This is a genomic window from Pseudomonas fluorescens (genome assembly GCF_018614775.1).
Lineage (GTDB): Bacteria > Pseudomonadota > Gammaproteobacteria > Pseudomonadales > Pseudomonadaceae > Aquipseudomonas > Aquipseudomonas fluorescens_BY.
On sequence record NZ_JAGGOF010000025.1, the window covers coordinates 1 to 112,100 of the forward strand.

Consider the following 112,100-nt stretch of genomic DNA (forward strand, 5'->3'; position numbering starts at 1 on the left):
GGCTTGCTCGCGAAGGGGCCGTATCAGTCGACATCATTTTTGACTGGCACCGCTTTCGCGAGCAAGCCCGCTCCCACAGGCGTTTCAGGTCAGACCTTCAGGACGAGCTTCCCGAAATTCTCCCCGCTGAACAATTTGGTCAGCGTCTCGGGAAACGTCTCCAGCCCTTCGACGATGTCTTCTTTGCTCTTGAGCTGCCCCTTGGCCATCCAGCCGGCCATCTCCTGGCCGGCGGCGGCGAATTGCGCGGCGTAGTCCATGACCACGAAGCCTTCCATGCGCGCGCGGTTGACCAGCAGCGACAGGTAGTTGGCCGGCCCCTTCACGGCTTCCTTGTTGTTGTATTGGCTGATGGCGCCGCAAATCACCACCCGGGCCTTGAGGTTCAAGCGGCTGAGCACGGCATCCAGGATATCGCCGCCGACGTTATCGAAATACACGTCCACGCCTTTGGGGCACTCGCGCTTGAGGCCGGTGTGGACGTCTTCGCTCTTGTAGTCGATGGCGCCGTCAAAGCCCAGTTCATCGATCAGGAACTTGCACTTGTCGGCGCCGCCGGCGATACCCACCACGCGGCAGCCTTTGAGCTTGGCAATCTGCCCGGCAATGCTCCCCACCGCACCGGCGGCGCCCGACAGCACCACGGTTTCGCCGGGCTTCGGCGCGCCTACGTCCAGCAGGGCGAAATAGGCAGTCATGCCGGTCATACCCAGCGCGGACAGGTAACGGGGCAGCGGGGCCAGTTTCGGATCGACCTTGTAGAAACCTCTTGGCTCGCCGAGGAAGTAATCCTGCACACCCAACGCACCGTTGACGTAGTCGCCGACGGCAAAGCCCGGGTTGTTCGAGGCAATCACTTGGCCGACACCCAGTGCCCGCATCACTTCACCGATGCCCACCGGTGGTATATAGGACTTGCCCTCGTTCATCCAGCCGCGCATGGCCGGGTCCAGGGACAGGTACTCGTTTTTCACCAGGATCTGGCCGGCAGCCGGTTCGCCGACCGGGACTTGCTGATACGTGAAGGTCTCGCGGGTAGCTGCGCCCACCGGGCGTTTGGCGAGCAGAAACTGGCGATTGGTCTGGGCAGTCATGGCTGGCACTCAAGATTAGGAAAGCCTTGTTGATAGACCTTCGAGGTGATTGCCGCAAGGTTTGCTGGCGCAGCGAATGCCGTTCAATCCAACGCAGTGATGGTGGTGCTGGCCCCGTTATCACTGTCGCCCATGGACAGCCAACCGGCATCTGGATAGTGCTGCCGAGCCGCGCACAGCTATGGCTATATGACGGCTATCGCCATTCTTCGAGGAACTGACAATGAGCATGACGTTTTCCGGACAGGTCGCCCTGGTCACGGGCGCCGCCGCCGGCATTGGCCGCGCCACCGCCCAGGCATTCGCGGCCGAAGGCCTGAAGGTGGTAGTGGCCGACCTGGATGTGGCGGGCGGCGAGGGCACGGTGCAGTTGATTCGCGAGGCGGGCGGTGAGGCGGTGTTCGTGCGTTGCAACGTGACGCTGGAAAACGATGTGCAGAATCTGATGACCGAGGTAGTCCAGGCCTACGGTCGCCTCGATTACGCCTTTAACAACGCCGGGATCGAGATCGAGAAAGGCAAGCTGGCCGACGGCACCCTTGATGAATTCGACGCGATCATGGGCGTCAATGTGAAGGGCGTCTGGCTGTGCATGAAATACGAGTTGACGCTGCTGCTGGCCCAGGGCGGCGGCGCCATCGTCAACACGGCCTCGGTGGCCGGCCTGGGCGCGGCGCCGAAGATGAGCATCTATGCGGCGTCCAAGCACGCGGTGATCGGCCTGACCAAATCGGCCGCCATCGAATACGCCAAGAAAAAAATCAGGGTAAATGCGGTGTGTCCGGCGGTGATCGACACCGACATGTTTCGGCGTGCCTATGAATCGGACCCGAAGAAAGGTGAATTCGCCAACGCCATGCACCCGGTAGGCCGTATCGGCAAGGTTGAGGAGATCGCCAGCGCCGTGCTGTATTTGTGCAGCGATGGCGCCGCATTCACCACGGGCCATTCCCTGGCGGTGGACGGTGGTGTCACGGCTTTCTGAGGATCCGCAACTCGGTTTGTAGGACGAAGCCCGCACTGGTTGCGGGCTTTTTCTTGGTTGGTCAAAAAAGCGCCGAAGTGGCCCATCAATGTATTTCAAAGGGTGTGAATCGCCTGCTTTGGCGGGTTTGTCGTACATCGTCCGCCGGCGGCCTGTGCTTAACTGTTTCCGGAAAGAAAACAAACGCTTAGGAGTCTGGTTACTCATGGAATTGAGAATCGACCGACAGGCCCTGGTGCCTGTCGTGCAGCAAATTGTCGACGCGCTGACCGGCTGGATCCGCCAGGATGCGGTGCAACCGGGGACTCGCCTGCCCTCCATCCGGCAACTGGCGCGGGAGAATCTGCTCAGCCAGTCGAGTGTCAATGAAGCCTGTGAACGCCTGGTCACTCAAGGGTTGCTGGCGTCCCGGCACGGTTCAAGCTTTGTTGTCGCGCCGCCACCTCTACTCGCCGCTACGTCCGGCGACAGGAGCTGCCAGCAAGGCCCGCTGCTCAGCCGAGGCAGCCTGGCCGACGGTGCGCCCTGGGCGTTGCAACTGGGTGCTGGCGGGCTGCCCGAGCGCTGGCGCGAGAGTGACGACCTGGGCTATGCGATTCGGCAGGTCGCCCGCGCCGACATGGCGGGACTGTTCAGCTATAGCACGCCGCTGGGGTTACCTGTGCTGCGTGAGCAACTGTCCCGGCGCTTGAAGCAACTCAATATTGAAGCCGACGAAAACCTCATCATGACCACCCATGGGGCTACCCAGGGGCTGGACCTGATCGTACGGACACTGCTTGCGCCAGGCTGCTGCGTGGTGGTGGAGAGTCCCGGTTACCCCAAGCTGTTCGACCTGCTGCGGCTGCATGGCATCGCCATGCTCGAGCTACCCAGAACCACGCGGGGGCCGGACGTAGATGCGCTGCAACGCCTGTTGGCGATTCACCGGCCCAGTGCGCTGTTCATCAACAGCGCCTGCCATAACCCTACAGGCAGCAGCCTGGCCCCGGTTGTGGCGCAACGGTTGCTGGAAATGGCAAAAGAACACGCAGTGCTTGTGGTCGAAGACGATGTCTATGCCGATTTCCAGCGTTCGACGCGGACCCGGCTGGCTGCGCTGGATGCCGATGTAGTCTACGTGGGCAGTTTTTCGAAAACCCTGAGCAGTTCGCTGCGCGTCGGTTTCGTGGTGGCGGGGCCGTCCATCATCGCGCGGCTGAGTGAAGTGAAGGAAGTGACCAGCATGGGCGGTTCGCGGTTCAACGAGTCGGTCCTTGCCAATCTCCTGGTCAGCGGTGCCTATCGCAAGCTGGTGCAGCGCCAGCGCCAGCGTTTGGCTGGCGACATGGCGGCGGTCTTGCAGGTGCTGGACGATGCCGATTGGGAAGTCTTTGGCAAACCGAACGGAGGGCTGTTCATCTGGGCACGTCCACCATTTAGTGACTACGCTGATTTGCAGCGTCTGGCGAAACGGTTCGGGGTGCAGCTGTCTCCGCCTACGGCATTCAGCCCTTCGGGCGCCGACAGTGACTGGCTCCGGATCAATGTGGCGTATGCCTGCGACCCGAGGGCCTCGGCGTTTTTCCGGGCCGCGGCCCTGGATCGACCTCGAGTGTTCTGAAAACGACGCGGCTGTAGCTTTTTGCCATTATTCCGACGCCAGCACCTTGTGTTGCAGGGCGTCTCGTTGCGAATCTGCAATCAACACACACTGGCAGAGGACTGAGCGCAATGATTTCGGCCGTGCAAGGACGTTTTGCCAACCTGGGTATGGCAAAGAAACTGGGTATCGGGTTTGTCCTGGTACTGTTGCTCACTGCAGTGGTCGCGGCCATTGGTGTGTGGTCACTTCGAACCATCAGCCTGCGCTTCGATGGGCTCAAGCAGATGTCGTCCCTCAACAGCGAACTGCTGAAGGTCCGGTTGCTTGAGCAGGAATACGCCCTGCGCTCCGACCCCAAGACGGCCGACGCCCTGCGTCAGGGCGTCGACGGGCTGGTTGCCCAGGCCGACGCGCTCAAGGCCCAGTCGCCCGCCAACGTGCCGGTCATGAACGACGTGGAGCAGGCCCTGGCCGCGTACCGCAAGGCCTTCGATGAATTCGTCGGGTTGAGCCAGAGCAAGGACCTGGCGCTGGAAATGGCCAGTTGGTCGGTGTCCAGTGTCGCCAATAACCTGGATGTATTGCAGGCCGGGCTGTCGGACGATGGTGCCTATACCTTGAAGGATTCCGAGGGCAAGGAGGGCACCGAGTTCATCGAGCAGGCCAATCAGGTCAGCGAAGTGTCACGGTTGATGCTGCAGGCCATGAACGAAGCGCGCGTGCGCCTGGACCAGAGCCGCAAAGGCACTGCAGAGGCCGGGGAAGGTCAGATCGAACAGGCCGAGCGAGCCATGAAGCAGGCCGAAGCGCTCAAGACCACGGTCAAGGATCCGGGTTACCAGACTGTGCTCAACGAAGTGGGCGGGCACATCGCCGGGTTCAACGAGCAACTGGCGGAATACACCGGCCTGCTGGCCAAGGAAAAAGCCGTTTATCAGCAACTTCACGAGCGTGCGGCCCAAGTGGTGGAGCGGGTCAATCAAGCCTACGCTGCCGAAGACAATGCCATGCAGACCGAGTTGAAAAAGAACTCGCTGCTGATCATCGGTTCGTCGGCACTCGCGTTGCTGGTGGGCTTGATTGCCGCTTGGGTCATCACCCGGTTGATCGTTGCCCCGCTGCGCAGCGTGATTCGTGTTGCGCAGCAGATCGCGGCGGGCGACTTGAGTGCCACGGTCGAGGTGACGCGTCGGGACGAGATTGGTCAGTTGATGCTGGCGATGCAACAGATGGGCGCGGGGCTGAGCAGTATCGTCAGTGGGTTGCAGGCAGGTATCGAACAACTCGCCAACTCCGCTCAATCGCTGTCGGCCGTGACTGAACAGACCAACCTGGAAGTCAGCAGCCAGAAGGAGGAGACCGAGCAGGTCGCCACGGCCATGAACCAGATGACCGCCACCGTGCATGACGTGGCCCGCAATGCCGAAGAGGCGGCCCAAGCCGCCCAGACCGCCGATGACAAGGTTGAAAGCGGTCAGCAGGTGGTGCGTCAAAGCATGGTGCGTATCGAGCAATTGGCCGATTCGGCCACGTCGGCCAGCTCCAGCATCGAAAGCCTCAGTGCCGAGATCCAGAACATCGGCACGGTGCTGAGTGTGATCAAGAGCGTGGCCGAGCAAACCAACCTGCTGGCCCTCAATGCCGCCATCGAGGCGGCGCGGGCCGGGGAACAGGGCAGGGGCTTTGCGGTAGTGGCCGACGAGGTGCGCGCACTGGCGAAGCGTACGCAGCAGTCCACCGAGGAAATCGAGCGGCTGGTGAGTGCCTTGCGTTCAGCGGCCCAGGCCTCTGTGCAACAGATCCAGAGCAGTGGCGAGCTGGTGAAGATGGCGGTCAGCGATGCGCTACAGACCGAAAGCGCCCTGGGCAGTATCGCGGCGGCGGTGTCGTTGATCCAGCAGATGAACCAACAGATCGCGGCGGCGGCCGAGCAACAGAGTTCAGTGGCCGAAGAGATCAATCGCAGTGTCACCAGCATCCGCGCCAGTGCCGATCAATCGTCCCTGGCGATGCGCGGCAACGCCGCTTCCAGCATTGAACTCGCGCAATTGGGGGTCGAGCTGAAAGGGATGGTGGGGCACTTCAGGTTGTGATGCGGGCAGCGTGAAACCAGAGCCTGTGGCGAGGGGATTTATCTCCGATCGAGTGCGCAGCGCTCGCAAATTCCCGGGGCTGCGCCGCAGCCCAGCGGGATAAGGCCCCTCGCCACAATAAGAAGGTTCGACGAGGTCTTAGTCGTAAACCTTCTTCTTCTTCCATTCGTCGTTGATTTCGGCGTCCTTCAAGCCTTCGGTCAACTGGTTGACTTCGTCTTCGGCCGGCTGGGTGAGGGCCAGGACCATCGCATTGGCGCGGGCCAGGAGTTTCTCCAGATAGTCCAGCTGTTCGGCGTACACCTGCGGCTCTTGCTGTTTGCGCAGGTACTGCACGCCGCGTTCGAACGCCAGGCGGGCCTGGCCCGGTTGTTCCTGTTGCAAGGCTTGCTGGCCGAGGTTGTTGAAGAACTCGATGTGCAGCAACACCAGGATGTGTCGCACCTCGCGGATCCAGCGCTTGGCTTCGTTGGAGGGCAGGAAACCGTCCTGGGCTGCGCGGGTAATCTGACCGTGCAAGGCCTCGAGCAGGAACCGTACATCCTTGGCCTTGGCTTCGGTCAGGATCGGCGCCGGTGGGTTGCCCACTGGAATCGACTCACCCTGGGCCGCCAGCGCGGACAGTTCGTCCAGGCGTGCCTTGACCGCGGCATTGGACTTCTCCAGGTTCAGCAAGCGCTGACAGACATTCATCTCAAGACGCGTCATCAGCAGTTTCAGGGCCGGGGTCATCAACTGCCCGGGGAAGGTTTCGGTGAGTTCGCCACAGCGACGCATGCGGTCGTTGAGTTCAACCCTGGTGCGGACCTTTTCCAGCTTGTTGTTTTCCACCACATGGTTCATGTAGCCAATGGCGATCAACAGGGCGATCCCGGCTACAACGAGCAGGGTGATCATGAGTGGTGTCACCGGTAAGACCTCTTTATTGGGGTACGCATGTCGTGAGTGTAGTGGCTTGGCTATTAAGCGCATAGGTCCAAGGGACGCGATTAGACGGGCGTCGTGCTGTTCATGGGACGCAGGGCTGAATAGATGCACATTGCCACTATTTGCCGGGCGCGACTATAGCGCCTTGGTGGGCGCCAGAATATAGGCGCCAGGGATCGGGCAAGAAAAATCCGCGAATGGTCTTTAAACCGTGGGAAGTCATTGATTTAAATAAATTTATATCTGGGGGTTGACGCCCCCCTAATCCATCCATAGAATGCGCGCCACTTACAGCGTAAAGCACTCAGCCAAACGCGATAAGCAGTGAATGTTGTACGTGTGTCCCCTTCGTCTAGTGGCCTAGGACACCGCCCTTTCACGGCGGTAACAGGGGTTCGAGTCCCCTAGGGGACGCCATTGCGGGAATAGCTCAGTTGGTAGAGCACGACCTTGCCAAGGTCGGGGTCGCGAGTTCGAGTCTCGTTTCCCGCTCCAATTTTAAACAGCGTTGCCTTCGGGCAGGGCTGAGTGAAACCAGAACCGACATCTTCGGATACGGCTCTGGGCACTGGGACACACACCATGTGTTCCGGGCAGCGTGTCCCCTTCGTCTAGTGGCCTAGGACACCGCCCTTTCACGGCGGTAACAGGGGTTCGAGTCCCCTAGGGGACGCCATTTGCGGGAATAGCTCAGTTGGTAGAGCACGACCTTGCCAAGGTCGGGGTCGCGAGTTCGAGTCTCGTTTCCCGCTCCAAATATATAAAAAAACGCCGCTCATTGAGCGGCGTTTTTTTATGCCTGTGATAAAGCCATTCAGGTCAGTGACTCCCGCGAGCGACGTTCGCCCAGGGCCCGATCCAGGGCAATCACGACTAACGCCACCAGGATGAACCCCAGCAGGATCATCGCGGCATTGATCATCACGTGCGGGTAACCCAGCGTGTCCACTTCAAGGAACGGATAGGGGTAAGACTCCACCAGGGCACCGCGCACCAGGGCAAAGACAAAATAAGCCGCCGGATAGATCAGCCATGGCCACAGGTCTCGCCATTGCAAGGTGCCTTTTATCACGCAGAACAACCAATACACCATGAACACCACTGGCATGACGTCATGCAGCAGCTCATCGGCCAGCCACTGGAGTCCCTGGGGGTTCCAGGTGTGGCGCAACAGCAGGTTATACGCCAGCCCGACCACCACGATGCTGGTGGCGACGCCGCCCTGGACAGTGGGCTTGAGAAAGAATCGCCGCAGTGCCGAATCTCCGGACATGGCCGCGCAGGTCAGGACCACCGCGACCAGGAGATTGGTCAGCACGGTGAAGTAGCTGAAGAAGATATCCAATCCGCCCAACAGGCTTTTTCCGGCCTGCCAGCGCGAAGCCAGGATCAGATAGAGCTGGAGCAGCAGGGCAGCCCACCCCAGAACCGCCGCGCATTTCACCAAAGGACCTTGTCTGCTCTGCGTTAAAACCCTGTCATCGCTCATGATCCAGCCTCCTGATAAACGGTGACATCGACCCTAGAAGAGCGCTGGGCGGGTTTCTACTGTCAGGAATGACAGTGCTGACCAACGGTTATTGCGTGATGTCAGCCCTCCAGGCGCTGTACCAGGCTGTCGAGCGCCGCCGTGTTTGCATCGTCGGGCAATGGCGAAGGAACCGTGACGTGTAGCTGTTGCGCCGAACGGTATTCGCTGGGGGTGCAGTTGGCGTACTGCTTGAACGCCCGGGCGAAGTAGGAAGGATCCTTGAAGCCGGCTTCGTAGCCGATGCTGGTAATCGGCATCTGGCTGTTGTCGAGCAACTCCTTGGCAAAGCTCATGCGTTTGTTCAGCACGTAATCGGTGAAGCCCAGCCCGTTGGCTTCCTTGAACAGGCGGCTGAAGCGGAAGGTGGTCATGCCGCACCGCTTGGCCAGGTCACGCTGATCGATGCTGTCGCGAAAATGCTGGTCGATGTACAGCATGGTGTGACTGAGAGCCTGGTGCTTCTGGTGGCCGGAAGTCAGGCGGATGCTCTCGGGCAGTGTGGGGGAATGGTCGATCTGTGAGGTCTTGCCTCGGCCGTTGGCATGGCGGCGCAGCTCGCACAGTTGCACCACGGCCGTCAGGTAGCGCTTGCGCTCGTTGATTGGCAGGGGCAGTACCAAGTATTCCAGACGCTGGAGCGCATGGCCCAGACCGCCAGTTCTTCGGAGTGCTGCACCGTGAACATGGTGATGGGAATCGCCGGCGTCGTGCGCTTGATTTCCAGCAACCGCCGCAGCCCTGGCGTGTCAGGCCGGTCGAAATGGATGCAGATCATGTCGACCTGTTCGCCACTGGGCAACATGGCGTTTTTTGCCAGGGTGCAGTCGCAGGCGTCCCTGAACTGGGAGACGAGTTCCGGGGTGGATCGATCATGGGTCAGATCGAACCACAGCAGCTTTGGCTTTCCAGTCAGATGTGGCGTCATAGGACGACTACCCAGCGGTTCTTCCTGCCCTTTAGCTAGCAGTATTGCCAATGTGCCATCACTTCGCCGAATAAATTTTTATAAAAAAAGCCGCCGTTAGCGCGACGCTCCCCGGAAGGGACGTACGCGCACGGGCAACCCATGCCTGGCCGTCACGCAAAATAGTCCTAGGGATGTGCAAAATCCTCCTAACGGCAATGACCGCCTCCTGACTAGGGTTGCATCAGGCAGTTCGCAATGTTCTGTCCCTTGAGAAAACAACCCCGAGATGAGGTGTGCGAAATGACTCTTCAAGCAATCAAGGCTTCGGTACTGAAGTTCGCCAAAGATGAAGACGGCCTGACCATTGTGGAATACGCCGTGGCCGGTGGGTTGATTACGGTGGCGGTCGCCGCGATGTTCATCCTGCTGGGCAGTGCCGTGAACACCAAGATAACCGCACTGTGCGCGGCGGTGAAAGGTGCTGCTTGCTGACAGCAATTCCAGCAGAGAAGTGCGGTGAAACCCATTGATGTATTGGTTTTCGTCTGTTCTTGAACGCTCGAGACTTCTTAATGGGTTTTACGTTGTTACTGCTCACGATATTTGCGATGGCAGTGAGGTAACTGACATGACGCTTCAAATAATCAGAACTTCGATCAGCAAGTTCGCCAGAGAAGATGGCCTGACCATTGTGGAATACGCCGTAGCCGGTGGCCTGATTACCGTAGCGGTTGCCGCAATGTTCGTTCTGTTGGGCGGTGCTGTGAATGACCGGATTACTGCACTTTGTGCCGCCGTCAAAGGCGCTGCGTGCTGACAGTCATTCCTGCTCAGAAGTGCGGTGAAGCCTGCTGAGGCGCCGGTTTCGATAATAAAAATCCGGACAACTTCTTGATGGGTTTCGCTCGGTTGCAACGTCGCCTGCTCACGATAATCACACTAGGGAGACGCATCATGTCCATGGAACTGCTGGTGTCGACGTTACTGCTGCTGGGACTGCTGGGTGTGGCGGTGGTGAGCGATCTGCTCCGCCACCGCATCCCCAACCTGCTGGTCCTGTTGGGCCTGGCCCTGGGATTGGCAAGCCAAGTGTATTCAGGCGGGATCAGTGGATTGGGCGACAGCCTGTTGGGCGTATTGATCTGCTTCGCGCTGTTCCTGCCGATGTATGTGACGGGTGGTATGGCGGCCGGTGACGTCAAGTTGATGACCATGGTCGGCAGTTTCCTGCCGTTTCATTACGCACTGTGGGCGGCCCTGTTCAGCCTGATCGCCGGTGGTGCGTGCGGTTTTCTGGTTGTCCTGGCTCGCGGCCAACTGCTGCGGACCCTCGGGCGTTACTGGTTGATCGTGCGGGCCCAGGCCTACCTGGCGCCTGAGCCGGATGAAGTGGCTGGTAAACCTTTCCCTTATTCGATTGCGATCCTGGTCGGCACGTTGAACAGCGTCTACTGGCAGTTGATTGCCGGCGGCTGGGGAGGCTAGTCATGCATGTCATCAACGATAGTGATGCCTACCCCAGCGAGCGGGAAGCGGTGCAACGCTTGGCGCCCCAGCCCTGCACCATCCGTGAGACCGGCCTGACCGACAGCTTCCTCGGCGAATTGGTGTGCAAGCATTTGCACGACGCCGGTGTGCTGGACATGCCACGGCTGGTGGAACGCCTGGCGCTGACCGGTGCGGTGCTGGAAGAAGTCCTGGCGTTCCTGCGCAAGGACGGTCGCGTCGAAGTGCTCGGCCAGCTCGGCCTGGCCAGCGTGCAGGCGCTGCGTTACGGTCTGACCGAACGCGGCCGCAGTTTCGCCCGTGACGCCCTGGCGCGCAGCGGTTATATAGGTGCCGCACCGTTCCCGGTGAGTGCCTACCGCTCGCTGATCAAGATCCAGACCATTCACCACGGGCGCATCACCGCCAGCGATATGAACCGGGCCCTGGCGGGCGTGGTGCTGACCCAGGGCATGCTCGATCAGTTGGGTGTGGCGCTGAACTCCGGCCGGGCGATCATGATTTATGGGCCGGCGGGCACGGGCAAGACCTACGTCAGCAGTCGGCTGATCCGTTTGTTCGCCGAGGCGATTTGGGTGCCCCACGCGATTGTCATCAACGAGTCGGTGATCGAGATCTACGACCCGCAGGTGCACCAGCGTCTGGATGACAACAGCCAATCGAACAATCTGATGCTCAATGAAGGCATCGACCGTCGGTTGCTGTGCTGCAAACGTCCGATCGTCATCACTGGCGGCGAGTTGAGCATGGAACAACTGGACGTTCGCTACGACCCTTTCACCCGTCAATACCAGGCCGCCTTGCAGCTCAAGGCCAGCAACGGGCTGTTCATCATCGACGACATGGGTCGCCAGCGCATGGCCCCGGCCGAGCTGCTCAATCGCTGGATCGTGCCCATGGAAGAGAAGCGCGACTTCATCAACCTGGGCGGGGGCCGGCACTGCGAATTGCCGTTCGACCTGGTTCTGGTGTTCTCCACCAACCTCAATCCCCTGGAGCTGGCCGACGAGGCCTTCCTGCGGCGCATTGGCTACAAGGTGCAGTTCGGCTACCTCAAGCCCGAGGAATACGAGCGCATCTGGCGCCAGGAGTGCGAACGCCTGGGCATCCCCTTTGACCCCTTGCTGCTGCGCTTTGTGTTGCAGCGGCTGTATGCAGGCGAGGGCATGCCGCTGGTGCCTTGCCATCCCCGCGACCTGTTGAACATGGCGCTCGATCGCCAGCGTTACCTGGGCGGTTCCGGGCCCCTGTTGCCGCAAGAGTTGGAGTGGGCCTGGCACAACTACTTCGTCCAGCTCGACTTTCTTTGATTCGGAGATACCGACATGAGCTCTCGTACGTTTTCGCTGATAGGCGTTTCCCTGGTGATGGGCCTTGGCGCGGCATGGATGGCCGATTCCTGGCTGAGCGCACGACTCAATGCCACCCCCGATGACCATTTGCGCAGCGTGGTGGTTGCCACGGTAGAAATCCCTTTCGGGCAGATGGTCGAGGCCCAGCAGGTGACCACCGTGCGCATGCCCATGGACACGATTCCGGAAGACGCCTTCGATTCCAGCGAACAGGCCGTGGGCAAGATCGCCACGTTCGACATCCTGCGCGGTGACATCGTGCGCAGCGCCCGTTTGAGCGAACATTTGGGCGGCAGCACCCTGGCCTCGCTGATTGCCCCCGACAAGCGCGCCATCTCGGTCCGAGTGGATGACGTGGTCGGTGTGGGCGGGTTCCTGTTGCCGGGTAACCGGGTCGATGTCCTGGCGACGAAAACCACGGCCGCCGGCAGTAACAACGCCGTGTCGCGAACCATCCTGGAGAACCTGCGGGTGTTGGCCGTTGACCAGACGGCCGGCACCGACAAGACCCAACCGGTGGTCGTGCGGGCCGTGACCCTGGAGATGTCAGCCGGCGAGGCGGAGGCGCTGGTCACCGCGCAGACCGAAGGCAAGCTGCAACTGGCCCTGCGCAACCCGCTGAACCTGGAGAAAAAACCGCTGGCCGTTGCGCCGACGCCAACTGCTCCGCTCATGGCCGCCACCCCTCCAGCGCCCAGACCGGTGGTGCAACGCGTTGCCAGGCAGGACAGCTCGATCACGGTTATCCGCGGGATCGAACGGAGCGTCATCAACGTTCGCTAACCGGCACCGGCAACACCAGGCCCCCAGGCAATGGCGATGTCGATCCTCAACCTCAGTCAACGAGGGCGTGACGATGAACCCCAGTATCCGGCAGCTTTTCACTGCGCCTCGGCGCCAGAAAGGGGCGGTGAGTGTATTGATGGTGATCGCGCTGGTGGCGATTTCCATGATGGCGGCCTTGGCCCTCGATGGCGGACACATGCTGCTGAACAAGACGCGCCTGCAAAATGCCGTGGACGCCGCCGCCCTGGGTGGCGCCAAGACCCTGAGCCAGGTCACCGGCGGCCTGAACATGGCCAGCACGACCCGCGCGGCGGCCCTGGATACGTTGAACAAAAATGCCCAGGCCACGGGCAATACTGAATTGGCCACAGCCGTCGCCGGCAACCCTGGCGCATTTGCGGTGGTGGAGTTGGCCAGCAGCGTCTACGGCCCGTTCTCCTATCCCGGTCCGGCGAATGCCAAATACGTACGGGTGTCGGTGTCCAGTTATCAACTGGCCGGTTTTTTCTGGAATTTCGTTCAAACGATGGGCAGCGCCGGCCTGGGCAGCAAAAGTGTCGCAGCCATCGCCACCGCCGGCCCCAGTCCCACTTCACCGTGTGACCTGTCGCCGCTGATGGTTTGTGGCGACCCCACTCAATACAACCCGGGCGCTGGCAACTTCTGGGGTTATCAGTTCGGTGCCCTGGCGGTCTTGAAGACGGCGGCGGGAAATTCCTCGCCGATCGGCCCCGGCAATTTCCAGCTGCTTGATTTCGGCTCCGGCGGCAGCGCGGTGCGGGAGGACCTGGCGGGCGGCGGCTCGGTCTGCCGCAGTGTTGGCGACAACGTTCAGACCGCGCCGGGCAACAAAGCCGGCCCGACGTCACAGGGCATGAATACACGCTTCGGGATCTACAACGGCCCGATCAGCGCCTCGGACTATCCACCGGACCTGGTCACCGCGTCGAGCACCCCGGCAATGACCTACGACAGTGCGCTCTCCCAGGCGCAATACAAAGGCAAGGCGGTTACGTCGAGCAACGGTGACCTGTCGGCGGGCGGCGAGGCAATCCAGGATTACAACGACTGGCGGGCCCATGTCGCTGCCTGCGTGGCCGGCGGCGCCAGTGGTTGCCAAAGCAACGGGGTTTTCGAGCGGCGGATGCTGAAGATCGTGGTCGGCAACTGCACCGGCAAGCAGGGCGGTTCAACCTCGATTCCGGTGCTGGGGTTTGGCTGCTATTTCGTCGTGCAACCGGTGGATGGCGGCGGTTCGGACTCGCTGGTGTTCGGTCAGTTCGTCAAGGAGTGCGAAGGCGACGGCGTACCGGGCCCAACGCCGTCCAGCGATGCCGGACCGCAGATCATCCAGCTCTACAAAACCTACCTCAATGGCAGCGGCACGCCGAGCAGCGACTCATAGGAGGCGTCATGGGACTTGCCCAGTTCAAATCGCCCCGCGCCCAGCAAGGGGTGGCGCTGGTGGAATTCACCCTGGTGTTGCCGGTGCTGCTGTTGCTGCTGCTGGCCTTCGGTGAGTTCGGTCGGATGCTCTATCAGTACAACGTGCTGCTGCAGGCCAGTCGTGATGCCGATCGTTTCGTCGCCAGCCAGGCGTGGAACACCACCCTCGGCGGCATCGCCCTGAGCAACACGCTGCAGACCCAGACGAAAAACGTGGCGGTGTATGGCGTGCCCAACCAGATAGGCAGCGCCGTGGTGTCCGGATTGACGGCGGCTGACGTGCAGGTTGTCGCGGTGGGCACCGACCACGTGCGCGTCACCATTACCTACACCTTCTGCCCGGTGATTGGCGCGGGCAACTGTGCCGGCTCGATTCCAGGACTTTTCGGCGCGGCCCTTCCGCTGGGTATCCCGTTGGTTGCGACCACTGTGATGAGGGCGCTGTGATGAACAGAAAACACATGGGCGGCACCTACATCGTGGAGTTTTCCTTCGTCGGCCTGCTGGTGTTCATCCTGTTGTTCGGCGTGGTGGAAATGGGCCGGCTGTACTTCACGGCCAACGCTCTGGACGAAGCCGCGCGGCGCGGTGCGCGCCTGGCGGCGGTGTGCAATATCAGCGACCCGGTGGTGCTGCGCCGGGCCATCTTCAACGCGGCAACGGATGCGGGCACCAGCCAATTGATCAGCAACCTGACGACCACGAACCTGGCGCTGACCTATCTGGACGTCAACGGCGCGGTGGTGGCGAACCCTGCCGACACGGTCAGCGCCACCGGCTTCCGGGCCATCCGCTACGTCCGGTTGAGCGTGCAGAACTACGTATTCAATCTGTTCATTCCCGGGTTGGGCATGCCCATTACCTTGCCCGCGTTCCGGGCAACCTTGCCACGCGAGAGCCTTGGGCGCCATTCCGATTCCGCGGAGATCACACCATGCTGAGTACCAGGGAAAACCCACTTGCAAGCGTCACCGGCAAAACCGGGCTGCGATTACTGATCAGCAGCCGCGACGCCATGTTCTTGCGCGACCTGCAATGTGTCTGCCAGCGCATGCCGTGCCTGGAGGTCAGCACCCGGCTGGTGAGCAACGGGCATGTCGATCCCCTCTACGGTCTGGAGCGCATGCCCGACCTGTTGCTGTTGCGGGTCAGCCACCTGTGGCGCGAAGAGTTGGCGGCGTTGCTGCAACGCCCGGCCCATGAGCGCCCGCCGATGCTGGTGTGCGGTCCGCTGGGCGAACAGGAAGGCATGCGCCTGGCGATGCAGGCCGGCGCGCGTGATGTGCTGCCTGAACCTGTGGCTGAAACAGAACTGGTAGCGGCCCTGAATCGGCTGGTGGCGGAGGTCCGCCTCGGCAACGGCGCAGAGGGCAAGCTGATCGCCGTGATCAGTGCCAAGGGCGGTTCCGGCGGGACGCTGGTGGCGTGCAATCTGGCCCAGCAACTCAGCGCCCGGGCGGGCAATACCCTGTTGCTGGACATGGACCTGCAATTTGGCAGCGTGACCCATTACCTCGATGTGGCGCAGACCCACAGCCACCTGGAAGTGCTGCAACAGGTCGAGGACCTCGACAGCATCGCGCTGCGGGGCTTTTGCAGCCACTTCAGTCCGACCCTGCATGTGCTCGGTGGCCGGGCCGGCGAATTGTGCCTGCCCCAGGACGCCCAGCCCGAACAGCTCGACGCGCTGTTGCAACTGACCCGGGCCAGCTATGACTGGGTGGTGGTAGACCTGCCGCGACAGATCGACCACCTCACCGGCTCCGTGTTGGAGCAGGTGGACCGGGTCTACGTGGTGCTGCAACAGAGCGTCAGCCACCTGCGCGATGCCAGCGCCCTGGTACGGATCCTTCGCGAAGACCTGGGCGTGCGCGGCGACCAGTTGCAGATCGTCGTCAACCGCTATGACAAGTCGGGCGCGATCAGCCTCAAGGACATCGGCGAAGCCCTTCGTTGCACGAACCTGTCGAAATTGCCCAATGACTTCAACCTGGTCAGCCAGAGTCAGAACACTGGCGTGCCGTTGGGCCTGCATGCGCCGAAAGCAGCGATCACCGCTGCGTTGCGCGACTTGGTCGAAGACCTGGTCGGTCACCAGATGACCACGAACAAAGGCCTGTTCAAACGCGCCTTCAACCGTTTCTTCGGGGGATGACCCATGATCAGCGACTTCCGCAACCGCTTGCGCAAACAGCCCGGTAAAACCGGCGCTTCCACCGTTCACGCCGACAGCCTGGCGGAGCCGACAGAAGCACTGATGGCCTGGGAGCAGGCCATCCCGGACGTGCTCTACGAAACCCGGACCCAGGTCACCCCGGTGGAGGCCGAATGGCGGGAAAAAATCTACCAGCAGTTGCTCAAGGTCATGGACCTGTCCCTGCTCGATGCCCTCGAACAAGTCGAGGCCACGCGGCAGATTCGTGATATCTGCCAGCGCCTGCTCGATGAACATTCGGCGCCGGTGAGTTCCGCCAGCCGGCAGTTGATCATCAAGCAGATCACCGACGAGGTGCTGGGCCTGGGTCCATTGGAACCGCTGCTGGCCGACCACAGCGTGTCCGACATCCTGGTCAACGGCTTCGCCTCGGTGTATGTCGAGCGCTTCGGCAAACTGCAAAGGACCGACGTGCGCTTTCGCGATGACCAGCACCTGCTGAATATCATCGACCGGATCGTCTCCAGCCTGGGCCGGCGCATCGACGAGTCCTCGCCCTTGGTGGACGCCCGGCTCAAGGACGGCTCGCGGGTCAACGCAATCATCCCGCCGCTGGCCATCGATGGGCCGAGCATGTCGATTCGGCGGTTCGCCGTGGACCTGCTCAACACTGACAGCCTGATCCAGGTGGGGACCATGACCCCGGCCATTGCCCTGTTGCTCAAGGCTATCGTTCGTGGACGCTTGAACGTGCTGATCTCCGGCGGCACCGGCAGCGGCAAGACCACCATGCTCAACGTGCTGTCCAGCTTCATTCCCCACAACGAACGCATCGTCACCATCGAAGACTCGGCCGAATTGCAATTGCAGCAACCCCACGTGGTGCGCCTGGAAACCCGGCCTTCGAATATCGAAGGCCGGGGCGAGGTCAGCCAGCGGGAACTGGTGCGCAACAGCCTGCGGATGCGCCCCGACCGCATCGTCATCGGTGAGGTACGTGGCGCCGAAGCGCTGGACATGCTCACGGCGATGAACACCGGTCACGACGGTTCCCTGACCACCATCCACGCCAATACCGCGCGCGATGCCCTGGGGCGGATCGAGAACATGGTGTCGATGACCGGCGCGACGTTTCCGATCAAGGCGATGCGTCAACAAATCGCCTCGGCCATCGATGTAGTGATCCAGCTGGAGCGTCAAGAAGATGGCAAACGACGCGTGGTCAGCATGCAAGAGATCAACGGGATGGAAGGCGAGATCGTCACCATGACCGAAATTTTCTCTTTCGTGCGCCAGGGCATCGGCGAACACGGCGAAGTGCTCGGGGAATACCGGCCCAGCGGCATGATTCCGGCTTTCCGCGAGGTGCTGGCCAAGCGCGGCATCGAACTGCCGCTGAGCCTGTTCCGCCCTGAATGGATGGAGGCGCGGCCGTCATGAATCATATTCCCGGTGAATTCATCCTGATCTTCCTCGGCATGGTGTTCATTGCCGTCTTCCTGTTGTCCCAGGGCGTGGTAGTGCCGGTGTTCGGCGAGGCCGGCAAGATGCGCAAGCGCATCCGTGGGCGCTTGCATGTGCTGGAGAAAGCCAACCAGTTGCCCAACATGCAGACCGTGTTGCGGCAGAAGTACCTGACGCACCTGTCGCCTCTGGAAGCCCGGCTTGAACAACTGCCGTTCATGGCCAGCCTGACCCAACTGATCGAGCAGGCCGGTCACCAATACCGAGCCTATCGGGCGATGCTGCTCGGCCTGGTCCTGGGCTTGGCGGCGGGTGCCGTGGTGCTGATGGTGACACCGCTCTGGTGGATGGCGTTGCTGGCGGCGTTTGCCGTGACCTGGTTACCGGTGCTGAAAATCATGCGTGACCGCAACAAGCGTTTCGCCGCGTTCGAGGAGGGCCTGCCGGATGCGCTGGACGCCATGTGCCGGGCCCTGCGCGCCGGGCATCCGTTCAACGAAACCCTGCGGCTGGTCGCCGATGAGCACAAGGGCCCGGTCGCCCAGGAGTTCGGCCTGACCTTCGCCGACATCAACTATGGCAACGACGTGCGCCGGGCGATGCTCGGCCTGCTGGAGCGCATGCCAAGCATGACGGTGATGATGCTGGTGACGTCGATCCTCATCCACCGTGAGACCGGCGGCAACCTGACCGAAGTGCTGGAGCGCCTGAGCCGGTTGATTCGCGGGCGTTTTCGCTTCCAGCGCAAGGTCCGGACGCTGTCGGCGGAAGGGCGCATGTCGGCCTGGGTGCTGGTGGCGATTCCCTTCGTGCTGGCGATTGCCATCGTGCTCACGAGCCCCAGCTACATGCCGGTCCTGCTCAATGATCCGATCGGCCACAAGCTGATCATCGGTGCGTTCTGCGCCATGTTGGTCGGGATTTTCTGGATCCGCAGAATCATCCGGATCCAAGTCTGACCGCTGTCTGTCGCGAGGTATCAGTCATGGATTTTTTGCTCGGGTTGTTCAGTCGGTTTACCGGCAACGAGGAGCTGGCCCGCCTGTTGTTCATTACTGCAATTGGTCTCAGCACCGTGTTGGCGGCGGTCGCTGTGCTCCTGCTTCTGCTGGGTTTGCAAGACCCGGTGCAACGGCGCCTGGCGCTGATCAAACGGGGCTACTCAGGCAGTTCGGTGGGGCAGGAGGCACCGGGTAACCTGCAGCTCTTGCTGGAGCGGGTGGGGCAACGTTTTGCCTCGACCGATCCGGCGCGCACATCGGCGACCCAGACCCTGCTGATCCACGCCGGCTACCGCTCCGCGTCGGCGGTGCAGATCTACTGGGCTGCGCGCCTGATGTTGCCGCTGTCGCTGCTCGGTCTGGCGCTCCTGCTGATGCCGTTGATCAAGGTGTCCGGGGCAATCATCCTGTTGGCGGTGGCTCTGGTGGCCGGTATCGGCTGGCTGCTGCCGGCGCTCTATATCGGCAAGCGCAAGCAGGCGCGGCAGGGCCGGCTGCGTGCCGCGTTCCCGGATGCGCTGGACCTGATGGTGGTGTGCGTCGAATCGGGCCTGGCCCTGCCGACGACCATCGAGCGGGTGGCTGAAGAAATGTCGGTGAGCCAGGTTGAACTGGCCGAAGAACTGGCCCTGGTCAACGCGCAGATCCGCGCGGGTATCACCAGCACCGAGGCACTTCGGCAACTGGCCATGCGCACCGGCCTGGACGACATCCAGGGCTTGGTCAGCCTCTTGGCCCAAAGCATCCGTTTCGGCACCAGCGTGGCCGATACCCTGCGTATCTACGCCGACGAGTTCCGCGACCGGCGTACTCAGGCTGCCGAGGAGATGGGCGCTAAAATCGGTACCAAGCTGATCTTCCCCCTGATCTTCTGCCTGTGGCCGAGCTTCTTCCTGGTGGCCATCGGCCCTGCCATGATCGGCGTGTTCAGGGCGTTCGGCAATATGTAAGCCAACCACCCAACCGTGGCGATGAAGCTTGCTCCCGCTGGGCTGCGCACCCGAGCGGGAGCAAGCTGCATCGCCACGGTCATTCCAGGCTGAAGCTCTATCTCAGCGCCACGCAACTCCCTCGTCACAGAGACTCCTGTTCGCAACCCCATGCAGCCGAACAAAAAAAACGTGGTGAGGGATTTTCCCCACCACGTTCTTTTCATTCAGCAAATCCCCAGCTCAACTCATGCCCGCCCCATCATTTGCTACTGCTGACTTCTCCTCCCGATTTCTGCTCGAAGAATTCCGGGATGGGATAGTTGAAGCTATTGAGCCAGCGTTGCATGGCCAGTTCGCGTTCGGTGGCCGAGGCGGTTTGCAGGTTGGTGGAGGCCACCACGCCGCGGATCTGCAGTTGCATCCAGCTTTCGGTGCCTTGTTGGGCTGCCGACGCAGGGCCTGGCTCGATCGCCCAGGCAGGGGTGGACAGGCACAGCATGCACACGATCATCAGTTGTTTGGTTTTCATCTCGTAGACTCCTCGTCACGTTCTACTTGATTGCGCCGGATGAGGCGTCGACGACTTCGTTCAGGCGGTTCGCTTGCGACGTCGCTGCGTTGTTGGCCGTGCCTCTGATTTTTTCCGCGCGGGCCTGGGCGTCTGCCACCTGCTGGGGACTCAGCTTGGCCATGCTCGCGAGTTCGGCGGCCTGCTTCCAGTTGTCCTGGTAAATCAGCAGGGTCACCATATTGAACGCGGCCAGCGAGTCGGACTGTTGGAGTTCCATGGCGGTCATGAACTCGAAGCGCGCCTGCGCAATGCGCCGCTGATTGAGGTAGACGACCCCCAAGTCATTGCGAATCTTGCCTTCGGTAGGGGCCATTTTCGCCGCGCGTTCAAGGTGTTCCGTGGCACTCGTATTGTCATTCTTGACGGCGGCCAACTGGCCCAGGCCATGTTCGCCATCAGCCGCCAGGCAGGTACCGAGCAGGCTTTTATACAGCGGCTCTGCCTCGCTGCGCCCCATCAGGCGCAAGACACGGGCCTTGCGCAGGCGGACCTGGACCAGGTTCTCGGGCAAGCGTTCGAGGTTCGCCAGGCTGGCGTACAAACGGCCCTCGTTGGCCATATCGTCAGCCAGATTGAGTGCCAGTTCCTGATCAGATTCGGGCTTGGCGCAATTGGCCGGATTCGATGCCACTACACCGTTGCTGGAACAGCCGGCCAGCACCAAGGTTGCCGCGATAACGAACATTGCTTTCATCGAATACCTCCTCGTAATGGAGTGGACACCGGGCGCCACGCACTGCACGCGCCGGCTCATTGGGAAAGCCCGCTACGGTTGTCGAACTCGCCATGTTCGAGGAAGTACATGCGGTAGAAATTCGGGTCGTAGTTGCGCAACTGTTCGCCCGGCAACGTCGGCAACTGCGCATTGACGGCCAGGGGCTGGACCAGGTGCGGCGTGACGATCATCAACAGCTCGCGCTCTTCACGGTCGATGGAGTGGTCGCGAAAAAACGCGCCCAGCACCGGGATGTCGCCCAGCCCCGGAAACTTGTTCACCTGGGAGCTGTTGCGCGTGCTGATCAGCCCGCTGATGACAAAGCTCTCGCCGTCAGCCAAGGCGATACTGGTGTCGGTCCGGCGCACGGTGAGTGCTGGGACCAGTGTCCCGGCGATGTTCACCGCATTGGTGAAATCCAGTTCGCTGACTTCCGGCGCGACCTTCAGGGCGATACGATTCTGCCCGATCACGGTGGGGGTCAGGGTCAAGCGAATACCGAACTCCTTGTACTCGATGGACACGTTATCGCTGCCGGCACTGGGCACCGGTATCGGCACCTCGCCGCCGGCCAGGAAGCTCGCGCTCTGTCCGCTGAGGGCCACCAGGCTCGGCCGCGCCAGGGTATAGGCAAATCCGCTGCCTTCCAGTGCGTTGATCATCAGCAGGGTCTTGCCGGTGGCGAACGACAGGTTGAACATGTCGTTATTGACCGGCAGCGAGGGGCGAACCACACCACCGATGGTGGGCAAGGTCCTCGGTGAGCCGAACTGGAAGTTGCCCCTGCCACCGAACAGCGATGTCGAGGCTTCCTTGAGTTTGGTCCGGCTGACTTCGACGAAACGGATATCGGTCTGTACCTGGGCAAGCAGCATCGGGTCTTCGGAAGGCCCGCTCGCCACGCTGGTCAGCGCAGCAGTGGCGCGGCCCTTGACGAACACCATGCTCTGGCGAGGTATTTTCGAACAATCCGTCCAGACCATCAGGCTGGTGGCGCCAGGCGTCAAACCCGTGAGGATGAAGGCATCGCTGCCACTGGGCTGCACGTCGGCAATTTTCGGGTCGCCCACTGCCAGCTTCGTCACGGGGGCGAGGATACGCAGTTCGTTCTGCAAACCCTGGCCGACCTCGAAGGTCGCGGGCAGGCTGTCCAGTTGGGAGCAACTGGCGGCTGCGGCCTGCGCCGCATCCAGACCAAGGCCCATCCAGAGGAGGCCATGAATGAACTGCTTTTAAACGGGCACGGTACGATGGGTCATGAAGTGATCCTCGATAATGAGGCCATCCCTAGGCTTAACCAGTTGCCTCGGATCACTTGAGAGGCCCGGGCTGCCCCTTCCATCTACCAGACTATTCATGGGTTCCGGCTACTTGCCTCGCTGCCACAGGCAAACGGGCACGTCACACCGGCCTGACTGAACGGCAGGCAACTCACATAAACCTATAGGGGGCCCGGAATACCCGGGTCATCAAGCAAGGTGACCGGTGCGAACAGACCGTTTGAAGAGCGGTTTACCCATCCCGTCATCGCTTCTTTCTGACGGTAGTTCAAGCATGGCAAAGCGCCACGGGTTAAGTAAAAAAAGAACAAAAAAGTGACGGGCGTAAAATCTTGCAGCGCAGTAGTGTCAATAATTTGTCTTTAGAGGGTTCGCTGCCTTGCGCAGATATAAAAAAAAACCCGCCGGATGATCCGTGCGGGTCTTGGTATGACTGATCGCAGTCAGTGCTTGCTGTCTTGGTCCGACATTGCCAGTAATTGCTTTTCCTGGTTCCAGTCGAAGGGTTCGTCGTTTTGCTCCGCTTCGAAGCGGCGCTCCTCCAGGGCCTGATAAAGACTGATCTCTTCATCGGGCATGTAGTGCAGGCAGTCACCGGCGAAGTACCAGAGCAGGTCGCGAGGCACCAGGTGGGCGATTTGTGGGTAACGGACGATCACCTGGCACAGGAGGTCCTGGCCCAGGTACTGGCTTTCGATCGGATCGACGGGCAGTTGCGCACGCAATTCATCGAAGCGCTCCAGGAACAGGGCATGGCTTTCTTCGGGAACCTGTTCGGCCTCACCTACGGCGACCAGGATGCTGCGCAAGTGGTCAAGCAGGACAAGGTGATCGGCAACGACATTGGACACGAGATAAGTCCTCAAGAGCAAAACGGGCGCAGGAGTATAAAGCCCCTGCGCCCGCTTTTACATCGCCGTGGATCGGCAGGGAGCCGATCAGCGGACCTTGGCTTCGGCCAGCGTCAGCGCCTCCTTATCGAAATCATCCACGTCGATGACCTTGCGCCGCGCCGCTTCGGCTGCGCGCAGGGTCTGCGCTTCATCAGCTTGCAGCACACCGGCTTCAAGGGCTGCATCGATGGGATGTTCGCCCGGTGCCGGGTTGAACTGGCCCTGCTTGAGCGCATCGTGCAGTTTTTTCTGCAACGGATGGGCGGCGGCCAGCAGGTCGGCGGCGTGCTGCAGGGCGCCCACCGGATCATCGGCCGATTGCGGGCGATAGCAGCCCTGCAGCAGCTCTTCGAGGGTCGGGTCGCCTTTGGCCCGGCCAATCACCGCAGCCACCTCGGCGTCCAACCGGTCGCTTGGGCCTTTGTGGCGACGACCGAAGGGGAACACCACCAGACGCAACAGGCAACCCAATACCCGGTTCGGGAAGTTGCCCAGCAGCTCATCCAGCGCGCGCTCCGACTGGCCCAGGCTTTCTTCCATGGCCCAGGTGAACAGCGGCGCCATGTGGTCCGGCGAGTCCAGGTCGTGGTAGCGCTTGAGCGCGGCGGACGCCAGGTAAAGATTGCTAAGCACATCCCCCAGGCGTGCCGACAGCCGTTCGCGACGTTTCAGCTCACCACCCAGCAGCATCATGCTCAGGTCCGCCAGCAGGGCGAATGCCGCCGCCTGCCGGTTCAGCGCGCGGAAATAACCCTGGCTCAAGGCGTTGCCGGGAGCCCGTTCGAAATGCCCCAGCCCGAGGTTCAGCACCAGGGTGCTGGCCGCGTTACTGACCGCAAAGCCAATGTGCTTGAGCAACAGACCGTCGAACTCGACCAGCGCCTGGTCCTTGTCTTCACGGGTCGCCAGGGCCATTTCCTTGAGCACGAAGGGGTGGCAGCGGATCGCGCCCTGGCCGAAGATCATCAGGTTGCGCGAGAGGATGTTCGCGCCTTCCACCGTGATGAAGATCGGTGCGCCTTGCCAGCTACGGCCCAGGTAATTGTTCGGGCCCATGATGATGCCCTTGCCGCCGTGCACGTCCATGGCGTGGCTGATGCATTCCCGACCGCGCTCTGTCAGGTGGTACTTGAGGATGGCCGACAGCACCGAGGGCTTTTCCCCCAGGTCCACTGCGTTGGCGGTCAGCATGCGAGCGGCATCCATCATCCAGGCGTTGCCACCGATGCGCGCCATGGCTTCCTGGATGCCTTCGAACGCCGACAACGGCACATTGAATTGTTCGCGCACCTGGGTGTACTGGCCGGTCACCAGGCTGGTGAATTTTGCCGCGCCGGTGCCCACCGCCGGCAGGGAAATCGAGCGGCCGACCGACAGGCAGTTCATCAGCATCATCCAGCCCTTGCCGAGCATCGCCTGGCCGCCAATCAGGAAGTCCAGCGGGATGAACACGTCCTTGCCCCAATTCGGACCGTTCATGAACGCGGCGCCGAGGGGCAGGTGCCGGCGGCCGATATGCACGCCCGGGGTGTCGGTGGGGATCAGCGCAAGACTGATGCCCAGGTCCTCTTCGTCGCCCAGCAGGTGGTCGGGGTCATAGGCCTTGAAGGCCAGGCCGAGGAGGGTGGCTACCGGGCCGAGAGTGATGTAGCGCTTCTCCCAGTTCAGGCGCAGGCCGAGGGTTTCCTGGCCTTGCCATTCACCCTTGCAGATGATGCCGGTGTCGGGCATGGCCCCGGCGTCGGAGCCGGCCAACGGCCCGGTCAAGGCGAAGCAGGGGATATCGTCGCCACGGGCCAGCCGTGGCAGGTAGTGGTCGCGTTGTTCGTCGGTGCCGTAGTGCAGCAGCAGCTCAGCCGGGCCGAGGGAGTTGGGGACCATCACCGTGGAGGCCAGGTCGCCGCTGCGGGTCGCCAGCTTCATCGCCACCTGGGAGTGGGCGTAGGCGGAGAAACCCTTGCCACCGTATTCCTTGGGAATGATCAGGGCGAAGAAGCCGTGCGCCTTGATATGGGCCCAGGCTTCAGGTGGCAGGTCCATGGCCTGGCCGATCTGCCAGTCGCTGACCATCGCACAGAGGTCTTCGGTCGGTCCGTCGAGGAACGCCTGTTCCTCCTCGGTCAGTTGCACTTTGGGGTAGGCCAGCAGTTGGTCCCAGTCCGGGCGGCCGCTGAACAGTTCACCGTCCCACCACACCGTGCCGGCGTCGATGGCGTCGCGCTCGGTCTGGGACATGGGCGGCAGGGTTTTCTGGAACCAGTCGAACATCGGCGCGCTGAAATACTGGCGGCGCAGGTCCGGCAACAGCAGGGGCGCTGCGACGGCGGCGAGCAGCACCCAGAGGATCAGCAGCAGCCAACCGGGCGCGTGGCTGAAAATGCCCATGGCCAGCAGGTAGACCGCGACGATACCCAGGGCGGGCAGCGGGTCGGTGCGCCGATGGGCCAGCCAGGCAATCCCGATGACCAGAACCAGTATCCACAACAACAGCATAGGTAATCCTCCGTGAACAGGGCAAAACCGACCCACAGAGCTTAGACGGCCTCTGCAAAACCGGCGGTCGGCGCGAGGTGATTGATTTCGTGGGAAACCCCGGATGCGATGCGCCAGTCTGGTTGGCAACAGCCGTGGGAAATCGTTCGTTAAGCAGGTGAGAAAACGCCATTGTTTGGCCGAAACGCCGTTGACACGGACGCAGGACGATTTGAGTCGCGGCGGATCCGGCGTATGCTGCTGCGGCATTTATCCACTGAGGGAACCGTGATGCTGAAGATCTGGGGTCGGAAAAATTCATCGAACGTGCGCAAGGCATTGTGGTGTGCCGAGGAGTTGGAGTTGTCCTACGAGGGCATCGACGCCGGCGGTGCATTCGGTGTGGTGGACACCCCCGATTACCGCGCGAAGAACCCCAACGGCCGCGTTCCCATGATCGAGGATGACGGTTTCGTGCTGTGGGAATCCAACACCATCGTGCGCTATCTGCTGGCCCGTCATGCGCCGGATTCGGCCTGGTACCCGGCCGATGCCCGGGCACGGGCCAGCGCCGAGAAATGGATGGACTGGACCACATCGTCCCTTGCCGGACCGTTTCGTACCGTCTTCTGGGGTGTCCTGCGCACGCCGGCCGAGCAGCAGGATTGGGCCGCCATCCACGCGGCAATCAAGGAATGCAACGACTTGCTGGCAATGGCCGACCATGCCCTGGGCGAGCAGCCTTACCTGTCCGGCACGGAAATCGGCATGGGCGACATTCCCTTGGGCTGTTTCATTTATGCCTGGTTCGAGATGCCCATCGAACGGGCCGCCTTGCCTCATCTGGATGCCTGGTACCAGCGCTTGCAGCTGCGTCCGGCATACCGCAAGGCTGTCATGACCGCGTTGACTTAATAGTGACTATCGACACACTTGACTGTACTTGGGCGGCGACGCCACGCACCATGGCCTTCGTGCGCCGTGGTTGTATTGCTCGCCGCCCGCCCTCATGTACTTCTTTCCTCCCTTCTTGGTGCGTAATCCGATATGAGTTCCGCTCTGTCCATCCGGCAGCTAACCAAAACCTACGGCAACGGTTTCCAGGCCCTGAGTGGTATCGATCTGGACGTCGCCGAAGGTGATTTCTTCGCCTTGCTCGGCCCCAACGGTGCCGGCAAATCCACCACCATCGGCATTCTTTCCACACTGGTGAACAAGACCAGCGGCACGGTGAATGTCTTCGGTCATGACCTGGACCGCGAGCCCGCCGCCCTCAAGCGCTGCATCGGCGTGGTGCCCCAGGAGTTCAACTTCAACCAGTTCGAGAAGACCTTCGACATCGTCGTGACCCAGGCGGGTTACTACGGCATCCCGCCGAAGATCGCCAACGAGCGCGCCGAGCAGTACCTGACCCAGCTGGGGTTGTGGGACAAGCGTGACGTGCCGTCCCGTTCGTTGTCCGGCGGCATGAAGCGCCGGTTGATGATTGCCCGTGCGCTGGTCCATGAGCCGCGGCTGCTGATCCTCGACGAACCGACGGCGGGCGTGGACATCGAGCTGCGTCGTTCGATGTGGACCTTCCTGACCGAACTGAACCAGAAAGGCATCACCATCATCCTCACCACGCATTACCTGGAAGAGGCCGAGCAGTTGTGCCGCAACATCGGCATCATCGACCACGGCACCATCGTCGAAAACACCAGCATGCGGCAGTTGCTCAGCCAGTTGCATGTGGAAACCTTCCTGCTGGACCTCAAGCACGACCTGAAGGCAGCGCCCCAGCTCGTCGGCTACCCGGCTCGCCTGGTGGACAGCCATACCCTGGAGGTGCAGGTGGACAAAGCCGTCGGAATCACCGGGCTGTTCGGCCAGCTGGCCTTGCAGAACATCGAAGTGCAGAGCCTGCGCAACAAAACCAATCGCCTTGAGGAGTTGTTCGTGTCCCTGGTGGAGAAAAACCTGGCGAAGGTGGCGGTATGAGTTCCGAACTGCGCCCCAACCTCATCGCCCTCAATACCATTGTCTACCGTGAAGTCCGGCGCTTCATGCGGATCTGGCCGCAGACCTTGCTGCCGCCGGCCATCACCATGGTTCTGTACTTCGTGATCTTCGGCAACCTGATCGGCCGGCAGATCGGCGACATGGGTGGCTTCACGTACATGGATTACATCGTGCCGGGGCTGATCATGATGTCGGTGATCACCAACTCCTATGGCAACGTGGTATCGAGCTTCTTCGGCAGCAAATTCCAGCGTTCGATCGAAGAGTTGATGGTCTCGCCGGTGTCGCCCCACACGATTCTCATCGGCTACACCCTGGGTGGCGTATTGCGTGGCCTGGCTGTTGGCTTGATCGTGACCTTGCTGTCGCTGTTCTTCACCCACCTGCAGGTGCATCACCTGGGGCTGACGGTGTTGGTGGTGGTGCTCACGGCCACGATCTTTTCGCTGTTGGGCTTCATCAACGCCGTATTCGCGCGCAACTTCGATGACATCTCGATCATCCCGACGTTCGTGCTCACGCCGTTGACCTACCTGGGCGGGGTGTTCTACTCGATTTCCCTGCTGCCACCGTTCTGGCAGACCGTGTCCCTGGCCAACCCGGTGCTGCACATGGTCAACGCGTTTCGCTACGGGATCCTCGGGGTTTCCGACATCAGGATCAGCGTCGCGATCACGTTCATGCTGGTGGCGACCGTGGTGCTGTATGTCGGTTGCGCGCGGTTGCTGGTCAGTGGGCGGGGAATGCGTACCTGACCTTGTGGGAGCGAGCTTGCTCGCGATAGCGTCGGGTCATTCAGCCATGCTGGTGGCTGACACTCCGTTATCGCGAGCAGGCTCGCTCCCACATTGGTTTCCGTTGAATCGCGCGACAGCGTCAGCCTGCACCACCAAAAAAGGCCTCCAACAATGGGGGCCTTTTTTTTGCAGGTCACATCCGGCTTTTCTTGCGCCGCTTCCACTGCCGCGTCACCCACCAGCGCCAGTAACTCATGGTGACGAAGTAGGCCAGGGCGCCCAGGACCAGGCCTGTCACCACCGAGCCGAGCAGGAACGGCTGCCATAAGGTCGACAGCTGGCCGCTGATCCATTCCCAGGTCAGCGCTTGCGGCAGCGTCCGGGCAGGCGCGTCCATCAGCCAGGCGCCGGTCTGGTAAGTGCAGAAGAATACCGCCGGCATGGTGATCGGGTTGGTCAGCCACACCAGGCTCACGGCGATCGGCATATTGCCGCGAACCGCGATGGCCAGCGCGGCGGCCAGCAACATCTGCAGCGGGATCGGCAGGAATGCGGCAAACAGGCCGACGGCCATGGCTCGCGCGACCGAACGCCGGTTGAGGTGCCAGAGGTTGGGATCGTGCAGTAAGGTGCCGAGAAAGCGTAAGGATTTATGTTCCCTGATGCTCTGCGGGTCAGGCATGTAACGTTTGAATAAGCGCCGGGGCATAAGGCTTCTCGGTCGGTTCAAAGCGGTAAGGCTGCAAGTATGTCCGGATTCTACGGTCGGCAGATTCAGACTTTGTGACAATTGATAACGCCCAGGGTGCCCCGGACCGGCTAAGCCTGATGAAAGGACTCTCAAGGACGGCTTATGCGCACAGGGTTGGTCGCGCTTGCACTGGGGCTGGTGGCCCCGGTTTTTTTCCCGGCATTGCCACTGCTGTGGCTGACTGCGGCGATGCCGGTGCTGGCACTGATGACGTTGCCGTTTCGCACTTACCCGCTGGGATTTTTCCTGTTCGGGTTGGCCTGGGCCTGCCTGTCGGCGCAGCACGCATTGGACGATCGGCTGCCTGCCGCGCTGGACGGTGAAACCCGTTGGGTCGAAGGACGCGTCGTCGGTTTGCCGCAACACAACGACGACATGGTGCGCTTCGAACTGGCCGATGCGCAGTCGCGGCGCACCCGGCTACCGAGGTCGATGCGTCTGGCCTGGTTCGGGGGGCCACCGGTTCGCAGCGGTGAACGCTGGCGTTTGGCGGTCAAGCTCAAGCGGCCCGCCGGGCTGCGCAACCCACAGGGTTTCGATTATGAAGCCTGGTTGTTGAGCCGTGGCCTCGGTGCCACCGGTACGATCAAGGATGGCCACCTGCTGCGGCCGGTCCAGGGTGCTTGGCGCGACGGCGTACGCCAGGCGCTCGCACAGGTCGATGCCCAAGGTCGCTCCGGGGCGTTGATGGCGTTGGTCCTCGGCGACGGCGGTGGATTGAGCCGGGAAGACTGGCAGGTGTTGCAGGACACCGGCACCGTCCACTTGCTGGTGATCTCCGGGCAACACATCGGCCTGCTCGCCGGCCTGATGTACTTCGCGGTTGCCGGCGCGGCACGTTATGGGGTGTGGCCGGCGGGCTTGCCGTGGTTGCCCTGGGCCTGCGCGCTGGCTTTCAGCGCGGCCCTGGGCTACGGCTTGCTGGCCGGGTTCGAGGTGCCGGTGCGGCGGGCCTGCGCGATGATCGGCCTGGTGTTGCTGTGGCGCCTGCGCTTCAAACAGGCGGATCCCTGGTGGGCGTGGGTGCTTGCGTTCGCCGGGGTGCTGCTGTTCGATCCGCTCGCCAGTTTGCGGCCAGGGTTCTGGTTGTCATTTGCCGCCGTCGCCACCCTGATGTTCACTTTTGGCGGTCGCCTGGGGCCCTGGCGCTGGTGGCAAACCTGGACCCGTGCCCAGTGGCTGGTTGCGGTCGGCCTGTGTCCGCTGTTGCTGATACTGGGTTTGCCGGTCAGTCTCAGCGGGCCGCTGGTGAACCTGCTGGCGGTGCCCTGGATCAGCCTGTTGGTGCTGCCGCCAGCGCTGCTGGGCACGGTGCTGTTGCCGGTGCCGATTGTTGGCGAAGGACTGCTGTGGATGGCCGGCGGTCTGATCGACCTGTGGTTCAAAGGGCTGACATGGGCTGCCGGGCGAATGCCCGCCTGGACCCCCGCTTCGCTGCCTTCATGGGCTTGGTGCCTGGCAGCCCTCGGTGCTTTCCTGCTGCTGTTGCCCAAAGGCGTGCCGCTGCGCCTACTGGGCTGGCCGATGGTGCTGCTGATGATCTTTCCTGCGCGAGAAAGCATCCCGCCAGGGCATGCTGAAATCTGGCAGTTGGATGTAGGCCAAGGGCTGGCGATCCTGGTGCGCACCCGTAGCCACACCCTGCTCTACGACGCAGGGCCGCGCTTTGGCGACGCCGATGCGGGCGAACGTGTCGTGCTGCCCACTTTACGCAAGCTCGGCGTAGGCAAGTTGGACCTGATGCTGCTCAGCCACGCCGATGCCGATCATGCCGGCGGAGCCCAAGCGGTACGCAACGGGCTGCCAACGAAGCGGGTGATCAGCGGCGATCCCGCCGCGCTGCCCGAGATGTTGCAGGCCGGACCCTGTGACAGCGGCCAGCGCTGGGAATGGGACGAGGTCGCCTTCGAACTGTGGCAATGGGCATCTGCGGTCGACAGCAACCAGAAGTCCTGCGTGTTGCGGGTGGAGGCGAGCGGCGAGCGTCTGCTGTTGACCGGTGACATCGACAGCCATGCCGAGCGCGCCTTGCTTGCCGGTCCTCTAGGGGGACCGACCCACTGGCTGGCGGCACCGCATCACGGCAGCCGCAGCTCCTCGTCGATGGCGCTGCTGTCGCGCCTCAAGCCCCACTCGGTGTTGATTTCACGGGGGCAGGGCAATGCGTTCGGCCACCCGCATCCCCAGGTGATGGCTCGGTACCGGCGTTCCGGCATGGCGATCTACGACAGTGCCGAACAGGGTGCCATTCGTCTGCAACTGGGCGCCTTCGAGCCACCGCATACCCAGGCCGGGCACCGGCGCTACTGGCGTGACCCGCCGCCGACAGGACCTGCGGGCCACCCTTGATACTGCTCAACCGGGCGAGGCGCATATTGGCGGTTCGGGTCTCCAAGGCGAGTCTGTGTGATAAAGTGGCGCACTTTTTCGAGGGGGCAGTCACTGTGTGGGAATTGGTCAAATCCGGCGGCTGGATGATGTTGCCGATCATTCTGAGTTCCATCGCGGCACTGGGTATCGTTGCCGAACGCCTGTGGACCCTGCGCGCCAGCCGCGTGACCCCGGAGCATCTGCTCGGGCAGGTCTGGGTCTGGATCAAGGACAAGCAACTGAACAAGGACAAGCTCAAGGAGCTGCGTGCCAGCTCGCCCTTGGGTGAAATCCTTGCCGCCGGCCTGGCAAACTCCAAGCATGGTCGCGAGATCATGAAGGAATGCATCGAGGAAGCCGCCGCCCGGGTCATCCATGAACTGGAGCGTTACATCAACGCCCTGGGCACCATCGCCGCTATGTCCCCGTTGCTGGGCCTGCTGGGGACGGTGCTGGGCATGATCGATATCTTCAGTGCGTTCACCGGCTCCGGGATGACCACCAACGCCGCGGTGCTGGCGGGGGGCATTTCCAAGGCGCTGATCACGACCGCTGCCGGTCTGATGGTGGGTATCCCGTCGGTGTTTTTCCATCGGTTCCTGCAACGCCGCGTCGACGAACTGGTGGTGGGCATGGAGCAGGAAGCCATCAAGCTGGTCGAGGTGGTGCAGGGCGATCGCGACGTGGACCTGGCCGGGGACAAGAAGTGAAATTCCGCCGCAAACCCCGGGAAAACATCGAGATCAACCTGGCGTCACTGATCGACGTGGTGTTCATCCTGCTGCTGTTTTTCGTCGTGACCACCACGTTCACCCGCGAAACCCAGCTCAAGGTTGAATTGCCGCAGGCCGTCAGCGGCTCGCCGGCTGAAGACCAGCAGCTGAAGACCGTGGAAATCACCATCAGCGCCGAAGGGGCGTTCTCGGTGAACAACCAACTGCTGCCCAAGAGTGACCTGGCGAGCCTGATCGAGGCCCTGCAGACGGAATCCGGCGGTGACACCAACCTGCCGTTGTCCATCAGTGCCGACGGCAAGACCCCGCATCAATCGGTGATCACCGCCATGGACGCGGCCGGCAAGCTCGGCTTCAGCCATCTGCGCATGACCACGGTCGAGGCGGCGCCCGCACCCTGATGGCCATGTCCGATCGATTGCTCGCCGCGTGGTACCGGGGCCACCCGGCCTTGACGCTGTTGTGGCCGCTGGAGTGGTTGTACCGGCGGGTGGTGGTGCGCAAGCGCGAACGCTTCCTGGCGGGTGAAGGCCAGATCTACCAGCCGCCTGTGCCGCTGGTGGTGGTAGGCAATATCACGGTCGGCGGCACGGGCAAGACGCCGATGATTCTCTGGATGATCCAGCACTGCCAGCGCAGCGGCCTGCGGGTCGGCGTGGTGAGCCGGGGCTACGGCGCCCAACCGCCCCGATTGCCGTGGCGGGTCGAAGCCGGGCAGGGCGCCGATATCGCTGGCGACGAGCCGTTGCTGATCGTCCAGCGCACCGGCGTGCCGCTGATGATCGATCCCGAGCGAAGCCGCGCAGTCCAGGCGTTGCTGGAGGCCGAACCGCTGGACCTGATCCTGTCCGACGACGGCATGCAGCACTACCGGATGGCCCGCGACCTTGAACTGGTGCTGATCGATAATGCCCGTGGTCTGGGCAATCGCCGTTGCCTGCCTGCCGGGCCATTACGTGAGCCGGTCGAGCGCCTGCAATCGGTTGATGCCGTGTTGTACAACGGCGCCAGCGCTGATCGTGATGATGGCTTTGCCTTCGAGCTGCGGCCCACCGCGCTGGTGAACCTGCTTAGCGGCGAACGGCGTGACGTCGACCATTTCCCGCCCGGCCAGGCCCTGCACGCCGTGGCCGGTATCGGCAATCCGCAGCGTTTCTTCAAGACCCTCGAAACGCTACACTGGCGGCCAATACCGCACGGGTTTGCCGACCACGCCGAATACAGCGCCCAGGCCTTGAACTTCACGCCGTCGCTGCCGGTAGTCATGACGGAAAAGGACGCGGTCAAATGCCGTGCCTTTGCCGCGCCCGACTGGTGGTACCTGGCGGTGGATGCCGCGCCGTCACCGGCCTTTGCGGCCTGGTTCGATACGCAGTTGATGCGCCTGTTGCCGGATCGGCTTTTGCCTTAACACCTTTTATCCAAGGGAATTTCCATGGACACCAAACTGCTCGATATCCTGGCCTGCCCGGTCTGCAAAGGGCCGCTCAAGCTCAGCGCCGACAAGACCGAACTGATCAGCAAGGGCGCCGGCCTGGCCTATCCGATTCGTGACGGCATCCCGGTGATGCTTGAAAGCGAAGCCCGTACCCTGAGCACCGACGAGCGGCTGGATAAATGACCGCAGCCTTTACCGTTGTCATTCCGTCGCGCTTCGCCTCGACGCGCCTGCCCGGCAAACCCTTGCTGTCGATCGCCGGCAAGCCGATGATCCAGCACGTGTGGGAGCAGGCTTGCAAAAGCAGCGCCGAGCGCGTGGTGGTGGCAACCGACGATGCGCGCATCGTCGAGGCCTGCAAGGGGTTTGGCGCCGAAGTCGTGTTGACGCGCGAGGATCACAATTCCGGCACCGATCGCCTGGCGGAAGTCGCCGCGAAGCTGGGCCTGGCACCCGACGCCATCGTGGTCAATGTGCAGGGTGACGAGCCGTTGATCCCACCCAGCGTGATCGATCAGGTTGCCGCCAACCTCGCGGCCCACACCGAGGCGCGCATGGCCACCCTGGCCGAGCCGATCGAGGACGTAGAGACCCTGTTCAACCCCAACGTGGTCAAGGTGGTCAGTGACCTCAATGGCCTGGCGCTGACCTTCAGTCGCGCCACGTTGCCATGGGCTCGAGACGCGTTCGCCCAGAACCGCGACGTGATGCCCGAAGGCGTGCCGTACCGCCGCCACATCGGCATCTACGCCTACCGCGCCGGCTTCCTCCAGGACTTCGTCGCCTGGGGCCCGTGCTGGTTGGAGAACACTGAATCGCTGGAACAACTGCGGGCGCTGTGGCATGGCGTGCGAATCCATGTCGCCGATGCACTGATCGCCCCGCCGACAGGTGTCGATACGCCTGAAGACCTTGAGCGCATCCGTCGTTTGCTGGAGGTCTGATGCGGGTTCTGTTCGTCTGCCTCGGCAACATCTGCCGCTCGCCCACCGCTGAAGGCATCTTGCGGCACAAGCTGCGTGAGGCCGGGTTGGCCGGGCAGGTCGAGGTCGCGTCCGCCGGTACCGGTGACTGGCATGTCGGCAAGGCCCCGGACAAACGCAGTCAGGCCGCGGCCCTGCGCCGGGGGTATGATCTGTCGGCCCAGCGTGCCAGACAGGTGACCCGCGCCGACTTCGCCGCCTACGATCTGATCCTGGCGATGGACAGCAGCAACCTGCGCAACCTCAAGGCCCTGCAACCGGCCAATGGCCGCGCAGAGCTGGATCTGTTCCTGCGCCGCTACGAAGCTGAACTCGATGATGTGCCAGACCCGTACTACGACGGTGAGCAGGGCTTCGAGCAGGTGCTGGACTTGATCGAACAGGCCACGGACCGGCTGGTGATCGAATTGAAGGGGCGGTTATGACCTTGCAGGTACAGGCGGGCGTCAGCCTCAAGCCGTTCAACAGTTTTGGCGTCGACGTGACGGCCCGGTTGTTCGCCGAAGCCCACGGCGACGGGGACGTTCGCGAGGCACTGGCCTATGCCGCCGAGCACCGGGTGCCCTTACTGGTGATCGGCGGCGGCAGCAACCTGCTGCTGACCGGCGACATCGACGCCCTGGTGCTGCGCATGGCCAGCCAGGGGGTCCGCCTGCTCAGCGATGACGGCGAACGGGTGGTGGTCGAAGCCGAAGCCGGGGAGCCCTGGCACCCCTTCGTCCAGTACACGTTGGCGCAAGGCTGGTCGGGGCTGGAAAACCTCAGCCTGATCCCCGGCACCGTGGGCGCCGCCCCGATGCAGAACATCGGCGCCTACGGTGTGGAGATCAAGGACGTTTTCGCCGGCCTCACCGCGCTGGATCGCCAGACCGGTGAGCTTCGCGAGTTCAGCCTGGATGAGTGCCGTTTTGCCTACCGTGACAGCTTGTTCAAACAACAGGCCGGCCGCTGGTTGATCCTGCGGGTACGCTTCGCCCTCAGTCGCGCCGGGCACCTGCACCTGGAGTACGGCCCGGTCCGCCAGCGGTTGACCGAGCTGGGCATCGACCAGGCGACGCCGACGGACGTCAGTCGGGCCATTTGCAGCATTCGCAGCGAAAAACTCCCAGACCCGGCCGTGCTCGGCAACTCTGGCAGTTTTTTCAAGAATCCGCTGGTGCCCGCTACTCACGTCGCGCAACTCAAGCTGCAATACCCGGATCTGGTGGCTTATCCACAGCCTGAAGGGCAGATGAAAGTCGCCGCCGGCTGGCTGATCGAACGGGCCGGTTGGAAAGGTTTTCGCGAGGGTGACGCTGGGGTCCACGCCTTGCAGGCGTTGGTGCTGGTCAACTACGGCGGCGCCACTGGCCCGCAACTGTTGGACCTGGCCCTGCGTATTCAAAAAGATATTGCCGAACGGTTCCAGGTCGAGCTGGAGATGGAGCCCAATCGCTACTGACTCCGGGTTCGCCATGCTCTGAGGACGCCCTGCACAATCGCGCACATCGATCATTTGTGCAGGATTGTGTAGGGCGTTTTGCGTGTTCCTGGGTTAATTTAGCGTCCAATCGATGCGACCATTGCATCTCGAAGGCCCGATGCAGACGCCTGTGCGCGTGTGCATAAGAGAGCCCGATCAGCCTGAGCCAGTCTGCGATAACCGAACCGTTACCCACGCGGCAGATGGCTCGACCCCATTATTCGAACACCGTGCAGGCGTGCCCATGATTACCCTGCAACTCAATGGAAAAGACCATCAACTGGATGTGACCGAGGACATGCCGCTGCTCTGGGCCATCCGTGACGTCGCCGGGTACAACGGCACCAAATTCGGTTGCGGCATGGGCCTGTGCGGCGCGTGCACTGTCCACATCGACGGCGCGCCGGCGCGCAGTTGCATTACACCGGTCGGCTCGGTGGCAGGACAGAACATCAGCACCATTGATGAGCTTCACGCTGATCCAGTCGGGCAGGTCGTACAGAAAGCCTGGCTCGACACTGCGGTGGCCCAGTGCGGTTACTGCCAGGGCGGACAGATCATGTCCGCGACCGCGTTGCTCAAGACAAACCCCAACCCGAGCGATGAGCAGATCGAAGAAGCCATGGTCGGCAACATCTGCCGCTGCGGCACCTATAACCGGATCAAGACCGCCATTCGCCAAGCCTCCACTCACCTTAAGGAGGCCAAGGCATGAGCCGCTTGCCTCATGATTTTGTGCTGAGCAACCTCAGCCGTCGCGGTTTCCTCAAGGGCGCGAGCGCCACCGGTGTGCTGGTGCTGGCCGCCAGTTGGGGCCTGCCGGACGCCTTTGCCGAGGACAAGAAATTCGGCGGCGAGGGCATGCCCCATGGCGTGGTCGATGACCCGAAGGTGTACGTGAGCATCGCTGCCGACGGCAGCGTGACGGTGATCTGCAACCGTTCGGAAATGGGTCAGGGCATCCGCACCAGCCTGAGCATGGTGGTGGCCGATGAGCTGGACGCCGACTGGGCCTTGGTGAAGGTGCAGCAGGCACCGGCCGATGAGGCGCGCTTCGGCAACCAGGACACCGATGGTTCGCGCAGCATGCGCCACTGGTACGAGCCGATGCGCCGTTGCGGTGCTGCTGCGCGAACCATGCTGGAACAAGCTGCTGCAGCTCAGTGGGGTGTTCCGGTGGGTGAATGCCGGGCGCAGTTGCATAAAGTGTTGCACGAGCCGTCCGGTCGCGAGCTGGGCTATGGTGCGTTGGCTGCCGCCGCCAGTGCCTTGCCGGTGCCGGCCCGGGACAGCTTGCGCCTCAAGCCGGCGTCGGAGTTTCGCTACATCGGCAAGGAAGCGAGCCGGGCCATCGATGGTGCGGACATCGTCAATGGTCGCGCGGTGTTCGGCGCCGATGTGCATTTCGACGGCATGCTCTACGCCGTCGTGGCCCGGCCGCCGGTCTATGGCGGCAAAGTCAGGACCGTGGACAGCAGCGCGGCGCTGAAGATACCGGGTGTGGTCAAGGTGATCGCAATCGAAGGGCGCCCGCTGCCCTCCGAGTTCCAGCCGCTGGGCGGCATCGCCGTGGTGGCGAACAACACCTGGGCGGCGATCAAGGGCCGCGAAGCGCTGAAAATCGAGTGGGACGATGGCCCGAATGCCGGCTACGACTCCGTTGCCTATCGCAAGGAGCTGGAGGCGGCTGCGCTCAAGCCTGGCAAGGTCGTGCGCAGCAGCGGCGACCTTGACGACGCCCTGGCCAAGGCCGATTCGACCCTGGAAGCGGCGTATTACCTGCCGCACCTGTCCCAATCGCCGATGGAACCGATGGTTGCCGTCGCCCGTTTCAAGGACGGCCATTGCGAAGCCTGGGCACCGAGCCAGGCCCCGCAGGTAACCCGCGAGCGCGTCGCCGAGCGCTTGGGTATCCCTTTCGACAAGGTCACGGTGAACATCACATTGCTGGGCGGTGGTTTCGGCCGCAAGTCCAAGCCGGACTTCGTCGTTGAAGCAGCACTGCTGGCCAAGGAATTTCCCGGTCAGGCTGTACGGGTGCAGTGGACCCGCGAGGATGACATCCATCACTCGTATTTCCACACCGTGTCGGCCGAATACCTCAAGGCCGGCCTGAACCAGGACGGCATGCCCTCCGGCTGGCTGCACCGTACCGTAGCCCCGAGCATCACCGCGTTGTTTGCGCCGGGCATGACCCATGAAGCACCGTTCGAAGTGGGCATGGGTTTGACCAACATGGCCTACGCCGTGCCGAACATGCGCATGGAGAACCCCGAAGCGACGGCGCACGCACGGGTGGGCTGGTACCGCTCGGTGTCGAACATTCCCCACGGGTTCGCGATCCAGAGTTTTATCGACGAACTGGCCCACAAGGCCGGTCAGGATCCGTTGAAGTATCAGGTCAAGCTGCTCGGCCCGGACCGCAGGATCGATCCGCGTACCTTGAGTGAAGAGTGGAACTACGGCGAATCCCCCGAGCGTTATCCCATCGACACGGCGCGGATCCGTACCGTGCTGGAAACCGCCGCCAAGGCTGCCGGCTGGGGGCGCAAGTTACCCAAGGGCAGAGGCTTGGGGCTGGCGGTGCATTACAGTTTCGTCACCTATGTCGCTGCGGTGATCGAGGTGGAGGTCAAGGACGACGGCACGGTGATCGTGCACAAGGCCGATATCGCGGTGGACTGCGGCCCGCAGATCAACCCCGAGCGTATTCGTTCGCAGTTCGAAGGCGCCTGCGTCATGGGCCTGGGCAATGCAATGGTGGGGGAGATCAGTTTCAAGGACGGCAAGGTCCAGCAGGATAACTTTCACATGTACGAAGTGGCGCGCATGTCCCTGGCGCCCAAGGAAGTGGCGGTGCACCTGGTCACGCCGCCGGGCGAAGTGCCGCTGGGTGGCGTCGGCGAACCGGGTGTACCGCCGATTGCGCCAGCCTTGTGCAACGCGATTTTCGCCGCCACGGGCAAGCGCATTCGCAGCCTGCCCGTGCGCTATCAGTTGCAAGGCTGGCAGCAGGCCAACGCCTGATGGACAGCGTAGATCTGAACGTCTTGCGCAGCGTGCTCCAATGGCGCCGCGCCGGGCAGCGGGTGGTGTTGTTCACCGTGGTCCAGACCTGGGGCACCGCGCCCAGGCCGCCGGGGGCGATGCTGGCATTGCGCGAGGACGGCGTGGTGATTGGCTCGGTGTCCGGCGGTTGTGTCGAGGATGACCTGATCGCCCGGCTGCACGATGGGCGCATTCCGGACGACGGCCCGCCGGTGCAGATGATCACCTATGGCGTCACCCGCGAAGAGGCGGCGCGCTTTGGCCTGCCGTGCGGCGGTACCCTGCGCTTGACCGAAGAACGGGTCGGCGACCCCGAATGGGTCGCGCAACTGCTGGAGCGCTGCGAAGCCCATGAGATTGTCGCCCGTGAGCTGACGCTCGCCAGCGGCGATGTGAGGTTGGCGCCGGCCGATAAAAGTGATGCGCTGGTTTTCGACGGCCATACCTTGCGGGCCATCTACGGCCCGCGCTGGCGACTGCTGTTGATCGGTGCCGGGCAACTGTCGCGCTACGTGGCGGAAATGGCCCGATTGCTGGACTTCGAAGTGCTGATCTGCGATCCGCGCAAGGAGTTCGTTTACGGTTGGGAAGAACAGCACGGTCGCTTCGTCCCGGGTATGCCCGACGAAGCGGTGTTGAACATCCAGACCGACGAGCGCACGGCGATCGTCGCCCTGACCCATGACCCGCGTCTGGACGACATGGCATTGCTCACGGCGCTGGATTCCAGGGCTTTCTATGTCGGCGCCCTGGGTTCGCGGGTCAATAGCCAGAAGCGCCGGGAGAACCTGGCTCAGCTAGGCTTGTCGGTGGAGGCCATCGAGCGCTTGCATGGGCCGATCGGCCTGCACATCGGCAGCCACACTCCGGCGGAAATCGCTCTGTCGCTGCTGGCCGAAATCGTGGCGATCAAGAATGGCGTTGAACTGCGCCAGAAAAAGCCACTGTAAGCCGCAGGCAAGGAGGATGTATGGGTGGGTCGATTGGCGTGATCATTCTCGCAGCCGGATCGGGCAGCCGCTTCCGTCAGGTTGCAGGTCCCGACAAGGACAAGCTGCTGGCAGACTGCACTGGGCGTGACGGCGCCGTACGATCAGTGATTGAGCAGGTACTGGTGAATCTGCCAGCCCACCTGGCAAAGCGCGTGCTGGTGACCGGTCAGGATCGCCCGCAAGCCGTTCGCATGGCCCAGGCCTATGGGTGCGATGTCGTGGAGCTGGACTCCTCCGGCCTTGGCGACAGCATTGCTGCCGGTGTCCGGGCCAGTCCAGATGTCGAGGGGTGGCTGATAGTACTGGGCGACATGCCGTTCATCCTGCCATCGAGCATCGCACAGGTGGCGGCGGCGATCAGCGAGGACGGCATCAGCGTGCCGGTCCTCGCGGGTGAGTACGGGCACCCCGTAGGATTTGGCCGGGCGTTTGGTTCGCGGTTGATGGCCTTGACCGGAGATCGCGGTGCCAAGGCCTTGTTTGCCGGGGCGCACGTGGTCGAAGTGCCGGTGGAGGATGCTGGTGTGGCCTGGGATGTCGATGTGCCTGAAGCACTGACCTTCAAATAACAGCCGATACAGATAAATCCTGTGGGAGCGAGCAGTTGGTGATCGTTCCCACGCTCTGCGTGGGAACGCCTCCTGTGACGCTCTGCGTCACGCTTTCGGAACGCGGAGCGTCCCTGGCTGCATTCCCACGCGGAGCGTGGGAACGATCCTGTCCCATCGCTATCGCGAGCAAGCTCGTTCCCACAGGGTGGTGGGGTGTGGATAAGTTCGAGGCATCGGCATAGGGGGCGGCCTTTCACAGGCCGCTCCCCTGCCACACCACCCGGCATGCGGGTCCGCACCGGGCGGTTCGAGAGATTGAGGTCAGGAGAGGCGCGGTAAACCCATTCTGTCGAACCACGCTATATCGAGTACTCGGTTGAGTTCAAAGCGGCTGTTGCGCCACCAACAGCGGGAGTTTCCCGCCACTTTGCGTGCAACAGCCTCACTTGCTCCCAACTTGTGTAACTCCCGATAGATCGTTGAACTGCACCGCCACTGCTTGAGCTGGATCGCTCGGAGTCGATGTCGCATCCATTCGTCCAGCTCTCGCCAGATTCGAGGGGTTTGCGACAAGCCAAAATAAGCCTTCCAACCCAGCAGGTAGGGCCTCAATCGATCGACAACCTGTTGCAAGCTGCGGCCACCTGAGCGCCGGGTAAGCCAGCGGATACGTTGCTTGAACTGCTTACGCGCCTTGACCGCTACCGATCTCTTGACGCCTTTGGGTGACGCCCAAAAGGCATAGCCTAGAAACTTGCGACCAAACGCGCTCGCCACCGCACTCTTGCTCTCGTTGACACTCAAGTGCAGCTTTTCATACAGACGCTTCAGCAGGACCATCACTCGCTGCCCAGCCTTCTTGCTGCGAACGTACACATTCGCGTCATCGGCATAACGCACGAAACAATGGCCCCGACGTTCAAGCTCTCGATCCACTTCGTCCAGCAGCACATTCGCCAACAACGGCGACAGCGGGCCGCCTTGCGGCGCCCCCTGGCGACTTCTCTCGACCACGCCATTGACCAGCGTTCCCGCATCCAGATACGCGCGAACCAGCCGGATAACTGCCGGGTCCACAATCCGTTTGCGTAAACGACCTATCAGAATGTCGTGGTCGACCCGGTCGAAGAACTTCTCCAGATCAACATCCACTACCACCTTGCGCCCCGAAGACACATGTCGCTGGGCCGACAGGATGGCGTCCTGCGCACTGCGCCCCGGACGAAAGCCATAGCTGTGTTCACTGAAGGTTGGATCGAGCAGTGGTTGCAAGACTTGCAGCAGCGCTTGTTGGATCAGCCGGTCGGTGACCGTTGGGATACCCAACTCGCGTTCGCCGCCGTCAGGCTTGGGAATGACCACGCGTCGTACCGGACTGGGCCGGTAGACGCCTGAAAGAAGCTGTTCGCAGATCGCAGGCCATCGGCTTTGCAAATGTTCGGCGGTCTGTTCAATATCCAGACCGTCAACTCCCGCAGCCCCTTTGTTGGCCTTGACCCGTTTCCAGGCCCGCTTCAGGTTTGCTCTCGCAAAGGCCCGTTCCAGCAGCCCTTGCCCTGCGTTGTCGGTTTCATTTTGCGGGCAATTGACCTCGTCGCTGATGGGGCTTCTCACGGCTTCACCGCTCGCGTCCTCACATCCGCCCCACGTTTAGCAGGCTTCTGACTTCCGGTCTTTCGCATCAACATGGCCTATAACGCTTTCTCTCGTTCGGCCCTTCGTCAAAAAAAAAAAAGACTACTACGGCCTCTGCTGACTTCTCGCTCCGGTTTGCACCGTCGCCCTTTCAGGCACAAGGCGAGATCTCCCCAGGTAAGAACGCAATCCTTCGCCACACAACCGCCGGATTTACGCAGCCTGATCCTTGACCACAAGAGCTTCGCGGTTTTATGCCCGCTCGCCCTGATCGGCTTCGCCTTGTATCCGGTTCTTGTACATCGGCTCATGGCTTCGATTCACGCTTCCTCCCCACACTCGATCGCCCTCATGCAGTTGCGCTTCACTTCGTTCGCTGTGGTCAGCTTACGGCGGGACTTTCACCCACAAGATTGCGCCCATGCTGGGCGCACATAAAAAAGCCCCGCCTGGCATTGCCAGGCGGGGCTTTTTACTGGGCGGTGGAATCAGGCGTGAGGTTTAGGCTCGTGCTCTTTTTCCAAGGCTTCAGTGTGACGCGGTGGGACTTCCTCGGCAGCTTGCTGAGGTTCTTCGATCACCGGAGCCGATTCAGCCGGGGCTGGTTCGGCGGCGGTTTCAGCGATCGGAGCAGGGACTGCCTCGACAGCTTCCACCACCGGAGCAGGCTCGGCGGCAGGCGCTTGAGGGGCGGCAGCGGCAGCTTGTTCGGCTTCCTTCTGCAGACGCTCGGCTTCACGCTTGCGACGACGCACTTCACGTGGATCGTTTGGCGCACGGCCGTTCTCGGTCAAGGCGCTGGCAGGTGCTGGCGACTCCACCGGGGCGGGCGCTTCAGCCACCACGGGTGCTTCAACCACTGGAGCTGCTTCAATCACTGGCGCTTCGAGCGCTTTCACAGGCTCTGGTGCCGGCTCCGGTTCAGCCGCTGGTGCCGCTGCAGCTGGCTCGGCGCTCCAGTTGAAGGCTGTCTGCTCTTCACGCACTGGCTCTGGTGCTTGTTCCTCGGCCGGTGCTTCGACGGCGGGTTCAGCGGCCACCACGGGCAGCTCGACGGTCGGTGCAGGCTCGGCGGCGACGGGTGCTTGCGGCTGGGCTTCAGGAGCCGGGGCAAGTTCCACTTCCGGTGAGGCCGTCACCTCTACAGCCGTCGTGGCTTCGACCACCGGCGCTTCAACAGCCGGGGTGTTTTCCACGGCAGCAGTGGCGCGTTCGGCCTGTTCGTGAGCCTGGGCTTCGGCCGGGGCGCTGATTGCACTGCTGGCGACCGCGGCGGTCACGGCCAGGCCGGCAGCCAGGTCGTCAGCGCTTGGCGCTTCGGCGTTCTCGGCGGATTCAGGCTCTTCCGAACCTTCGATCACGTTGCCGTTGGCATCGCGCTGACGCTCACGACGGTTGCTGCGACGACGCTGGCCCCGGGAACGGCGACGTGGACGATCGCCTTCGGCGTTGTCCTGACCGTCTTCCTGCAGCTGCTCTTCGACGTCCAGCACTTCTTCTTCGCTGGCAGCGGCGGCCTGCTCGGCGCGTGGCTGGCGTTCTTCACGTGGCGGACGCGGTGCGCGCTCTTCACGAGGCTGGCGGGCCGGGCGCTCTTCAGTGGTGGCGGCTGCGACGGCAGCAACGGCTGGGGCGGCATCCAGTGGCTCACGCAGTTCGCGAACACGCTCTTCACGCTCGCCACGGGGCTTGCGATCTTCACGAGGCGCGCGCGGCTGACGCTCTTCACGCGGGGGACGCGGTGCGCGCTCTTCGCGGGCTACGGCTGGTGCGTCTTCACGGGCTTCGCGCGGCTGGCGCTCTTCACGTGGGGCACGTTCCTCACGCGGAGCACGTTCTTCACGCGGAGCGCGCTCTTCACGAGGCGCACGCTCTTCTCGCGGAGCACGTTCTTCGCGAGGCTTGCGCTCTTCATCGCGGCGACCGTTGCGGTTGCGGGTCTGCTGGCGACCGTTACGGCGTTCCTCGTTGCGGGCCGGACGCTCGGCGGCGACAGGCTTGGCGACGACGGCCGGTGCGGCAGGTTCTTCCTTGGTGGCGAACAGGCTGACCAGCGATTTCACCAGGCCTTTGAACAGGCTGGGTTCCGGCGCGGCGACAGGGGCGGCAACCGGGGCAACCACTTCGGTCGGGACCGGAGCGTTGGCGCGGGCCGGGGCGGTCTTGACCGCGGCTTCCTGGCGAACCAGGGTGCGCGTGGCGGCGGCCGGCTGGACGTCTTCCACTTCGGCAGCGGCAGCAGCGATCTCGTAGCTGGACTGGTTGGTGTGGGCTTCCGGGCTGTCGTCACGCAGGCGCTGCACTTCGAAATGCGGCGTTTCGAGGTGGTCGTTCGGCAGGATGACGATACGGGCGCGAGTGCGCAGTTCGATCTTGGTGATCGAGTTGCGTTTCTCGTTGAGCAGGAACGCGGCGACCGGGATCGGCACCTGGGCGCGAACTTCGGCGGTGCGGTCCTTCAGGGCTTCTTCTTCGATCAGGCGCAGGATCGCCAGGGACAGTGACTCGACGTCACGGATGATGCCGGTGCCGTTGCAACGTGGGCATACGATGCCGCTGCTTTCGCCCAGGGAAGGACGCAGGCGCTGACGGGACATTTCCAGCAGGCCGAAGCGCGAGATACGACCGACCTGTACACGGGCGCGGTCGGCTTCCAGGCACTCACGGACTTTTTCTTCCACGGCGCGCTGGTTCTTGGCCGGGGTCATGTCGATGAAGTCGATGACGATCAGGCCGCCAATGTCACGCAGGCGCAACTGACGGGCGATTTCTTCGGCCGCTTCAAGGTTGGTCTGCAGGGCGGTTTCTTCGATGTCGCTGCCTTTGGTGGCGCGCGCCGAGTTGATGTCGATGGACACCAGGGCTTCGGTCGGATCGATGACGATGGAGCCGCCGGACGGCAGTTCGACGACGCGCTGGAAAGCGGTCTCGATCTGGCTTTCGATCTGGAAACGGTTGAACAGCGGAACGCTGTCTTCGTAGAGCTTGATCTTGCTGGCGTACTGCGGCATCACCTGGCGAATGAAGGTCAGGGCTTCGTCCTGGGCTTCAACGCTGTCGATCAGCACTTCGCCAATGTCCTGGCGCAGGTAGTCGCGGATGGCGCGGATGATCACGTTGCTTTCCTGGTAGATCAGGAACGGCGCGGAGCGATCCAGCGAGGCTTCTTTGATGGCGGTCCACAGTTGCAGCAGGTAGTCGAGGTCCCACTGCATTTCTTCGCTGCTGCGGCCAAGGCCGGCGGTGCGAACGATCAGGCCCATGTCGGCTGGAGCGACCAGGCCATTGAGAGCTTCACGCAGTTCGTTGCGCTCTTCGCCTTCGATGCGGCGCGAGATGCCACCGGCACGCGGGTTGTTTGGCATCAGGACCAGGTAACGGCCGGCCAGGCTGATGAAGGTGGTCAGGGCCGCGCCCTTGTTGCCACGTTCTTCTTTTTCGACCTGGACGATGACTTCCTGGCCTTCGCTCAGGACGTCCTTGATGTTGACGCGGCCTTCAGGGGCTTTCTTGAAGTATTCGCGGGAGATTTCTTTAAGGGGCAGGAAGCCGTGGCGCTCGGAGCCGAAATCGACAAAGGCAGCCTCAAGGCTTGGTTCGATGCGAGTAATCCGGCCTTTATAGATGTTGGCCTTCTTCTGCTCGCGTGCACCGGATTCGATATCCAGGTCGTAGAGGCGCTGGCCGTCTACCAGTGCAACACGCAACTCTTCGGGTTGAGTTGCGTTAATCAGCATTCTTTTCATGTAGTACCGTCGGTTTCCGGGCTGCCGGAAACGGCGTTCGGCACACACGACTTCTCACGGTCGGTGTCAGGTGCGTCCTGGAAGTGGCGGGGCCATTCCAGTGTCCAGCGAGTTCGACCCAATGATGGCGAAGTCGCGACGGACGCGTCCTGCTTGCTGGTACTCAAGCACTCAGTCAGGAGGAGGAATCAACCGGCGTCTGTGGACGAGATGAAGCGTCTAGATACAAGCCTGATGCTACACAGTCCGACGGTTGTACATCTCCACCCTACACGTATCCCTGATAATTCGGGTGCTGCCGCGCGCAGAATCCGCAGCGGGTTGGCATTTACCGCGAGCTCCGAAAGGGGAGGTCACGCATCATGGCTAATTTAGGCGTTGTTTCCGAAGCTCTCGCTCGGGGTCGTTCGTAGCTGACTGCACTTTGTGAACTGGCCATGAATGTGGCACGCAAGGCGAGTCAGAACTCTGCTTTGCGGCGTATTTCAGGCCTCATGTCACCTGCGCTCGTTACAACTGCAAACTCTACCGTTACGTAGCGAAAGCCCCGTAGGACGGCCTCTCGTCCTCGTGAATTGCGTTGGTCAGGGCCGGTTGTTGACCGCTGGTCCGCTGTCCAGCCACTTTTGGCGGCGTTCGGGACTATAGCAGCAATGATTAAGTGCTTCAATTCCATAAAAAATTGTTATGATCGCCGCCATGACGACTACTGCCCCTCCGACCCCTGGCGTTCAACTGCTCGAGGTCTCGCCGGAATATGCCGGCCAACGAATCGATAATTTCCTGCTGGCTCGGCTCAAAGGCGTGCCCAAGACCTTGATTTACCGCATTTTGCGCAAAGGCGAAGTGCGGGTGAACAAGGGGCGGATCAAGCCCGAATACAAGCTCCAGGCTGGTGATATCGTGCGCGTGCCGCCGGTTCGCGTGCCTGAGCGCGATGAACCGGTGCCTCTGGCCCAAGGCTTGCTGCAGCGCCTTGAAGCCTCGATTGTCCACGAAGACAAAGCCCTGATCGTGATCAACAAGCCCGCCGGCATTGCTGTTCACGGTGGTAGCGGATTGAATTTCGGCGTGATCGAAGCCTTTCGTCAGCTGCGTCCGGACGCCAAGGAGCTGGAACTGGTCCATCGCCTTGACCGCGACACCTCCGGCCTGCTGATGATCGCCAAGAAGCGCAGCATGTTGCGCCACTTGCATGAGCAACTGCGTGGCGATGGCGTGGACAAGCGCTACATGGCCCTGGTGCGTGGTCGCTGGGAAACGTCCGTCAAACAGGTGCGTGCGCCGCTGCTCAAGAGCAACCTGCGCTCCGGCGAACGCATGGTCGAAGTCAACGAAGAGGGCAAGGAGGCGTTGACCGTCTTCAAGGTGCTGCGCCGCTTCGGCGACTTTGCCACGATGGTCGAGGCCAAGCCGGTGACCGGTCGTACTCACCAGATTCGTGTCCATACGTTGCACGCCGGGCATTGCATTGCCGGTGACAGCAAATACGGCGATGAGGATTTCACCCGGGAAATCCGTGAGCTGGGCGGCAAGCGCCTGTTTCTCCATGCCTACATGCTGACCGTGCCGCTGCCCGATGGCGGCGAGCTGAAATTGCAGGCTCCCGTGGATGACATGTGGGCCAAGACCGTGGAGCGGTTGAGTGCACCCTGATTACAAGCTGCTGATCTTCGATTGGGATGGCACGCTGGCGAATTCCATCGGTCGGATCGTCGAGGCGATGCACGTCGCCTCGGACCGTATGGGGTTTGCCCGGTGCAATGATTTTGCGGTCAAGGGCATTATTGGCCTGGGATTGCCGGAAGCCATTCGAAGCCTTTATCCGCAAATCGATGACGAAGCGCTGGTGATTTTTCGTCAGCACTATGCCGACCACTACATTGCGCTGGAGGCCGAGCCTTCACCGCTGTTCGATGGCGTGGTGAGCACGCTGGAGGCCTTGCGTGCCGAGGGTTATCACCTGGCCGTCGCGACCGGCAAGGCGCGTCGCGGCCTGGATCGGGTGCTCAAGTCCCATGGCTGGGAAGATTATTTCGAGATCACCCGCGCGGCCGATGAAACCGCCAGCAAACCGCACCCTCTGATGCTTGAGCAGATCCTGGCGCATTGCAATGTGCGTGCGGAGCAAGCGCTGATGGTGGGCGACTCGTCGTTCGACCTGCAAATGGCGCGCAATGCCGGCATGGCGTCGGTGGCGGTCAGTTACGGGGCGCAGACGATCGAGGCGTTGAAGGCTTTCGAGCCGCTGCTGGCCATCGATCATTTTGCTGAATTGCACGCCTGGCTGAGCCGTCAGGCCCATTGAGTTTGCTGGGGATACATGCATGACCGACGAATGGAAAGCACCGGCCAAGGCGAGCGCCGAGAATGGTGATGACAAAAGCTGGAAGCTATTGGAAAAGACTCTGCTGGCCAGTGTGCAGGAGCAGCGCCGCTCCCGCCGCTGGGGCATCTTCTTCAAGCTGCTGACGTTCATTTATATCTTCGTCGCATTGGCGCTGTTCACGCCGCTGATGAACATGGAGAAAAGCGCGGTCAGCGGTTCGGCGTACACTGCGCTGATTGACATCGAGGGCATGATCGCCGACAAGGAGCCCGCCAGCGCGGACAACATTGTCGGTAGCCTGCGAGCCGCTTTCGAGGATCCGAAGGTCAAAGGCGTGGTGCTGCGCATCAACAGTCCTGGCGGCAGCCCGGTGCAGTCGGGTTACGTCTACGACGAGATCGTGCGATTGCGCGGGTTGCACCCGGATATCAAGGTGTATGCGGTGATTGCCGACCTCGGCGCCTCCGGTGCCTATTACATCGCCAGCGCGGCGGACCAGATCTATGCCGACAAGGCCAGTCTGGTAGGCTCCATTGGTGTGACGGCGGCGGGCTACGGCTTTGTCGGGACAATGGAAAAGCTGGGTGTGGAGCGTCGGGTGTACACCTCCGGCGAACATAAGTCCTTCCTCGATCCGTTCCAGCCGCAAAAGCCCGAAGAGACTGCTTTTTGGCAGGACGTGCTCGACACCACTCACAAGCAGTTCATTGCCAGCGTCAAGAAGGGCCGGGGCGAGCGCTTGAAGGACAAGGAGCACCCGGAGTTGTTCTCCGGGCTGGTCTGGTCGGGAGAGCAGGCCTTGCCGCTGGGCCTGATCGACGGCCTGGGCAGCGCCAGTTCGGTGGCGCGGGATGTGATTGGGCAAAAAGATCTGGTGGACTTCACCATCGAAGAATCACCGTTTGATCGCTTCTCGAAAAAACTTGGGGCGAGCATCGCCGAGCATCTGGCGATGTGGATGGGTTTTCAAGGGCCGACGCTGCGCTAGGGTCGCAGGCTTTAGATAGCTCCGTGGCGCTCAGGGAATCTGCACGCCTTCTGCCAGCAACATATCCACCAGACGAATCAACGGCAGGCCGATCAGGCTGGTAGCGTCGGGGCCTTCTGTGCTCTGGAACAGGCTTACGCCAAGCCCCTCGGCCTTGAAGCTGCCGGCGCAGTCATAGGGTTGTTCGGCACGCAGGTAGCGTTCGACCCGCGCCGGGTCCAGGGTGCGCATCGTCACGGTAAACGGAACGCAATCGATTTGGCAGGCGCCGGTCTGGCTGTTGAGCAGCGCCAGCCCGGTCAGGAATGTGACCCGGGTGCCGCTGGCGGCCAGCAATTGTTCGCGGGCGTTTTCAAAAGTGTGTGGCTTGCCCAGAATGCGCTCGCCGAGCACAGCGACCTGGTCTGAACCAATGATCAGGTGCGCCGGGTGACTGCTCGCCAGCGCCTGTGCCTTTTCCCGAGCAAGGCGTTTTACCAGCTCGGCGGCGGACTCGCCAGGACGATGGCTTTCGTCGATGTCGGGCGAGCTGCAGACGAACGGCAGGCCCAGGCGGGTCAGCAAATCCCGTCGATAGACTGAGCTGGAGGCAAGTAATAAAGGCAGCATGGGCATCTCCAAGAGGCAGGGGCGAATTCTAGCGAGGCGCGCAAGTGACGGACAGGGCTGAATTTCCTTTGACATGGCAGGGTGTATCCCTATAATGCTGCGCCTATGTTGAATGACCCGATTCCACCTCACGTTGACCCGCGCAAATTGGCTGATCGTGGCACCACCCTTCAAGGTGAACTGCTGCTGGCCGATTTGAAGAGACTCTGCGACCCGCTTTCCGACGACGTCGGTACGGTCCAGGCGAAATTCGTTTTTGAACGAGATGAACGTAAAGCTGTGGTTATCCACAGCGTTATCGACACCGAAGTCAAAATGGTTTGCCAGCGTTGTCTTGAGCTGGTCACCCTGCCGATCCACAGCGAATGCAGTTACGCCGTGGTGAAGGAGGGTGCGAATACCCAGTCGTTGCCGAAAGGTTATGACGTGCTGGAACTGGGCGAAGATCCATTGGATCTGCAGTCACTGATCGAGGAGGAGCTTTTGCTCGCCTTGCCCATTGTGCCTGCTCATCATCCGGAAGAATGCCAGCAGCCGGCGGGAGCAGGTGAGCCCGAACCGAGCGAGGACGAGGTAACGCGGTCCAACCCGTTCAGTGTATTGGCGCAGTTAAAGCGTGACCCAAACGTTTAGGAGTTAATCAATTATGGCTGTTCAGCAGAACAAAAAATCCCGCTCTGCCCGTGACATGCGCCGTTCGCACGACGCTCTCGAGGCTAGCACCCTGTCTGTAGAAAAAACCACGGGTGAAGTTCACCTGCGTCACCACGTATCGCCAGAAGGCGTATACCGTGGTCGTAAAGTGATCGACAAGGGCGCTGACGAGTAATCCTTGTCCGCTCAAGTCATCGCGATTGACGCAATGGGCGGGGACTTCGGTCCCCGCAGCATTGTTCAGGCCAGCCTTGCTTGTCTGAAAGCTACGCCCTCGCTGCACCTGACCCTCGTCGGTCAACCCTCCCTCCTGGAAGACATGCTCAACGGCCAATCGGCTGTCGATCGCGCGCGCCTGACGATTGCCCCGGCCTCCGAAATCATCACCATGGACGAGAAACCGGCCCAGGCCTTGCGGGGCAAGCCGGATGCCTCGATGCGGGTGGCCCTTGGGCTGCTGCGCGACGGCAAGGTCCAGGCGTGTGTCAGTGCGGGGAATACCGGAGCGTTGATGGCGCTGTCGCGCTACGTGCTCAAGACCCTGCCCGGCATCGATCGCCCAGCGATGGTCGCGGCCATTCCGACCCGGCGCGGTTTCTGTCAGTTGCTCGACCTGGGCGCCAACGTCGATTGCAGCGCCGAGCATCTGCTGCAGTTTGCGGTGATGGGCTCGGTCGCCGCGGAAACCCTGGGCATCGTGCGCCCGCGCGTGGCGTTGTTGAACATCGGCACCGAAGACATCAAGGGCAACCAGCAGGTCAAGCTGGCGGCCACTTTGTTGCAGGGTGCCCGGGGCATCAACTACGTCGGTTTCGTCGAGGGTGACGGCGTGTACCGCGGCGAGGCGGACGTGGTGGTGTGTGATGGCTTCGTCGGCAATATCCTGCTCAAGTCCAGCGAAGGCCTGGCCACCATGATCAGCGAGCGCATCGAGACGTTGTTCAGGCAAAGCCTGGCCTCGCGGATAGTGGGCGCCCTGGCGCTGCCATTGATGCGTCGGCTGCAAGCGGACCTGGCGCCGGCGCGGCACAACGGTGCGAGTTTCCTCGGGCTGCAGGGGATTGTGATCAAGAGCCACGGTTCGGCGGGCGTGCAGGGTTTTCAAAGCGCGATCAACCGGGCGGTGATCGAGATCCAGGAGAACCTCCCCGAACGATTGCATGGCCGCCTTGAGGATTTGTTGGCTTAGGCGTTTTCGTCCGACAATGCTTAAATGTGACCGGTTGGTTCAACCCGCCATCCAACTGTCAGTTTCCAGCGCCCCCAGGGGCGTCACTTTTTGACGACAAGATCATTAGGGGCTTTGTTTTCATGTCTGCTTCCCTCGCATTCGTCTTTCCAGGACAGGGCTCGCAGTCCCTCGGCATGCTGGCCGAGTTGGGCGCGCAATACCCGCTGATCCTCGAAACATTCAAAGAAGCGTCCGATGCGCTCGGTTATGACCTGTGGGCACTGACCCAGCAAGGGCCGGAAGAGCAGCTCAATCAAACCGATAAAACCCAGCCGGCCATCCTTACCGCCTCGATCGCGCTCTGGCGCCTGTGGCTGGCTGAAGGCGGCGCGCGCCCGGCGTTCGTCGCCGGTCATAGCCTGGGCGAATACAGCGCCCTCGTGGCTGCTGGCAGCCTGAGCCTGGGGGATGCGGTAAAACTGGTGGAGCGCCGCGGCCAGCTGATGCAAGAGGCTGTACCGGCCGGGCAGGGCGGCATGGCCGCGATCCTCGGCCTGGAAGATGCCGATGTGCTGGCAGCCTGCGCCGAAGCGGCGCAAGGCGATGTGGTCAGCGCGGTGAACTTCAATTCGCCAGGCCAGGTGGTGATCGCCGGCGCCAAGGCTGCCGTCGAGCGTGCCATTGAAGGTTGCAAGGCCCGGGGTGCCAAGCGCGCCATGCCACTGCCAGTCAGCGTTCCGTCGCACTGCGAACTGATGCGCCCGGCCGCCGAGCGCTTTGCCGAGTCCATTGCCGCCATCAATTGGCAGGCTCCGCAGATTCCCGTGGTGCAGAATGTCAGCGCCAACGTGGCAGCGGACCTCGGGACCCTCAAGCGCGACCTGCTGGAACAACTCTACAAGCCGGTTCGCTGGGTCGAGTCGGTACAGACCCTGGCCGCCAAGGGTGCGACCGAACTGGTCGAATGCGGCCCCGGCAAAGTGCTGGCCGGCCTGAACAAACGTTGCGCCGAAGGCGTGTCGACTTCCAATCTCAACACCCCAGACGCTTTCGCTGCCGCCCGTGCAGCGCAGGCCTGAACAGGAGAAGCTTGCATGAGTCTGCAAGGTAAAGTTGCACTGGTGACCGGTGCAAGCCGCGGCATCGGCCAGGCCATTGCCCTGGAACTGGGTCGCCAAGGCGCCATCGTCGTGGGTACTGCGACCTCTGCCTCGGGCGCCGAGCGTATCGCTGCGACCCTGAAGGAAAATGACATCCAGGGCACCGGTCTCGAATTGAACGTGACCAGTGACGAATCCGTCGCGGCCGTATTGGCAAGCATCCAGGCGCAGTTCGGCGCGCCGGCGATCCTGGTGAATAATGCCGGTATCACCCGCGATAACCTTATGATGCGCATGAAAGATGACGAATGGTTCGACGTGATCGACACCAACCTGAACAGCCTGTACCGGCTGTCCAAGGGCGTCCTGCGTGGCATGACCAAGGCCCGTTGGGGTCGTATCATCAGTATCGGTTCGGTTGTGGGTGCCATGGGCAACGCGGGCCAAGTAAACTATGCTGCGGCTAAAGCCGGCCTGGAAGGCTTCAGTCGTGCTCTGGCACGTGAAGTGGGTTCGCGGTCGATTACGGTAAACTCGGTTGCACCGGGTTTCATCGACACCGACATGACCCGTGAACTGCCGGAAGCACAACGTGAAGCCTTGCAGACGCAAATTCCGTTGGGTCGTCTGGGGCAAGCTGAAGAAATCGCGTCCGTGGTCGCTTTTCTTGCGTCGGACGGTGCGGCATACGTGACTGGGGCTACAATCCCGGTGAACGGCGGGATGTACATGAGTTAAATGTGGCGGATTGCTTCAAAAAAATGTCATACGAGCTGTCTAAAATCCGTTATAAAGCTGCAATCAATTTATAGACGGTGGGCCTCTGGGTTCGAGGAGCGAAGCTTTCGGTTGAAAAACCGAAAAGTTCTTCTATACACTTACCTTCCCGGCCAGCCGACTGAATTTATCCATTAGGAGTTAAAAAAGGTATGAGCGACATCGAATCGCGCGTCAAGAAAATCGTTGCCGAGCAACTGGGCGTTAAAGAAGAAGAGGTGACCAACAGCGCTTCCTTCGTTGATGACCTGGGTGCCGACTCCCTTGACACCGTTGAGCTGGTGATGGCTCTGGAAGAGGAATTCGAGACCGAGATTCCTGACGAAGAAGCTGAGAAGATCATTACTGTACAAGCAGCTATCGACTACGTTACCAACCATCAGGCGTAATCGTTTTTAGTCGTCGCTAGCTGTCATGGAAAAACCGCACTGCCATCACGGCGTGCGGTTTTTTCTTTAGGCCTGATGCAAAGTCGTCATTAGAAAAAGGAGAGTGCTGTGTCGCGTAGACGCGTCGTAGTCACCGGTATGGGTATGTTGTCGCCACTGGGCACGGATGTGCCGGGCAGCTGGCAGGGCATTCTGGCTGGCCGCAGTGGCATCGGTCTGATCGAGCACACCGACCTTTCTGCCTATTCCACCCGTTTTGGCGGCTCGGTAAAGGGTTTCAATGTCGAGGAGTACCTGTCGGTCAAGGAGGCCCGCAAGCTCGACCTGTTCATTCAATACGGCCTGGCAGCCGGTTTCCAGGCAGTGCGTAATGCCGGCCTGGAAGTCACCGACGCCAACCGTGAACGCATCGGCGTGGCCATGGGCTCGGGTATCGGTGGTTTGACCAATATCGAAGAAACCAGCCGCACGTTGCACGATTCGGGGCCGCGACGGATTTCTCCGTTCTTCGTGCCGGGCTCGATCATCAATATGATTTCCGGTTTCCTGTCCATCCACCTGGGTGCACAGGGACCCAACTACGCCATTGCCACGGCGTGCACCACCGGTACCCACTGCATCGGCATGGCCGCGCGCAACATCATGTACGACGAAGCCGACGTGATGATTGCCGGTGGCGCCGAAATGGCGGCGTGCGGCTTGGGCATGGGCGGCTTCGGCGCATCCCGTGCGCTGTCGACCCGCAATGACGAGCCGACCCGTGCCAGCCGGCCGTGGGACAAGGGCCGCGACGGCTTCGTGTTGTCCGACGGTGCCGGCGCGCTGGTGCTCGAGGAGCTGGAGCACGCCAAGGCGCGAGGCGCGACCATCTATGCCGAGCTGATCGGTTTTGGTACCAGCGGCGACGCCTACCACATGACCTCGCCACCCGCCGATGGCGCCGGTGCCGCCCGTTGCATCGCCAATGCCTTGCGTGATGCGAAAATCAACGGGGAGCAGGTGCAGTACATCAACGCCCATGGCACGTCGACCCCGGCCGGCGACCTGGCCGAAGCCCAGGCGATCAAGACCGTGTTCGGTGACCATGCTTATAAACTCGCAGTCAGTTCGACCAAGTCCATGACCGGTCACCTGCTGGGTGCGGCGGGTGCGGTGGAAGCGATCTTCAGCGTACTGGCGATCAACAGTCAGGTGGCGCCGCCGACCATCAACCTCGATGAGCCGGACGAAGGCTGCGACCTCGACTTCGTGCCGCACACGGCCCGCGGCATGGACATCGACGTGGTGCTATCCAACTCCTTCGGCTTCGGCGGGACCAACGGCTCGCTGGTGTTCCGCCGGTTCGCCGGTTGATGGAGAGTTGGGTCGACGGTCAACCGGCCGACGTCCTGTCGCTGAAAGATCGCGGCCTGGCTTATGGCGATGGGTTGTTTGAAACCATCGCCGTGCGCGCCGGCCAGCCCCTGCTGCTGGAGCGTCATCTGCAACGTCTGGAAGCGGGCTGCCGGCGGTTGGCGCTCAAGGTCGACATGGGTGGGTTGAGCGCTGAGCTGAGCGCCTACGCCCATGGCCTGGGCGACGGCGTGCTCAAGCTGATCGTGACCCGCGGCAACAGCCTGCGCGGTTATGCCGCGGACCCTTCGGCTCCGGCGCGACGCATCCTGCAAGGCAGCCCTCCACCCGTTTATCCGGCTGCCCATGCCGAACAAGGCGTACGTCTGTTCCCCTGCACCGTGCGCTTGTCCGAACAACCCCTGCTTGCTGGCCTCAAGCACCTCAACCGTCTGGAGCAGGTGCTGGCTCGTGCCGAATGGACCGATGTGCAACACGCCGAGGGCTTGATGCTGGATACCTCCGGGCGGGTGATCGAAGGTGTATTCAGTAATCTGTTCCTGGTGCGCGATGGCGTATTGATCACGGCGGACCTGAGCCGGTGTGGCGTGGCCGGGGTGATGCGCGCAGAATTATTGTTTCAAGCCGAGTCCCAGGGTATTGCCACGCACATCACCGATATTCGCCCTGAACAATTGCACCAGGCCGATGAAGTGTTTGTCTGCAACAGCGTCTATGGCGTGTGGCCAGTGCACGCATGTGGTTCGGCACGCTGGTCGGTTGGGCCGCTCACCCGTAAACTGCAAACCCTTGCCCGCGCATTATTGGATGCTTGATTCGTGAGACGTAAATTCTTGCTGCTGCTGGAAACCGGACTGGTTCTGGCAGGGCTGCTGATGGGCGCTTCGGCCTGGAAGATTCATTCGGCGCTGCAACAGCCGCTGAACATCACCCAGGAAGAAATGCTCGACGTACCCAACGGGACGACCCCGACCGGAACCCTCAAGCGCCTCGAAGCCGACGGCCTGATCAAGGACGCTTTCTGGCTGCGGATCTACTGGCGCTTCAATCTCGCTGACCAGCCGTTGCACTCCGGTGAATACCGGATGGTGCCAGGCATGACGGTGGAAGGCCTGATCGGCGTCTGGAAGCGCGGCGAAGTGGTGCAGTACAGCGTGACCTTCGTGGAAGGCTGGAACTTCCGCCAGGTGCGTGCAGCGCTGGCGAAGAATGAAAAGCTTGAGCAGACGCTTGCCGGGCTCAGCGATAGCCAGGTCATGGACCGTCTCGGGCATTCCGGGGTATTTCCCGAGGGGCGGTTTTTCCCGGACACGTATCGCTTCGTGCGCGGTATGTCGGACGCCGACCTGCTGGAAAAGGCCTACGACCGGCTGGAAGACGTGCTTGCCAAGGAGTGGGCCCAGCGCGCCGCCGATGTACCTTACACCCAGCCCTACCAGGCGCTGATCATGGCGTCCCTGGTGGAGAAGGAAACCGGAGTGCCCCAGGAGCGCGGCCAGATCGCCGGCGTGTTCGTGCGGCGCATGCGCCTGGGCATGCTGTTGCAGACCGATCCCACGGTCATCTACGGCCTGGGCGAGCGCTATACCGGCAAGCTTACCCGTGCCCATCTGAAAGAAGAAAATCCGTATAACACCTACCTGATCCCGGGTTTGCCGCCAACGCCGATTGCGATGGTGGGCCGCGAAGCGATTCATGCGGCGCTGAATCCGACATCGGGCGACAGCCTTTACTTCGTCGCCCGGGGTGACGGCAGCCACGTGTTTTCCGATGACCTGGAGTCGCACAACAACGCGGTGCGCGAGTTCCAGCTCAAGCGCCGTGCCGATTACCGTTCCAGCCCGGCCCTGGCCCCGATGAACCCGGAGGAGCAGGCACCGATTCCTGCCGCATCGCCCGATACGGCGCCGGAAGTCGTGCCCCAGGTACCGGCGCAGCAGCCGGCCCCGGAACCGAATGCAAGCGAGCCGCCGGGCCCGCAATGACTCTGATTAAGGATCGCCCGTGACTGGCTTGTTTATTACGCTGGAAGGCCCCGAAGGCGCCGGCAAGAGCACCAACCGCGAATACCTGGCCGACCGCCTGCGGGCCGCTGGCATCGAGGTCGTGTTGACCCGCGAGCCGGGCGGTACGCCGCTGGCCGAGCGGATCCGCGAGGTGCTGTTGGCGCCCGTTGAAGAAGTCATGAACCCGGACACCGAGCTGTTGCTGGTCTTCGCTGCCCGGGCGCAGCACCTGGCCGCCGTGATTCGCCCGGCGCTGGCCCGTGGCGCGGTGGTGCTCTGCGATCGCTTCACCGATTCAACCTACGCCTATCAGGGCGGCGGCCGGGGCTTGTCCCTGGAGCGTATCGCCGCGCTGGAAACCTTTGTCCAGGGCGACCTGCGACCGGACCTGACCCTGGTGTTCGACCTGCCGGTGGAAATCGGCCTGGCTCGCGCCAGCGCTCGTGGCCGGCTGGACCGTTTCGAGCTGGAAGGCCAGGCCTTCTTCAATGCAGTGCGTAACGCCTTCCTGAGCCGCGCCAAGGCCGATCCGGCGCGTTACCTGTTGATCGACGCCGCTCAACCGCTGACCCAGGTCCAACAGTCGTTGGACAGCTTGTTGCCGCGCCTGCTGGAGCGCGCCCGTGGCTGAAGCCTATCCGTGGCAAGACGCGCTCTGGCAGCAATTGGCTGGTCGTCGCCAGCATGCCCATGCCTATCTGCTGCACGGCCCGGTCGGGATTGGCAAACGGGCGTTGGCCGAGCGCCTGATGGCGAGCCTGCTGTGCCAACGTCCGACGGCTTCGAACGCCTGTGGCGACTGCAAATCCTGCCTGCTGCTCAAGGCCGGCAGCCATCCTGACAATTACGTGCTCGAACCGGAAGAGGCGGACAAGGCGATCAAGGTCGACCAGGTCCGGGACCTGGTCAGCTTCGTGGTCCAGACCGCGCAGATGGGCGGGCGCAAGGTGGTGCTGATCGAGCCGGTCGAGTCGATGAACATCAACGCCGCCAACGCTTTGCTCAAGAGCCTCGAAGAGCCGTCCGGCGATACAGTGCTGTTGCTGGTCAGTCATCAGCCGAGCCGCTTGCTGCCGACCATCAAGAGTCGTTGCGTACAGCAGGCCTGTCCGTTGCCCAGCGAGGCGATGAGCCTTCAGTGGTTGGCCAAGGCGTTGCCCGACAACACCGATGAAGAGCGTGCCGAGCTGCTGACCCTCGCGGCCGGCTCGCCCCTGGCGGCGGCCAGTCTCCAGGTCCAGGGCGTGCGCGAACAGCGGGCGTTGGTGGTGGACGGGGTGAAGAAACTGCTCAAGCAGCAGCAATCGCCCACGCAATTGGCTGAAGGTTGGAACGCCATCCCGTTGCTCCTGCTGTTTGACTGGTTCTGTGACTGGTCGAGCCTGGTCCTGCGTTACCAGCTCACCGAGGACGAGGCCGGCCTGGGATTGGCGGACATGCGCAAGGTGATCCAGTACCTGGCGCAAAAAAGCAGCCAGGACAAAATCTTGAACGTTCAGGACTGGATTCTTGCCCAACGGCAGAAGGTGCTGAGCAAGGCGAACCTCAATCGGGTGCTGTTGCTCGAAGCGCTGTTGGTACAATGGGCGAGTTTGCCTGGTCGAAACTGACAGACACCGCCTAGACTGAGCTCAATCGCAGCGGAGATCAGCATGAACGAACCTGTCAGTCCCGGGCCACGCAATGGCATCCTGTCCTTGACCATCAAGGACAAGTCGGTGCTTTACGCCGCCTACATGCCCTTCATCAGGAATGGCGGCCTGTTCATCCCCACGAACAAGCATTATCGCTTGGGCGATGAGGTGTTCATGCTGTTGAGCCTGATGGATGAAGCGGAAAAAATCCCGGTCGCCGGCAAGGTGATCTGGATAACGCCCAAGGGCGCGCAGGGCAACCGCGCCGCTGGTGTCGGCGTGCAGTTCAACGACGGTGACAATTCCGCGCGCAATCAGATCGAAACCCATTTGGCCGGCTCCCTGAAGTCCGACCGTCCCACCCATACGATGTAGTCCAGCCCTTTATGCTTGTAGATTCCCATTGCCACCTTGATCGCCTCGACCTCGCCGCCCACGACGGCTCCCTGGATGCCGCGCTGGACGCTGCCCGCCAGCGGGGCGTCGGCCACTTCCTGTGCATCGGCGTCAGCGCCGACAACGCCGCCGACGTCAAGGCGCTGGCTGAGCGCTATGCCGATGTCGATTGCTCGGTCGGCATCCACCCGCTGGATGTCCAGCCCGATGCGGCGCCGGCGCTCGATTGGTTGCTGCGTGAGCTTGATCATCCGCGGGTGGTCGCCATTGGCGAGACCGGCCTGGACTATCACTACGAGCCGCAAGCCGCCGAGGTCCAGCAGGCGTCGTTCCGCCTGCATCTGCAGGCGGCGCGGCAGACCGGCAAGCCGGTGATCATCCACACCCGCGGTGCGCGGGCCGACACTCTGGCCTTGCTGCGTGACGCTGCGCTGCCCCAGGCCGGGGTGTTGCACTGCTTCACCGAAGACTGGGACATGGCCAAGGCCGCGCTGGACATGGGCTATTACATCTCCTTGTCCGGGATCGTCACGTTCCGCAATGCCGATGCCCTGCGCGACGTCGCCAGCAAAGTGCCGGCTGATCGCCTGTTGGTGGAAACCGACGCGCCTTACCTGGCGCCCATTCCCCATCGTGGCAAGCCGAACCTGCCGCAGTACGTTCGCGAGGTTGCAGAGTTTCTGGCGATGCTGCGGGGCGAGTCCTACGAGCGTTTCGCCGAACAGACGACGGAGAATTTTAAGCAATTGTTTCCGCTGGCCCATGTGCGTCCGGGGCAGGCCTGAATTTCATGCAAAAAAAACCCGGGTTCTGGGGGGTGAATCCGGGTTAAGACCATTAGGAGTAAAACAAAGGCACGCGGTCCCTTGGTACCTTTATCAGCGCGTCACTTGGGGGAGATGTCGCGCCGACAGTTGAAGTATTGATCAGTATGCCGACGCGTCCAGTCGGGCCCGGGCGGTTTTTAAACAGATTTGGAATACGCTCGCTTCGGTTAGGTTCTCATTGTCGCCAAGCTTTGAAGTTAGAGCGTGTCGAGCTGAATCCAGGGGAGCAGGGTGTGCACGGTTTTCTGAAGAACTGAGGCGCAGAACGGATGATCCGTGCATTTTTGCGTAAGTTAGGCATAATACCCGGCTTCGAATTTTGACCCTTCAGACCTTTTTCTTATGCACAAAGAACCCCGTAAGGTCCGTGAGTTTCGCCGCCGCGAGCAGGAAATTCTCGACACCGCGCTCAAGTTGTTCCTCGACCAGGGTGAAGACAGCGTCACCGTCGAGATGATTGCGGATGCCGTGGGTATCGGCAAAGGCACGATTTATAAACATTTCAAATCCAAGGCGGAGATCTACCTGCGCCTGATGCTCGATTACGAGCGCGATTTGAACGAGCTGCTGCATTCGGCCGATGTGGACAAGGACAAGGAAGCCCTGTCCCGGGCGTACTTCGAGTTCCGCATGCGCGACCCGCAGCGCTACCGCCTGTTCGATCGCCTGGAAGAAAAGGTGGTCAAGGGCAACCAGGTGCCTGAAATGGTCGAGGAGTTGCACAAGATCCGTGCCTCGAACTTCGAACGCCTGACGCTGCTGATCAAGGGGCGGATCACCGAAGGCAAGCTCGAAGACGTGCCGCCTTATTTCCATTACTGCGCTGCCTGGGCGTTGGTGCACGGCGCGGTGGCGCTGTATCACTCGCCGTTCTGGAGCAATGTGCTGGAAGATCAGGAAGGCTTCTTCCAGTTCCTGATGGACATTGGCGTGCGCATGGGCAACAAGCGCAAGCGCGATACGGACGTCCCGAGCAACTGACATTCAGCTGCCTGATTGCGCCATGTCTGCTTACATGGCGCAGTGCCCCAGGAATATACTCAGGCATGGGCCTTGCGCAAACCTGATTTCTAGGTCAAGTTTCGCCAGCCCGATTCTTCTTCCGCCGGAGTGATCATGATCGTTGATCGTCAAGGCAGGCGCTTCCGCAATCTGCGGATCAGCCTGACTTCAGCCTGCAATTACGCCTGTACCTACTGCGTGCCCGACGGCAAGCGGCTGGTGGCTGCGCAGGATGAGCTGTCGGCCGACGCGATGGCGCGTGGCGTCGCCTACCTGATCGAGGCTGCTGGTATCGAGCGTCTGCGCATTACCGGCGGCGAGCCGTTGGTCAGTCCCAAGCTCGAACGGTTCATGACCGCGGTGGGGCAGATGGGCCTGGAAGACATCAGCCTGACCACCAACGGCCAGTTGCTGGCAAAGAAGCTGCCCCTGCTGGTAGACGCCGGTATCCGCCGCATCAACGTTTCCCTCGACACCCTGGACCCCGCGGCGTTTCGCAGTATCGCCCGTGGCGGCGACCTGGCGACGGTGCTCGATGGCATGGAGCAGGCCCGGGCCGCGGGGATTAAGATCAAGGTCAACATGGTGCCGTTGCGCGGGCAGAACCTGGACCAGGTGATGCCATTGCTCGACTATTGCCTGGCGCGGGGCTACGAGCTGCGATTCATCGAGTTGATGCGCATGGGCCACCTGGCCAGCGACTCCAATGCATTCCTGCAGCAGTTCGTCAGCCTCCAGCAATTGCTCAGCCTGATCGGTGGTCAGTACGAGTACCTGCAAGCCGACGCGCCAGTGGATGCCACGGCGGTGCGCTATGAGATTCCGGGGCAGGGGCATTTTGGTGTGATTGCAAACGAAAGCGTGCCGTTTTGCCGTACCTGTTCGCGGCTGCGGTTGTCCTCCACGGGGTGGTTGCATGGTTGCCTGTCGTCGAGCAATCGGCACTTCGTCGGGGACCTGCTGGACAAACCTCGTCACCAGGCGCTGCCAGCCTTGCAGCGGTTGCTGGTCAAGGCCCTGGGCGATAAGCAGGAAGTGGCATTTTCCGGCGGCGCGACCGTGATGAAGATCATCGGCGGCTGATCCGGCGCAATCGCGGGCAAGCCTTGCTCCCACAATGTAAACACCGTACCTGTGGAGCAGGGCTTGTCCGGGATACAGTCTCTTCATTCCCCCTGAATAAATCTGACAGCCCGCATTTCATTGAGCTGGCGCAAAAGCTGCATCCCACGACCATTCGCCGGTTTTCCGACACCGGTTCTTGGAGGGTAGGATGCGTAGCCTGGTTTTGCTGCTGGCCGTTTTGGCGCTTGGCGGTTGCATGAATGTCAGCGACATGGGAGAGGGCGTTCGTTATCACATGAGCGACGCCGGCCTGCTGGACCATAGCGACAGCCGTCGGGTGAACAACCTGCGTATCCAGCCGGACTCGTTCATCTTTATTGCCCAGGGCGCCTTTGCCCCGCCAGGCAGCGCCTATCCGCGGCCCAATGTCGTGGCTGAAGAAGCCTTCAACGGTTTCATCGAATATTTCCCCATGGTCCGCCGCGCCCGGGTTCCGGAAGGCCTTGACCAGGCGATGGGCGAAGCCCGTGCCGCCGGCGCGCATTACCTGCTGTACACCCGCTTTGCCAAGGCCGATAACCGCATCGGTAACGGCGACGAATGGGCGGATGAAGAAGCCGTGGATCGCCTGGGTGTCGATACCAGCGTGATTCAGATCATGTTGATCGAGACCAGCACCCAGTATTTGATTGATACTGCACGCATCAAGAGTCGTGGCGGTTTACTGACGTTGCACGACACACAGCCCCAGGACCTCATCGCCACGCCGTTGCGTGAATATGCCCGCAGCCTGCTGGGGATGAGCGACGAATAAACAAGGAGTCACCATGAGCGGACCGCAAAAAGCCAATGACTTGCTGGGGCAGATCCCCAAGACCAAAGGCCTGCCGCCGGTCCATTTGTGGAACCCGGATTTCTGCGGCGACATCGACATGCGCATCGCCCGGGACGGCACCTGGTATTACCTGGGCACGCCCATTGGGCGAAAGCCGATGGTCAAGCTGTTCTCCACCATCATCCGCCGCGACGGCGATGATTACTTTCTCATTACCCCGGTGGAAAAAGTCGGCATCCAGGTCGACGATGCGCCGTTCGTGGCCGTGATCCTGGAAGTCGAAGGCGAGGGGGAAGGCCAGGTGTTGCGCTTCACCTCCAATGTCGACGAAATCATTGAGGCCGGTGGCGAGCATCCGATGCGGGTAGTGATCGATCCGCAGACCCAGGAACCCGCCCCCTATGTGCATGTGCGCAGCAATCTCGAAGCGCTGATCCATCGCAATGTGTTCTATCAGCTGGTGGAGCTGGCGGTCAGCCGCGAGATCGACGGGCAGCGCTGGCTGGGTGTGTGGAGTGGCGGGGTATTCTTTCCGATCGGCCTTGAACCCTGATTCACCCATGTGGGAGCGAGCCTGCTCGCGATAGCGGCGTGTCAGTAACGGGTTGGTCAACTGACCCGCCGCTATCGCGAGCAGGCTCGCTCCCACAGTTCGTTCCTGCCAAAATTCAATTGACACCCAATCATATGATGATTAGCGTAAGCCATCTATAAGAGTGGCCCGCGGGGTTGTCATGTCCAGCAGTTTTCACGCATCGACCGTCGATTGGCTGGGTGGCTGGATCGCCGCCGGCCAGGTCAAGCCTGGGCAAACCATCAAGGTCGAAGCAGACCTGGGCGAGCAACTGGGTGTCAGCCGCACGGTGATTCGCGAGGCCATCAAGACCCTGGTCGCCAAAGGCATGCTGGAAGTCGGGCCGAAAGTCGGCACGCGAGTGTTGCCGGTGCGTCGCTGGAATCTGTTCGATCCGCAAGTGGTCGGCTGGCTGTCGCGCAGCGGTCTGCCGGAAAACTTTGTCGATGACCTGCAGGACCTGCGCCGTACCATCGAACCGATGGCGGTGCGCTGGGCCTGCGAGCGGGCCACGGCCGATCAGGTGCAGGCGATTCGCCTGGCCTATCATGCCCTGGAGCGGGCCGTGGACAGCGGCGCCGATTACAACCGCGCCGACCAGTTCTTCCACGAGTGCATCCTCGCCGCCAGCCATAATCAATTCATCGAACAGATGGTCCCCGCCCTCGGGGCGCTGCTGGCGGTATCCTTCGAAGTGTCCGCCGCCGATCCGGATGAACTGCGACGCACATTGCCTATCCATAAGGACATCGCCGAAGCCATTGCCGCCCGTGACGCGGCGCGCGGCGTCTGGGCGTGCATGACCCTGATCGACAACGCCGACCTGGCCATCAAACGCTTTTACCCCAATGTCATGGCCGGTCGCCTCGATCCTGCCGGACAAGCCGGGAACAGGAGATTCCAATGAAGTGGAAGGCTGTGACGGAACACCGTGCCCAACTGGGCGAAGGGCCCTTCTGGGACGAGCCGACCCAGGCGCTGTATTGGGTCGATATCGCCGGCAAGCAGGCGCTGCGGCTGATCGGCGCCAATGTGCAGATCTGGCAGATGCCCGAACATGTCTCGGCCTTTATCCCGACCCAGAGTGGCGACGCGCTGGTCACCCTGAGCAGCGGTGTCTATCGGTTGGACCTGGATTCGCCGGGGCTGGAACCGCGCTTGACGTTGCTGTGCATGGCCGACCCGCAGCCGGGCAACCGTCCCAACGAGGCCCGGTGCGACGTCTTGGGCCAACTCTGGCTTGGCACCATGCAGAACAACATCGGTGACGCGGGTGAAGACTTGCCGGTCGAGCGGCGCTCCGGCGGGCTGTTTCGCGTCGGCGGCGATGGCCGGGTCATGCCGTTGTTGCGCGGGTTAGGCATCCCCAACACGTTGCTCTGGAGCCCGGACGGCACCACGGTGTATTTCGGCGAAAGCCTCGACGGCACGTTGTACAAGCACTTTATCTACCCCGAAGGCAACCTGGCGCCGGCCGAGGTCTGGTTTGGTCCGCACCCGCGTGGCGGGCCCGATGGCTCGGCGATGGATGCCCGGGGTTATGTCTGGAATGCGCGCTGGGACGGCAGTTGCCTGTTGCGTTTGCACCCCGATGGCCATGTCGATCGGGTGATCGAATTGCCCGTCAGCCGTCCCACCAGTTGCGTGTTCGGTGGCGAAGACCTCAAGACCCTGTACATCACCAGCGCGGCGAGCCCACTGGGGCATCCGCTGGACGGTGCGGTGCTGTCGATGCGAGTCGATGTGCCAGGCGTCGCGTGCACGAGGTTTGCCGGTTAAATCCCAAAATATGGGATGTAAATATATATATTGAGATTAGCTGGCGGCCGGGTTTATAGTCGGCTCCATCAGTAATACGCACTCACACTAAAAAAACAAAACAGGTGAAGTGATGCAACGATCCCCATCCATGGCTCAAGCGCTTTGCTTGCCGCCCGTGCCGGAGCCGCCGAAAGGCGAACGCCTGAAGCACAAGGTCGTCCTGCTGACTGGCGCCGCCCAGGGGATTGGCGAGGCGATCGTCGCCGCCTTCGCCTCGCAACAGGCACGGCTGGTGATCAGCGATATCCAGGCGGAAAAGGTCGAGCAAGTTGCCGCACTGTGGCGTGAACGCGGCGCGGATGTCCAGGCGATGAAAGCCGACGTGTCGCAGCCACGCGACCTCGATGCCATGGCCCGTCGCGCCGTCGAATTGCACGGGCGCATCGACGTGCTGGTGAACTGCGCCGGCGTGAACGTTTTCCGTGACCCGCTGGAGATGACCGAGGATGACTGGCGCCGCTGTTTCGCCATCGACCTCGATGGCGCCTGGTACGGCTGCAAAGCAGTCTTGCCGCAGATGATCGAGCAAGGCGTGGGCAGCATCATCAACATCGCCTCCACCCATTCGTCCCACATCATTCCCGGCTGTTTCCCCTACCCGGTGGCCAAGCATGGCCTGCTAGGCCTCACGCGCGCCCTGGGCATCGAATACGCGCCCAAAGGGGTCCGCGTGAACGCCATTGCGCCGGGGTATATCGAAACCCAACTGAACGTCGACTACTGGAACGGCTTTGCCGATCCCCAGGCCGAACGCCAGCGTGCGCTGGATCTGCACCCGCCACGGCGTATCGGGCAACCGATCGAAGTGGCAATGACGGCCGTGTTCCTGGCCAGTGATGAAGCACCTTTTATCAATGCCTCATGCATCACCATCGATGGTGGACGTTCGGTCATGTACCACGACTGAATATTCCTGGGTTGCAGTCGGAAAATTCGCCTGTCATCCAATCATCATACGATATGACTATTTAGGCCTATGCTGTGTAGCAACTTGATGTAACCGTCCAGCCTGCGCTTTCCCACCCACGGTGGAGCAGAAACTGGACGTCTGGCTTTCAATAAAAAAAACAAGGAGTCAACTATGAAGCATCGTCGTGGGATCCGTTCCCTGTGCCGCGTCGCCCTGGCCGTTGCCGCGGTCGGTCTCAGCAGTAGCTTGCTGGCGGCTGAAGAAGTGAAGATCGGTTTTCTGGTCAAGCAGGCCGAGGAGCCTTGGTTCCAGACCGAGTGGGCGTTCGCCGAGAAGGCGGGCAAGGACAAAGGCTTCAAGGTGATCAAGATCGCCGTGCCGGACGGCGAGAAAACCCTCTCGGCCATCGACAGCCTCGCCGCCAACGGTGCCAAGGGTTTTGTGATCTGCCCGCCGGACGTGTCCCTCGGCCCGGCCATCATGGCCAAGGCCAAGCTCAATGATCTGAAAGTCATTGCCGTCGATGACCGTTTCGTCGATGCCAACGGCAAGTTCATGGAAGACGTCCCGTACCTGGGCATGGCCGCGTTCGAAGTCGGCCAGAAGCAGGGCGCCGCCATGGCTACCGAAGCGAAAAAACGCGGCTGGGACTGGAAAGAAACCTACGCCGTGATCAACACCTACAATGAACTGGACACGGGCAAGAAGCGCACCGACGGTTCGGTGGATGCCCTCAAGAAAGCCGGTATTCCGGATGACCACATCCTCTTCACCGCGCTCAAGACCCTCGACGTACCGGGCAGCATGGACTCCACCAACTCTGCACTGGTGAAACTGCCGAGCGGCGCGAAGAACCTGATCATCGGCGGCATGAACGACAACACCGTGCTGGGCGGCGTGCGCGCCACCGAAAGCGCCGGCTTCAAGGCGGCCAACGTGATCGGGATCGGCATCAACGGCACCGACGCCATCGGCGAGCTGAAGAAACCCGACAGCGGCTTCTTCGGTTCGATGCTGCCTAGCCCGCACATCGAGGGCTACAAGACCGCCGAGATGATGTACGAGTGGATCACCACCGGCAAGGAACCGCCGAAGTACACCGCGATGGACGAGGTGACGCTGATCACCCGCGAGAACTTCAAGCAGGAGCTGGAAAAAATCGGCCTGTGGAACTGACGGCTGGTTGATTCAAAAGCGGTCCTGGCAACGGGGCCGCTTGATCTCTGTGAGTTCGAGGTGGTTATGCAAGCGCAAACAGCGACACAACAACACAACATCGGCGGCAGCCTGCGGTTCAACGGGATCGGCAAGACCTTTCCCGGCGTGCAGGCGCTGGCCAATATCAGTTTCGTCGCACATCCGGGGCAGGTCCATGCCTTGATGGGCGAGAACGGCGCGGGCAAGTCCACGTTGCTGAAGATCCTCGGCGGCGCCTACATCCCGAGCAGCGGCGAGCTGCAGATCGGCGAGCAGACGATGGCCTTCAAATCCACCGCCGACAGCATCGCCAGCGGCGTGGCGGTGATCCACCAGGAATTGCACCTGGTGCCGGAAATGACCGTCGCCGAGAACCTGTTCCTGGGCCATCTGCCGGCTCGCTTTGGCCTGGTCAATCGCGGGCTGCTGCGCCAGCAGGCGCTGAAGCTGCTCAAGGGCCTGGCCGATGAGATCGACCCGCAGGAAAAGGTCGGTCGCCTGTCCCTCGGTCAGCGCCAACTGGTGGAAATCGCCAAGGCTCTGTCCCGTGGCGCCCACGTCATTGCTTTCGATGAGCCGACCAGCAGCCTTTCGGCGCGGGAAATCGATCGGCTGATGGCGATCATCGCGCGGTTGCGGGACGAGGGCAAAGTGGTGCTGTATGTCAGCCATCGCATGGAAGAGGTGTTCCGCATCTGTAACGCGGTGACGGTGTTCAAGGACGGTCGCTACGTACGCACCTTCGAGGACATGAGCGAGTTGACCCACGATCAGTTGGTCACCTGCATGGTCGGTCGTGATATCCAGGACATCTACGATTACCGTCCCCGCGCGTGCGGCGAAGTGGCGCTGCGGGTTGATCGCCTGCTGGGTCCGGGGCTGCGTGAACCGGTGAGTTTCCAGGTGCACAAGGGTGAAATCCTCGGGCTGTTCGGGCTGGTGGGGGCTGGTCGTACCGAGCTGCTGCGTTTGCTCAGCGGCCTGGAGCGCCAGACCGAAGGCAGCCTGGTCCTGCATGGCGAGGAACTGAAGCTGCGCTCACCTCGGGACGCCATCGGCGCCGGCGTGCTGCTCTGCCCGGAAGACCGCAAGAAGGAAGGCATCATGCCCCTGGGCAGTGTGGCCGAGAACATCAACATCAGCGCCCGCAGCAGCCATTCCACCCTCGGTTGCCTGTTGCGCGGCGAGTGGGAGCGGGGCAATGCCGACAAACAGATCAAGGCGCTGAAAGTGAAGACCCCGACGGCAGGGCAGAAAATCATGTACCTGTCCGGCGGCAATCAGCAGAAGGCGATCCTCGGTCGCTGGCTGTCGATGCCGATGAAGGTCCTGCTGCTGGACGAGCCGACCCGCGGCATCGACATCGGCGCCAAGGCCGAGATCTACCAGATCATCCACAACCTGGCGGCCGACGGCATCGCGGTGATTGTGGTGTCCAGCGACCTGATGGAAGTGATGGGCATTTCCGACCGAATCCTGGTGCTCTGCGAAGGGGTCATGCGTGGCGAGCTGCCGCGTGACCAGGCCAATGAATCCAACCTGCTGCAACTGGCGCTGCCACGCCAACGCGTTGCCGACGCGGCGAACTGAGAGGTAATCATGACCATTCAAAACAATGCACTGCCAACGGCACGCAAACCCCTGGACCTGCGTCGTTTCCTCGATGACTGGGTCATGCTGCTGGCGGCCATCGGCATCTTCGTGCTCTGCACCCTGATGATCGACAACTTCCTGTCGCCGTTGAACATGCGAGGCCTGGGCCTGGCCATTTCCACCACCGGCATCGCCGCCTGCACCATGTTGTATTGCCTGGCGTCCGGGCACTTCGACTTGTCGGTCGGCTCGGTAATTGCCTGTGCCGGCGTGGTCGCCGCCGTGGTAATGCGCGACACCAACAGCGTGTTCCTCGGTGTCAGTGCGGCGCTGGTGATGGGGCTGATTGTCGGCCTGATCAACGGCATCGTCATCGCCAAGCTGCGGGTCAATGCGTTGATCACCACGCTGGCAACGATGCAGATCGTTCGCGGCCTGGCCTACATCTTCGCCAACGGTAAAGCGGTGGGCGTGTCCCAGGAGTCGTTCTTCGTGTTCGGCAACGGCCAGATGTTCGGGGTCCCGGTGCCGATCCTGATCACCATCGTCTGCTTCCTGTTCTTCGGCTGGTTGCTGAACTACACCACCTACGGGCGCAACACCATGGCCATTGGTGGCAACCAGGAAGCGGCGTTGTTGGCGGGTGTTAACGTTGATCGCACCAAGATCATCATCTTCGCCGTGCACGGCGTGATCGGCGCCCTGGCCGGGGTGATCCTGGCTTCGCGCATGACCTCGGGCCAGCCGATGATCGGCCAGGGCTTTGAACTGACCGTGATCTCGGCCTGCGTGCTGGGCGGGGTGTCGTTGAGCGGCGGTATCGGCATGATTCGCCATGTGATTGCCGGGGTGCTGATCCTGGCGATCATCGAAAACGCGATGAACCTGAAGAACATCGACACCTTCTACCAATACGTCATCCGCGGCTCGATCCTGCTGCTGGCCGTGGTGATCGACCGCTTGAAGCAACGCTGAAAGCTGCATTGCCCGGGCGGGCCCCTTCGCGGGCAAGCCCGGCTCCCACAGGATTCTGTGCCGGCCAAAGTTCTCTTGTGGGAGCCGAGCTTGCTCGCGATGAGGCCGGCAAATCCAACACCAAAGTAACCTGAGCCACCGCTATCGCGAGCAGGCTCGCTCCCACAGGTTTATGTGCCAATCCCAAAACCGGGGTATGCCATGTAACCCTGTGGGAGCGAGCCTGCTCGCGATGGCGTCATCCCTGACGCCAACCCTCACCCAGCCTTGCGCAACGCCTCAACCAACTCCTGCTTACGCATTTTCGAACGCCCGGGAATGTTCTTCGCCCGGGCTTCCTTCATCAGGCTGTCCACCGTCTGCGTTCCATGAGAGGCCTTGCTGCTGCGCGGATGACCTTCACGGGTCTTGGCAGCGCGGCGGGCGGATTCCTTGCGATCGGTGTTCTTCTCAGCGGCCGGTTTCTCCTTCCCCGAACCGCCGGAGCGTTCGCCGCCGCCCGACTGCTTGTTCACCGTCGCCCAAGCGCGGGCTTCGGCCTTGTCTTCGGACAAGCCCTTCTTCTCGTAGCTTTCTTCGATGTGCTCGGCCTTGCGCTTTTGCTCGGTGGTGTATTTGTCTTTGCTTCCACGAGGCATGAGGTCTTCCTCCTCTTGTGTGAGCAGAGGCTACTGGCTGGCGCCGCCGCCTTCGGAACCCGAACCACCGGTGGTGGTTTTCGAGCCCACGCCGGTCTCGGCGTTATCGGGTGCGGTAGAGTCCGGGGTGTTCATCCCGCCCTGGCGACCCGTGTCATTGCCTTGCACCCGCGGATCGGTACCGGTGGCCGGAGGTTGACCATTGTTCAAGGTGCCGCCGCCGGTTCCGTCGGTGTTCAACTTGGGCAGGCCTTGCGTGGCCGGAGAGTTGGGCGCCGGCACCGGGTCGGTCGGCCCGGTGCCGGAAGTGGTCGCCGCGAACGCCGCCGAAGAGAGCAGCGTGGCAAGTGTGAATGCAGTCAGCCTTGAAGTGATCATGGTGTCGCCTCCATTTTTTTGAATGCTTGCCTGATCTTGGGCTGCGCCCGAGCCGCGGGGTGCCTTGGCGGCGACGAATGGTCTAATCGCTCAGGCCGGCTTCCTCCATGAACTGGCTGAGGAAGTCTTTGAGTCGCTCGTGGCGGATCAGCGCCATACGTTGTCCCGTAGCGGTCTGGAAGCCATCGCACAGGTGCAACAATTTGGTCTGGAAGTGATCGAGGCAGTAACGCCTGTCGTCATAATCCCTGGAGATGGCCAAAGGGTCCTGAGGGTCATAGAGAACGCTGCCCATGCGTCCGGCGACGTAAAACGTCCGGGCAACGCCGAGCAAGCCCAGTGAGTCGAGGCGATCAGCGTCCTGGAGGATTTTTGCCTCCAGCGTGACTGCAGCAATATTGGCTGAAAAGCTGTGAGCTTCAATGGCATGGGCAACGGCGCTGATTTTTTCGCCGGGCCAGTCGAGTGTGGACAACAGCGTCGCTGCTTTGTCCGCCGCCAGGCGAGATGCCTGGTCGCGCAACGGCGAATTCTTTTCCAATGCCACACAGTCGTGCAGCAATGTTGCCGCGAGGAGGATGGACATATCGCCGCCTTCATGGCGCTCAAGTGCGCGAACGTTGCTCCAGACCCGTTGCAAATGCGACAGATCGTGAGCGCCGTCCCCGGAAGGTTCCAGCGCATGGGGCAGCAGTTGAGTGGCTAGGGCCTGCAATGGAGCGAAGTCGGCAGCGAACATGACAGTTCCTCGGATGCACGCGCCCGATGACTCGGGGCGCGCGATTGTTTTCATATGTGACGAGCGGCTGTTAGCGGCTTAGTATGGCGCTTTCAATTGGCTACAAGGCCTGTTCATGTCGATCGAGATCCGTCCGGCGCAACCCAGCGATGCGCCTCAAATCCTTGCTTTCATCACCGAACTGGCCGATTACGAAAAGGCCCGTCACGAAGTCATCGCCAGTGTGGCCGACATCGAGCGCAGTCTGTTCAGCGAAGGCGCAACCGCCCATGGCTTGATCTGCCTGCGCGATAGCGTGCCGATCGGGTTTGCGGTGTTCTTCTTCAGCTATTCCACCTGGCTGGGCAGCAACTGCCTGTACCTCGAAGACCTGTACATCACGCCCGACCAGCGCGGCGGCGGGGCGGGCAAGACGTTGTTGCGGCACCTGGCAAAGATCGCCTGCGACAACGATTGCGGTCGTTTCGAATGGAGTGTCCTGGACTGGAACACCCCGGCGATCGAGTTCTACAAATCCCTCGGCGCGCAGCCACAGGAGGAGTGGGTGCGCTACCGCATGGACGGCAAGGTGCTCAGGGATTTCGCCCAAGGCAACTGAATGGTTCAGGCATGGGCGGCGGATGCCCACTGGGCAAACCCCGGCCGCTGCTCCAGGCGCTTGCAGTACGCGGCCACGGCCGGGTAGGCCGGACGCTCCATGGGCGTCTGGCGCCAGCGGTGCACGGACAGGCCGATGAGTACGTCAGCGAGGGAGAACGCTGAGCCCGCCACATAGGCACCCGTCTGGTTCAACTGCTGCTCCAGCAAGCCCATCTTCTCGTTCCAGCCCTTGATCCCGGCGGCGATACGCTGCGGGTCCTGGCAATCCGGATCCTTACGCACCAGGGCGTAAAATGGATACCCCCATGACGGGTTGAGTTCCGTTGCCTGCCAATCCATCCACTGTTCGATCCGTGCCCGAGCGGCGGGCTCGACCGGCAAAAGATCACTACGGCCATGCTTGCCCACCAGGTAGCGACAGACCGTGTTCGATTCCCAGAGCACGCCATTCTCGTCAATGATCACCGGAACCTGGGCGTTGGGATTCAGAGCGAGGAATTCCGGCGAGTGGGTCGAGTTGAAGCCGATGCCCCAGTCTTCCCGATCGTAGGCGATTTCCAGTTCCTGACAGGTCCATAGCACTTTTCTGACGTTGATTGACGAGGTGCGACCGAGAATCTTCAGCAGTTGTCCCATTACGTTTTCCCTGAGAGTTGAGGCATCCGGATGGAAAACGTAGCAGGGTCGCGGGCGGATAGCGACGGATTCGAACGGCTCTGATGGATATCCCAATATATGGGAGTGTTATTTATATATTGAGATTTGATTATCCCCAGGTTTATAGTCCGCTCACTCACTGCCAAAAAAACAGAACAGGTGAAGCGGATGCAGGCGCAATTGATCGCGCTCGATTGGGGGACCACCTCACTACGGGCTTACAAACTCGCCGCCGGAGGCGAAGTGCTGGAGCAGCGCTCGCTGTCGTCGGGGATCATGCAGTTGCCTGCGGGCCCGCGTACCGTGGCCGGCCAGGTGTGTGTCGACGGTTTCGAGCTGGCGTTCGACGAGGCCTGCGGCGACTGGCTCGACGCTCAGCCAGGCCTGCCCGTCATTGCGTGCGGTATGGTCGGCAGTGCCCAGGGCTGGCGTGAAGCGCCTTACTGCGACACACCCGCCAACGTCGCCAATCTCGGACATTCCCTACAAACGATTCGGAGCCTGCGCGGTGTCGATGTGCACATCGTGCCCGGTGTGATCCAGCGTTCACGGCTGCCGAACGTCATGCGTGGCGAAGAAACCCAGGTGCTCGGTGCCTTGCACAGCCTGCCAAACGAAGCCGTGCTGATCGGCCTGCCCGGCAGCCATTCGAAATGGGTGGAAGTGGCCGACGGCTGCATTGTGCATTTCGACACCTTCATGACCGGCGAGATTTTCGCTGTGCTCAGCGACCACAGCATCCTCGGCCGGACCCAGCAGCGCGGCGCGGCGTTCGACGGTGTGGCGTTTGATCGCGGTGTGCAGGTCGCGCTGTCGGCGGACGGCCAGATCGGCCCCTTGTCCACCGTGTTCAGCGCCCGCAGCCTGGGGTTGACTGGCGAGCTCGGCAGCGGTGCCCAGGCGGACTACCTTTCCGGATTGTTGATCGGTCATGAGCTGGCGGCGCTCGCCAGCGTACAGCGCCAGCGGCGCAACAGCGGCCACTTGCCGACGGTGGTGCTGATCGGCAACTCGCAACTGTGCGCCCGTTATCAACGGGCTCTCGACGCCTGCGGTTTTGCCCGGGTGACCCTGGCCGAACAGGCCACCGAACGGGGTTTGTGGCAACTGGCCGTGGCGGCCGGGTTGCTCGATTCCACCGCATCGCGTTAACCGAACTGGAGGTCTGACATGCTCACTCAAGCACTGGCGCACAACGGGCTGATCGCGATCTTGCGCGGTCTGCGGCCCGAAGAGGCGGCAGCCATTGGCGAAGTCCTGTATAGCGCCGGATTTCGCGTCATCGAAGTGCCGCTCAATTCCCCCGAGCCGTACGAAAGTATTCGCATCCTGCGCAGCACCTTGCCCGCCGATTGCCTGATCGGCGCCGGCACCGTGCTTACGCCGGAGCAGGTGGAGCTAGTGAAAGCCGCCGGCGGCCAAGTGATCGTCATGCCCCACAGCGACCCCAAGGTATTGCGGGCGGCGAAAGCGGCCGGGTTGTACCTGTCGCCAGGCGTTGCGACGCCGACTGAAGCTTTCGCCGCACTGGCCGAAGGCGCCCACGTCCTGAAGATGTTTCCCGCCGAGCAAATGGGCCCGGCGGTGGTCAAGGCCTGGCTCGCGGTGCTGCCGGCCGGGACTGTGCTGGTGCCGGTGGGCGGGATTACCCCGGACAACATGGCGGTGTTCGTCGAGGCCGGGGTCAAGGGTTTCGGCCTCGGTTCCGGGTTGTTCAAGCCGGGGATGACCGCAGATGAAGTGGCGGTGCGTGCCAAGGCCTATGTGGCCGCGTGGAATGCCTTGAACTGAAGACTTTTCCAGCGCCCCGGGCGCTGCATCTGACAAGAGAGACAACAAGATGAAAATCACCAAACTGACCACGTTTATCGTTCCGCCGCGCTGGTGCTTCCTCAAGGTCGAAACCGACGAGGGCGTGACCGGCTGGGGCGAGCCTGTGGTCGAGGGTCGTGCCCACACCGTGGCGGCAGCCGTTGAGGAATTGTCCGACTACCTGATCGGCAAAGACCCGCGCAACATCGAAGACATCTGGACCGTGCTCTATCGCGGTGGCTTCTATCGCGGCGGCGCCGTGCACATGAGCGCGCTGGCCGGCATCGACCAGGCGCTGTGGGACATCAAGGGCAAGGCCCTGGGCGTGTCGGTCAGCGATTTGCTCGGCGGCCAGGTGCGCGACAAGATCCGCGTGTATTCGTGGATCGGCGGCGACCGGCCGGCCGACACCGCCCGCGCGGCGAAAGAGGCCGTGGCACGAGGTTTTACAGCGGTGAAGATGAACGGCACCGAAGAGCTGCAATTTCTCGACACCTTCGAGAAGGTCGATCTGGCCCTGGCCAACGTCGCGGCGGTGCGCGATGCGGTCGGGCCGAACGTCGGCATCGGCGTGGACTTTCATGGTCGTGTGCACAAGCCGATGGCCAAGGTGCTGATGAAGGAACTCGACCCGTACAAGCTGATGTTCATCGAAGAACCGGTGCTCAGCGAAAACTACGAGGCCCTCAAGGAGCTGGCGCCGCTGACCAGCACCCCGATTGCCCTGGGCGAGCGGCTGTTCTCGCGCTGGGATTTCAAGCGGGTGCTCAGTGAAGGCTACGTCGACATCGTCCAGCCGGACGCGTCCCACGCCGGCGGCATCACCGAGACCCGCAAGATCGCCAACATGGCCGAAGCCTATGACGTGGCGTTGGCGCTGCATTGCCCGCTGGGCCCGATTGCCCTGGCGGCCTGCCTGCAACTGGACGCCGCTTGCTACAACGCGTTCATCCAGGAGCAAAGCCTGGGCATCCACTACAACGAGAGCAACGACCTGCTGGACTACATCAAGGATCCGCAGGTGTTCGATTACGACAAGGGCTTCGTGAAAATCCCCAACGGCCCGGGCCTCGGCATCGAGATCAACGAGGAATACGTCATCGAACGCGCGGCCATCGGCCACCGCTGGCGCAACCCGATCTGGCGCCATGCCGATGGCAGTTTTGCCGAGTGGTGAGTGAGTCCTGACTCTCTCGGTTTGATCGTTCCCACGCGCTGCGTGGGAATGCAGCCGGGGGGCGCTCTGCGTCCCTTTCAAAGCCGAACGCGGAGCGTCCGCTGAGGCGTTTCCACGCAGAGCGTGGGAACGATCGGCTCATCCTCAATAACCATAAAAAGAGGCACCTCACATGCAAGCGCACACCCCGAGCGCGCCGGCGTCGTTGGTGACGCCCAGCCGCAAGCGTTTTTTCATCATGGTCCTGCTGTTCATCACCGTGGTGATCAACTACCTGGATCGCAGCAACCTGTCGATCGCCGCCCCCGCGCTGACCAGTGAGCTGGGCATCGATCCCATTCATGTCGGGCTGATTTTCTCGGCGTTCGGTTGGACCTACGCGGCCATGCAGATTCCCGGTGGCTGGCTGGTGGACCGGGTGCCGCCGCGCATCCTCTACAGCGTGGCACTGCTGCTATGGTCGGCGGCCACGGTGATGCTCGGTTTCGCCGCCAGCTTCATCGCGTTGTTCGTGTTGCGCATGGCGGTCGGAGCCCTGGAGGCGCCGGCCTATCCCATCAACAGCCGTGTGGTCACCACCTGGTTTCCTGAACGCGAGCGCGCCACCGCCATCGGTTTCTACACGTCCGGGCAGTTTGTCGGGCTGGCCTTCCTGACGCCCGTACTGGCGTGGTTGCAGCACGCATTCGGTTGGCACATGGTGTTCGTGGCGACCGGTGCCGTGGGCATTATCTGGGCGGCCATCTGGTACGCGGTGTATCGCGAGCCTCGGGATTTCAAAGGCGCCAACGCCGCCGAAATCGAACTGATCCGCGAAGGGGGCGGGCTGGTGGATATTCAGGCCGATACGGCCAAGGCCAAGGCGAAATTCAGTTGGTCCGACCTGGGTATCGTCCTGACCCAGCGCAAGCTGTGGGGCATCTACCTGGGGCAGTTCTGCCTCAACTCCACGTTGTGGTTTTTCCTGACATGGTTCCCGACCTACCTGGTGAAATATCGCGGCATGGATTTCATCAAGTCCGGCCTGCTGGCGTCGCTGCCATTTCTCGCAGCCTTCATTGGCGTGCTGTGTTCCGGTTTCTTCTCCGACTGGCTGATCCGCCGCGGCGCCACGGTGGGCTTCGCGCGCAAGCTGCCGATCATTGGCGGCTTGCTGATCTCCACCTCGATCATCGGCGCCAACTTCGTCGAATCGACGCCGCTGGTGATTGCCTTCCTGGCCCTGGCGTTCTTCGGCAATGGCCTGGCGTCAATCACCTGGTCGCTGGTTTCCACACTGGCACCGGCGCGGTTGCTCGGGCTGACAGGTGGGGTATTCAACTTCATTGGTAACCTGGCGGCCATCGCCACGCCGATCGTCATCGGCTTCCTGGCCAGTGGCGATTCGTTTGCCCCGGCCATCACCTACATCGCCGTTCTGGCACTGGTTGGCGCGCTGTCCTACATCCTGCTGGTCGGGAAGGTCGAGCGCATCGAGTTGTAGTCCTACGGGGCGGGCGACCATAATGCCGCCCGTTCCCCGCTCACTGTTGAAGGCCGGCCATGCAGCAAGACGATCCAAAAATCACCAAGGAAGCAGCGCCCACGGGCACCCAGACGTTGCTGCGCGGCCTGGGTGTGGTCCAGGCAGTCGCCGGCGGCGCCCGCGACTTGAAGGAAATCGCCCGGTTGATCGGCACCACCCGCAGCACCACCCATCGCCTTGCCAGTTGCCTGGTGGACGAGCGTTACCTGCGCGTGGTCCCGCAGGTGGGTTACCTGCTGGGGCCGAAGCTGATCGAGTTGGGTTTCCAGGCCCGGGAGGAACTGCCGCTGGTGAGCCTGGCCGGGCCGTATCTGGACGAATTGTCGGCCCTTACCGGGGACACCGTGCACCTGGCGATCCGCGAGGGCGACGAGGTCTTGTACCTGTTGAAGAATCCGGGGCGTAACGGCCCGGAAATGCGCTCGCGGGTGGGGCATCGCATGCCACTGGCGCGCACCGGGATCGGCAAGGCATTGATGCTCGATGATCCGCAGGAGAATTGGCAACGCTTGTACGAAATCAGTCTGCCTGCCGGTGGAAAGAATCAGTTCTGGCCCGAGCATCAGGAGCAATCCTGGGAACAGTTCCAGCAGCGGATGGTGGAATATGTGGCGGGGGGCTATGCGTTCGACCTGGAGGACAACGAACCGTCGATTCGCTGTGTGGCGGCGCCGATTCGTGATGCCGGCAAGCGGATCGTCGCCGGTATCAGCATCGCCAGCACCGTGCCGTACATGCCACTGGAAAAAATGGCCGAGCTGATTCCCCTGGTCAAAGGGGTCACAGCCCGACTGTCGGCGGAGCTGGGGGCCAAGGTCTGATTAGTGGCCTGTGTGGCTAATTCATGCACTCAAATTAACCATACAAGCCACTGCGTCAGGCCTTGAGGGTCGCCATGTCGATGACAAAGCGATACTTCACGTCGCCGGCGATCATGCGGCTGTAGGCCTCGTTGATCTGGCGGATGTCGAGCATTTCAATGTCGCAGGTGATGTTGTGTTCGGCGCAGAAATCCAGCACCTCCTGGGTTTCGGCAATTCCGCCGATCAACGAACCGGCCAGAACCCGACGGCCCATGATCAGATTGGCCGCATGGACTGGTGGATCGATCGGTTCGACCAAGCCTACCAGGATGTGCACACCGTCGAAGCGCAGGGTGCCGAGGTAGGGATTGAGGTCGTGCTGAACCGGAATGGTGTCGAGCAGGAAGTTGAAGCGCCCGGCCGCAGCGGCCATCTGCTCGGCGTCGGTGGACACGATCACATGATCGGCACCCTGGCGACGGGCCTCTTCAGCCTTGCTGGCCGAGCGGGTGAACAACGTGACTTCCGCCCCCATGGCCTTGGCAAACTTGATGCCCATGTGACCGAGGCCGCCCATGCCAAGTACGCCGACCTTGTCACCGGCCTTTACGCCATAGTGCTTGAGGGGTGAATAGGTGGTGATGCCGGCGCAGAGAATCGGTGCGGCGCTGGCCGGGTCGAGTGCGGCGGGGATGCGCAACACGAAGTGCTCATTGACCACGATGCTGTTGGAGTAACCACCCATGGTATGCCCGCCGCTGATACGGTCCGGGCTGGCGTAGGTCTGGGTCATGCCTTGGTAGCAATATTGTTCCAGGTCAGCATGGCAGGCTTCGCACTCGCGGCAGGAATCGACCATGCAGCCTACACCCACCAAGTCGCCGATCTTATAGCGGGTGACATTCGCACCAACGGCGGTAACCTTGCCTACGATCTCGTGGCCGGGCATCAGCGGGTAGACAGCGATGCCCCATTCGTTGCGAGCCTGGTGGATATCAGAGTGGCAGACGCCACAGTAGAGAATCTCGATTGCCACGTCGTCGGCCTGCGGGCTGCGCCGCTCGAACTTGATGGGGGCGAGGGGCGCGGTGGGCGATTGAGCGGCGTATCCGATGGCGGTGTACATGATGAACCTCGCTAAGCAGTGAACAGAGGCAATCTATTCTGGGAGCCAGGGCGGCATCCGGCGATGGCGATTCCTCCGGGTGTCATGCCTAATCCTCCGACCTTGGCCGTGGATTTATCCTATGGGACGCCAGACCTGCGATGATGTTCCTACCCTTTTTCCGTGAAGTTTCCCCCATGTTGCTGACCCGTCATCTCGATGCGAACGCGGCGCTGGTTTCGCTGATCGAACCCTTGGCAACCCGTGATGGTTTCATTCCTACGCGCCTGCCTGGCGTGCAACTGCTGCGCTGCAGCCAGGACATCGCCCGTGGCCCGCAGCTCTACGAGCCGAGTCTGGTGATCATCGCCCAGGGCAGCAAACTGGCCTACCTCGGACCGCGCACGCTGGAGTATGGCGCCGGGCACTACCTGATCCAGGCGCTGCCGGTGCCGTTCGAGTGCGAAACCTATGCCATGCCTGATGCTCCGCTGCTCGGGATATCCGTTGCAATCGATCGGGCGTTGTTGGGCGAACTGGTGCTGGCCATGGGGTTGATGCCGGGACGAAGCCTCGCGGCCCAGACGCCGGAATCCATGACCAGCGCCGTACTCGATGGCGCCATGCGCGGGTGCGTCGAACGTTTGTTGCAGTGCTTGCACGACCCGGTGGAATGCCAGGTCATGGGCCAGGCACGACTGCGTGAACTGCTCTTCGCCGCCTTGCGCGGGCCCCAGGCCGATGTCTTGCGGGCGTTGGTGGAGCAGCAGGGTCAGTTCGCCCGGATTGCAGCGTCCCTGAGCCATTTGCACGCGCACTTCACCGAGCCGCTCAACGTCGAGACGTTGGCCAGTTGCGCGAACATGAGCGCCTCGACGTTCCATGAGCATTTCAAGCGCAGCACATTGTTATCGCCAGTGCAGTACCTCAAGCGCCTGCGTTTGCTAAAGGCACAGCGGCTGCTGCTGGTCGAGGGCAAGGGCGTGGCCCAGGTCGCCCATGAGGTGGGTTACCAGAGTTCGTCGCAGTTCAGCCGGGAGTACAAGCGCTACTTCGAGCGCAGTCCCGGGGAGGAGCGCGTGGCGTGAGTTTGCAATGAGCCCGCTCCCACATTGGATAGCGGCGCATAGTTAAGCAGGCAAAAAAAAGGCCCCCATTCAGGGAGCCTTGCTGTTCAGCGAGTCGGCTTACATGTTCGGATAAGTCGGGCCACCGGCGCCTTCAGGCGTCACCCAGGTAATGTTCTGTGCAGGGTCCTTGATGTCGCAGGTCTTGCAGTGAACGCAGTTCTGGGCGTTGATCTGGAAGCGTTTTTCGCCGTCCTCCTTGGTGACCACTTCGTACACGCCGGCCGGGCAATAGCGTTGGGCCGGTTCGTCGTACAGCGGCAGGTTCTTGCTGATCGGGATGCTCGGGTCGGTCAGCTTCAGGTGGCAAGGCTGTTCCTCTTCATGGTTGGTACCGGAGATGAACACCGAGCTGAGCTTGTCGAAGCTGAGCTTGCCGTCGGGTTTCGGGTAGTCGATCTTCTTGCAGTCGGCCGCCAGCTTCAGGCAGGCGTAGTCGGGCTTGGTGTCGTGCAGAGTGAACGGCAATTTGCCGCCGAAGATGTTCTGGTCGAGCCAGTTGAAGCCGCCGCCGATGATCGCACCGTACTTGTGGATCGCCGGGCCGAAGTTGCGGCTGGCGAACAGCTCTTCATATAGCCAGCTGGCCTTGAACGCGTCGACGTAGGTGGTCAGTTCGTCGGCGCCTTCGGAGCCGGCGAATAGCGCATCGGCCACCGCGTCGGCGGCGAGCATGCCGGACTTCATGGCGGTGTGGCTGCCCTTGATCTTGGCGAAGTTCAGGGTACCCAGGTCGCAACCGATCAGCGCGCCGCCCTTGAAGACCATTTTCGGCAGCGAGTTCAGGCCGCCCTTGCAGATGGCGCGGGCCCCGTAGCTGACGCGCTTGCCACCTTCCAGGTACTGCTTTAGCACCGGGTGATGCTTGAGGCGCTGGAACTCGTCGAAGGGCGACAGGTAGGTGTTGCTGTAGGACAGGTCGACGATCAGGCCGACCACCACCTGGTTGTTTTCCAAGTGATAAAGGAACGAGCCGCCGGTGTTCTCGGTGCCCATGATGTCCAGCGGCCAACCGGCGGTGTGCACCACCAGGCCCGGTTGGTGCTTGGCCGGGTCGATTTCCCAGATTTCCTTCAGGCCGATGCCGTAGTGCTGGGCGTCGGCGTCGCTGGCGAGGTTGAAGCGCTTGATCAGTTGCTTGCCGATGTGCCCACGGCAGCCTTCGGCGAACAGCGTGTACTTGCCGCGCAACTCCATACCGGGTGTGTAGAGGCCTTCTTTGGGATGGCCTTCACGGTCGACACCCAGGTCACCGGTGATGATCCCGCGAACCACGCCGTTCTCGTCGAACAGCGCTTCCTGGGCGGCGAAGCCCGGGTAGATTTCCACGCCCAGGTTCTCGGCCTGCTGGGCCAGCCAGCGGCACAGGTTGCCCAGCGAAATAATATAGTTGCCTTCGTTGTGCATGGTCTTGGGCACGAAGAAGTCAGGGATTTTGCTCGCGCTGTCGGCGTTCTTCAGGACATAAATGTCATCGCGCTTGACCGGGGTGTTCAACGGCGCGCCAAGTGCTTTCCAATCCGGGAACAGCTCGTTGAGGGCACGGGGTTCGAACACCGCGCCGGAGAGAATGTGCGCACCGACCTCGGAGCCTTTTTCGACCACGCAGACGCTGATTTCCTTACCGGCTTCGGCGGCCTTCTGTTTCAGTCGGCAAGCGGCAGACAGGCCAGCGGGGCCGGCACCGACGATGACCACGTCGAATTCCATGTATTCGCGTTCCACAGGCTATCTCCTACTCAAGGCTCACGGTTTTTCTAATTGGAGGTTTGGCGTTGCATCCGTTGTTTCCTTCGCGAAGTCGACGAAAGCGACAATGGATGACACGCCGTTCTCTCTTGGCGGCGCATTATATCTACACCACTCTCAGGGTCCAATACAAACGTTTGTTTGAAATTGCCGCAGCCCAGATAAATCACTGACGTACGGCTTATGACTGGCCATTTTGCCGTATTGACCGGAATAGGCGTTCCGGTCAAGATACGGTCGGTTTTGCGCTCGCCGTAGGCTGACTGTTGGTTTCAAGAGCACCTCTAAAGACAGGGCGAAGGCAGCAAAGTGACATATTGCGTGGCTCGGATGCGCAGTTTACACGCCGCGATATTGAATGACTCATCGGTCCTCACCGACCCGTGGTCTTCACTCCCGTGAGCAGGTCATGTGTGGTTCATGCCGGCGTTTTTAGAGGTGCCCTTGCGCCCATGAGCATCAACCGCCAGGTTCGCCTAGGCGACTTTCTTTTCACCGGAGAGTAACGAGGAATCCATGAAGGTTCTTGTAGCTGTCAAACGAGTGGTCGACTATAACGTCAAGGTTCGCGTCAAAGCGGACAACTCCGGCGTCGACCTCGCCAACGTCAAGATGTCGATGAACCCTTTCTGCGAAATCGCCGTAGAAGAAGCCGTCCGCCTGAAGGAAAAGGGCGTTGCGACTGAGATTGTCGTCGTCTCCATCGGCCCGACCACCGCTCAGGAGCAACTGCGCACCGCGCTGGCACTGGGTGCCGATCGCGCCATCCTCGTCGAATCCGCCGAAGACCTGACCTCCCTGGCCGTGGCCAAGCTGCTCAAGGCCGTTGTCGACAAGGAACAGCCTCAGTTGGTGATCCTCGGCAAACAGGCCATCGACAGCGACAACAACCAGACCGGCCAGATGCTCGCTGCATTGAGCGGCTACGGCCAGGGCACGTTCGCGTCCAAGGTTGAAGTCAGCGGCGACAGCGTCGCCGTGACCCGTGAAATCGACGGCGGCGCGCAGACCGTTTCGCTGAAACTGCCGGCCATCGTCACCACCGACCTGCGTTTGAACGAGCCGCGTTATGCGTCCCTGCCAAACATCATGAAAGCCAAGAAGAAGCCGCTTGAAGTGCTGACGCCTGATGCTTTGGGCGTTTCAACCGCTTCCACCAACAAGACCGTGAAAGTCGAAGCGCCGGCTGCACGCAGCGCGGGCATCAAGGTCAAGTCGGTGGCTGAATTGGTCGAGAAACTGAAAAACGAAGCGAAGGTAATCTAAACATGACTATCTTGGTAATCGCTGAACACGACAACAAGGCGCTGGCGCCGGCCACGCTGAACACCGTTGCCGCCGCTGCCAAAATCGGTGGCGACGTTCACGTCCTGGTGGCAGGCGCAGGCGTGGGTGCCGTGGCTGAAGCCGCTGCGAAAATCGCTGGCGTGGCAAAAGTGCTGTCGGCCGATAACGCCGCCTACGCCCATCAACTGCCGGAAAACGTTGCACCGTTGGTCGCCGAGCTGGGCAAGGGCTACAGCCACATCCTGGCCGCCGCCACGTCCAACGGCAAGAACATCCTGCCGCGCGTTGCCGCTGCCCTGGACGTCGACCAGATATCCGAGATCATCTCGGTAGAAAGCGCCGACACCTTCAAGCGTCCGATCTACGCCGGTAACGCCATTGCCACTGTGCAATCGAACGCTTCGGTCAAGGTCATCACCGTCCGCGCCACCGGTTTCGACCCGGTTGCCGCTGAAGGTGGTTCGGCTGCTGTCGAAGCCGTAGGCACTGCTCATGACGCCGGTATCTCCAGCTTCGTCAACGAAGAACTGGCCAAGTCCGATCGTCCTGAACTGACCGCCGCCAAGATCGTCGTTTCCGGCGGCCGTGGCATGCAGAACGGTGACAACTTCAAGCACTTGTACGCCCTGGCCGACAAGCTGGGCGCCGCCGTCGGTGCTTCCCGCGCCGCCGTGGACGCCGGTTTTGTACCCAACGACATGCAGGTCGGCCAGACCGGCAAGATCGTTGCGCCACAGCTGTACATCGCCGTCGGTATCTCCGGCGCGATCCAGCATCTGGCCGGCATGAAAGACTCCAAGGTGATCGTTGCGATCAACAAGGACGAAGAAGCACCGATCTTCCAGGTGGCCGACTACGGCCTGGTGGCGGATCTGTTTGAAGCAATCCCTGAATTGGAGAAGCTGGTCTGATCTGAATAAAGCTCCGGGCTTTTGGTTCTGATGCAGCTCATCCGAGCAGATGCTGGGCTCGCTGGGAAGTCCGATGCCAGATCGTTGGCATCGGACTTTTTTATGCCTGTTGAAAGGGGAGTAGATCCTCAGGGCCAGTTTCTGACCAGAAGACCGTCAGGCCCAACCGTATAATTCAAAGGACGTCCCAGGCCTGGGATAATCGGCTTTCTTCCGAGGCTGTCGAAGTTCTCATTGTCATGGGTCCCGTAGCAGTCAATCGCAACGTTGTTGGCTGACCGATGAGCTGTTGAGCTACCCAGACTTAAAGTGCGTCCTGTGGCCGCTTTATAGGCAGACGCATCGAAAACGCAGTTAACAACACTGACAAAACCAATTTGAGGGGTGTCCAGCGAAATATCATTATCGTTGTAGTTGCTTCCGAGCTTCACGACTACATTGTCAAGGCTCAAACCCTTTAGCTGGGCGTGCCCACCCCAATAGCATCTGAGACGAGTGGCGCTGGAGTCGCGGATATGGATCTCTGATTTTTTGCTACCCATCAAGAAGCCATAAATTGCGTCGGCATCAATCACTTTCAAATGATAATGAACTTTGCTTTGGCGGGTGTCCGCTGCGCCAACGCGCAATACAAATCCGCGCGATGGCGGCATTCTTATTTTTTCAAGCCTGATATTGACGATCTCGGAATCAGCACCGTTGAAAGGGAGGAAAGCATAGTCAAATGAGATGCCACCTTGTGCTGTCGTGGCGTCTACGCCGCTGATAGAGATGTTTCTTGGAGGCAGCAATTTCCGCTGGGGGCTATAGTGGTCTTCGGTGGGAAAACTGATCAGTTCGCAGGCCTGTTTGCTGAAAATTTTTATGTTTCTAATAATAATGTTCGAAGGTAGTGCGTAAGTTTCTGGCTGATCCGCCAGGCCTATAGCGCTGTCGTCAAGGACCAGAATGCATGTGGTTCGCGTCTGCGCTTTATCCACGAACTGAAAAGTGCAGTTCTCTACGATCAGCCTCCCTCGCAGTTCACCATAATCGGTGCGCATGCCCAAGGCACTCCAAGAGCGTGTCATGAACTTGCAGTCGAGTATTTCGATGACGGAGTCGTCGCTGCCCGTACCAAACGAGCAACCTTTTCCATGGAAGACGCAATTTCTGACCTGAATGTCCTGAGCATTGAAGTGACAGTGGAAGGCTTCCAGTTCGGAGTCGGTGACACTGATGTTACGAATGTTATTGCCGTCAATGGTCTTCCATCCGGTATTTCCCGAGATATTAGAGAAGGTTATTTTTAAACACGTATTGAGAATCACGTCATAGACGGCTTTTGGAGAAATTCCTGGCTGGTAAGCCGGCCACCCATAGCCAGGTAAGTTGATGCCGAAGAAGGAAACACTGTAACAATCGTTGCAGCTGGTGAGGGCATAATAAGGGTCGTCGTCAAACACCTTGCAGATACAACGAAAGCCGATCACATCGACCAAATCACGACTTACCTGAAAAATCGGGAAAGTGACCGGCCCTTGGACGTCCATGGACGGTGCCTTGATCCTTAGTCTACTTTGCGGAAGCTTGCGCAATTTGATTTTTGCCGTTGAGGACTTGGAGTAGTCAAAGCTCAGCGGGTAGATCAATCGTCCGTATTTGGTCATCAGTGTGACCGTGCTTTTTTTTTGAGGTGTGTTGGTGTCGCCATTGCGGAAAATATAAATATCGTCACTGGATACTACGACAAAACTTTCGGCGTACTCGTCAATGATATCGGCGGGCAGTACGCCACTGAGATCTGTGCCCAGATAATTCAGCCGCGCGGGGTCAAAATCGCCCTTGGCACCAGAAAAACTCAGCTGTTTGCGCTGGTCTGGATGTTCCATGATCGCAAGGCCACCGGACTCCAAGATCAAATGAGCGTTGGCAAAGTCAACGTCTGTATAGATCAGGACTCGCTGTTTTATCAGAAACTGACCCGATGCAGAAATGGCTTTGTTTTCAAGGAAGGCGGCATCGGAACACTGTTGAAATGCGAGGGTGTCGTCGGTTATACCATCGCCCACGGCCCCGAAATCCCGAACATCAAGATGGGAGTTATTCATTTTTCTGTTCCTCACGTTTTTTGTTGTTCACACTACGTAGGATCCGGTGATCGGTTACCTGTCAGCGGAATCTACAGCGTAGATGAGGGGTGATTCGCAAGGGAGTCTTCAGTGTTACGTCAAGTTTCCGACCGGCATCCAAGATGGAGCGCTCGTTTGAGTTGTATCTGGCTGACGTCTGATCTGTGGCGAGGTTTTGTGTTTTTGATACTTGTCCGTGCCCGTGACATTTTCCTCTGGGAACAGAGATCATAACTGCCTAGCGGCATCCGCTTTTTCAAACCGGTATCTGCACAGGATTTAGATATGGACAGGTTTTACATCGTTGCGCTGTCGCTACTGTTGGGTTTGCCTGCGGTCTCTACGCAAGTCCTAGCGCTGGGCAAATGTGAGCGACTGATCGCCACAGGCAGCCCGGATGCGCCGCCGTATCTCTGGCAAGATCCCCAGGACCCCAAGCATCTGATTGGTGCCGGCGCCGATCTGCTGGTGCAAGTTGCTGCGGAGCTGGGGATCAAGATCGAACTGCTTTATGCCGGCAAGCGTGCCCAGGCACTGGACGAGGTGCGCAGTGGACGCATGGACTTGTTCACCGACACGCCTCTGACCACGACCGGGCTCGAAGCCCTGGACTATGTTCATCCTCCATTACTGGAGAACGATTACCTGGTCTGGACCCGCAAGGATTCGACGCTGATCATCAACCGGCCGGAGGATCTTCACGGACATCCCGGCGCCTTGTCGGAAAAGTCTCGTATGACTGCAGGATTCGGCGTTTTTGCCGAGCAGCAATTGTCCCTGACCCGTACACCCAACCTGACCCAGGCCTTTCAGAAATTGCTGCTGGGAGAGGTGGAATACGTCCTCGCAGGGCGCTATTCGGGCCTGGCGATGGCGCAGACACTGGGCATGGCGAACGACCTGCAAGCCGCACCGCAACCGGTGGATAAACCCGGGCTGTTCCTCGCGGTTTCCCATAACTCCGCCTGCAACGACCCATGGTTGCGCGGACAGCTGGCGCAAAAGATGACAGAATTGGCCGCGTCCGGCCTGACGGAGGCTGTGTTACAGCGCAATCTCGAGCGTTGGAACACCCAGTTGCCGCCACCCGTTGGTGCCCCAAAACAGTAGGGAACATTAGTGACTATTCGACCTCTTTTCGCTGCCCTGGCCGTTCTGGCTCTGGCGGGTTGCGCAGCCGATCCGGCGCCGAATGAACAGATCCGCCTGACTGAACAGGCCTTGGAGCAAGCCCGGGCCGTGGGCGCCAACGCCGACGAAGTACCTGAGTTGAAACTGGCTGAAGAAAAGTTCGCCCGGGCCAAATCGAACATGGCCGACGAGTCCTACAAGAAGGCCCGCATGCGCGCCGAGCAGGCTGAGCTGGATGCCCGCCTGGCCGAAGCGAAGGTGCTGACCCTCAAGAGCCAGGAGCAACTGAATGTGCTCGTCACGCGTATCAAGCGCTTGCGCAAACAGCTGAGGGAGGATGCCCAATGAAGCGCTCTCATGTCCTCGGCGGCCTGGTCCTCTCAGGCCTCGCCAGTCTGTATGGTTGCGCGGGCCAGCGCAGCGAAGCTGCGCTTGATCAGGCCAGCGCCGATTTCCAGAAGGTCAAGGAAGACGCCAACGTATTGCGTGCCGCCCCCAAGGATGTGATTCGCGCCGGTGAGTCCCTGGCCCGCGCCGATCGCCTGTCCACCTACTGGGGCAGCGGTGAAGATGTGCAGCACTACGCCTACCTGAGCCAGCGCTACAGTGCGATCGCCCGGGAGCACAGCAATCAGGTGCTCAACGAAGAGCGCGCTGCCAAGCTCGAGCTGGAGCGCCAGCGACTGCAATTGGCTTTGCGCGAGTCCAAGCTGCTGAGCGTGCAGCAGCAAGGCAAGTGGCTTGAAGAACAGATCATGGCAATGGCCACCACCCAGACCGATCGGGGGCTGGTGATGACGTTGGGGGATGTGCTGTTCGACACTGGCGAAGCCGAGTTGAAGAACTCGGCCAATCGGGTCGTGCTGAAGATCGTGCAGTTCCTGCAGCTCAATCCCAAGCGCGTGGTGCGCATCGAAGGCTATACCGACAGCACCGGCGGCAGGCAGGAGAACCTCAAGCTGTCCCGTGACCGCGCGCAGGCGGTGGCGGATGTGCTGGTGGACCTGGGCATTGAAGAGAAGCGCATCCAAGTCGAAGGCTACGGCGATGAATACCCGGTGGACGTCAACGCTTCCGAGCGTGGCCGGGCCCAGAACCGTCGTGTCGAGATCGTGTTCTCCGACGAAAAAGGCCAGCTCGGCGCCGCCCGCTGAGGGCGGCGTCACTGGAAAACCCGGCCCTTCAAAGGTGCCGGGTTTTTTTAGCCCTGCGAATAGGGAGTCAGTACAGTTGGGGCTGTCACTGCACTGTACGGTCGAGTAATCTGGCAACTGTCCCAGTACACTTCTAAACTGTTCCGGTATCGTTTCCCACAAGAATAAAATGCCCGTGAAATCGAGTGCTGCGTCATGACCAACCTCCTGCTCTATCAGCGTATTGCTCAACAGTTGGCCGAAGACATCCGCCGCGGCGTGTACCAGCCCGGTGAACGTGTGCCTTCGGTGCGCAAGATGAGCTCGCAGCTCAACGTCAGCCACGCCACCGTGTTGCAGGCCTACGCGAACCTTGAAGACCAGGGCCTGATTCGCGCGCGGCCGCAATCGGGTTACTACGTGCACCAGACGCCGGCCCTGACGGCGCCGACGCCGGACATCGCACGGGTCGAGCGCCCGGGGCTGGTGACCCGCAGCAGCATCATCCAGCAGGTGTTGGTCGAGTCGCGTCGCGAAGGGGTGTTTCCCTTGGGGGCGGCCGTACCAAGCGTTGATTACCTACCAGTGCGGGCCTTGCACCAGCAGTTGGCGAAGGTCACGCGCTTCCACAGCCCACGGGCGTTCAGCTACATGTTCAGCCCAGGCTTCGAGCCGTTGCGCCGCCAGGTGGCGATTCGGATGCGTGATGCCGGCGTGGTGGTGGATCCCTCCGAGGTGGTGATTACCCACGGTTGTGTCGATGCCCTGCAAATGTCCTTGCGCGTACTGACCCGGCCAGGGGACCTGATCGCCGCCGAGTCGCCGACCTACTACGGGCTGTTGCAGCTGGCGGATCTGCTGGGTCTCAAGGTCATTGAGATTCCCAGTGACCCGGTTACCGGCATGAGCCTTGAAGCGTTGCAACTGGCGGCCAACCAGTGGTCGATCAAGGCGCTGGTGCTGACCACGCGCCTGAGCAACCCGTTGGGCGGGACCATGCCCGAGGAGCGCCAAAAACAACTGCTGCGCCTGGCGTCGGATTTCGACATCCAGATTGTCGAGGATGATATCTACGGCGAGCTGATGTTCGAGCAGGGGCGCACCAAGGCCCTCAAGGCTTACGACCGGCTGGACCGGGTCATCTACTGTTCGAGTTTTTCCAAGACCTTGTCGCCGGGCGTACGCATTGGCTGGATGATCGCGGGGAAATTCCAGCAGGAGATACAGCGGCTCCAGACCTTCAGTACCCACTCGGCGTGCAGCGTCACGCAGATGGGCATTGCGGCGTACCTGGAAAATGGCGGCTACGACCGGCACTTGCGCCATATCCGCCAGGAGTATCGCAAGAACCTCAGCGCGTTCCAGTTGGCGGTGCAGCAATACTTCCCCGAAGGCACGCAAATGAGTCGTCCCACTGGCGGGTTCATCCTGTGGGTCAGCCTACCGGGGCGGGTCAACACCCAGGAGTTACATGTCCGGGCGTTGCAACAGGGCATCAGCATCGCCCCAGGGTTGATCTTCAGTAATACCGAGCAGTTCAACCATTGCATCCGTCTGAACTGCGGCACGCCCTGGAACCGCGAGGCAGAGCGGGCGTTGATGACATTGGGGCTATTGGCCACCCAGTTGTGCCAAGAAACGGCGAACGGTTTTTTATAGAAATCAATGGTTTAACCTGATTTGCTTGTCAGCGCCTCATTATCAGGCGAGCATGAGGGCTTCTGCCGTAACTGCCATTGTGTTTTATGAAAACCATTGCCCCTGCTGCCTGGGTTTTGATCGGCCTGCTGAGCGCGTTCCATACGCAAGGTGTCGTGGCGGCTTCGGTGCAGGAGAAAACGCTCTCCAGCGCTACCAGAGAGACGTCGAAAAAAACCGCGGAGACCAAAAAGGCTCCTGCTAAAAAAACAGCCCCGGTCAAGAAGAAACGCGCGCCCATCACTTCCAAGAGCAAATCCGCCCATGAGGTCGCCAAGACCCCATTGCCGCCGGCCAGGCTGGACTTGAGCCTGCCCCGTGAAATGGTCGAGCAATTGCAGCCACCGGGTAAGGTCGTGTCGCCCAAGCACGAGCCGCTATTGCCGTCGATGTTCGACCAGAAACCTGGCCCCTTCCAGCTCAACGGCCGATTGCTGAGCAACGAGATGCAGCTGCCGCTACGCAATCCGGAGCGCAGTGAAGTGGAAGGCGCTGCGCTGGAATTCGAATTCAAGCAATGATCCATCATGCAGTTTGTCGCTGACCGTTGGGTCATCTGCGCTGCGGACGAAAAAACCCCCGGACGGTAATTTAAAACAGGTGTTTTAGCCGTTACTCTGTGTTCTGTTAGCAACCATTACCATCGTGAGGATGTTGTCGTCATGAAGTGCCGTGAGGGCTGTGGCGCCTGCTGCATCGCCCCTTCCATCAGCTCGCCGATCCCAGGCATGCCCCAAGGCAAGCCGGCGGGAGAACGTTGCGCGCAGTTGTCGGTCGATAATCTGTGCCGGATTTTCGGCCAGCCGCAGCGTCCTGCGGTGTGCTCGGCGTTCGATGCCGACGTCGAAGTCTGCGGCAGCAGCAGTGAGGAAGCCATCCGCTTGATCGGTTGGTGGGAGCAGGTCACCGCTGCGTAATGGGGCAATGTCGCAATTCAAACGAACGAACAATAAGGAAAAAAATTATGGGTTCGCTGCATCGTATGGCCGTGTTGTGTGGGTTGACTGTGTTGATGGCAACCGCAACCGCCCAGGCGCAAGACTGGCAGGTTGCCAAGGAGCAGGACGGCATCAAGGTTTCACTCAGCGAAGTGACCGGCTCCAAGTACAAGGCCTATCGCGGCGTGACCGTGATGAAAACCACCATGGCCAAGCTGCGCGCGCTACAGGAAGACGTCGCTGGCGCCTGTGCCTGGATTCATGAATGCAAGAGCCAGAAGCTGCTCAAGCACGAAGGCAATCAGAGCTGGACCTACAACCCAGTTCAACACGCCGTGGCCTGTAACGTCCCGCGACTCGGTGCTGGAAGTCACCACCGAGGAGGGCGCCGATGGCAGCCTGACCCGCAAGCTCAAAGGCGTGCCCACCTACCTGCCGGAAGAAAAAGGCTTTGTGCGGGTTGCCCAAGTCGACGGCTATTGGAAATTCACGCCCAAGGGGGCGGACCAGATCGAGGTAACCTACCAGGTCCACACCGAGCCAGGGGGCGATGTCCCGTCCTGGTTGGCGAACAAGTTCGTGGTCGATGCGCCGTTCAATACCTTGAAAGCCCTGAAGGAACGCGCCGAGAAATAACCGCCGCTGGCTTCCCACGAGACCGCCCATGAGGCGGTCTTTTCATGCGCGCCGTCCAACCACCCGGTGGAACGAATGTTCAGGCCTCAATGTCGAGATAAAGGTAATCCAGGCCCTGAATCGATCAAGGAGACACCGATGCAAAAGTGGGAAATCACTTTCGTGGATGATCATGGCGAAGCCATCGCCGAGCAGTTCGACTATGACCAGGAGCCCACGATGGAGCAGGCGGCACAACTGATTCGCGAGCGGCTGCTTCCGGTGCCCGCCAAGCTGGATCTCAATGACCTGGAAGGGCGTACCGAAGACCCGACGGTCAAGAGCCTCAAGTCCCAGCACAGCATCGAAATCATCAGCATTACACCGATTTCATGAAATCCTTGGCTGGCCTCGCTTGGCAGCGGCCCTCACTTGAAGCTACTCTGCAATCGAGATCAGCGAAAGGATCACCAAGGTCCGGTCTTGTCAGCTACATGCTTGTGTCCCGACGGCAGTTTGAGGCCGTAGCGCATGCGACCTGCGGGTGGCGTGCACGGGAAGACGGAAAGTCTATCCATCAGTTAGGAGGACGATTCATGAGCACAGCCTATCAAGAAGACATCAGCACCAGCGTGTTGCGCCGCATGAAAGAAGGCGGTTTCGATTTCTCCCGATTCCATCCCATCGAGTTCTACGCCATTTTCCCGGACGAGGAGCGGGCGCGCAGGGCGGCAGGTCATTTTCGGGGGGAATCATTGAACGCGCAGATCAGTGCACGGGACGACGGGGCCTGGTCGCTTGAATTGAGCCGGGTGATGTACGCGACCTACGATGACATCGGAGACTTCGAGCAAGACTTCGAGGCGGTCGTCGAACCCTTGGGTGGCGTGATCGAAGGTTGGGGGGTCAAGCAGGAGATCCGGCGGCTGCAAGCCTGATCGTTCACCCCTGCAACCAGAATAACGGCTGACCCATGGGTCGGCCGTTTTCATGTGTGAGGCAAGCCGCCATGGAGGCAAGGCGTGCCTGCGATGGCTTATTGGCCTTGCTTACGTCCCGCCATGTGCTTCAGATAGCCCACCAGCAGGTCCAGCTCCGAGTCCGGTAACACCGTCGCCGAAAACCCTGGCATCTTGCCTTGGGGCCAGCGACGCAGGCCCTGCGGGTCGCGGATGTAGCGCTTGAGGAAATCCCCGGAGAAGTATTCGGTCGGATTGAAGGGAATGTTCAGGTCAGGACCGAACTGCGCATCACCTGCGCCATTGAGCCGATGACACGCCAGGCAATGCTTCTGGAGCAATGCGAAACCCTGGTTGACCGGATCGTCCTTGGCGAGATTGGGTGCCGGCAGCAGGGCGGGGAAGCGTTCGGCCACCGACCGCAGTCGTTTGATGGTGGCTACCGCGTACGGCCATTGTTCGGGGCTGATATGGCCGGCCTGAGGATCGGTCCAGACCAGATAGAACGGCCCGGCACTGGACTTGCCCTCACCCAGCGACGGCCAAGGGTTCGCCGGGTCTTCAATCGCCAACCAGGCTTGGGCACCGCTGCTGTTGAGCAGTGGCGCGGCCGGCATCTCGGCAGCGAAGCCGTCCAGGGCAATGGCCTGCAAGTGGTCGGTGGGCTGGACGCCTTTCAGTAGCGCGGCCAGCGGCACGGCGCGATAGCTCATCGGTTTCTTGTAGGACACGTCCTCGGGGATCTGGACCGTCCGGGCTTCGGGGTGCTTGAGCAGCGCTTCGGTTTGCCAGGTGCGCGCGTTCTCACCCAGTTCCAGCACCAGCTGCGCGGCGTACAAGGGCGTACTGAGCAGCAACGCCCCGAGCATGATGAGAGCTTTCAAGTGGGGCGCTTTCCATGTCGAGGAGGGCAGCAAAGATTGGCACAGCCACCGCGACTCGAACAGCGAGCCCAGCACATTTTTGGCGATACGCACTTGAAGAAATGCGGCGGCGCGTACGACCTAGCCGATCACCTTGGTGATATTCGGCAAAATCAACAGCAGCGTCGTGGCAAAGAGAATGAGCCCCGCTTGACGAACTTTCGAATGTTTGAACATGGCTGACCCGCCTTTATTGTTATTTCCTGAGGCCAGCCTGCATATCCATGACGGCTGGCGTTGCACTTCCTGTCTGACAAGGGGTCTCGGCAAAACCCGACGACATGCTTGTACAAGGTTTACATTAGGGGCCGCAGCCGCATTGGCTTAGATCCAATTCATATCAATCGTATGTCTCTCGCTATAAAAAAGGCATGAGGCCTATTGCCATCTGCTTGCAGGCCCTTTTGCTAGACGGCTTGCCTTCCTGAAACGGTTAACCCGATAGCTCACTACCGTTCGTCTGAGCGTGGCCGTCAGCCTCATTGAGCATTGCGGTCATTGAATCAGTGACCGCTGGGCTTATGGTGGAGATCTCGTATTACGCCCCGTGGCTAGAGGATGTCATGACCCAGGCTTTGATTTTCGATGCATTGCGTACGCCGCGTGGCAAGGGCAAGGCTGATGGTGCCTTGTACAGTGTCAAGCCGGTAAGCCTGGTGGGCGGGTTGCTCAGCGCCTTGCAGCAGCGCATGCGCCTGGACACCCGTCAGGTTGACGACATCGTGCTGGGGTGTGTGACGCCCGTGGGCGAGCAAGGCGCCGATATCGCCAAGACCGCTGCATTGATAGCCGACTGGGATGTCAGCGTCGCGGGTGTGCAGCTCAACCGGTTCTGGCCACTTCATTCCCCAGGGTATCGGTGCCGATCTGATCGCCACCCTGGAGGGCTTCAGCCGCGAGGACGTCGATGCCTACGCGCTGCATTCCCAGCAAAAAGCCGCACGGGCGCGGGCTGACGGTTCGTTCGACAAGTCTCTGGTGGCTGTAAGGGACCAGAATGGCATTGTGTTGCTGGACCACGATGAATTCATCCGCACCGACGCCACGCTCGAAGGCCTGGGCAAACTCAGGCCGAGTTTCGAAGCCGTGGGCCAGATGGGCTTCAACGGCACCGCGTTGCGGGTCTACAGCCATGTCGAGCGAATCAATCATGTGCACACGGCGGGCAACAGCTCCGGGATCGTCGACGGTGCGGCGCTGATGTTGATCGGTTCCGAGGCCAAGGGGCGCGCGCTGGGCCTGCAACCTCGGGCGCGCATTGTCGCTACGGCCGTTACCAGCACCGAACCGACCATCATGCTCACCGGCCCGGCGCCAGCCACCCGCAAGGCCTTGATCAAGGCCGGATTGCGGATCGAGGACATTGACCTGTTCGAAGTCAACGAAGCATTCGCTTCAGTCGTGCTCAAGTTCATCAAGGACATGGCCATCGACCCCTCCAAGGTCAACGTCAACGGTGGCTCCATCGCCTTGGGGCATCCCTTGGGCGCCACCGGGTGCGCAATCCTCGGCACCTTGCTCGATGAGTTGGAAGCCCGGCGCCTGCGCTATGGCCTGGCGACCCTGTGTGTCGGCGGCGGCATGGGCATTGCCACTGTCATTGAACGCCTCTGAGCCCTGACTTCAAGGAACACTTTTTCATGACCGATGCCATCCGCTACGAAACCGGCGACGACCGGATCGTCGTCTTGACCCTGGACTTGCCGGGCCAGAGCGCCAACACCATGAACGCGGCCTACCGCGAGGCCATGGCAGCCTGCGTGACCCGATTGGTCGCTGAGAAAGATTCAATCGCCGGCGTGATCATCACCTCGGCCAAGCAAACCTTCTTCGCCGGCGGTGACCTCAACGAACTGGTCAAAGTCGGTAAACCCGAGGCCCAGGCGTTCTATGAGAGGGTTCTGGGGCTCAAGGCGCAACTGCGCACTCTGGAAACCTTGGGTAAACCGGTGGTGGCGGCGATCAACGGCGCGGCGCTGGGCGGAGGCTGGGAAATCTGCCTGGCCTGTCATCATCGCGTGGCGCTGGATCACCCGTCGGTGCAGATCGGCCTGCCGGAAGTCACCCTCGGCCTGCTGCCGGGCGGCGGCGGGGTGGTGCGGATGGTTCGCCTGCTCGGTCTGGAAAAGGCGTTGCCGTATCTGCTGGAGGGGAAAAAGATCCATCCACAACAAGCGTTGCAGGCGGGCTTGCTCGACGAATTGGCACAGGATCATCACGAGCTGCTGGCCAAATCCAGGGCCTGGATTCTTGCCAACCCCAGCGTGGTCCAGCCGTGGGATGCGCGGGGCTATCGGATTCCGGGCGGCACACCGAGCGACCCGAAGGTCGCGCAAATGTTGGCGATTGCGCCTTCGATCCTGCGCAACAAGACCCAGGGTTGCCTGCCTGCGCCGGAGAAGATCCTTTGCGCCGCCGTGGAGGGCGCCCAAGTGGACTTCAACACCGCGCACCTGATCGAAGCCCGCTATTTCACCGAGCTGACCACCGGCCAGGTGGCAAAAAACCTGATTGGCACCTTCTGGTTCCAGCTCAACGAAATCAAGGCCGGCGGCTCGCGCCCGCAGGGACTTGCGCCCTACCTGACGCGTAAGGTCGGCGTTCTCGGTGCCGGCATGATGGGGGCCGGTATTGCCTATGTCAGTGCCATCGCGGGGATTCAGGTGGTGCTCAAGGACGTCGACCTGGCCTCGGCTGAAAAGGGCAAGGCCCGTTCGGCCGCGCTGCTGGACAAGAAGGTCACCCGTGGCCAGCTTGGCGCCGAGCAGCGCGCCGCGACGCTGGCGCGGATTCACCCCAGCGACAGCGACGCTGACCTGGCAGGTTGCGATCTGATCATCGAAGCGGTGTTCGAAGATCGCCAATTGAAAGCTCAGGTATCGGCCGCCGCCCAGGCCGTGGCGGGGCTCGAAGCGGTGGTCGCCTCCAATACCTCAACACTGCCGATCACCGGCCTGGCCCTGGCAGTGGCCGACCCGACGAAATTCATTGGCCTGCATTTCTTCAGCCCGGTGGAAAAGATGCCCTTGGTGGAAATCATCAAGGGCGCGCGCACCAGCGTTGAGACGCTGGCGCGGGGTTTCGATTTTGTCCTGCAGATCAACAAGACGCCGATTGTGGTCAACGACAGTCGTGGTTTCTTTACTTCGCGGGTGTTTGGCACCTTCACGAACGAAGGTATCGCGATGCTCGGCGAGGGTGTAAGTGCACCGATGATCGAAACCGAAGCGCGCAAGGCCGGGATGCCGGTCGGGCCTCTGGCCGTCTCTGACGAAGTTTCCCTCAGCCTGATGAGCCATATCCGCGCGCAAACCGCCCAAGACCTGCGTGCAGAAGGGAAAGAGCCGATTGAGCACCCGGCCTTCGCCGTGATTGACTTGCTGCTCCACGAGTACAAGCGGCCTGGCAAGGCTGCCGGCGCCGGTTTCTATGACTATCCGGCTACGGGGCAAAAACAGCTTTGGCCAACGCTCAAAAGCAGGTTCGAGAAAGTTGACGCGCAGATTTCGCCACAGGATATCCGCGATCGCCTGCTGTTCATCCAGGCGCTGGAAACCGTACGCTGCGTGGAGGAGGGCGTGCTCACCTCGACAGCCGATGCCAACGTAGGGTCAATCTTCGGTATTGGCTTTGCGGCCTGGACCGGTGGTGCGCTGCAGTTCATCAATCAGTACGGCCTGCAGGATTTCGTTGCCCGTGCCCAGTACCTGGCCGAGCAATACGGCGAACGTTTCTCGCCGCCGGCCTTGTTGTTGGAAAAAGCCGCCAAGCGGGAATTGTTCTGACCACCAGTGAGGGCTTGCCTGGGACCGTGTTTCAAGGCAGGCTCTGGGGTGTGCAATATTCCCATCATCGTGTCAGGTATTTTTTATGTCGCTACGCATCTGCATTTTGGAAACCGATATCCTGCGTCCGGAACTGGTCGACCAATATCAGGGGTACGGGCAGATGTTCCAGCGGCTGTTTTCCCAGCAGCCGATAGCAGCCGACTTTATCGTGTACAACGTGATGGAGGGGCACTACCCGGATGATAGCGAGCAGTTCGACGCCTATCTGGTAACCGGTAGCAAGGCCGACTCCTTCGGCACCGATCCCTGGATTCAAACGCTCAAGACCTACCTGCTGGACCGCTATCAGCGGGGCGACAAATTGTTGGGCGTGTGCTTTGGTCATCAATTGCTGGCGCTGTTGCTGGGCGGCAAGACCGAGCGCGCCAGCCAAGGCTGGGGCGTCGGCACCCATCGCTATAAACTCGCCGCCAAGGCGCCATGGATGAACCCGGTGAAGGAAGAGCTGACGCTGCTCATCAGCCACCAGGACCAGGTCACCGAATTGCCCGAAAACGCCACGGTGATCGCCTCCAGCGATTTTTGTCCGTTCGCCGCCTATCACATCAACGACCAGGTGCTGTGCTTCCAAGGCCACCCGGAGTTCATCCACGATTATTCCCGGGCCTTGCTGGACATTCGCCAGCAGCACCTGGGCGAGCAGATCTACAGCCAGGGCATGGCGAGTCTCGACCAGGAACACCACGGCACCACCGTGGCGGAGTGGATGATGCGCTTTGTTGCCCACAAGCCGCAGGCGATGACCCAGGACTGAAACATTGCTGAAGACTCAATGTGGGAGCGAGCCTGCTCGCGATGGGGCCAGCACGTCCAGTGTCGCAGCAGGCTGACCCACCGCTATCGCGAGCAGGCTCGCTCCCACCAGGGCGCGCGCACCTACAACCACCCAGACCGCTTGAAGCTGGCCCACAGCGCGGTGCATCCCACGCCGATAAGGCTCAACACCAGGAAATACCCATAGTGCCAGGTCAGCTCCGGCATGTTCTCGAAGTTCATCCCATAAATCCCGGCCACCGCCGTCGGAAACGCCAGGATCGCTGCCCAGGCCGCGAACTTTCTCTGAACCACGCTCTGGCGCGATGCCTCGAGCAGCACGCCTATTTCGATGGTCTGGCTGGCGACATCTGCCAGCGTTGCCAGGTCTTCCATCTGCCGTGTGACATGAATCTGCACATCGCGGAAATAGGGCGTCATGTTCTTGTCGATGAAGGGGAAGTCCAGCTTCTGCAATTCTTCGCTGATCTCCACCATCGGCGCCGCATACCGGCGCAGACGCAACACGTCGCGGCGCAGGCTGTGCAGATTCTGGATATCGCGCTCATTCAATGCACTGCACAACACATTGCGTTCCAGCTCATCGATCTCGGCGTGAATGGCTTCTCCCACCGGCTGATAATTTTCGATCACGAAGTCGAGAATGGCGTAGAGGACGAAATCCTCCCCATGCTTGAGCAGGATGGGCCGCGCCTCACAGCGTTGTCGGACATGGGCGTAGGACGCTGAGTGGCCGTTACGGGCGGTGATGATGTAACCCTTGCCGGCAAAGATATGGGTTTCGATGAACTGCAGCTTGCCGTCCTTGCGGATTGGCGAGTAGGTGACGATAAACAGCGCATCGCCGAAGGTTTCAAGCTTGGGGCGGCTGTGCTTCTCCATCGCATCTTCAATCGCCAGCTCGTGCAGATTGAATTGACGCTGCAGGTTGGTCAGCTCCTGGGCGCTGGGTTCTTCGAGACCGATCCAGACAAAGTGTCCGGGCTTCGCCGCCCAGGCGCTGCCTTCGTCAAGGGTGATATTGGTGACTTTCTTACCGGCGCTGTAAACCGCAGCAGCAACGACTCTACCCATGGTGGTGATTCACTTCTTATTGGAAAAAATGGCAATGCAGGCGGCATTCAGCTTAGCGCGCCCTATGGCTTGAGAGTCAGCAAAATCCGCCGAGTTTCCCGGGCCAAGGAAAATCCGTCATGGGCGGGTTTGCGCTCAAGCCGTTTGGACTTGCCGGTCCAATGAAGCGATGCAGTCACGCATTTGCTCACGGCATTGGGCGATGAGTTGGGGCATGTCGTCCATAGTCATCCCCGCTGTAGGAATCGGTGGCAGCGAGCGTATGAGAATGTCACCGCTGCGCCAGCGATCGAGGCGCATATGCTTGACGTAATTGCTGACGCACACCGGGACAATCGGCACTCCGGCGGCTATGGCCATCTGGAACGCGCCTTTCTTGAACGGCAACAGGTCTTCGCCAAGGTTGCGCGTGCCTTCGGGGAACACCCAGATCGACGTATCCTCGTGTTGCAACGTATGGGTGGTGGTCAGCATCGACTGGCGCGCCTTGATCGCGTTGCCACGGTCGATCAGCACATTACCGGCCAGCCAGAACAGTTGCCCGAACAGCGGCACCCACTTCAGGCTTTTCTTGCCGATGCACACGGTACGGCGGGGCACCACGTTACCGAACACAAACAGGTCATAGTTGGATTGGTGGTTGGCGATGATCACGCAGCTCTGGGGTTTATTCACCAGCGTGGCCACGTCGGCCCTGAACCGCAAGCGCAGAATCCACATCGCCGGCAGTGCATACAACCTGGCGCATAAACGGCTGTTGTCCGCGTTGAACGGCCGGCAGGCGCCGATGAGCACCCCCAGCACACCCGCCAGAATAAAATTCAGACCCATCAACAACATACGCAGTGCAAACAACATCACAGGCCCCATTGGGACAAAAGGTGGCGCAGTGTACGGATGTGCACTGTTTTCAGCAATTGTCCCTATAGAGGTAGGAGATGGACGATGTTTGTGAAGATGTTTCCCAATAGCGTGACGGAAGCAGGCTAGAGCGGTTGCGGACTTTTAAACGGCGTATGTAGGAAAAAGCCCGACGCTGGGGTCGGGCTTTTCGTTTCGAAAGCAGGCTTGTTAACCCAGGTGCTCCTGATCCAGCAGAATTGCCCTGTCCAGCGTCTCCAGCAGCGCCTTGCGGACTTTCAGCTTGGTGTTCTTGTGGGCGCTCATGTTCAGTTTCTTCAACTGGCGTGCTGCTTCCAGCGCTGCACCTTGCAGTTCTTCAGCCGACACTACCTTGTCGAGGAAACCCGCACCCACGGCGTCCTGCGGGTTGAACATCTCAGCATTGATCACCGAGCGGTGAAACGCCGACTTGCGCAGGCGATCACGGGCCAGCTCAATACCGGCATGGTGCATGGTCATGCCGATCTGCACCTCATTCAGACCAATGCTGAACGGCCCGTCCACGCCAATGCGGTAGTCCGCCGACAGCAGCAGGAACGCCCCTTTGGCCACCGCATGCCCTGGGCACGCGACGACAACGGGGAAGGGGTGCGACAACAGTCGACGGGCCAGCGTCGAGCCCGCCGTGACCAGGCTCACCGCTTGCTGGGGGCCAGCCGTCATGACCTTCAGATCGTAACCGCCCGACAAGATCCCCGGTTGCCCGGTAATGATCACCACCGCCCGATCCGCTGTCGCCTGGTCCAGCGCAGCATTGAACGCGACAATCACATCGGGCGAGATGGCATTCACTTTGCCATTGTTCAAGGTCAGGGTCGCGATACCGTCTTCGAAATGGTAGGCAATCAGGTCGCTCATGACGCTATTCCTTGTAAGAGAAGTGACGCAGACGTTACCCACCGGCGCAGGCCAGGTAAAGCGCCGTGACTGACTCACCGGTCAGCCCCAGGCCCCACAAACAGCCTGGCCTGCCCATCCTGTCCCACCTTCATCCCTGGCACCGCGCCCACACGAACCCGGAGATTGGCCGGTTTGTCATGTCCCGGCGGGTTTGAAATGCCCGAACACCTTAACCGCATGAAAATTCTGAAAAAACCTTTGCCATCGGAAAGCCTTTCGACTACATTAGCGCGCCTCGACAGACTGAACAGTTTGTCGAGATACGGTGAAGTGTCCGAGTGGCTTAAGGAGCACGCCTGGAAAGTGTGTATACAGGAAACTGTATCGAGAGTTCGAATCTCTCCTTCACCGCCACATTCTGCAAACACAAACCCTTGATTTTCCTGGAGAAAGTCGGGGGTTTGTGGTTTTTGGCGTCTGGAAAAAGGGCGATATGGGACTCGACAGCAATTCTGAGTGCTGATTGCGTTGTCTCCAAAGAGCGGTCAGAACGTGTTGCACTAACGGCGTGAGCCGCTGCGCTATAGCTGGTTAAAAATTGCGTCAGGAATTAGCGGAGCGGCAACATTAATGTAACTGGTGAAAGCTCCGGGCACGCTATAAAGCCAGCGTATTTTATATAGAAGTCCGACAGGCGCTCATTAAGCGGGTGGACAATCAACGCGGTAGAGCCAATGGTAGCCGACGCGGTAATTGTTCGTTCAATCGCGTCTTGCAACAAGTCGAGCGCAAAACCTTGGCCTTGAGCTTCGAGGGTAATCCCCATGCGACCCAGGAGTGTCACTGGACGTTCGGGGAGTTGCGTTGGCGGCTCTTTGGAACCACATGCTCGGGGGCAACCGAACCGCTCGACAGCGTGTAATACCCCATGACGATAGGCGTATCCTTGCGGCAGATGACGTAGACCACGGCCTGCTTTGCCGCTTGAGCCTTTCGCGCCTGTCGTAGAAGGTAATCGTTGATCGACTGCATGCCTGAATCGAACTCATCCAGGATGTGGTCATCGTTCAGCTTTTCTGGAGCTCTCAGCTCCACCGTTTGGGCCTTTCGAGAAGTTGTTGCAGGCACTTGTTGCCTCGAATCGGGTTGGCGTCCATGGCCTGTTCGAATGCGTCAAATGCAACATCGTCGAGAAGGAACAGCCGCTTATCCAGAATGACTTCCTCTGCTTTCTGACAAGCAGCTTCCAGGATGAAGCTGGTTCGATCACGACCGGACATTGCCGCTGCCAGATCGATCAGGTTCCGTTTTTTTCGTCCGCTCTCATGTTGATGGAAACGGGTTTGGATCTTTCTACGGTTTCTATGCTTGAGGTGCTTACGGTCATAAGTAGTCCCGCCTTGGAAATGTCTCAGTACTTCGCTTAATGTGATCTTCGTTTGAGAGATCTATCGATTGAGTTTTGAAGCCGTTGAATCGGTTCCAGGGCAACGGTACATCTGCGTGTAGCTGGTTGCTATACGCTGCGCAAGCCCATCGACCCCGCCCAACCCACTTCGTAATCTACATAACAACTGCATTTCAGGCCGGAAAAGCCTCCGCAAGGTTGGCCGCATCCAGCCCGAGGCGAAGCCCATCATGTTCAGACGCTCGCTGCCGCTGAACCATCTGATCCCATCCGTTCGGGCGAGCGACGAAAGTGGTACAGCCTAGAGCGATTCGGGAGCCGGCTTTGTTTTCAAGCGCCAGTCAGAAAGCCCAGGGACGTCCCCAGCTTTCGCCGTTACGCCGGATGGTTATACTCATTCATCAAAACGTACCTCATGGGGGCGTTGTGTGCGTCAAGGAGGGCGCCTGGCATAGCCTGCCAGAGATAAGACCATGCAGAAATACAGTATGAGCGGCGCAGGACTGGAGAAAGTTCATGTCAAAATTGCCAAGCTGATGGCCGAGACGGAAAAATACAATGGGGCTGGACAATGAAAAGGATCTCTCACACCGTTATCGCCTTGACGGCGATCATCGCGTTTTCAACGACCGCCTCTGCTGAGTCGCCTTCCCTCAGTGCTGCTCGCAGCCTGGTTACCCAGGAAAAGATCGGCAGGAATCTGCCTTCCCTCGCACTGTTGGCGGGAAAAAACACGACCACCTACGCAATGATTGCCGAAAAACTGGGTAACGCGCGGGCGAACAGTGCGTTGTCCGAAGAAATCAACGCGTTGTTGCCGCGCTACCAACCCAAGTGGGATGAGAACCTTGCCGTGGCCTATGAGCAGTCGTTCTCCCCGGAGGAGTTGTCATCCCTGGCGACGGAAGGTCGTGCATCGAAGTACGCATCGAAAGTGCGGGAGCGGCAAGCAGAGATCGGTCAATACATGCAGTCGAGTTCCAAGCCGCTCCTGACCGCGCTGGTGTCGGAAGCGCTCAAGGCGGCGCTGACTAAAAGCATCGCCCAATAGCGGGTCAAGCCAATGTGATGGGCGGCGTTGGATTTCTTTGAGCAGGTCCCAGTCCAACAGCAAATCCGCGCAAAGCCTGCGCCGATGCTATCTGTCCGGCACGCCTGGCACGTCCATGTTTATCCTGCGCCAGGCCGCTTCGGAAAAGCTGTAGACCGAGAAAGCAATCAGTCCCAAGGCCATGACCATCAACGCCACTCCGCCGGCCGGCAGATTCTGCACCGCATCGAGGGCATCTTTCATCCCGGGTGGGTCCATGGCTTTGTAGGTCGAACCACTGACGATCAGCAGCAGGGCGATTTCGATAAACACCACCCCTCGTGCAATAAGACCGAAGCGCGACACCGGACGCACATAGCGCATGACGTCTTCGTCTGCTTCAAAGTACTTCTCGAATGACGCCTTCCAGCCTTTGATAATGTGCGCAATGCCCACGCCCAGAGGCACGAGGGCGATGAGGTAGACCAGCACATTCGAGTGGTCCCAGGACAACAGGTGCGCGAGCAGGTCCTGGCTCTGTCCGCCGCCGGAGCCGCCCGAACGTCTGATGCCACTGATGAGCAGGCTCAAGGCAAAGAACGCCAACGCGCCGTTGACCAGGCCGCCGGCCAATAAACCTGCCCGGATCACCCAGCCCTTGAGGTCTTTACCGTGATGGTCGACATCACGGGTGGCTTGCAGCACGCGCCAACCGGCGAAGGCGAGCAGCCCGGCCACCACCAGCGCCACCAGCGCATGGCCGAAGGGTTGGCTGAGCAACATTTCCAGACTCTTGTGGCTGTCCTTCGGGGTGCTCGAATCTTTGGCGGCCAGCAAGGCAAAAAGGCCGATGATCAGGTAAATAACGCCACGGGCGGCATAGCCGCCGCGTGCCAGTAGAACCAGGCTCTGGTGTGGAGACATAAAATCAGCTTCCGTAGACGTGTTACAGAAGCAGACCCGTGGCGCTGCGAGGGGTTCGATTGAAGTTCGGCGTTCAGTACGGCATCAGAGATGATCCGCATCAATCACCGCTTGGGCGAAGGCGTGCGGATCTTCCTGTGGCAGGTTGTGGCCGATGCCGCCGCTGATCAACCGGAACGCGTACTTGCCCGTGAAGCGCTTGGCGTAATCCGCCGGCGCCGGGTGCGGCGCTCCATTGGCGTCACCTTCCAGGGTGATGGTCGGCACGCTGATGGAGGGCGCCGTCGCCAGTTGCTGTTCCAACGCGTCGTAGCGGCTTTCACCCTTGACCAGCCCCAGGCGCCAGCGGTAATTGAATACCGTGATGTCAACGTGGTCAGGGTTTTCCAGGGCCTTGGCGCTCCGGTCGAATGTGGCGTCATCGAACGCCCATTTCGGCGAAGCCGATTGCCAGATCAACTTGGCGAAATCATGGGTATTTTTCTCATACCCGGCGCGGCCGCGATCGGTGGCGAAATAGAACTGATACCACCACTGCAACTCAGCCTTGGGCGGCAGCGGATTCTGCCCGGCCGCCTGGTTGCCGATCAGATAGCCGCTGACCGACACCAACGCCTTGACCCGCTCCGGCCATAGCGCCGAGACGATGTCCGCCGAGCGCGCGCCCCAATCGTAGCCGCCGAGCACCGCGTGCTTGATCTTCAGTGCATCCATGAAGTCGATGACATCGCTGGCCAGGGCGGCCGGTTGACCGTTGCGCAGGGTTTTCGCGGACCGGAAGTGCGTCTCGCCGTAGCCACGGGCATACGGCATCAGCACCCGATAACCCTTGGCGGCAAGCAAGGGGGCCACCTCGTCATAGCTGTGGATATCGTAGGGCCAGCCGTGCAGGAGAATCACCACCGGGCCGTCGGCCGGGCCTGTTTCGGCATACGCCACGTCCAGCAAGCCTGCCTCGATGTGCTTCAGTGGGCCGAACGGCGCGGGCGTCACCTGGGCGGCGCCCGCTTCGGTCGAGGCCGACGGCGCGCCGGTAGCCGATTGCGCGTTGGCCGCGCCGAGTGCGCCGAGCAGGGTGAGGGCCAGAATCGACGAACCGAACAGATGACGCTGGGTCTTGCCGTGCTGCATTGCCTTCTTCATGGTGGTGCCTCCGTTGCGTGCCGTGGTCAGGGGCTCTGGGCGATCCCCTTCAAACCGTGGAGGCATTTGAACGTGGCGAGGTGTCTGGGCTGTGTCGGATTCATGAGCGGGTGAAACATCGTGTACCGGGATATCGTTCAGACACACTGCGATACACGACAGGATGGGAGGATGGTCAAAGCGCCAGGATTGCATTGGCCAGTTGCTGATCGGATACCGAAGGATCCTTGAGCACTTCGCGAATATGGGCAAACGCCGCCTCCACGCGGGCGCCGCGAATGTCGCCGTTGCTGGCGACGAAAGCGGCGGCGTCGTCCTTGGCCGCCAGCACGATCTTGTCGTCCTTGAACGAGCTGCTGGTGCCTTTGCTGGCGCTCATGCTCAAGCTTACGGTGAGGTCGGTGGTCATGACGAAGCTGGTGGCGTGGGCCTGGGTGCCCGTCAGGCAGCACGCCAGGCACAACATGCGAAGCGGGTGTACGGTTTTCATGAAAAGCTCGAAGCGTTGCAAATGGGAAGCGCACCCTAACAAGGGCGAGTCCATGGCAACTTCATGAGCTTTGCAAAGGATTGTTAAAAAGTGCACGGCGCTGCCGGGTGCCCGGGTTTACAGTCTTTGACAATTTCACGACAAAGCTGCCAAAGATTGTCGGCCGACCGCCACCTAGCATGGGCGCATCCCAACCTCATCGGATGTCACCATGTCTATTTCGCTTCGCCTATTGTGCCTGTCTTCCGTTTGCCTGCTGCTCCCGGCCACCGCCCTGCGCGCCGAGGACTGGCATTACAGCTTGCATGCCGGCGCCGCTAGCGCGCCACGTTACAGCGGCGCTACCGAGCGTGCGCTGGTGCCGATGCTCGGAGGAGGAATCACCAGTCCCGGCGGGTTCTTCCTGGACACCGACAAGGGCTTGGGCTGGGCGTTCGATGGCGACGACTTCGGCCTCAGTGTCTATGTCAACGGCAGCGCCTCGCGCAAAGATCGACGTTCCAAATTCAAAGGCTCGGACGAACTCAATGGCATGGGTTCAATCAAGTCGCGCCCTGTGCTGGGCCTGGACGGGACCTACCACCTGGGCGCGGTGATCCTGGGCGCCAACTTTGAACATGCCGCAGAAGAGGACAAGGACGAGCCCGACACCGGATCGGCCTACAATCGTCTGAAATTGAGCCTGAGCCTGCCGCTGTACAAGGGGCGGATGGGCGAGCTGGTGGGCAGTGTCAACAGCCAGTTTGGCGACAGTGATTACGTGCGCACCTGGTACGGCGTCAGCGAGGCCCAGGCGTCGCGCAGCCAATTTCATGCCTACAGTGCCCGTGGCGGGATGTTCAGCCGCGGTGCAGAGTTGACCTGGACGCTGCCGATCGACGAGCGTTGGAGTGTATCGACCGTGGCGACGGTCGATTACCTGGCGAACGACGCTGCCGACAGCCCGATTGTCGAGCGCCGTTTGCAGAGCTCGCTGGCCGCGCAGGTGATCTACTCGTTCTGACGCCTGCGCCTGCCCGGCGCGGTTTAGCGCTGGACGGGCCAGGTCATGCGCAAGGAAGCGCCGCCCAAAGCCGAATCCCCCGCTTGCACCTGGCCTCCATGGGACTGCGCGACGCGACGCACCAGCGCCAGCCCCAGGCCGAATCCTCCGGTGCGCCGATCACGACTGGTGTCGAGCCGCGAGAACGGTTCAAAAATCTTCTCCCGCCCCTCTACCGGTACACCCGGACCATCGTCGTCGACCTGCAACCGATAGTGATCAGCGTTGCGCAACAGCGATACGTGGACGTGACCGTCGGCATAACGAATGGCGTTGCGCAGCAGATTGATCACTGCCCTGGCCATGAAGCGCGGTTCGATGTCGAACGTCTCGACCTGGCAGGCCACCACACGCACCTCGATGTGACCGGCCTCGGCCTCCAGCGTGACACTGGCGACCACGCTGTCCAGCCAGCTACTGGCTTCGATGCGTTGCAGGCTGATTGCCGTCGCACCGTGTTCCAGGCTGGCGTAAGTCAGCAGCTCGGAAACCATGTCTTCCAACTCACCGAGGTCTGCGTACATGTCATCGATCAATTGACGGGCATTGGCAGGATCCTGGCATTGCTTGAGCTGGTCGAGTTCGAAGTTCAGGCGTGCGATGGGCGTGCGCAGCTCATGGGAGACCGCATTGGTCAGTTCTCGCTGGTTGGCGATCAGGCCTTCGATGCGCGCGGCCATGAGGTCGAAATGCCCGGCTACTTCGCTGATGCTGGAACGCTGGGACATGCGGACCCGCGCTGATAGATCATTGTCCCCGAAGCGTTGTGCGGCCAGGCGCAGCCTTTCCAGGTCGCGCCAGTGTGGACGCACCCAGAAGAACAGAATGATGCCCACCAATACCGCCAGCATCAGGTAGGCGGCGCCGATGTAAAACGGTATGAAGTTGGGCTCGAGCGGCAGCTTGAGGCTCAGCAATTGATTGCCGTTGTCGATGCGGCTGAAGAGCTGCGTGTACTTGTCACGCAGCACCAGTTTGTTATCGGCCAGTAACTTTTTCTCGGCGTCGCTCAGTGCCAGCTGATCGGCTTGTACCAGCGCCAACTCAAGGCCGGAATCAGGACGCAAGGCCTCCAGTTGCTGTTCTCGCTGTTCGCCATGCACATCGCGCAGTTGCTTGACCAAGGCCTGCGCCTGCCCGCGAAACGACTCGCGGTGGAAGGTCTGCATCTGCCCGTCGAGCAGCGCATCGAAAGTATGCTCGACCGCCTGCAATGCCAGGACCAGGCCGATTGCGAGCATCAGATACAGGCCAAGGAAAAGGCGCAGCATCTACAATTCCCAGGCGAAGGGGTTGAACAGGTAGCCCTTGCCCCAGATGGTCTTGATACACACCGGTTCGCGTGGATTGTCCTTGAGCTTGCCCCGCAGTTTGCTGATATAGACATCGACACTGCGGTTCATGCCATCGAAGGCAATGCCACGCATCTGATTGAGAATGTCATCACGGGACAACGTTAATCCAGCATTGTCCGCCAGCAGCCAGAGCAGTTCGAATTCCATGGTGGTGAGTTCGATCAGCTCGCCGGCCAGGCGTGCTTCACGGCAGGTCCGGTCGATCGTCAGGCGGCCGAATTCCAGGACACTCCCGGCGGTGCTTTGTGGCGTATGGCGGCGCTGCAAGGCGCGCAGGCGTGCAAGCAGCACAGGGGGCTTGATGGGCTTGATCACATAGTCATCGGCGCCGGACTCCAGGCCGAGGATATGGTCCAGGTCGTCCTCCCTGGCGGTGAGGATGACGATCGGTGTATCGCTGAGTGCGCGAATCTCCCGGCAGACGTGCAAGCCACTCTGGCCGGGCAGCATGAGATCAAGAACAACCATCGTCGGTTTGAACTCGATGAACGCGCCCAGGGCAAGGTCGCCTCGGTGCACTTCACGTACGTCAAAGCCATGTTGCGCGAGGAAACTTGCGATCAACCCGCTGAGCTTTTCGTCGTCCTCCACCAGCAAGACTTTGCCCGAACCCGAGTCATCCATAATGACCATCACTCACGCTGAAAAAGTGCGTGCATTATGCCGTCAAGCCGCTGCCGAGACTATTGCCGCCGGTGACAAAACGCGCTGAACAGGGCGGGTAAGTCAGGTATTCAACGGCAACTGCGGCGTATCCGGATTCAACTGCTGCTTTCTGAATTGCCCCGGCGGCTGCCCGTGGATCTGCCGAAAGCGCCGGGAGAAATAGGCCTCGTCGGCAAACCCGCACAACCGCGCCACTTCACCCACCGGGCGCGTTCCATTGAGCAGATAGTTGCGTGCCGCGTGCATCCGTCGCTCCAGCACCAGTTCGGTGAAGGTCTTGCCGATTTCCTTGCGCAGCCAGTGGGTCAGGTAGGTCGGTGACAGGTAAGTCGCGGCCGCCACCTTGATCAGGTTGAGGTCGGGGTCGGCGATGTTCTTGCGCAGGTATTCGGACATCCGGCCCAACGCATCGCGGCGACTGACTTCGGCGGCATTCTCTTCCGCCAACCGTTTGAGCGGTTCGGCGTAGAGGGTGCAGACACTGCCGATCAATTGCAGCAACAGGCCCTTGAGCATCTCGCGGGTGCCGAACTGGCGATTTTCATCGAGCAGGCGCATCTGCTCGATCAGGCCGCAGACCCGGGCGAAATCCTCATCGCCCAGGATGAAGTCCAGGTGTTCCTGGAAGCGGAAGGGCGACAACTCCGGTGCCAGCAGAATCGACACTTCCTCCAGGTCCATCGGGTCGCACTGCAAATGCGGCAGCAGGAAGGTCTGGGAAAAGTTGATCACCATGAAGTTGCTGTTGGCCGGGTGCGGGATCACATGCACCCGGTGGGGCAGGATGAAGGCCAGGGTATTGCGCGGGAATGGACGTTCGGCGTTGCCGACGTGTTGCACCGTATCGCCGCCCAGGTTGATCTGGATCTGAAAGTACTCATGGCGATGGGGGCTGGTTTCGGCGCGCCGTCCCTTCTTGTCGCGGATGTAGAAGTCCGTCAATTCACTGCGCTGCTGCATGACATAGGTGGGGACTCGGCTCGGTGCGGGCATCTCCTGGGAATCCTCTACGGGTACATGGCGATGGCTGTGATTGTGAGCGCGCATCCGACTGACTTACAAGGAGTTATACGATGAGAGGTCCTGTGCGTGAGTTTTTGGTGTTCTCCGGGTAGAAGATGGTTGTCCAAAACCATTAATCCGCATTTGAAGAATTTCTCTTTTTAAAACAGTGAGTTGTGAGTTATGTAAAAAGGCTCTAAAAAAACCAGCTGATTTGTATTTTTTGGACAGGGCCCATCCGTGTAGCTTCGAGCGAAAAAAACGATCTAACGCTTCGGTTGATTTTGAATGGTTGTACGACCACTGTAAGGCCACGCAACCGACGCTTATCCAAAAACAATCAAGAGGTGCGCTCATCATGAAGCGGTTTCCATTACTCGCTGACCCTCCCGACGTTTCCCACGGCACAGCCTGTTGCGCGGTGTCTTGCACCGTCTGACACCGGCGGTTCGCATTTCTCATTCCAGTAGCAATCGTGCTGCCCCGACATCGAGGGCAACGGCTTCGGCTGCTCGTAAACATTTCGACGCTTCTAACAATAACGAGGTCTACTCATGTCGAATTCCCACACCTCCCAGACCACCGCCGCGCCGGTGATCACCGGCGCCCGGGACGCTGCAGTGCCGCAGCGACTGCCGTCGCGGCGGCGCTGGTTCATGCTGTCGTTGCTGTTGATCGCGACCATCATCAACTACATCGACCGGGTGAATATCTCGATTGCTGCACCGTTCCTGGCCAAGGACCTGGGCCTGGACAAGATTGAAATGGGCCTGATCTTTTCCGCCTTTGCCTGGACTTATGCACTGGCATTGGTGCCCGCCGGGTTCATTGCCGACCGCTTCGGTTCCCGCTTCACCTACGGGGTGTCGCTGATCAGTTGGTCGACCGTCACCGTGTGCCAGGGTTTCGCCACGGGGTTTGCCTCATTGTTCGGGCTACGCCTGGCGGTGGGCGCGATGGAAGCGCCGGCATTTCCGGCCAACAGCCGGGCGGTCACGGTGTGGTTCCCGGCGCGCGAGCGGGGCATGGCGAGCAGTATCTACGTCTGCGGCCAATACCTGGGCACGGCGCTGTTTACTGGCGCGCTGCTTTGGCTGGCAACGACCTACGACTGGCGGCATGTTTTCTACAGCACCGGCGCCCTCGGTGTCGTGTTTGGCGTGGCCTGGCTGTACCTTTATCGCGACCCGATGAACTGCAAGAAAGTCAGCAAGGAAGAGTTGAAGTACATCGAAGC

109 protein-coding genes, 5 tRNA genes and 4 pseudogenes (1 of these 118 running past the window's edge) are annotated in these 112,100 nt (G+C 61.0%); 86 read left to right on the forward strand and 32 right to left on the reverse strand.

What is annotated here, in order from left to right; all coding sequences use genetic code 11:
* Positions 1-89: 89 nt before the first annotated feature.
* Positions 90-1,094: an NADP-dependent oxidoreductase gene (locus J7E36_RS06830; protein WP_215001195.1), complete on the reverse strand. Its 1,005-nt coding sequence runs from the start codon at positions 1,092-1,094 to the stop codon at positions 90-92.
* Between the two features lie 223 nt (positions 1,095-1,317).
* Here J7E36_RS06830 and J7E36_RS06835 point away from each other — a divergent pair, with 223 nt between their 5' ends.
* The 4 genes and pseudogenes from J7E36_RS06835 (at position 1,318) to J7E36_RS25515 (ending at position 5,757) form a co-directional block, all read left to right on the forward strand.
* Complete coding sequence (locus tag J7E36_RS06835) at positions 1,318-2,079, forward strand: SDR family oxidoreductase (RefSeq protein WP_215001197.1); 762 nt, start codon at positions 1,318-1,320, stop codon at positions 2,077-2,079.
* A 205-nt stretch (positions 2,080-2,284) separates the two neighbouring features.
* Positions 2,285-3,682, forward strand: coding sequence for a PLP-dependent aminotransferase family protein (locus J7E36_RS06840; protein WP_215001199.1), 1,398 nt, complete (start codon positions 2,285-2,287; stop codon positions 3,680-3,682).
* 266 nt (positions 3,683-3,948) lie between these two features.
* Positions 3,949-4,848, forward strand: a pseudogene (locus tag J7E36_RS25510) (methyl-accepting chemotaxis protein); the annotation flags it as partial.
* A gap of 204 nt (positions 4,849-5,052) precedes the next feature.
* Positions 5,053-5,757: a methyl-accepting chemotaxis protein gene (locus J7E36_RS25515; RefSeq protein WP_371856966.1), complete on the forward strand. Its 705-nt coding sequence runs from the start codon at positions 5,053-5,055 to the stop codon at positions 5,755-5,757.
* A 138-nt stretch (positions 5,758-5,895) separates the two neighbouring features.
* Here J7E36_RS25515 and J7E36_RS06850 read toward each other — a convergent pair whose 3' ends face one another.
* Complete coding sequence (locus J7E36_RS06850) at positions 5,896-6,654, reverse strand: hypothetical protein (protein ID WP_215001203.1); 759 nt, start codon at positions 6,652-6,654, stop codon at positions 5,896-5,898.
* 371 nt (positions 6,655-7,025) lie between these two features.
* Between J7E36_RS06850 and J7E36_RS06855 the strand changes: the two genes are divergently transcribed.
* The 4 genes from J7E36_RS06855 to J7E36_RS06870 all read left to right on the forward strand — a co-directional run bounded on the left by J7E36_RS06855 (position 7,026) and on the right by J7E36_RS06870 (position 7,439).
* Positions 7,026-7,101: transfer RNA gene (locus tag J7E36_RS06855), tRNA-Glu, on the forward strand.
* 2 nt (positions 7,102-7,103) lie between these two features.
* A tRNA-Gly gene (locus J7E36_RS06860) sits at positions 7,104-7,179 on the forward strand.
* Between the two features lie 105 nt (positions 7,180-7,284).
* Positions 7,285-7,360 (forward strand) — tRNA-Glu (locus J7E36_RS06865).
* Positions 7,361-7,363: 3 nt separating this feature from the next.
* Positions 7,364-7,439, forward strand: a tRNA-Gly gene (locus J7E36_RS06870).
* A 59-nt stretch (positions 7,440-7,498) separates the two neighbouring features.
* Here J7E36_RS06870 and J7E36_RS06875 read toward each other — a convergent pair.
* Both J7E36_RS06875 and J7E36_RS06880 read right to left on the reverse strand, forming a co-directional pair.
* The gene (locus tag J7E36_RS06875; RefSeq protein ID WP_215001205.1) at positions 7,499-8,173 is read right to left on the reverse strand and encodes a Pr6Pr family membrane protein; all 675 of its coding nucleotides are present in this window, start codon (positions 8,171-8,173) and stop codon (positions 7,499-7,501) included.
* A gap of 101 nt (positions 8,174-8,274) precedes the next feature.
* A pseudogene (locus tag J7E36_RS06880) lies at positions 8,275-9,140 on the reverse strand (response regulator transcription factor).
* A 282-nt stretch (positions 9,141-9,422) separates the two neighbouring features.
* Here J7E36_RS06880 and J7E36_RS06885 point away from each other — a divergent pair.
* From J7E36_RS06885 to J7E36_RS06940, 12 genes are all read left to right on the forward strand, one after another.
* Positions 9,423-9,614: a Flp family type IVb pilin gene (locus J7E36_RS06885; RefSeq protein ID WP_215001207.1), complete on the forward strand. Its 192-nt coding sequence runs from the start codon at positions 9,423-9,425 to the stop codon at positions 9,612-9,614.
* 136 nt (positions 9,615-9,750) lie between these two features.
* Entirely contained in the window at positions 9,751-9,939 is a 189-nt protein-coding gene (locus J7E36_RS06890) for a Flp family type IVb pilin (RefSeq protein WP_215001209.1), read from the forward strand.
* 137 nt (positions 9,940-10,076) lie between these two features.
* Entirely contained in the window at positions 10,077-10,607 is a 531-nt protein-coding gene (locus tag J7E36_RS06895) for an A24 family peptidase (RefSeq protein ID WP_215001210.1), read from the forward strand.
* 2 nt (positions 10,608-10,609) lie between these two features.
* Positions 10,610-11,938 (forward strand): AAA family ATPase, encoded by a 1,329-nt coding sequence (locus J7E36_RS06900; protein ID WP_215001213.1) that lies wholly within the window; start codon positions 10,610-10,612, stop codon positions 11,936-11,938.
* A 15-nt stretch (positions 11,939-11,953) separates the two neighbouring features.
* A complete protein-coding gene (cpaB, locus tag J7E36_RS06905) occupies positions 11,954-12,763 on the forward strand; it encodes a Flp pilus assembly protein CpaB (protein ID WP_215001215.1) in 810 nt (269 codons plus the stop codon).
* Between the two features lie 73 nt (positions 12,764-12,836).
* On the forward strand, positions 12,837-14,171 hold the full coding sequence (locus J7E36_RS06910; protein ID WP_215001217.1) for a TadE/TadG family type IV pilus assembly protein: 1,335 nt from the start codon (positions 12,837-12,839) through the stop codon (positions 14,169-14,171).
* Positions 14,172-14,179: 8 nt separating this feature from the next.
* Positions 14,180-14,659 carry a TadE/TadG family type IV pilus assembly protein gene (locus tag J7E36_RS06915; protein WP_215001219.1) on the forward strand — a complete coding sequence of 160 codons (480 nt, stop codon included), beginning with the start codon at positions 14,180-14,182 and terminating at the stop codon, positions 14,657-14,659.
* Complete coding sequence (locus J7E36_RS06920; RefSeq protein WP_215001222.1) at positions 14,659-15,153, forward strand: TadE family protein; 495 nt, start codon at positions 14,659-14,661, stop codon at positions 15,151-15,153. Before J7E36_RS06915 ends, J7E36_RS06920 begins: the two co-directional genes overlap by 1 nt.
* A complete protein-coding gene (locus J7E36_RS06925; RefSeq protein ID WP_215001224.1) occupies positions 15,147-16,367 on the forward strand; it encodes an AAA family ATPase in 1,221 nt (406 codons plus the stop codon). The genes J7E36_RS06920 and J7E36_RS06925 overlap by 7 nt, the downstream gene beginning before the upstream one ends.
* Positions 16,368-16,370: 3 nt before the next feature.
* Positions 16,371-17,807 carry a CpaF family protein gene (locus tag J7E36_RS06930; RefSeq protein ID WP_215001225.1) on the forward strand — a complete coding sequence of 479 codons (1,437 nt, stop codon included), beginning with the start codon at positions 16,371-16,373 and terminating at the stop codon, positions 17,805-17,807.
* Entirely contained in the window at positions 17,804-18,790 is a 987-nt protein-coding gene (locus J7E36_RS06935) for a type II secretion system F family protein (RefSeq protein WP_215001226.1), read from the forward strand. The genes J7E36_RS06930 and J7E36_RS06935 overlap by 4 nt, the downstream gene beginning before the upstream one ends.
* A 26-nt stretch (positions 18,791-18,816) precedes the next feature.
* Complete coding sequence (locus J7E36_RS06940; RefSeq protein ID WP_215001228.1) at positions 18,817-19,782, forward strand: type II secretion system F family protein; 966 nt, start codon at positions 18,817-18,819, stop codon at positions 19,780-19,782.
* Positions 19,783-20,023: 241 nt separating this feature from the next.
* Here J7E36_RS06940 and J7E36_RS06945 read toward each other — a convergent pair whose 3' ends face one another.
* The 5 genes from J7E36_RS06945 to J7E36_RS06965 form a co-directional block, all read right to left on the reverse strand.
* On the reverse strand, positions 20,024-20,293 hold the full coding sequence (locus tag J7E36_RS06945) for a DUF3613 domain-containing protein (RefSeq protein WP_215001230.1): 270 nt from the start codon (positions 20,291-20,293) through the stop codon (positions 20,024-20,026).
* Positions 20,294-20,315: 22 nt separating this feature from the next.
* Positions 20,316-21,029 carry a tetratricopeptide repeat protein gene (locus tag J7E36_RS06950; RefSeq protein ID WP_215001232.1) on the reverse strand — a complete coding sequence of 238 codons (714 nt, stop codon included), beginning with the start codon at positions 21,027-21,029 and terminating at the stop codon, positions 20,316-20,318.
* 56 nt (positions 21,030-21,085) lie between these two features.
* The gene (locus J7E36_RS06955) at positions 21,086-22,255 is read right to left on the reverse strand and encodes a type II and III secretion system protein family protein (protein WP_215001234.1); all 1,170 of its coding nucleotides are present in this window, start codon (positions 22,253-22,255) and stop codon (positions 21,086-21,088) included.
* 518 nt (positions 22,256-22,773) lie between these two features.
* Positions 22,774-23,181: a PA2817 family protein gene (locus J7E36_RS06960; RefSeq protein WP_186611541.1), complete on the reverse strand. Its 408-nt coding sequence runs from the start codon at positions 23,179-23,181 to the stop codon at positions 22,774-22,776.
* 87 nt (positions 23,182-23,268) lie between these two features.
* Entirely contained in the window at positions 23,269-25,716 is a 2,448-nt protein-coding gene (locus J7E36_RS06965; RefSeq protein ID WP_215001236.1) for an acyl-CoA dehydrogenase, read from the reverse strand.
* 270 nt (positions 25,717-25,986) lie between these two features.
* On the opposite strand from J7E36_RS06965, the gene J7E36_RS06970 reads away from it, so the two are divergent.
* The 3 genes from J7E36_RS06970 to J7E36_RS06980 all read left to right on the forward strand — a co-directional run bounded on the left by J7E36_RS06970 (position 25,987) and on the right by J7E36_RS06980 (position 28,451).
* Positions 25,987-26,610, forward strand: coding sequence for a glutathione S-transferase (locus tag J7E36_RS06970; RefSeq protein ID WP_215001238.1), 624 nt, complete (start codon positions 25,987-25,989; stop codon positions 26,608-26,610).
* Between the two features lie 132 nt (positions 26,611-26,742).
* Positions 26,743-27,675, forward strand: coding sequence for an ABC transporter ATP-binding protein (locus tag J7E36_RS06975; RefSeq protein ID WP_215001240.1), 933 nt, complete (start codon positions 26,743-26,745; stop codon positions 27,673-27,675).
* A complete protein-coding gene (locus J7E36_RS06980) occupies positions 27,672-28,451 on the forward strand; it encodes an ABC transporter permease (RefSeq protein WP_215001242.1) in 780 nt (259 codons plus the stop codon). The genes J7E36_RS06975 and J7E36_RS06980 overlap by 4 nt, the downstream gene beginning before the upstream one ends.
* Before the next feature lie 175 nt (positions 28,452-28,626).
* On the opposite strand, the gene J7E36_RS06985 is transcribed toward J7E36_RS06980, so the two are convergent.
* Positions 28,627-29,142, reverse strand: coding sequence for a DUF2062 domain-containing protein (locus J7E36_RS06985; protein WP_215001244.1), 516 nt, complete (start codon positions 29,140-29,142; stop codon positions 28,627-28,629).
* 144 nt (positions 29,143-29,286) lie between these two features.
* Here J7E36_RS06985 and J7E36_RS06990 point away from each other — a divergent pair, with 144 nt between their 5' ends.
* The 12 genes from J7E36_RS06990 (at position 29,287) to J7E36_RS07045 (ending at position 40,780) form a co-directional block, all read left to right on the forward strand.
* A complete protein-coding gene (locus tag J7E36_RS06990) occupies positions 29,287-31,533 on the forward strand; it encodes a DNA internalization-related competence protein ComEC/Rec2 (RefSeq protein WP_215001246.1) in 2,247 nt (748 codons plus the stop codon).
* Positions 31,534-31,628: 95 nt separating this feature from the next.
* Entirely contained in the window at positions 31,629-32,264 is a 636-nt protein-coding gene (locus J7E36_RS06995) for a MotA/TolQ/ExbB proton channel family protein (RefSeq protein ID WP_161796100.1), read from the forward strand.
* Positions 32,261-32,689 (forward strand): ExbD/TolR family protein, encoded by a 429-nt coding sequence (locus tag J7E36_RS07000; protein WP_215001248.1) that lies wholly within the window; start codon positions 32,261-32,263, stop codon positions 32,687-32,689. Before J7E36_RS06995 ends, J7E36_RS07000 begins: the two co-directional genes overlap by 4 nt.
* The gene (lpxK, locus tag J7E36_RS07005) at positions 32,689-33,699 is read left to right on the forward strand and encodes a tetraacyldisaccharide 4'-kinase (RefSeq protein ID WP_215001250.1); all 1,011 of its coding nucleotides are present in this window, start codon (positions 32,689-32,691) and stop codon (positions 33,697-33,699) included. The genes J7E36_RS07000 and lpxK overlap by 1 nt, the downstream gene beginning before the upstream one ends.
* Positions 33,700-33,723: 24 nt before the next feature.
* Positions 33,724-33,909: a Trm112 family protein gene (locus J7E36_RS07010; RefSeq protein WP_042728811.1), complete on the forward strand. Its 186-nt coding sequence runs from the start codon at positions 33,724-33,726 to the stop codon at positions 33,907-33,909.
* On the forward strand, positions 33,906-34,670 hold the full coding sequence (gene kdsB, locus J7E36_RS07015; protein ID WP_215001252.1) for a 3-deoxy-manno-octulosonate cytidylyltransferase: 765 nt from the start codon (positions 33,906-33,908) through the stop codon (positions 34,668-34,670). The genes J7E36_RS07010 and kdsB overlap by 4 nt, the downstream gene beginning before the upstream one ends.
* Positions 34,670-35,134 carry a low molecular weight protein-tyrosine-phosphatase gene (locus J7E36_RS07020; protein ID WP_215001254.1) on the forward strand — a complete coding sequence of 155 codons (465 nt, stop codon included), beginning with the start codon at positions 34,670-34,672 and terminating at the stop codon, positions 35,132-35,134. The genes kdsB and J7E36_RS07020 overlap by 1 nt, the downstream gene beginning before the upstream one ends.
* Entirely contained in the window at positions 35,131-36,150 is a 1,020-nt protein-coding gene (gene murB, locus J7E36_RS07025; protein WP_215001256.1) for a UDP-N-acetylmuramate dehydrogenase, read from the forward strand. The genes J7E36_RS07020 and murB overlap by 4 nt, the downstream gene beginning before the upstream one ends.
* 265 nt (positions 36,151-36,415) lie before the next feature.
* The gene (locus J7E36_RS07030; RefSeq protein WP_215001258.1) at positions 36,416-36,886 is read left to right on the forward strand and encodes a (2Fe-2S)-binding protein; all 471 of its coding nucleotides are present in this window, start codon (positions 36,416-36,418) and stop codon (positions 36,884-36,886) included.
* A complete protein-coding gene (locus tag J7E36_RS07035; RefSeq protein ID WP_215001260.1) occupies positions 36,883-39,198 on the forward strand; it encodes a xanthine dehydrogenase family protein molybdopterin-binding subunit in 2,316 nt (771 codons plus the stop codon). Before J7E36_RS07030 ends, J7E36_RS07035 begins: the two co-directional genes overlap by 4 nt.
* Positions 39,198-40,169, forward strand: coding sequence for an XdhC family protein (locus J7E36_RS07040; protein WP_215001262.1), 972 nt, complete (start codon positions 39,198-39,200; stop codon positions 40,167-40,169). The genes J7E36_RS07035 and J7E36_RS07040 overlap by 1 nt, the downstream gene beginning before the upstream one ends.
* A 20-nt stretch (positions 40,170-40,189) precedes the next feature.
* On the forward strand, positions 40,190-40,780 hold the full coding sequence (locus J7E36_RS07045; RefSeq protein WP_215001264.1) for a nucleotidyltransferase family protein: 591 nt from the start codon (positions 40,190-40,192) through the stop codon (positions 40,778-40,780).
* 303 nt (positions 40,781-41,083) lie between these two features.
* Here the strand turns inward: J7E36_RS07045 and ltrA are convergent, their stop codons facing one another.
* Both ltrA and rne read right to left on the reverse strand, forming a co-directional pair.
* Positions 41,084-42,376, reverse strand: a complete 1,293-nt coding sequence (gene ltrA / locus J7E36_RS07050; RefSeq protein WP_215001266.1) for a group II intron reverse transcriptase/maturase — start codon at positions 42,374-42,376, stop codon at positions 41,084-41,086.
* A 509-nt stretch (positions 42,377-42,885) separates the two neighbouring features.
* Positions 42,886-46,143 (reverse strand): ribonuclease E, encoded by a 3,258-nt coding sequence (rne, locus tag J7E36_RS07055; protein WP_215001268.1) that lies wholly within the window; start codon positions 46,141-46,143, stop codon positions 42,886-42,888.
* A 699-nt stretch (positions 46,144-46,842) separates the two neighbouring features.
* On the opposite strand from rne, the gene rluC reads away from it, so the two are divergent.
* The 3 genes from rluC to J7E36_RS07070 are packed head-to-tail and all read left to right on the forward strand — an operon-like array spanning position 46,843 to position 49,460.
* Positions 46,843-47,799 carry a 23S rRNA pseudouridine(955/2504/2580) synthase RluC gene (rluC, locus tag J7E36_RS07060; protein WP_215001270.1) on the forward strand — a complete coding sequence of 319 codons (957 nt, stop codon included), beginning with the start codon at positions 46,843-46,845 and terminating at the stop codon, positions 47,797-47,799.
* The gene (locus J7E36_RS07065; protein WP_215001272.1) at positions 47,789-48,451 is read left to right on the forward strand and encodes an HAD-IIIA family hydrolase; all 663 of its coding nucleotides are present in this window, start codon (positions 47,789-47,791) and stop codon (positions 48,449-48,451) included. The genes rluC and J7E36_RS07065 overlap by 11 nt, the downstream gene beginning before the upstream one ends.
* A gap of 19 nt (positions 48,452-48,470) precedes the next feature.
* Complete coding sequence (locus J7E36_RS07070) at positions 48,471-49,460, forward strand: S49 family peptidase (protein WP_215001274.1); 990 nt, start codon at positions 48,471-48,473, stop codon at positions 49,458-49,460.
* 30 nt (positions 49,461-49,490) lie between these two features.
* On the opposite strand, the gene J7E36_RS07075 is transcribed toward J7E36_RS07070, so the two are convergent.
* On the reverse strand, positions 49,491-50,069 hold the full coding sequence (locus tag J7E36_RS07075) for a Maf family protein (protein WP_215001276.1): 579 nt from the start codon (positions 50,067-50,069) through the stop codon (positions 49,491-49,493).
* A 105-nt stretch (positions 50,070-50,174) separates the two neighbouring features.
* Here J7E36_RS07075 and J7E36_RS07080 point away from each other — a divergent pair, with 105 nt between their 5' ends.
* From J7E36_RS07080 to araH, 23 genes are all read left to right on the forward strand, one after another.
* Positions 50,175-50,702, forward strand: a complete 528-nt coding sequence (locus J7E36_RS07080) for a YceD family protein (RefSeq protein WP_215001278.1) — start codon at positions 50,175-50,177, stop codon at positions 50,700-50,702.
* Between the two features lie 13 nt (positions 50,703-50,715).
* Positions 50,716-50,898 (forward strand): 50S ribosomal protein L32, encoded by a 183-nt coding sequence (rpmF, locus tag J7E36_RS07085; protein WP_003179396.1) that lies wholly within the window; start codon positions 50,716-50,718, stop codon positions 50,896-50,898.
* Between the two features lie 3 nt (positions 50,899-50,901).
* A complete protein-coding gene (plsX, locus tag J7E36_RS07090) occupies positions 50,902-51,912 on the forward strand; it encodes a phosphate acyltransferase PlsX (protein WP_269216527.1) in 1,011 nt (336 codons plus the stop codon).
* Positions 51,913-52,034: 122 nt separating this feature from the next.
* On the forward strand, positions 52,035-52,973 hold the full coding sequence (gene fabD, locus J7E36_RS07095; RefSeq protein ID WP_215001280.1) for an ACP S-malonyltransferase: 939 nt from the start codon (positions 52,035-52,037) through the stop codon (positions 52,971-52,973).
* 15 nt (positions 52,974-52,988) lie between these two features.
* The gene (gene fabG, locus J7E36_RS07100) at positions 52,989-53,732 is read left to right on the forward strand and encodes a 3-oxoacyl-ACP reductase FabG (RefSeq protein WP_215001282.1); all 744 of its coding nucleotides are present in this window, start codon (positions 52,989-52,991) and stop codon (positions 53,730-53,732) included.
* 191 nt (positions 53,733-53,923) lie between these two features.
* Positions 53,924-54,160 carry an acyl carrier protein gene (gene acpP / locus J7E36_RS07105; RefSeq protein ID WP_215001284.1) on the forward strand — a complete coding sequence of 79 codons (237 nt, stop codon included), beginning with the start codon at positions 53,924-53,926 and terminating at the stop codon, positions 54,158-54,160.
* A 108-nt stretch (positions 54,161-54,268) separates the two neighbouring features.
* Positions 54,269-55,513, forward strand: a complete 1,245-nt coding sequence (gene fabF / locus J7E36_RS07110) for a beta-ketoacyl-ACP synthase II (protein WP_215001287.1) — start codon at positions 54,269-54,271, stop codon at positions 55,511-55,513.
* On the forward strand, positions 55,513-56,328 hold the full coding sequence (pabC, locus tag J7E36_RS07115; protein ID WP_215001289.1) for an aminodeoxychorismate lyase: 816 nt from the start codon (positions 55,513-55,515) through the stop codon (positions 56,326-56,328). The genes fabF and pabC overlap by 1 nt, the downstream gene beginning before the upstream one ends.
* A gap of 3 nt (positions 56,329-56,331) precedes the next feature.
* A complete protein-coding gene (mltG, locus tag J7E36_RS07120; protein WP_215001291.1) occupies positions 56,332-57,498 on the forward strand; it encodes an endolytic transglycosylase MltG in 1,167 nt (388 codons plus the stop codon).
* Positions 57,499-57,517: 19 nt separating this feature from the next.
* Positions 57,518-58,150 carry a dTMP kinase gene (gene tmk, locus J7E36_RS07125; RefSeq protein WP_215001293.1) on the forward strand — a complete coding sequence of 211 codons (633 nt, stop codon included), beginning with the start codon at positions 57,518-57,520 and terminating at the stop codon, positions 58,148-58,150.
* Positions 58,143-59,129, forward strand: a complete 987-nt coding sequence (locus tag J7E36_RS07130; RefSeq protein ID WP_215001295.1) for a DNA polymerase III subunit delta' — start codon at positions 58,143-58,145, stop codon at positions 59,127-59,129. The genes tmk and J7E36_RS07130 overlap by 8 nt, the downstream gene beginning before the upstream one ends.
* Before the next feature lie 42 nt (positions 59,130-59,171).
* Complete coding sequence (locus J7E36_RS07135; RefSeq protein WP_215001297.1) at positions 59,172-59,528, forward strand: PilZ domain-containing protein; 357 nt, start codon at positions 59,172-59,174, stop codon at positions 59,526-59,528.
* Between the two features lie 11 nt (positions 59,529-59,539).
* Positions 59,540-60,334: a TatD family hydrolase gene (locus J7E36_RS07140; protein WP_215001299.1), complete on the forward strand. Its 795-nt coding sequence runs from the start codon at positions 59,540-59,542 to the stop codon at positions 60,332-60,334.
* Positions 60,335-60,718: 384 nt separating this feature from the next.
* Positions 60,719-61,357 (forward strand): TetR/AcrR family transcriptional regulator, encoded by a 639-nt coding sequence (locus J7E36_RS07145; protein WP_042730323.1) that lies wholly within the window; start codon positions 60,719-60,721, stop codon positions 61,355-61,357.
* Positions 61,358-61,492: 135 nt separating this feature from the next.
* On the forward strand, positions 61,493-62,461 hold the full coding sequence (locus J7E36_RS07150; protein WP_215001301.1) for a GTP 3',8-cyclase MoaA: 969 nt from the start codon (positions 61,493-61,495) through the stop codon (positions 62,459-62,461).
* A gap of 190 nt (positions 62,462-62,651) precedes the next feature.
* Positions 62,652-63,257, forward strand: coding sequence for a DUF4823 domain-containing protein (locus J7E36_RS07155; protein ID WP_215001303.1), 606 nt, complete (start codon positions 62,652-62,654; stop codon positions 63,255-63,257).
* Positions 63,258-63,270: 13 nt separating this feature from the next.
* On the forward strand, positions 63,271-63,831 hold the full coding sequence (locus J7E36_RS07160; protein ID WP_215001305.1) for a DUF1285 domain-containing protein: 561 nt from the start codon (positions 63,271-63,273) through the stop codon (positions 63,829-63,831).
* Positions 63,832-64,012: 181 nt separating this feature from the next.
* Positions 64,013-64,759 (forward strand): FadR/GntR family transcriptional regulator, encoded by a 747-nt coding sequence (locus J7E36_RS07165; RefSeq protein WP_215001308.1) that lies wholly within the window; start codon positions 64,013-64,015, stop codon positions 64,757-64,759.
* Positions 64,756-65,631, forward strand: coding sequence for an SMP-30/gluconolactonase/LRE family protein (locus J7E36_RS07170; RefSeq protein ID WP_215001310.1), 876 nt, complete (start codon positions 64,756-64,758; stop codon positions 65,629-65,631). The genes J7E36_RS07165 and J7E36_RS07170 overlap by 4 nt, the downstream gene beginning before the upstream one ends.
* Before the next feature lie 130 nt (positions 65,632-65,761).
* Complete coding sequence (locus J7E36_RS07175; RefSeq protein ID WP_215001312.1) at positions 65,762-66,580, forward strand: SDR family oxidoreductase; 819 nt, start codon at positions 65,762-65,764, stop codon at positions 66,578-66,580.
* 174 nt (positions 66,581-66,754) lie between these two features.
* A complete protein-coding gene (locus J7E36_RS07180; RefSeq protein WP_215001314.1) occupies positions 66,755-67,759 on the forward strand; it encodes a substrate-binding domain-containing protein in 1,005 nt (334 codons plus the stop codon).
* 66 nt (positions 67,760-67,825) lie between these two features.
* Positions 67,826-69,370, forward strand: a complete 1,545-nt coding sequence (araG, locus tag J7E36_RS07185) for an L-arabinose ABC transporter ATP-binding protein AraG (protein ID WP_215001316.1) — start codon at positions 67,826-67,828, stop codon at positions 69,368-69,370.
* A gap of 9 nt (positions 69,371-69,379) precedes the next feature.
* Entirely contained in the window at positions 69,380-70,348 is a 969-nt protein-coding gene (araH, locus tag J7E36_RS07190; protein WP_215001318.1) for an L-arabinose ABC transporter permease AraH, read from the forward strand.
* Between the two features lie 257 nt (positions 70,349-70,605).
* Here the strand turns inward: araH and J7E36_RS07195 are convergent, their stop codons facing one another.
* From J7E36_RS07195 to J7E36_RS07205, 3 genes are all read right to left on the reverse strand, one after another.
* Positions 70,606-70,986, reverse strand: coding sequence for a Rho termination factor N-terminal domain-containing protein (locus J7E36_RS07195; protein ID WP_215001320.1), 381 nt, complete (start codon positions 70,984-70,986; stop codon positions 70,606-70,608).
* Between the two features lie 30 nt (positions 70,987-71,016).
* A complete protein-coding gene (locus J7E36_RS07200) occupies positions 71,017-71,364 on the reverse strand; it encodes a hypothetical protein (RefSeq protein ID WP_215001322.1) in 348 nt (115 codons plus the stop codon).
* Positions 71,365-71,446: 82 nt separating this feature from the next.
* The gene (locus J7E36_RS07205) at positions 71,447-72,103 is read right to left on the reverse strand and encodes an HD domain-containing protein (RefSeq protein ID WP_215001324.1); all 657 of its coding nucleotides are present in this window, start codon (positions 72,101-72,103) and stop codon (positions 71,447-71,449) included.
* A gap of 115 nt (positions 72,104-72,218) precedes the next feature.
* Here J7E36_RS07205 and J7E36_RS07210 point away from each other — a divergent pair, with 115 nt between their 5' ends.
* Positions 72,219-72,701 carry a GNAT family N-acetyltransferase gene (locus tag J7E36_RS07210; protein ID WP_215001326.1) on the forward strand — a complete coding sequence of 161 codons (483 nt, stop codon included), beginning with the start codon at positions 72,219-72,221 and terminating at the stop codon, positions 72,699-72,701.
* A 5-nt stretch (positions 72,702-72,706) separates the two neighbouring features.
* Here J7E36_RS07210 and J7E36_RS07215 read toward each other — a convergent pair whose 3' ends face one another.
* The gene (locus J7E36_RS07215) at positions 72,707-73,339 is read right to left on the reverse strand and encodes a glutathione S-transferase family protein (protein WP_215001328.1); all 633 of its coding nucleotides are present in this window, start codon (positions 73,337-73,339) and stop codon (positions 72,707-72,709) included.
* 189 nt (positions 73,340-73,528) lie between these two features.
* On the opposite strand from J7E36_RS07215, the gene J7E36_RS07220 reads away from it, so the two are divergent.
* The 5 genes from J7E36_RS07220 to J7E36_RS07240 all read left to right on the forward strand — a co-directional run bounded on the left by J7E36_RS07220 (position 73,529) and on the right by J7E36_RS07240 (position 78,695).
* Positions 73,529-74,512: a 2-dehydro-3-deoxygalactonokinase gene (locus J7E36_RS07220; RefSeq protein WP_215001330.1), complete on the forward strand. Its 984-nt coding sequence runs from the start codon at positions 73,529-73,531 to the stop codon at positions 74,510-74,512.
* A gap of 18 nt (positions 74,513-74,530) precedes the next feature.
* A complete protein-coding gene (locus J7E36_RS07225; RefSeq protein WP_215001332.1) occupies positions 74,531-75,151 on the forward strand; it encodes a 2-dehydro-3-deoxy-6-phosphogalactonate aldolase in 621 nt (206 codons plus the stop codon).
* A 49-nt stretch (positions 75,152-75,200) separates the two neighbouring features.
* A complete protein-coding gene (gene dgoD, locus J7E36_RS07230; RefSeq protein ID WP_215001334.1) occupies positions 75,201-76,349 on the forward strand; it encodes a galactonate dehydratase in 1,149 nt (382 codons plus the stop codon).
* Between the two features lie 172 nt (positions 76,350-76,521).
* A complete protein-coding gene (locus tag J7E36_RS07235; protein ID WP_215001337.1) occupies positions 76,522-77,832 on the forward strand; it encodes an MFS transporter in 1,311 nt (436 codons plus the stop codon).
* 59 nt (positions 77,833-77,891) lie between these two features.
* Positions 77,892-78,695, forward strand: coding sequence for an IclR family transcriptional regulator (locus J7E36_RS07240; RefSeq protein WP_215001339.1), 804 nt, complete (start codon positions 77,892-77,894; stop codon positions 78,693-78,695).
* A gap of 55 nt (positions 78,696-78,750) precedes the next feature.
* Here the strand turns inward: J7E36_RS07240 and J7E36_RS07245 are convergent, their stop codons facing one another.
* Positions 78,751-79,803: an NAD(P)-dependent alcohol dehydrogenase gene (locus J7E36_RS07245; protein WP_215001341.1), complete on the reverse strand. Its 1,053-nt coding sequence runs from the start codon at positions 79,801-79,803 to the stop codon at positions 78,751-78,753.
* Positions 79,804-79,979: 176 nt separating this feature from the next.
* On the opposite strand from J7E36_RS07245, the gene J7E36_RS07250 reads away from it, so the two are divergent.
* The gene (locus J7E36_RS07250; protein WP_215001343.1) at positions 79,980-80,870 is read left to right on the forward strand and encodes an AraC family transcriptional regulator; all 891 of its coding nucleotides are present in this window, start codon (positions 79,980-79,982) and stop codon (positions 80,868-80,870) included.
* A 99-nt stretch (positions 80,871-80,969) separates the two neighbouring features.
* Here J7E36_RS07250 and J7E36_RS07255 read toward each other — a convergent pair whose 3' ends face one another.
* Positions 80,970-82,634, reverse strand: coding sequence for an electron transfer flavoprotein-ubiquinone oxidoreductase (locus J7E36_RS07255; protein WP_215001345.1), 1,665 nt, complete (start codon positions 82,632-82,634; stop codon positions 80,970-80,972).
* A 540-nt stretch (positions 82,635-83,174) separates the two neighbouring features.
* Here J7E36_RS07255 and J7E36_RS07260 point away from each other — a divergent pair.
* Together J7E36_RS07260 and J7E36_RS07265 are read left to right on the forward strand one after the other, a co-directional pair.
* Positions 83,175-83,924 carry an electron transfer flavoprotein subunit beta/FixA family protein gene (locus tag J7E36_RS07260; protein WP_028620627.1) on the forward strand — a complete coding sequence of 250 codons (750 nt, stop codon included), beginning with the start codon at positions 83,175-83,177 and terminating at the stop codon, positions 83,922-83,924.
* A 2-nt stretch (positions 83,925-83,926) separates the two neighbouring features.
* Positions 83,927-84,856: an electron transfer flavoprotein subunit alpha/FixB family protein gene (locus tag J7E36_RS07265; RefSeq protein ID WP_215001347.1), complete on the forward strand. Its 930-nt coding sequence runs from the start codon at positions 83,927-83,929 to the stop codon at positions 84,854-84,856.
* 128 nt (positions 84,857-84,984) lie between these two features.
* On the opposite strand, the gene J7E36_RS07270 is transcribed toward J7E36_RS07265, so the two are convergent.
* Positions 84,985-86,946, reverse strand: a complete 1,962-nt coding sequence (locus tag J7E36_RS07270; protein ID WP_215001349.1) for a glycoside hydrolase family 55 protein — start codon at positions 86,944-86,946, stop codon at positions 84,985-84,987.
* 306 nt (positions 86,947-87,252) lie between these two features.
* On the opposite strand from J7E36_RS07270, the gene J7E36_RS07275 reads away from it, so the two are divergent.
* The 9 genes and pseudogenes from J7E36_RS07275 (at position 87,253) to J7E36_RS07315 (ending at position 93,420) form a co-directional block, all read left to right on the forward strand.
* The gene (locus J7E36_RS07275; RefSeq protein ID WP_215001351.1) at positions 87,253-88,077 is read left to right on the forward strand and encodes a substrate-binding periplasmic protein; all 825 of its coding nucleotides are present in this window, start codon (positions 87,253-87,255) and stop codon (positions 88,075-88,077) included.
* Positions 88,078-88,086: 9 nt separating this feature from the next.
* On the forward strand, positions 88,087-88,446 hold the full coding sequence (locus J7E36_RS07280) for a DUF4398 domain-containing protein (protein ID WP_215001353.1): 360 nt from the start codon (positions 88,087-88,089) through the stop codon (positions 88,444-88,446).
* Positions 88,443-89,252, forward strand: coding sequence for an OmpA family protein (locus J7E36_RS07285; protein WP_215001355.1), 810 nt, complete (start codon positions 88,443-88,445; stop codon positions 89,250-89,252). The genes J7E36_RS07280 and J7E36_RS07285 overlap by 4 nt, the downstream gene beginning before the upstream one ends.
* 195 nt (positions 89,253-89,447) lie before the next feature.
* Positions 89,448-90,890, forward strand: a complete 1,443-nt coding sequence (locus J7E36_RS07290; RefSeq protein WP_215001357.1) for a PLP-dependent aminotransferase family protein — start codon at positions 89,448-89,450, stop codon at positions 90,888-90,890.
* Positions 90,891-90,976: 86 nt separating this feature from the next.
* Entirely contained in the window at positions 90,977-91,450 is a 474-nt protein-coding gene (locus J7E36_RS07295; protein ID WP_215001359.1) for a translation initiation factor 2, read from the forward strand.
* Between the two features lie 141 nt (positions 91,451-91,591).
* Complete coding sequence (locus J7E36_RS07300) at positions 91,592-91,846, forward strand: YkgJ family cysteine cluster protein (protein WP_215001361.1); 255 nt, start codon at positions 91,592-91,594, stop codon at positions 91,844-91,846.
* A gap of 47 nt (positions 91,847-91,893) precedes the next feature.
* Positions 91,894-92,503 (forward strand): annotated as a pseudogene (locus tag J7E36_RS07305) (START domain-containing protein).
* A gap of 138 nt (positions 92,504-92,641) precedes the next feature.
* Positions 92,642-92,878, forward strand: a complete 237-nt coding sequence (locus J7E36_RS07310) for a hypothetical protein (protein WP_215001363.1) — start codon at positions 92,642-92,644, stop codon at positions 92,876-92,878.
* Between the two features lie 200 nt (positions 92,879-93,078).
* On the forward strand, positions 93,079-93,420 hold the full coding sequence (locus tag J7E36_RS07315; RefSeq protein ID WP_003179463.1) for a ribonuclease E inhibitor RraB: 342 nt from the start codon (positions 93,079-93,081) through the stop codon (positions 93,418-93,420).
* A 98-nt stretch (positions 93,421-93,518) separates the two neighbouring features.
* Here the strand turns inward: J7E36_RS07315 and J7E36_RS07320 are convergent, their stop codons facing one another.
* Entirely contained in the window at positions 93,519-94,325 is an 807-nt protein-coding gene (locus tag J7E36_RS07320; protein WP_215001365.1) for a c-type cytochrome, read from the reverse strand.
* A gap of 602 nt (positions 94,326-94,927) precedes the next feature.
* Here J7E36_RS07320 and J7E36_RS07325 point away from each other — a divergent pair.
* From J7E36_RS07325 to J7E36_RS07335, 3 genes and pseudogenes are all read left to right on the forward strand, one after another.
* A pseudogene (locus J7E36_RS07325) lies at positions 94,928-95,978 on the forward strand (acetyl-CoA C-acyltransferase).
* A 26-nt stretch (positions 95,979-96,004) separates the two neighbouring features.
* Entirely contained in the window at positions 96,005-98,149 is a 2,145-nt protein-coding gene (locus tag J7E36_RS07330) for a 3-hydroxyacyl-CoA dehydrogenase NAD-binding domain-containing protein (protein ID WP_215001367.1), read from the forward strand.
* An 85-nt stretch (positions 98,150-98,234) separates the two neighbouring features.
* Entirely contained in the window at positions 98,235-98,966 is a 732-nt protein-coding gene (locus tag J7E36_RS07335) for an amidotransferase (protein WP_215001369.1), read from the forward strand.
* Positions 98,967-99,088: 122 nt separating this feature from the next.
* Here the strand turns inward: J7E36_RS07335 and J7E36_RS07340 are convergent, their stop codons facing one another.
* The 3 genes from J7E36_RS07340 to J7E36_RS07350 all read right to left on the reverse strand — a co-directional run bounded on the left by J7E36_RS07340 (position 99,089) and on the right by J7E36_RS07350 (position 101,821).
* Positions 99,089-100,060 (reverse strand): magnesium and cobalt transport protein CorA, encoded by a 972-nt coding sequence (locus tag J7E36_RS07340; protein WP_215001371.1) that lies wholly within the window; start codon positions 100,058-100,060, stop codon positions 99,089-99,091.
* A 135-nt stretch (positions 100,061-100,195) separates the two neighbouring features.
* Entirely contained in the window at positions 100,196-100,918 is a 723-nt protein-coding gene (locus J7E36_RS07345; protein ID WP_215001373.1) for a lysophospholipid acyltransferase family protein, read from the reverse strand.
* A 213-nt stretch (positions 100,919-101,131) separates the two neighbouring features.
* Complete coding sequence (locus J7E36_RS07350; protein WP_215001375.1) at positions 101,132-101,821, reverse strand: crotonase/enoyl-CoA hydratase family protein; 690 nt, start codon at positions 101,819-101,821, stop codon at positions 101,132-101,134.
* A gap of 306 nt (positions 101,822-102,127) precedes the next feature.
* On the opposite strand from J7E36_RS07350, the gene J7E36_RS07355 reads away from it, so the two are divergent.
* Positions 102,128-102,217 (forward strand) — tRNA-Ser (locus J7E36_RS07355).
* A gap of 426 nt (positions 102,218-102,643) precedes the next feature.
* Here the strand turns inward: J7E36_RS07355 and J7E36_RS25210 are convergent.
* Together J7E36_RS25210 and J7E36_RS25215 are read right to left on the reverse strand one after the other, a co-directional pair.
* Positions 102,644-102,898, reverse strand: coding sequence for a hypothetical protein (locus J7E36_RS25210; protein WP_231286330.1), 255 nt, complete (start codon positions 102,896-102,898; stop codon positions 102,644-102,646).
* On the reverse strand, positions 102,889-103,083 hold the full coding sequence (locus J7E36_RS25215; RefSeq protein ID WP_231286331.1) for a DUF1778 domain-containing protein: 195 nt from the start codon (positions 103,081-103,083) through the stop codon (positions 102,889-102,891). The genes J7E36_RS25210 and J7E36_RS25215 overlap by 10 nt, the downstream gene beginning before the upstream one ends.
* Before the next feature lie 729 nt (positions 103,084-103,812).
* Here J7E36_RS25215 and J7E36_RS07370 point away from each other — a divergent pair.
* Complete coding sequence (locus J7E36_RS07370; RefSeq protein WP_231286332.1) at positions 103,813-104,262, forward strand: hypothetical protein; 450 nt, start codon at positions 103,813-103,815, stop codon at positions 104,260-104,262.
* A gap of 87 nt (positions 104,263-104,349) precedes the next feature.
* On the opposite strand, the gene J7E36_RS07375 is transcribed toward J7E36_RS07370, so the two are convergent.
* The 3 genes from J7E36_RS07375 to J7E36_RS07385 form a co-directional block, all read right to left on the reverse strand.
* Positions 104,350-105,165: a DUF1206 domain-containing protein gene (locus J7E36_RS07375; protein WP_215001379.1), complete on the reverse strand. Its 816-nt coding sequence runs from the start codon at positions 105,163-105,165 to the stop codon at positions 104,350-104,352.
* Positions 105,166-105,249: 84 nt separating this feature from the next.
* On the reverse strand, positions 105,250-106,308 hold the full coding sequence (locus tag J7E36_RS07380) for an alpha/beta fold hydrolase (protein WP_215001381.1): 1,059 nt from the start codon (positions 106,306-106,308) through the stop codon (positions 105,250-105,252).
* Between the two features lie 175 nt (positions 106,309-106,483).
* Entirely contained in the window at positions 106,484-106,798 is a 315-nt protein-coding gene (locus J7E36_RS07385; protein WP_215001382.1) for a DUF2388 domain-containing protein, read from the reverse strand.
* A 211-nt stretch (positions 106,799-107,009) separates the two neighbouring features.
* On the opposite strand from J7E36_RS07385, the gene J7E36_RS07390 reads away from it, so the two are divergent.
* Positions 107,010-107,801: a MipA/OmpV family protein gene (locus J7E36_RS07390; protein ID WP_215001384.1), complete on the forward strand. Its 792-nt coding sequence runs from the start codon at positions 107,010-107,012 to the stop codon at positions 107,799-107,801.
* 23 nt (positions 107,802-107,824) lie between these two features.
* Here J7E36_RS07390 and J7E36_RS07395 read toward each other — a convergent pair whose 3' ends face one another.
* The 3 genes from J7E36_RS07395 to J7E36_RS07405 form a co-directional block, all read right to left on the reverse strand.
* Positions 107,825-109,111, reverse strand: coding sequence for an ATP-binding protein (locus J7E36_RS07395; protein WP_215001386.1), 1,287 nt, complete (start codon positions 109,109-109,111; stop codon positions 107,825-107,827).
* Positions 109,112-109,819 (reverse strand): response regulator, encoded by a 708-nt coding sequence (locus tag J7E36_RS07400; RefSeq protein ID WP_215001388.1) that lies wholly within the window; start codon positions 109,817-109,819, stop codon positions 109,112-109,114.
* Between the two features lie 102 nt (positions 109,820-109,921).
* Complete coding sequence (locus J7E36_RS07405) at positions 109,922-110,854, reverse strand: helix-turn-helix transcriptional regulator (RefSeq protein ID WP_215001390.1); 933 nt, start codon at positions 110,852-110,854, stop codon at positions 109,922-109,924.
* A gap of 563 nt (positions 110,855-111,417) precedes the next feature.
* Between J7E36_RS07405 and J7E36_RS07410 the strand changes: the two genes are divergently transcribed.
* Positions 111,418-112,100: the 5' portion of an MFS transporter gene (locus tag J7E36_RS07410; RefSeq protein WP_215001392.1), read on the forward strand. It continues 667 nt past the right edge of the window; the window shows 683 of its 1,350 coding nt (coding positions 1-683); it begins with the start codon at positions 111,418-111,420; the stop codon falls past the right edge of the window.

What these genes read in the sequence shown, in the direction of transcription:
- J7E36_RS06830 (WP_215001195.1), bottom strand. Translation starts at nt 1,094, where the DNA reads ATGACTGCCCAGACCAATCGCCAGTTTCTGCTCGCCAAACGCCCGGTG.
- J7E36_RS06835 (WP_215001197.1), top strand. Translation starts at nt 1,318, where the DNA reads ATGAGCATGACGTTTTCCGGACAGGTCGCCCTGGTCACGGGCGCCGCC.
- J7E36_RS06840 (WP_215001199.1), top strand. Translation starts at nt 2,285, where the DNA reads ATGGAATTGAGAATCGACCGACAGGCCCTGGTGCCTGTCGTGCAGCAA.
- J7E36_RS25515 (WP_371856966.1), top strand. Translation starts at nt 5,053, where the DNA reads ATGACCGCCACCGTGCATGACGTGGCCCGCAATGCCGAAGAGGCGGCC.
- J7E36_RS06850 (WP_215001203.1), bottom strand. Translation starts at nt 6,654, where the DNA reads ATGATCACCCTGCTCGTTGTAGCCGGGATCGCCCTGTTGATCGCCATT.
- J7E36_RS06875 (WP_215001205.1), bottom strand. Translation starts at nt 8,173, where the DNA reads ATGAGCGATGACAGGGTTTTAACGCAGAGCAGACAAGGTCCTTTGGTG.
- J7E36_RS06885 (WP_215001207.1), top strand. Translation starts at nt 9,423, where the DNA reads ATGACTCTTCAAGCAATCAAGGCTTCGGTACTGAAGTTCGCCAAAGAT.
- J7E36_RS06890 (WP_215001209.1), top strand. Translation starts at nt 9,751, where the DNA reads ATGACGCTTCAAATAATCAGAACTTCGATCAGCAAGTTCGCCAGAGAA.
- J7E36_RS06895 (WP_215001210.1), top strand. Translation starts at nt 10,077, where the DNA reads ATGTCCATGGAACTGCTGGTGTCGACGTTACTGCTGCTGGGACTGCTG.
- J7E36_RS06900 (WP_215001213.1), top strand. Translation starts at nt 10,610, where the DNA reads ATGCATGTCATCAACGATAGTGATGCCTACCCCAGCGAGCGGGAAGCG.
- cpaB (WP_215001215.1), top strand. Translation starts at nt 11,954, where the DNA reads ATGAGCTCTCGTACGTTTTCGCTGATAGGCGTTTCCCTGGTGATGGGC.
- J7E36_RS06910 (WP_215001217.1), top strand. Translation starts at nt 12,837, where the DNA reads ATGAACCCCAGTATCCGGCAGCTTTTCACTGCGCCTCGGCGCCAGAAA.
- J7E36_RS06915 (WP_215001219.1), top strand. Translation starts at nt 14,180, where the DNA reads ATGGGACTTGCCCAGTTCAAATCGCCCCGCGCCCAGCAAGGGGTGGCG.
- J7E36_RS06920 (WP_215001222.1), top strand. Translation starts at nt 14,659, where the DNA reads ATGAACAGAAAACACATGGGCGGCACCTACATCGTGGAGTTTTCCTTC.
- J7E36_RS06925 (WP_215001224.1), top strand. Translation starts at nt 15,147, where the DNA reads ATGCTGAGTACCAGGGAAAACCCACTTGCAAGCGTCACCGGCAAAACC.
- J7E36_RS06930 (WP_215001225.1), top strand. Translation starts at nt 16,371, where the DNA reads ATGATCAGCGACTTCCGCAACCGCTTGCGCAAACAGCCCGGTAAAACC.
- J7E36_RS06935 (WP_215001226.1), top strand. Translation starts at nt 17,804, where the DNA reads ATGAATCATATTCCCGGTGAATTCATCCTGATCTTCCTCGGCATGGTG.
- J7E36_RS06940 (WP_215001228.1), top strand. Translation starts at nt 18,817, where the DNA reads ATGGATTTTTTGCTCGGGTTGTTCAGTCGGTTTACCGGCAACGAGGAG.
- J7E36_RS06945 (WP_215001230.1), bottom strand. Translation starts at nt 20,293, where the DNA reads ATGAAAACCAAACAACTGATGATCGTGTGCATGCTGTGCCTGTCCACC.
- J7E36_RS06950 (WP_215001232.1), bottom strand. Translation starts at nt 21,029, where the DNA reads ATGAAAGCAATGTTCGTTATCGCGGCAACCTTGGTGCTGGCCGGCTGT.
- J7E36_RS06955 (WP_215001234.1), bottom strand. Translation starts at nt 22,255, where the DNA reads ATGGGCCTTGGTCTGGATGCGGCGCAGGCCGCAGCCGCCAGTTGCTCC.
- J7E36_RS06965 (WP_215001236.1), bottom strand. Translation starts at nt 25,716, where the DNA reads ATGCTGTTGTTGTGGATACTGGTTCTGGTCATCGGGATTGCCTGGCTG.
- J7E36_RS06970 (WP_215001238.1), top strand. Translation starts at nt 25,987, where the DNA reads ATGCTGAAGATCTGGGGTCGGAAAAATTCATCGAACGTGCGCAAGGCA.
- J7E36_RS06975 (WP_215001240.1), top strand. Translation starts at nt 26,743, where the DNA reads ATGAGTTCCGCTCTGTCCATCCGGCAGCTAACCAAAACCTACGGCAAC.
- J7E36_RS06980 (WP_215001242.1), top strand. Translation starts at nt 27,672, where the DNA reads ATGAGTTCCGAACTGCGCCCCAACCTCATCGCCCTCAATACCATTGTC.
- J7E36_RS06985 (WP_215001244.1), bottom strand. Translation starts at nt 29,142, where the DNA reads ATGCCCCGGCGCTTATTCAAACGTTACATGCCTGACCCGCAGAGCATC.
- J7E36_RS06990 (WP_215001246.1), top strand. Translation starts at nt 29,287, where the DNA reads ATGCGCACAGGGTTGGTCGCGCTTGCACTGGGGCTGGTGGCCCCGGTT.
- lpxK (WP_215001250.1), top strand. Translation starts at nt 32,689, where the DNA reads ATGGCCATGTCCGATCGATTGCTCGCCGCGTGGTACCGGGGCCACCCG.
- J7E36_RS07010 (WP_042728811.1), top strand. Translation starts at nt 33,724, where the DNA reads ATGGACACCAAACTGCTCGATATCCTGGCCTGCCCGGTCTGCAAAGGG.
- kdsB (WP_215001252.1), top strand. Translation starts at nt 33,906, where the DNA reads ATGACCGCAGCCTTTACCGTTGTCATTCCGTCGCGCTTCGCCTCGACG.
- J7E36_RS07020 (WP_215001254.1), top strand. Translation starts at nt 34,670, where the DNA reads ATGCGGGTTCTGTTCGTCTGCCTCGGCAACATCTGCCGCTCGCCCACC.
- murB (WP_215001256.1), top strand. Translation starts at nt 35,131, where the DNA reads ATGACCTTGCAGGTACAGGCGGGCGTCAGCCTCAAGCCGTTCAACAGT.
- J7E36_RS07030 (WP_215001258.1), top strand. Translation starts at nt 36,416, where the DNA reads ATGATTACCCTGCAACTCAATGGAAAAGACCATCAACTGGATGTGACC.
- J7E36_RS07035 (WP_215001260.1), top strand. Translation starts at nt 36,883, where the DNA reads ATGAGCCGCTTGCCTCATGATTTTGTGCTGAGCAACCTCAGCCGTCGC.
- J7E36_RS07040 (WP_215001262.1), top strand. Translation starts at nt 39,198, where the DNA reads ATGGACAGCGTAGATCTGAACGTCTTGCGCAGCGTGCTCCAATGGCGC.
- J7E36_RS07045 (WP_215001264.1), top strand. Translation starts at nt 40,190, where the DNA reads ATGGGTGGGTCGATTGGCGTGATCATTCTCGCAGCCGGATCGGGCAGC.
- rne (WP_215001268.1), bottom strand. Translation starts at nt 46,143, where the DNA reads ATGAAAAGAATGCTGATTAACGCAACTCAACCCGAAGAGTTGCGTGTT.
- rluC (WP_215001270.1), top strand. Translation starts at nt 46,843, where the DNA reads ATGACGACTACTGCCCCTCCGACCCCTGGCGTTCAACTGCTCGAGGTC.
- J7E36_RS07070 (WP_215001274.1), top strand. Translation starts at nt 48,471, where the DNA reads ATGACCGACGAATGGAAAGCACCGGCCAAGGCGAGCGCCGAGAATGGT.
- J7E36_RS07075 (WP_215001276.1), bottom strand. Translation starts at nt 50,069, where the DNA reads ATGCTGCCTTTATTACTTGCCTCCAGCTCAGTCTATCGACGGGATTTG.
- J7E36_RS07080 (WP_215001278.1), top strand. Translation starts at nt 50,175, where the DNA reads ATGTTGAATGACCCGATTCCACCTCACGTTGACCCGCGCAAATTGGCT.
- rpmF (WP_003179396.1), top strand. Translation starts at nt 50,716, where the DNA reads ATGGCTGTTCAGCAGAACAAAAAATCCCGCTCTGCCCGTGACATGCGC.
- fabD (WP_215001280.1), top strand. Translation starts at nt 52,035, where the DNA reads ATGTCTGCTTCCCTCGCATTCGTCTTTCCAGGACAGGGCTCGCAGTCC.
- fabG (WP_215001282.1), top strand. Translation starts at nt 52,989, where the DNA reads ATGAGTCTGCAAGGTAAAGTTGCACTGGTGACCGGTGCAAGCCGCGGC.
- acpP (WP_215001284.1), top strand. Translation starts at nt 53,924, where the DNA reads ATGAGCGACATCGAATCGCGCGTCAAGAAAATCGTTGCCGAGCAACTG.
- pabC (WP_215001289.1), top strand. Translation starts at nt 55,513, where the DNA reads ATGGAGAGTTGGGTCGACGGTCAACCGGCCGACGTCCTGTCGCTGAAA.
- J7E36_RS07135 (WP_215001297.1), top strand. Translation starts at nt 59,172, where the DNA reads ATGAACGAACCTGTCAGTCCCGGGCCACGCAATGGCATCCTGTCCTTG.
- J7E36_RS07140 (WP_215001299.1), top strand. Translation starts at nt 59,540, where the DNA reads ATGCTTGTAGATTCCCATTGCCACCTTGATCGCCTCGACCTCGCCGCC.
- J7E36_RS07145 (WP_042730323.1), top strand. Translation starts at nt 60,719, where the DNA reads ATGCACAAAGAACCCCGTAAGGTCCGTGAGTTTCGCCGCCGCGAGCAG.
- J7E36_RS07150 (WP_215001301.1), top strand. Translation starts at nt 61,493, where the DNA reads ATGATCGTTGATCGTCAAGGCAGGCGCTTCCGCAATCTGCGGATCAGC.
- J7E36_RS07155 (WP_215001303.1), top strand. Translation starts at nt 62,652, where the DNA reads ATGCGTAGCCTGGTTTTGCTGCTGGCCGTTTTGGCGCTTGGCGGTTGC.
- J7E36_RS07160 (WP_215001305.1), top strand. Translation starts at nt 63,271, where the DNA reads ATGAGCGGACCGCAAAAAGCCAATGACTTGCTGGGGCAGATCCCCAAG.
- J7E36_RS07165 (WP_215001308.1), top strand. Translation starts at nt 64,013, where the DNA reads ATGTCCAGCAGTTTTCACGCATCGACCGTCGATTGGCTGGGTGGCTGG.
- J7E36_RS07170 (WP_215001310.1), top strand. Translation starts at nt 64,756, where the DNA reads ATGAAGTGGAAGGCTGTGACGGAACACCGTGCCCAACTGGGCGAAGGG.
- J7E36_RS07175 (WP_215001312.1), top strand. Translation starts at nt 65,762, where the DNA reads ATGGCTCAAGCGCTTTGCTTGCCGCCCGTGCCGGAGCCGCCGAAAGGC.
- J7E36_RS07180 (WP_215001314.1), top strand. Translation starts at nt 66,755, where the DNA reads ATGAAGCATCGTCGTGGGATCCGTTCCCTGTGCCGCGTCGCCCTGGCC.
- araG (WP_215001316.1), top strand. Translation starts at nt 67,826, where the DNA reads ATGCAAGCGCAAACAGCGACACAACAACACAACATCGGCGGCAGCCTG.
- araH (WP_215001318.1), top strand. Translation starts at nt 69,380, where the DNA reads ATGACCATTCAAAACAATGCACTGCCAACGGCACGCAAACCCCTGGAC.
- J7E36_RS07195 (WP_215001320.1), bottom strand. Translation starts at nt 70,986, where the DNA reads ATGCCTCGTGGAAGCAAAGACAAATACACCACCGAGCAAAAGCGCAAG.
- J7E36_RS07200 (WP_215001322.1), bottom strand. Translation starts at nt 71,364, where the DNA reads ATGATCACTTCAAGGCTGACTGCATTCACACTTGCCACGCTGCTCTCT.
- J7E36_RS07205 (WP_215001324.1), bottom strand. Translation starts at nt 72,103, where the DNA reads ATGTTCGCTGCCGACTTCGCTCCATTGCAGGCCCTAGCCACTCAACTG.
- J7E36_RS07210 (WP_215001326.1), top strand. Translation starts at nt 72,219, where the DNA reads ATGTCGATCGAGATCCGTCCGGCGCAACCCAGCGATGCGCCTCAAATC.
- J7E36_RS07215 (WP_215001328.1), bottom strand. Translation starts at nt 73,339, where the DNA reads ATGGGACAACTGCTGAAGATTCTCGGTCGCACCTCGTCAATCAACGTC.
- J7E36_RS07220 (WP_215001330.1), top strand. Translation starts at nt 73,529, where the DNA reads ATGCAGGCGCAATTGATCGCGCTCGATTGGGGGACCACCTCACTACGG.
- J7E36_RS07225 (WP_215001332.1), top strand. Translation starts at nt 74,531, where the DNA reads ATGCTCACTCAAGCACTGGCGCACAACGGGCTGATCGCGATCTTGCGC.
- dgoD (WP_215001334.1), top strand. Translation starts at nt 75,201, where the DNA reads ATGAAAATCACCAAACTGACCACGTTTATCGTTCCGCCGCGCTGGTGC.
- J7E36_RS07235 (WP_215001337.1), top strand. Translation starts at nt 76,522, where the DNA reads ATGCAAGCGCACACCCCGAGCGCGCCGGCGTCGTTGGTGACGCCCAGC.
- J7E36_RS07240 (WP_215001339.1), top strand. Translation starts at nt 77,892, where the DNA reads ATGCAGCAAGACGATCCAAAAATCACCAAGGAAGCAGCGCCCACGGGC.
- J7E36_RS07245 (WP_215001341.1), bottom strand. Translation starts at nt 79,803, where the DNA reads ATGTACACCGCCATCGGATACGCCGCTCAATCGCCCACCGCGCCCCTC.
- J7E36_RS07250 (WP_215001343.1), top strand. Translation starts at nt 79,980, where the DNA reads ATGTTGCTGACCCGTCATCTCGATGCGAACGCGGCGCTGGTTTCGCTG.
- J7E36_RS07260 (WP_028620627.1), top strand. Translation starts at nt 83,175, where the DNA reads ATGAAGGTTCTTGTAGCTGTCAAACGAGTGGTCGACTATAACGTCAAG.
- J7E36_RS07265 (WP_215001347.1), top strand. Translation starts at nt 83,927, where the DNA reads ATGACTATCTTGGTAATCGCTGAACACGACAACAAGGCGCTGGCGCCG.
- J7E36_RS07270 (WP_215001349.1), bottom strand. Translation starts at nt 86,946, where the DNA reads ATGAATAACTCCCATCTTGATGTTCGGGATTTCGGGGCCGTGGGCGAT.
- J7E36_RS07275 (WP_215001351.1), top strand. Translation starts at nt 87,253, where the DNA reads ATGGACAGGTTTTACATCGTTGCGCTGTCGCTACTGTTGGGTTTGCCT.
- J7E36_RS07285 (WP_215001355.1), top strand. Translation starts at nt 88,443, where the DNA reads ATGAAGCGCTCTCATGTCCTCGGCGGCCTGGTCCTCTCAGGCCTCGCC.
- J7E36_RS07290 (WP_215001357.1), top strand. Translation starts at nt 89,448, where the DNA reads ATGACCAACCTCCTGCTCTATCAGCGTATTGCTCAACAGTTGGCCGAA.
- J7E36_RS07295 (WP_215001359.1), top strand. Translation starts at nt 90,977, where the DNA reads ATGAAAACCATTGCCCCTGCTGCCTGGGTTTTGATCGGCCTGCTGAGC.
- J7E36_RS07300 (WP_215001361.1), top strand. Translation starts at nt 91,592, where the DNA reads ATGAAGTGCCGTGAGGGCTGTGGCGCCTGCTGCATCGCCCCTTCCATC.
- J7E36_RS07310 (WP_215001363.1), top strand. Translation starts at nt 92,642, where the DNA reads ATGCAAAAGTGGGAAATCACTTTCGTGGATGATCATGGCGAAGCCATC.
- J7E36_RS07315 (WP_003179463.1), top strand. Translation starts at nt 93,079, where the DNA reads ATGAGCACAGCCTATCAAGAAGACATCAGCACCAGCGTGTTGCGCCGC.
- J7E36_RS07330 (WP_215001367.1), top strand. Translation starts at nt 96,005, where the DNA reads ATGACCGATGCCATCCGCTACGAAACCGGCGACGACCGGATCGTCGTC.
- J7E36_RS07335 (WP_215001369.1), top strand. Translation starts at nt 98,235, where the DNA reads ATGTCGCTACGCATCTGCATTTTGGAAACCGATATCCTGCGTCCGGAA.
- J7E36_RS07340 (WP_215001371.1), bottom strand. Translation starts at nt 100,060, where the DNA reads ATGGGTAGAGTCGTTGCTGCTGCGGTTTACAGCGCCGGTAAGAAAGTC.
- J7E36_RS07345 (WP_215001373.1), bottom strand. Translation starts at nt 100,918, where the DNA reads ATGTTGTTTGCACTGCGTATGTTGTTGATGGGTCTGAATTTTATTCTG.
- J7E36_RS07350 (WP_215001375.1), bottom strand. Translation starts at nt 101,821, where the DNA reads ATGAGCGACCTGATTGCCTACCATTTCGAAGACGGTATCGCGACCCTG.
- J7E36_RS25215 (WP_231286331.1), bottom strand. Translation starts at nt 103,083, where the DNA reads ATGTCCGGTCGTGATCGAACCAGCTTCATCCTGGAAGCTGCTTGTCAG.
- J7E36_RS07375 (WP_215001379.1), bottom strand. Translation starts at nt 105,165, where the DNA reads ATGTCTCCACACCAGAGCCTGGTTCTACTGGCACGCGGCGGCTATGCC.
- J7E36_RS07380 (WP_215001381.1), bottom strand. Translation starts at nt 106,308, where the DNA reads ATGAAGAAGGCAATGCAGCACGGCAAGACCCAGCGTCATCTGTTCGGT.
- J7E36_RS07385 (WP_215001382.1), bottom strand. Translation starts at nt 106,798, where the DNA reads ATGAAAACCGTACACCCGCTTCGCATGTTGTGCCTGGCGTGCTGCCTG.
- J7E36_RS07390 (WP_215001384.1), top strand. Translation starts at nt 107,010, where the DNA reads ATGTCTATTTCGCTTCGCCTATTGTGCCTGTCTTCCGTTTGCCTGCTG.
- J7E36_RS07395 (WP_215001386.1), bottom strand. Translation starts at nt 109,111, where the DNA reads ATGCTGCGCCTTTTCCTTGGCCTGTATCTGATGCTCGCAATCGGCCTG.
- J7E36_RS07400 (WP_215001388.1), bottom strand. Translation starts at nt 109,819, where the DNA reads ATGGATGACTCGGGTTCGGGCAAAGTCTTGCTGGTGGAGGACGACGAA.
- J7E36_RS07405 (WP_215001390.1), bottom strand. Translation starts at nt 110,854, where the DNA reads ATGCCCGCACCGAGCCGAGTCCCCACCTATGTCATGCAGCAGCGCAGT.